General features: G+C 71.7%; 113 protein-coding genes and 2 pseudogenes (2 of these 115 only partly in view). 76 read left to right on the plus strand and 39 right to left on the minus strand.

The window, feature by feature from the left end; genetic code table 11:
* Positions 1-58: the beginning of an extracellular catalytic domain type 1 short-chain-length polyhydroxyalkanoate depolymerase gene (locus tag C7M71_RS32665; RefSeq protein ID WP_111492182.1), read on the minus strand. It extends 1,586 nt beyond the left edge of the window; 58 of the gene's 1,644 nt are visible here — the first part of the coding sequence; its start codon is at positions 56-58; its stop codon lies beyond the left edge, outside the window.
* Positions 59-294: 236 nt separating this feature from the next.
* Between C7M71_RS32665 and proC the strand changes: the two genes are divergently transcribed.
* Together proC and C7M71_RS17455 are read left to right on the plus strand one after the other, a co-directional pair.
* Positions 295-1,101, plus strand: a complete 807-nt coding sequence (proC, locus tag C7M71_RS17450; RefSeq protein ID WP_111492181.1) for a pyrroline-5-carboxylate reductase — start codon at positions 295-297, stop codon at positions 1,099-1,101.
* A 20-nt stretch (positions 1,102-1,121) separates the two neighbouring features.
* Positions 1,122-1,781 carry an HAD family hydrolase gene (locus tag C7M71_RS17455; protein WP_111492180.1) on the plus strand — a complete coding sequence of 220 codons (660 nt, stop codon included), beginning with the start codon at positions 1,122-1,124 and terminating at the stop codon, positions 1,779-1,781.
* Here the strand turns inward: C7M71_RS17455 and C7M71_RS17460 are convergent.
* Together C7M71_RS17460 and C7M71_RS17465 are read right to left on the minus strand one after the other, a co-directional pair.
* Complete coding sequence (locus C7M71_RS17460) at positions 1,771-2,604, minus strand: M23 family metallopeptidase (RefSeq protein ID WP_114914411.1); 834 nt, start codon at positions 2,602-2,604, stop codon at positions 1,771-1,773. The two genes, C7M71_RS17455 and C7M71_RS17460, sit on opposite strands and share 11 nt — an antisense overlap.
* 32 nt (positions 2,605-2,636) lie before the next feature.
* Positions 2,637-3,152, minus strand: coding sequence for a hypothetical protein (locus C7M71_RS17465; RefSeq protein ID WP_114914412.1), 516 nt, complete (start codon positions 3,150-3,152; stop codon positions 2,637-2,639).
* A 246-nt stretch (positions 3,153-3,398) separates the two neighbouring features.
* On the opposite strand from C7M71_RS17465, the gene C7M71_RS17470 reads away from it, so the two are divergent.
* The 6 genes from C7M71_RS17470 (at position 3,399) to C7M71_RS17495 (ending at position 9,398) form a co-directional block, all read left to right on the plus strand.
* Positions 3,399-4,628, plus strand: a complete 1,230-nt coding sequence (locus tag C7M71_RS17470) for an MFS transporter (RefSeq protein WP_114914413.1) — start codon at positions 3,399-3,401, stop codon at positions 4,626-4,628.
* 23 nt (positions 4,629-4,651) lie between these two features.
* Positions 4,652-5,902 carry an acetoin utilization protein AcuC gene (locus C7M71_RS17475; RefSeq protein ID WP_111494914.1) on the plus strand — a complete coding sequence of 417 codons (1,251 nt, stop codon included), beginning with the start codon at positions 4,652-4,654 and terminating at the stop codon, positions 5,900-5,902.
* Between the two features lie 360 nt (positions 5,903-6,262).
* Entirely contained in the window at positions 6,263-6,472 is a 210-nt protein-coding gene (locus tag C7M71_RS17480) for a helix-turn-helix domain-containing protein (RefSeq protein WP_055590626.1), read from the plus strand.
* A gap of 175 nt (positions 6,473-6,647) precedes the next feature.
* A complete protein-coding gene (locus C7M71_RS17485) occupies positions 6,648-6,746 on the plus strand; it encodes a 30S ribosomal protein bS22 (protein WP_003948845.1) in 99 nt (32 codons plus the stop codon).
* Positions 6,747-6,972: 226 nt separating this feature from the next.
* On the plus strand, positions 6,973-8,091 hold the full coding sequence (locus C7M71_RS17490; RefSeq protein WP_111494912.1) for an NAD-dependent epimerase/dehydratase family protein: 1,119 nt from the start codon (positions 6,973-6,975) through the stop codon (positions 8,089-8,091).
* Between the two features lie 20 nt (positions 8,092-8,111).
* Entirely contained in the window at positions 8,112-9,398 is a 1,287-nt protein-coding gene (locus C7M71_RS17495; RefSeq protein WP_114914704.1) for a lysophospholipid acyltransferase family protein, read from the plus strand.
* Positions 9,399-9,510: 112 nt separating this feature from the next.
* Here C7M71_RS17495 and C7M71_RS17500 read toward each other — a convergent pair whose 3' ends face one another.
* From C7M71_RS17500 to C7M71_RS17510, 3 genes are all read right to left on the minus strand, one after another.
* Positions 9,511-10,791, minus strand: a complete 1,281-nt coding sequence (locus C7M71_RS17500) for a DUF5667 domain-containing protein (protein ID WP_114914414.1) — start codon at positions 10,789-10,791, stop codon at positions 9,511-9,513.
* 230 nt (positions 10,792-11,021) lie between these two features.
* Positions 11,022-11,801, minus strand: a complete 780-nt coding sequence (locus tag C7M71_RS17505; RefSeq protein WP_111489434.1) for an ECF subfamily RNA polymerase sigma factor, BldN family — start codon at positions 11,799-11,801, stop codon at positions 11,022-11,024.
* 384 nt (positions 11,802-12,185) lie between these two features.
* Positions 12,186-13,238: an HAD family hydrolase gene (locus tag C7M71_RS17510; protein WP_111489435.1), complete on the minus strand. Its 1,053-nt coding sequence runs from the start codon at positions 13,236-13,238 to the stop codon at positions 12,186-12,188.
* Positions 13,239-13,427: 189 nt separating this feature from the next.
* Here C7M71_RS17510 and C7M71_RS17515 point away from each other — a divergent pair, with 189 nt between their 5' ends.
* From C7M71_RS17515 to hemB, 7 genes are all read left to right on the plus strand, one after another.
* Positions 13,428-13,706 carry a glutaredoxin family protein gene (locus C7M71_RS17515; RefSeq protein ID WP_111489436.1) on the plus strand — a complete coding sequence of 93 codons (279 nt, stop codon included), beginning with the start codon at positions 13,428-13,430 and terminating at the stop codon, positions 13,704-13,706.
* Positions 13,707-13,809: 103 nt separating this feature from the next.
* Complete coding sequence (locus tag C7M71_RS17520) at positions 13,810-14,559, plus strand: 3'-5' exonuclease (RefSeq protein ID WP_229758778.1); 750 nt, start codon at positions 13,810-13,812, stop codon at positions 14,557-14,559.
* A 101-nt stretch (positions 14,560-14,660) separates the two neighbouring features.
* Positions 14,661-15,488: a redox-sensing transcriptional repressor Rex gene (locus tag C7M71_RS17525; RefSeq protein ID WP_111489437.1), complete on the plus strand. Its 828-nt coding sequence runs from the start codon at positions 14,661-14,663 to the stop codon at positions 15,486-15,488.
* Positions 15,485-16,843 carry a glutamyl-tRNA reductase gene (locus C7M71_RS17530; protein WP_111489438.1) on the plus strand — a complete coding sequence of 453 codons (1,359 nt, stop codon included), beginning with the start codon at positions 15,485-15,487 and terminating at the stop codon, positions 16,841-16,843. Before C7M71_RS17525 ends, C7M71_RS17530 begins: the two co-directional genes overlap by 4 nt.
* Before the next feature lie 41 nt (positions 16,844-16,884).
* Entirely contained in the window at positions 16,885-17,913 is a 1,029-nt protein-coding gene (gene hemC / locus C7M71_RS17535) for a hydroxymethylbilane synthase (protein WP_111489482.1), read from the plus strand.
* The gene (locus tag C7M71_RS17540; protein WP_111489439.1) at positions 17,910-19,598 is read left to right on the plus strand and encodes a bifunctional uroporphyrinogen-III C-methyltransferase/uroporphyrinogen-III synthase; all 1,689 of its coding nucleotides are present in this window, start codon (positions 17,910-17,912) and stop codon (positions 19,596-19,598) included. Before hemC ends, C7M71_RS17540 begins: the two co-directional genes overlap by 4 nt.
* 17 nt (positions 19,599-19,615) lie before the next feature.
* Positions 19,616-20,599, plus strand: coding sequence for a porphobilinogen synthase (gene hemB, locus C7M71_RS17545; RefSeq protein ID WP_111489440.1), 984 nt, complete (start codon positions 19,616-19,618; stop codon positions 20,597-20,599).
* Between the two features lie 84 nt (positions 20,600-20,683).
* Here the strand turns inward: hemB and C7M71_RS17550 are convergent, their stop codons facing one another.
* The 3 genes from C7M71_RS17550 to C7M71_RS17560 all read right to left on the minus strand — a co-directional run bounded on the left by C7M71_RS17550 (position 20,684) and on the right by C7M71_RS17560 (position 21,917).
* Positions 20,684-21,088 carry a hypothetical protein gene (locus C7M71_RS17550; protein ID WP_111489441.1) on the minus strand — a complete coding sequence of 135 codons (405 nt, stop codon included), beginning with the start codon at positions 21,086-21,088 and terminating at the stop codon, positions 20,684-20,686.
* 95 nt (positions 21,089-21,183) lie between these two features.
* Complete coding sequence (locus C7M71_RS32925) at positions 21,184-21,603, minus strand: chaplin (RefSeq protein ID WP_111489442.1); 420 nt, start codon at positions 21,601-21,603, stop codon at positions 21,184-21,186.
* 71 nt (positions 21,604-21,674) lie between these two features.
* On the minus strand, positions 21,675-21,917 hold the full coding sequence (locus C7M71_RS17560) for a chaplin (protein ID WP_111489443.1): 243 nt from the start codon (positions 21,915-21,917) through the stop codon (positions 21,675-21,677).
* Positions 21,918-22,521: 604 nt separating this feature from the next.
* Here C7M71_RS17560 and C7M71_RS17565 point away from each other — a divergent pair.
* Entirely contained in the window at positions 22,522-22,767 is a 246-nt protein-coding gene (locus C7M71_RS17565) for a chaplin (protein WP_111489444.1), read from the plus strand.
* Between the two features lie 159 nt (positions 22,768-22,926).
* On the opposite strand, the gene C7M71_RS17570 is transcribed toward C7M71_RS17565, so the two are convergent.
* The gene (locus C7M71_RS17570; RefSeq protein WP_111489445.1) at positions 22,927-23,262 is read right to left on the minus strand and encodes a YnfA family protein; all 336 of its coding nucleotides are present in this window, start codon (positions 23,260-23,262) and stop codon (positions 22,927-22,929) included.
* Between the two features lie 45 nt (positions 23,263-23,307).
* Positions 23,308-23,439: a hypothetical protein gene (locus C7M71_RS32675; RefSeq protein WP_265737664.1), complete on the minus strand. Its 132-nt coding sequence runs from the start codon at positions 23,437-23,439 to the stop codon at positions 23,308-23,310.
* Positions 23,440-23,832: 393 nt separating this feature from the next.
* Here C7M71_RS32675 and C7M71_RS17580 point away from each other — a divergent pair, with 393 nt between their 5' ends.
* Positions 23,833-25,518, plus strand: a complete 1,686-nt coding sequence (locus C7M71_RS17580; RefSeq protein WP_114914415.1) for a cellulose binding domain-containing protein — start codon at positions 23,833-23,835, stop codon at positions 25,516-25,518.
* Between the two features lie 28 nt (positions 25,519-25,546).
* A complete protein-coding gene (locus tag C7M71_RS31880; protein WP_229758779.1) occupies positions 25,547-26,314 on the plus strand; it encodes a carbohydrate-binding domain-containing protein in 768 nt (255 codons plus the stop codon).
* Between the two features lie 94 nt (positions 26,315-26,408).
* Here C7M71_RS31880 and C7M71_RS17590 read toward each other — a convergent pair whose 3' ends face one another.
* Positions 26,409-26,921 (minus strand): MarR family winged helix-turn-helix transcriptional regulator, encoded by a 513-nt coding sequence (locus tag C7M71_RS17590; protein ID WP_162824289.1) that lies wholly within the window; start codon positions 26,919-26,921, stop codon positions 26,409-26,411.
* A 126-nt stretch (positions 26,922-27,047) separates the two neighbouring features.
* Here C7M71_RS17590 and C7M71_RS17595 point away from each other — a divergent pair, with 126 nt between their 5' ends.
* The gene (locus C7M71_RS17595; RefSeq protein ID WP_229758780.1) at positions 27,048-27,542 is read left to right on the plus strand and encodes a YceI family protein; all 495 of its coding nucleotides are present in this window, start codon (positions 27,048-27,050) and stop codon (positions 27,540-27,542) included.
* A 172-nt stretch (positions 27,543-27,714) separates the two neighbouring features.
* Here the strand turns inward: C7M71_RS17595 and C7M71_RS17600 are convergent, their stop codons facing one another.
* The 6 genes from C7M71_RS17600 to C7M71_RS17625 all read right to left on the minus strand — a co-directional run bounded on the left by C7M71_RS17600 (position 27,715) and on the right by C7M71_RS17625 (position 32,302).
* Positions 27,715-28,449 carry a class I SAM-dependent methyltransferase gene (locus C7M71_RS17600; RefSeq protein WP_111489450.1) on the minus strand — a complete coding sequence of 245 codons (735 nt, stop codon included), beginning with the start codon at positions 28,447-28,449 and terminating at the stop codon, positions 27,715-27,717.
* Between the two features lie 44 nt (positions 28,450-28,493).
* Positions 28,494-29,864, minus strand: coding sequence for a hypothetical protein (locus tag C7M71_RS17605; protein WP_111489451.1), 1,371 nt, complete (start codon positions 29,862-29,864; stop codon positions 28,494-28,496).
* 2 nt (positions 29,865-29,866) lie between these two features.
* Complete coding sequence (locus C7M71_RS17610; RefSeq protein WP_111489452.1) at positions 29,867-30,631, minus strand: hypothetical protein; 765 nt, start codon at positions 30,629-30,631, stop codon at positions 29,867-29,869.
* 42 nt (positions 30,632-30,673) lie between these two features.
* The gene (locus C7M71_RS17615) at positions 30,674-31,258 is read right to left on the minus strand and encodes a CYTH domain-containing protein (RefSeq protein WP_111489483.1); all 585 of its coding nucleotides are present in this window, start codon (positions 31,256-31,258) and stop codon (positions 30,674-30,676) included.
* A gap of 152 nt (positions 31,259-31,410) precedes the next feature.
* A complete protein-coding gene (locus C7M71_RS17620) occupies positions 31,411-31,710 on the minus strand; it encodes a hypothetical protein (protein WP_111489453.1) in 300 nt (99 codons plus the stop codon).
* 82 nt (positions 31,711-31,792) lie between these two features.
* On the minus strand, positions 31,793-32,302 hold the full coding sequence (locus tag C7M71_RS17625; protein WP_111489454.1) for a nucleoside-diphosphate kinase: 510 nt from the start codon (positions 32,300-32,302) through the stop codon (positions 31,793-31,795).
* A 398-nt stretch (positions 32,303-32,700) separates the two neighbouring features.
* Here C7M71_RS17625 and C7M71_RS17630 point away from each other — a divergent pair, with 398 nt between their 5' ends.
* From C7M71_RS17630 to C7M71_RS31885, 3 genes are all read left to right on the plus strand, one after another.
* On the plus strand, positions 32,701-33,366 hold the full coding sequence (locus C7M71_RS17630; RefSeq protein ID WP_111489455.1) for an NUDIX hydrolase: 666 nt from the start codon (positions 32,701-32,703) through the stop codon (positions 33,364-33,366).
* The gene (locus tag C7M71_RS17635; protein WP_111489456.1) at positions 33,363-33,776 is read left to right on the plus strand and encodes an NUDIX hydrolase; all 414 of its coding nucleotides are present in this window, start codon (positions 33,363-33,365) and stop codon (positions 33,774-33,776) included. Before C7M71_RS17630 ends, C7M71_RS17635 begins: the two co-directional genes overlap by 4 nt.
* Positions 33,777-34,731: 955 nt before the next feature.
* Positions 34,732-34,893, plus strand: coding sequence for a hypothetical protein (locus tag C7M71_RS31885; protein ID WP_229758781.1), 162 nt, complete (start codon positions 34,732-34,734; stop codon positions 34,891-34,893).
* A 71-nt stretch (positions 34,894-34,964) separates the two neighbouring features.
* On the opposite strand, the gene C7M71_RS17645 is transcribed toward C7M71_RS31885, so the two are convergent.
* Complete coding sequence (locus C7M71_RS17645) at positions 34,965-35,591, minus strand: hypothetical protein (protein WP_407675913.1); 627 nt, start codon at positions 35,589-35,591, stop codon at positions 34,965-34,967.
* A 135-nt stretch (positions 35,592-35,726) separates the two neighbouring features.
* Here C7M71_RS17645 and hemL point away from each other — a divergent pair, with 135 nt between their 5' ends.
* The 7 genes from hemL to ccsB all read left to right on the plus strand — a co-directional run bounded on the left by hemL (position 35,727) and on the right by ccsB (position 43,118).
* A complete protein-coding gene (gene hemL, locus C7M71_RS17650; protein WP_111489458.1) occupies positions 35,727-37,058 on the plus strand; it encodes a glutamate-1-semialdehyde 2,1-aminomutase in 1,332 nt (443 codons plus the stop codon).
* Between the two features lie 140 nt (positions 37,059-37,198).
* Positions 37,199-37,846, plus strand: coding sequence for a histidine phosphatase family protein (locus C7M71_RS17655; RefSeq protein ID WP_111489484.1), 648 nt, complete (start codon positions 37,199-37,201; stop codon positions 37,844-37,846).
* 149 nt (positions 37,847-37,995) lie between these two features.
* Entirely contained in the window at positions 37,996-38,574 is a 579-nt protein-coding gene (locus C7M71_RS17660) for a type 1 glutamine amidotransferase domain-containing protein (protein ID WP_111489459.1), read from the plus strand.
* Positions 38,575-38,735: 161 nt separating this feature from the next.
* Positions 38,736-39,350, plus strand: coding sequence for a TlpA family protein disulfide reductase (locus C7M71_RS17665; protein ID WP_111489460.1), 615 nt, complete (start codon positions 38,736-38,738; stop codon positions 39,348-39,350).
* Positions 39,347-40,126 (plus strand): cytochrome c biogenesis CcdA family protein, encoded by a 780-nt coding sequence (locus tag C7M71_RS17670; RefSeq protein WP_111489461.1) that lies wholly within the window; start codon positions 39,347-39,349, stop codon positions 40,124-40,126. The genes C7M71_RS17665 and C7M71_RS17670 overlap by 4 nt, the downstream gene beginning before the upstream one ends.
* Positions 40,127-40,128: 2 nt before the next feature.
* Complete coding sequence (locus tag C7M71_RS17675; RefSeq protein WP_111489462.1) at positions 40,129-41,985, plus strand: cytochrome c biogenesis protein ResB; 1,857 nt, start codon at positions 40,129-40,131, stop codon at positions 41,983-41,985.
* Positions 41,986-41,987: 2 nt separating this feature from the next.
* Positions 41,988-43,118 (plus strand): c-type cytochrome biogenesis protein CcsB, encoded by a 1,131-nt coding sequence (gene ccsB / locus C7M71_RS17680; protein WP_111489463.1) that lies wholly within the window; start codon positions 41,988-41,990, stop codon positions 43,116-43,118.
* Positions 43,119-43,204: 86 nt separating this feature from the next.
* On the opposite strand, the gene C7M71_RS17685 is transcribed toward ccsB, so the two are convergent.
* The 6 genes from C7M71_RS17685 to C7M71_RS17710 all read right to left on the minus strand — a co-directional run bounded on the left by C7M71_RS17685 (position 43,205) and on the right by C7M71_RS17710 (position 48,976).
* On the minus strand, positions 43,205-43,399 hold the full coding sequence (locus C7M71_RS17685) for an acyl-CoA carboxylase subunit epsilon (RefSeq protein WP_111489464.1): 195 nt from the start codon (positions 43,397-43,399) through the stop codon (positions 43,205-43,207).
* Between the two features lie 16 nt (positions 43,400-43,415).
* Positions 43,416-45,023 carry an acyl-CoA carboxylase subunit beta gene (locus tag C7M71_RS17690; RefSeq protein WP_111489465.1) on the minus strand — a complete coding sequence of 536 codons (1,608 nt, stop codon included), beginning with the start codon at positions 45,021-45,023 and terminating at the stop codon, positions 43,416-43,418.
* Positions 45,024-45,470: 447 nt separating this feature from the next.
* Entirely contained in the window at positions 45,471-46,421 is a 951-nt protein-coding gene (locus C7M71_RS17695) for a phosphotransferase family protein (protein WP_162824290.1), read from the minus strand.
* A gap of 157 nt (positions 46,422-46,578) precedes the next feature.
* A complete protein-coding gene (locus C7M71_RS17700; RefSeq protein WP_111489467.1) occupies positions 46,579-47,073 on the minus strand; it encodes a gamma-glutamylcyclotransferase family protein in 495 nt (164 codons plus the stop codon).
* A 14-nt stretch (positions 47,074-47,087) separates the two neighbouring features.
* Positions 47,088-47,636, minus strand: a complete 549-nt coding sequence (locus C7M71_RS17705; protein ID WP_162824291.1) for a GNAT family N-acetyltransferase — start codon at positions 47,634-47,636, stop codon at positions 47,088-47,090.
* Positions 47,637-47,662: 26 nt separating this feature from the next.
* On the minus strand, positions 47,663-48,976 hold the full coding sequence (locus C7M71_RS17710) for a hypothetical protein (protein WP_111489469.1): 1,314 nt from the start codon (positions 48,974-48,976) through the stop codon (positions 47,663-47,665).
* Between the two features lie 440 nt (positions 48,977-49,416).
* Between C7M71_RS17710 and fxlM the strand changes: the two genes are divergently transcribed.
* The 5 genes from fxlM to C7M71_RS17735 all read left to right on the plus strand — a co-directional run bounded on the left by fxlM (position 49,417) and on the right by C7M71_RS17735 (position 56,179).
* The gene (gene fxlM, locus C7M71_RS17715; protein ID WP_111489470.1) at positions 49,417-50,658 is read left to right on the plus strand and encodes a methyltransferase, FxLD system; all 1,242 of its coding nucleotides are present in this window, start codon (positions 49,417-49,419) and stop codon (positions 50,656-50,658) included.
* A 56-nt stretch (positions 50,659-50,714) separates the two neighbouring features.
* The gene (locus C7M71_RS17720) at positions 50,715-50,903 is read left to right on the plus strand and encodes an FxLD family lanthipeptide (protein WP_111489471.1); all 189 of its coding nucleotides are present in this window, start codon (positions 50,715-50,717) and stop codon (positions 50,901-50,903) included.
* A 77-nt stretch (positions 50,904-50,980) separates the two neighbouring features.
* Entirely contained in the window at positions 50,981-54,025 is a 3,045-nt protein-coding gene (locus tag C7M71_RS17725) for a lantibiotic dehydratase (RefSeq protein ID WP_111489472.1), read from the plus strand.
* Positions 54,025-55,170 carry a lanthionine synthetase C family protein gene (locus C7M71_RS17730; RefSeq protein WP_111489473.1) on the plus strand — a complete coding sequence of 382 codons (1,146 nt, stop codon included), beginning with the start codon at positions 54,025-54,027 and terminating at the stop codon, positions 55,168-55,170. Before C7M71_RS17725 ends, C7M71_RS17730 begins: the two co-directional genes overlap by 1 nt.
* Before the next feature lie 28 nt (positions 55,171-55,198).
* On the plus strand, positions 55,199-56,179 hold the full coding sequence (locus C7M71_RS17735; protein ID WP_111489474.1) for a thiopeptide-type bacteriocin biosynthesis protein: 981 nt from the start codon (positions 55,199-55,201) through the stop codon (positions 56,177-56,179).
* Between the two features lie 184 nt (positions 56,180-56,363).
* Here C7M71_RS17735 and C7M71_RS17740 read toward each other — a convergent pair whose 3' ends face one another.
* The gene (locus C7M71_RS17740) at positions 56,364-56,816 is read right to left on the minus strand and encodes a nucleoside deaminase (RefSeq protein WP_175607702.1); all 453 of its coding nucleotides are present in this window, start codon (positions 56,814-56,816) and stop codon (positions 56,364-56,366) included.
* 86 nt (positions 56,817-56,902) lie between these two features.
* Positions 56,903-57,124 carry a hypothetical protein gene (locus tag C7M71_RS30730; RefSeq protein ID WP_162824292.1) on the minus strand — a complete coding sequence of 74 codons (222 nt, stop codon included), beginning with the start codon at positions 57,122-57,124 and terminating at the stop codon, positions 56,903-56,905.
* Between C7M71_RS30730 and C7M71_RS33240 the strand changes: the two are divergent.
* Both C7M71_RS33240 and C7M71_RS17750 read left to right on the plus strand, forming a co-directional pair.
* Positions 57,123-57,314: pseudogene (locus C7M71_RS33240) on the plus strand (hypothetical protein). The gene C7M71_RS30730 and the pseudogene C7M71_RS33240 overlap by 2 nt on opposite strands.
* A 4-nt stretch (positions 57,315-57,318) precedes the next feature.
* Positions 57,319-57,852 carry a DUF6879 family protein gene (locus tag C7M71_RS17750; protein ID WP_111489476.1) on the plus strand — a complete coding sequence of 178 codons (534 nt, stop codon included), beginning with the start codon at positions 57,319-57,321 and terminating at the stop codon, positions 57,850-57,852.
* Here the strand turns inward: C7M71_RS17750 and C7M71_RS32930 are convergent.
* From C7M71_RS32930 to C7M71_RS17770, 4 genes are all read right to left on the minus strand, one after another.
* Positions 57,813-57,962, minus strand: a complete 150-nt coding sequence (locus C7M71_RS32930; RefSeq protein ID WP_111489477.1) for a DUF397 domain-containing protein — start codon at positions 57,960-57,962, stop codon at positions 57,813-57,815. The two genes, C7M71_RS17750 and C7M71_RS32930, sit on opposite strands and share 40 nt — an antisense overlap.
* Before the next feature lie 61 nt (positions 57,963-58,023).
* Positions 58,024-58,224, minus strand: a complete 201-nt coding sequence (locus C7M71_RS17760; protein ID WP_111489478.1) for a DUF397 domain-containing protein — start codon at positions 58,222-58,224, stop codon at positions 58,024-58,026.
* Between the two features lie 89 nt (positions 58,225-58,313).
* Positions 58,314-58,526, minus strand: coding sequence for a DUF397 domain-containing protein (locus C7M71_RS17765; RefSeq protein ID WP_111489479.1), 213 nt, complete (start codon positions 58,524-58,526; stop codon positions 58,314-58,316).
* On the minus strand, positions 58,523-59,356 hold the full coding sequence (locus C7M71_RS17770; protein WP_111489480.1) for a helix-turn-helix domain-containing protein: 834 nt from the start codon (positions 59,354-59,356) through the stop codon (positions 58,523-58,525). The genes C7M71_RS17765 and C7M71_RS17770 overlap by 4 nt, the downstream gene beginning before the upstream one ends.
* Before the next feature lie 507 nt (positions 59,357-59,863).
* Between C7M71_RS17770 and C7M71_RS17780 the strand changes: the two genes are divergently transcribed.
* From C7M71_RS17780 to C7M71_RS30735, 7 genes are all read left to right on the plus strand, one after another.
* Positions 59,864-60,484, plus strand: a complete 621-nt coding sequence (locus C7M71_RS17780) for a hypothetical protein (RefSeq protein WP_114914416.1) — start codon at positions 59,864-59,866, stop codon at positions 60,482-60,484.
* Between the two features lie 214 nt (positions 60,485-60,698).
* A complete protein-coding gene (locus tag C7M71_RS17785) occupies positions 60,699-61,400 on the plus strand; it encodes a response regulator (RefSeq protein ID WP_162824293.1) in 702 nt (233 codons plus the stop codon).
* 68 nt (positions 61,401-61,468) lie between these two features.
* On the plus strand, positions 61,469-61,930 hold the full coding sequence (locus C7M71_RS17790; protein ID WP_162824294.1) for a hypothetical protein: 462 nt from the start codon (positions 61,469-61,471) through the stop codon (positions 61,928-61,930).
* The gene (locus C7M71_RS17795) at positions 61,930-63,771 is read left to right on the plus strand and encodes an ATP-binding protein (RefSeq protein ID WP_114914418.1); all 1,842 of its coding nucleotides are present in this window, start codon (positions 61,930-61,932) and stop codon (positions 63,769-63,771) included. Before C7M71_RS17790 ends, C7M71_RS17795 begins: the two co-directional genes overlap by 1 nt.
* Positions 63,772-63,928: 157 nt before the next feature.
* Entirely contained in the window at positions 63,929-64,942 is a 1,014-nt protein-coding gene (locus tag C7M71_RS17800) for a GTPase family protein (protein WP_162824295.1), read from the plus strand.
* A complete protein-coding gene (locus tag C7M71_RS17805; RefSeq protein ID WP_111492328.1) occupies positions 64,939-65,247 on the plus strand; it encodes a hypothetical protein in 309 nt (102 codons plus the stop codon). Before C7M71_RS17800 ends, C7M71_RS17805 begins: the two co-directional genes overlap by 4 nt.
* A gap of 203 nt (positions 65,248-65,450) precedes the next feature.
* Positions 65,451-65,711, plus strand: a complete 261-nt coding sequence (locus tag C7M71_RS30735) for a hypothetical protein (protein WP_162824296.1) — start codon at positions 65,451-65,453, stop codon at positions 65,709-65,711.
* 51 nt (positions 65,712-65,762) lie between these two features.
* On the opposite strand, the gene C7M71_RS17815 is transcribed toward C7M71_RS30735, so the two are convergent.
* Positions 65,763-66,188: a PLD nuclease N-terminal domain-containing protein gene (locus tag C7M71_RS17815; RefSeq protein WP_111492330.1), complete on the minus strand. Its 426-nt coding sequence runs from the start codon at positions 66,186-66,188 to the stop codon at positions 65,763-65,765.
* A 91-nt stretch (positions 66,189-66,279) separates the two neighbouring features.
* Between C7M71_RS17815 and C7M71_RS17820 the strand changes: the two genes are divergently transcribed.
* Both C7M71_RS17820 and mqnP read left to right on the plus strand, forming a co-directional pair.
* Positions 66,280-67,737 carry a menaquinone biosynthesis decarboxylase gene (locus C7M71_RS17820; protein ID WP_111492331.1) on the plus strand — a complete coding sequence of 486 codons (1,458 nt, stop codon included), beginning with the start codon at positions 66,280-66,282 and terminating at the stop codon, positions 67,735-67,737.
* On the plus strand, positions 67,734-68,666 hold the full coding sequence (gene mqnP, locus C7M71_RS17825) for a menaquinone biosynthesis prenyltransferase MqnP (RefSeq protein WP_111492332.1): 933 nt from the start codon (positions 67,734-67,736) through the stop codon (positions 68,664-68,666). The genes C7M71_RS17820 and mqnP overlap by 4 nt, the downstream gene beginning before the upstream one ends.
* A 149-nt stretch (positions 68,667-68,815) precedes the next feature.
* Here the strand turns inward: mqnP and C7M71_RS31900 are convergent, their stop codons facing one another.
* Both C7M71_RS31900 and C7M71_RS17835 read right to left on the minus strand, forming a co-directional pair.
* On the minus strand, positions 68,816-68,962 hold the full coding sequence (locus tag C7M71_RS31900; RefSeq protein ID WP_229758783.1) for a hypothetical protein: 147 nt from the start codon (positions 68,960-68,962) through the stop codon (positions 68,816-68,818).
* 332 nt (positions 68,963-69,294) lie between these two features.
* Complete coding sequence (locus C7M71_RS17835) at positions 69,295-69,993, minus strand: cyclase family protein (RefSeq protein ID WP_111492333.1); 699 nt, start codon at positions 69,991-69,993, stop codon at positions 69,295-69,297.
* A 55-nt stretch (positions 69,994-70,048) separates the two neighbouring features.
* On the opposite strand from C7M71_RS17835, the gene C7M71_RS17840 reads away from it, so the two are divergent.
* The 7 genes from C7M71_RS17840 to C7M71_RS17870 all read left to right on the plus strand — a co-directional run bounded on the left by C7M71_RS17840 (position 70,049) and on the right by C7M71_RS17870 (position 75,739).
* Positions 70,049-70,774, plus strand: coding sequence for a UbiX family flavin prenyltransferase (locus C7M71_RS17840; protein WP_111492340.1), 726 nt, complete (start codon positions 70,049-70,051; stop codon positions 70,772-70,774).
* Between the two features lie 130 nt (positions 70,775-70,904).
* The gene (locus C7M71_RS17845; RefSeq protein ID WP_111492334.1) at positions 70,905-71,372 is read left to right on the plus strand and encodes an Lrp/AsnC family transcriptional regulator; all 468 of its coding nucleotides are present in this window, start codon (positions 70,905-70,907) and stop codon (positions 71,370-71,372) included.
* Between the two features lie 28 nt (positions 71,373-71,400).
* Positions 71,401-72,378 (plus strand): threonine ammonia-lyase, encoded by a 978-nt coding sequence (locus C7M71_RS17850; protein ID WP_111492335.1) that lies wholly within the window; start codon positions 71,401-71,403, stop codon positions 72,376-72,378.
* A 62-nt stretch (positions 72,379-72,440) separates the two neighbouring features.
* Complete coding sequence (gene mqnE / locus C7M71_RS17855; RefSeq protein WP_111492336.1) at positions 72,441-73,604, plus strand: aminofutalosine synthase MqnE; 1,164 nt, start codon at positions 72,441-72,443, stop codon at positions 73,602-73,604.
* An 83-nt stretch (positions 73,605-73,687) separates the two neighbouring features.
* The gene (locus tag C7M71_RS17860) at positions 73,688-74,272 is read left to right on the plus strand and encodes a GNAT family N-acetyltransferase (RefSeq protein WP_111492337.1); all 585 of its coding nucleotides are present in this window, start codon (positions 73,688-73,690) and stop codon (positions 74,270-74,272) included.
* A 65-nt stretch (positions 74,273-74,337) separates the two neighbouring features.
* Complete coding sequence (locus C7M71_RS17865; protein ID WP_111492338.1) at positions 74,338-74,697, plus strand: DUF4229 domain-containing protein; 360 nt, start codon at positions 74,338-74,340, stop codon at positions 74,695-74,697.
* Between the two features lie 61 nt (positions 74,698-74,758).
* A complete protein-coding gene (locus C7M71_RS17870; RefSeq protein WP_229758784.1) occupies positions 74,759-75,739 on the plus strand; it encodes a LacI family DNA-binding transcriptional regulator in 981 nt (326 codons plus the stop codon).
* A gap of 369 nt (positions 75,740-76,108) precedes the next feature.
* Here C7M71_RS17870 and C7M71_RS17875 read toward each other — a convergent pair whose 3' ends face one another.
* Both C7M71_RS17875 and C7M71_RS17880 read right to left on the minus strand, forming a co-directional pair.
* Positions 76,109-77,347 carry an MFS transporter gene (locus C7M71_RS17875; protein ID WP_111495024.1) on the minus strand — a complete coding sequence of 413 codons (1,239 nt, stop codon included), beginning with the start codon at positions 77,345-77,347 and terminating at the stop codon, positions 76,109-76,111.
* Between the two features lie 207 nt (positions 77,348-77,554).
* Positions 77,555-77,758 carry a cold-shock protein gene (locus C7M71_RS17880; protein WP_111495026.1) on the minus strand — a complete coding sequence of 68 codons (204 nt, stop codon included), beginning with the start codon at positions 77,756-77,758 and terminating at the stop codon, positions 77,555-77,557.
* Between the two features lie 316 nt (positions 77,759-78,074).
* On the opposite strand from C7M71_RS17880, the gene C7M71_RS17885 reads away from it, so the two are divergent.
* From C7M71_RS17885 to C7M71_RS17910, 6 genes are all read left to right on the plus strand, one after another.
* Positions 78,075-78,950, plus strand: a complete 876-nt coding sequence (locus C7M71_RS17885) for a menaquinone biosynthetic enzyme MqnA/MqnD family protein (RefSeq protein ID WP_111495028.1) — start codon at positions 78,075-78,077, stop codon at positions 78,948-78,950.
* A gap of 214 nt (positions 78,951-79,164) precedes the next feature.
* The gene (locus tag C7M71_RS32680; protein WP_114914419.1) at positions 79,165-80,919 is read left to right on the plus strand and encodes a serine/threonine-protein kinase; all 1,755 of its coding nucleotides are present in this window, start codon (positions 79,165-79,167) and stop codon (positions 80,917-80,919) included.
* Positions 80,920-81,044: 125 nt separating this feature from the next.
* Positions 81,045-82,268 carry a cyclic dehypoxanthinyl futalosine synthase gene (gene mqnC / locus C7M71_RS17895; protein WP_229758785.1) on the plus strand — a complete coding sequence of 408 codons (1,224 nt, stop codon included), beginning with the start codon at positions 81,045-81,047 and terminating at the stop codon, positions 82,266-82,268.
* A gap of 14 nt (positions 82,269-82,282) precedes the next feature.
* Entirely contained in the window at positions 82,283-82,939 is a 657-nt protein-coding gene (locus C7M71_RS17900; protein ID WP_114914420.1) for an amidohydrolase family protein, read from the plus strand.
* Positions 82,940-83,105: 166 nt separating this feature from the next.
* Positions 83,106-83,651: a DUF3592 domain-containing protein gene (locus C7M71_RS17905; protein WP_114914421.1), complete on the plus strand. Its 546-nt coding sequence runs from the start codon at positions 83,106-83,108 to the stop codon at positions 83,649-83,651.
* A gap of 46 nt (positions 83,652-83,697) precedes the next feature.
* Entirely contained in the window at positions 83,698-84,390 is a 693-nt protein-coding gene (locus C7M71_RS17910; protein WP_111492401.1) for a demethylmenaquinone methyltransferase, read from the plus strand.
* A gap of 66 nt (positions 84,391-84,456) precedes the next feature.
* Here C7M71_RS17910 and C7M71_RS17915 read toward each other — a convergent pair whose 3' ends face one another.
* On the minus strand, positions 84,457-85,599 hold the full coding sequence (locus C7M71_RS17915) for a cellulose binding domain-containing protein (protein ID WP_111492397.1): 1,143 nt from the start codon (positions 85,597-85,599) through the stop codon (positions 84,457-84,459).
* Positions 85,600-85,824: 225 nt separating this feature from the next.
* Complete coding sequence (locus C7M71_RS17920; RefSeq protein WP_111492400.1) at positions 85,825-88,278, minus strand: lamin tail domain-containing protein; 2,454 nt, start codon at positions 88,276-88,278, stop codon at positions 85,825-85,827.
* A 375-nt stretch (positions 88,279-88,653) separates the two neighbouring features.
* Between C7M71_RS17920 and C7M71_RS17925 the strand changes: the two genes are divergently transcribed.
* The 15 genes from C7M71_RS17925 to nuoN all read left to right on the plus strand — a co-directional run bounded on the left by C7M71_RS17925 (position 88,654) and on the right by nuoN (position 106,695).
* Positions 88,654-89,973, plus strand: coding sequence for a geranylgeranyl reductase family protein (locus C7M71_RS17925; RefSeq protein WP_111492396.1), 1,320 nt, complete (start codon positions 88,654-88,656; stop codon positions 89,971-89,973).
* Between the two features lie 491 nt (positions 89,974-90,464).
* A complete protein-coding gene (locus tag C7M71_RS17930; protein WP_055588767.1) occupies positions 90,465-90,824 on the plus strand; it encodes an NADH-quinone oxidoreductase subunit A in 360 nt (119 codons plus the stop codon).
* 15 nt (positions 90,825-90,839) lie between these two features.
* The gene (locus C7M71_RS17935; RefSeq protein ID WP_111492395.1) at positions 90,840-91,394 is read left to right on the plus strand and encodes a NuoB/complex I 20 kDa subunit family protein; all 555 of its coding nucleotides are present in this window, start codon (positions 90,840-90,842) and stop codon (positions 91,392-91,394) included.
* Positions 91,391-92,134 (plus strand): NADH-quinone oxidoreductase subunit C, encoded by a 744-nt coding sequence (locus C7M71_RS17940; RefSeq protein WP_111492394.1) that lies wholly within the window; start codon positions 91,391-91,393, stop codon positions 92,132-92,134. The genes C7M71_RS17935 and C7M71_RS17940 overlap by 4 nt, the downstream gene beginning before the upstream one ends.
* Positions 92,135-92,142: 8 nt before the next feature.
* On the plus strand, positions 92,143-93,462 hold the full coding sequence (locus C7M71_RS17945) for an NADH-quinone oxidoreductase subunit D (protein ID WP_111492398.1): 1,320 nt from the start codon (positions 92,143-92,145) through the stop codon (positions 93,460-93,462).
* Between the two features lie 59 nt (positions 93,463-93,521).
* Positions 93,522-94,346: an NADH-quinone oxidoreductase subunit NuoE gene (gene nuoE / locus C7M71_RS17950; protein ID WP_111492399.1), complete on the plus strand. Its 825-nt coding sequence runs from the start codon at positions 93,522-93,524 to the stop codon at positions 94,344-94,346.
* On the plus strand, positions 94,343-95,734 hold the full coding sequence (gene nuoF / locus C7M71_RS17955; protein WP_111492393.1) for an NADH-quinone oxidoreductase subunit NuoF: 1,392 nt from the start codon (positions 94,343-94,345) through the stop codon (positions 95,732-95,734). The genes nuoE and nuoF overlap by 4 nt, the downstream gene beginning before the upstream one ends.
* Positions 95,735-98,248, plus strand: a complete 2,514-nt coding sequence (locus C7M71_RS17960; RefSeq protein WP_114914422.1) for an NADH-quinone oxidoreductase subunit G — start codon at positions 95,735-95,737, stop codon at positions 98,246-98,248.
* The gene (gene nuoH / locus C7M71_RS17965) at positions 98,245-99,642 is read left to right on the plus strand and encodes an NADH-quinone oxidoreductase subunit NuoH (protein ID WP_111492444.1); all 1,398 of its coding nucleotides are present in this window, start codon (positions 98,245-98,247) and stop codon (positions 99,640-99,642) included. The genes C7M71_RS17960 and nuoH overlap by 4 nt, the downstream gene beginning before the upstream one ends.
* Positions 99,635-100,210, plus strand: coding sequence for an NADH-quinone oxidoreductase subunit NuoI (gene nuoI / locus C7M71_RS17970; protein ID WP_111492445.1), 576 nt, complete (start codon positions 99,635-99,637; stop codon positions 100,208-100,210). Before nuoH ends, nuoI begins: the two co-directional genes overlap by 8 nt.
* Positions 100,207-101,166: an NADH-quinone oxidoreductase subunit J gene (locus C7M71_RS17975; protein WP_111492446.1), complete on the plus strand. Its 960-nt coding sequence runs from the start codon at positions 100,207-100,209 to the stop codon at positions 101,164-101,166. Before nuoI ends, C7M71_RS17975 begins: the two co-directional genes overlap by 4 nt.
* Positions 101,163-101,462, plus strand: coding sequence for an NADH-quinone oxidoreductase subunit NuoK (gene nuoK, locus C7M71_RS17980; protein WP_111492447.1), 300 nt, complete (start codon positions 101,163-101,165; stop codon positions 101,460-101,462). Before C7M71_RS17975 ends, nuoK begins: the two co-directional genes overlap by 4 nt.
* An 18-nt stretch (positions 101,463-101,480) precedes the next feature.
* On the plus strand, positions 101,481-103,376 hold the full coding sequence (nuoL, locus tag C7M71_RS17985) for an NADH-quinone oxidoreductase subunit L (protein WP_111492448.1): 1,896 nt from the start codon (positions 101,481-101,483) through the stop codon (positions 103,374-103,376).
* Positions 103,376-105,040, plus strand: a complete 1,665-nt coding sequence (locus C7M71_RS17990; protein WP_111492449.1) for an NADH-quinone oxidoreductase subunit M — start codon at positions 103,376-103,378, stop codon at positions 105,038-105,040. The genes nuoL and C7M71_RS17990 overlap by 1 nt, the downstream gene beginning before the upstream one ends.
* Positions 105,037-106,695: an NADH-quinone oxidoreductase subunit NuoN gene (nuoN, locus tag C7M71_RS17995; RefSeq protein WP_111492450.1), complete on the plus strand. Its 1,659-nt coding sequence runs from the start codon at positions 105,037-105,039 to the stop codon at positions 106,693-106,695. The genes C7M71_RS17990 and nuoN overlap by 4 nt, the downstream gene beginning before the upstream one ends.
* On the opposite strand, the gene C7M71_RS18000 is transcribed toward nuoN, so the two are convergent.
* On the minus strand, positions 106,685-107,914 hold the full coding sequence (locus tag C7M71_RS18000) for a phosphotransferase enzyme family protein (protein ID WP_229758786.1): 1,230 nt from the start codon (positions 107,912-107,914) through the stop codon (positions 106,685-106,687). The two genes, nuoN and C7M71_RS18000, sit on opposite strands and share 11 nt — an antisense overlap.
* Before the next feature lie 333 nt (positions 107,915-108,247).
* Between C7M71_RS18000 and C7M71_RS18005 the strand changes: the two genes are divergently transcribed.
* From C7M71_RS18005 to C7M71_RS18015, 3 genes and pseudogenes are all read left to right on the plus strand, one after another.
* Positions 108,248-109,258, plus strand: coding sequence for a polyprenyl synthetase family protein (locus C7M71_RS18005; protein ID WP_111492451.1), 1,011 nt, complete (start codon positions 108,248-108,250; stop codon positions 109,256-109,258).
* A gap of 179 nt (positions 109,259-109,437) precedes the next feature.
* A complete protein-coding gene (locus C7M71_RS18010) occupies positions 109,438-110,097 on the plus strand; it encodes a response regulator transcription factor (protein ID WP_322975223.1) in 660 nt (219 codons plus the stop codon).
* A 213-nt stretch (positions 110,098-110,310) separates the two neighbouring features.
* Positions 110,311-111,574 (plus strand): annotated as a pseudogene (locus tag C7M71_RS18015) (2-oxoacid:acceptor oxidoreductase subunit alpha) (it continues 703 nt past the right edge of the window).

A 111,574-nucleotide genomic window follows, 5' to 3' on the forward strand; every position in this document is an offset into this window, starting at 1 on the left:
CCACGCCCAGTACGGCCACTGCGGCGGAACGGATGGATCTGCGGTGCGCTGTCCTCATGGCGGCTCCTCGCTCGTCTTCCGGCCGACGCCACTGCGCCCCGCCCCTGGCGTCCCCGAGACGGTAGGGGCCGCCGGGGCGGCCGGGGCACGGTACGGAGGGCCACCGCCGGGCCCACCCGGTGTGGCTCCGACACATTGCCGACCGGTCCGCCACGTGGACGTGGCCGACCGGCGGCCCGGCCCGGTGCGAGGATGGGCCCGCAACCGCCCGTAAGACGACGAGGTGAGCCGCCCATGACCCAGACAGTCGCCGTCCTCGGTGCCGGCAAGATCGGCGAGGCGCTGGTCTCCGGCCTGCTGCGGGCCGGTCAGGCACCGGCCGATGTCCTGGTCACCGCCCGCCGCCCGGAGCGGGCGGCGGAACTGCACCGGCGGTACGGCGTGGAGGCGGTCTCCAACGAGCAGGCCGCCAAGGCCGCCGACACCCTCATCCTCACCGTCAAGCCGCAGGACATGGGCGCCCTGCTGGACGAGCTGGCCCCGCATGTGCCCGCCGACCGGCTGGTGGTCTCGGGTGCGGCCGGCGTCCCCACCGGCTGGTTCGAGCAGCGGCTGGCGCCGGGCACCCCGGTGGTCCGGGTGATGACCAACACCCCGGTGCTGGTGGACGAGGCGATGAGCGTCATCTCGGCCGGCGCGCACGCCACCGAGGAGCATCTGCGGCGCACCGAGGAGATCTTCCGGCACGTCGGCCGGACGGTACGGGTGCCCGAGTCCCAGCAGGACGCCGCCACCGCGCTCTCCGGCTCCGGCCCGGCCTACTTCTACCTGCTGGTGGAGGCGATGACCGACGCGGGCATCCTGCTGGGCCTGCCCCGCACCGTCGCCCACGACCTGATCGTGCAGTCCGCGATCGGCGCCTCCGTGATGCTGCGCGACTCCGGTGAGCACCCGGTCAAGCTGCGCGAGGCCGTCACCTCACCGGCCGGCACCACCATCGCCGCCATCCGCGAGCTGGAGAACCACGGCGTACGCGCCGCCTTCCTGGCCGCCCTGGAGGCCGCCCGCGACCGCTCCCGGGAGCTGGCCGGCGGCAGGTAGCCGCCGCCTAGAGTGGCCGGGTGCGCTACGACCTGGTGATCCTGGACAACGACGGGGTGCTCTGCGACAGCGAGCCCATCTCCAACCGGGTGCTGGCCGAGTACCTGACCGAACTCGGCCACCCCACCACCTTCGACGACTCGGTGCGGGACTTCCTGGGCACGGCGTCGCACCACATCCACGACGTGGTGCGGGAGCGGTCCGGGCGGGCCCTGCCGGACGGCTTCGACGACCTGTACCACGCCCGGGTCTTCGCCGCCTTCGAGGCCGAGCTGGCCGCCGTGGCCGGAGCCGAGGGCCTGCTGAAGGCGCTGGCCGCGTACGAGGTCCCGTACTGCCTGGCCTCCTCCGCCCCGCACGCCTGGATCCGCACCGCCCTGGACCGGGTGGGCCTGCGCGGCCACCTCCCGGAGGACCGGATCTTCAGCGCCGAGGACGTCGGCCGGGGCAAGCCCGCCCCCGACCTCTTTCTGCACGCCGCCCGGGTGATGGGGGCGGACCCGGCGGGCTGCGCGGTGGTGGAGGACAGCCCCAACGGCGTCCTCGCGGCCCGCGCCGCCGGCATGGACGTGTACGGCTACGCGGCCCTGACGCCCGCCGCCCGGCTCGGCGCGGCCGGTGCGACCGCGCTCTTCACGGAGATGGCGGAGCTGCCGGGGCTGCTGGGGATCAGCCGCTGACGGTGAAGCGGCGCCCGCGCAGCGGCACACCCGAAAGCTCGGCGAGGCGGAGCGGGAGGGCGGTGCCGGACCCCGGTGAGCAGCTGGAGGTGCGGGTCTCCACGCGGAGGTGGAGCAGCGGTTCGCCGCCGGTGTCCCCGGAGTTGCCCACGGCGGCCAGCATGGTCCCGGCCGTGACCCGGGCGCCGACCGGCACCCGCAGGGAGCCCGGCCGCAGATGCGCCAGCACCACCAGGGCCCGGCCGGTGTCCACGGCGATGTGGTTGCCCAGCGGATGCGCCGGGTCGACGCTGCCGGGCTCGTTGTCGGGGAGGCCGTCCACGGCCACCGCCACAATGCCGTCGCAGGGGCTGCGCACCGGGTGGCCGTAGGCCGCATAGCTCTCGTTGGCGGCGGGCATCAGGCCGAGCGCGCGGCGGCGGCGCCACCGCAGGCCGCTGCCGAGCACCGTCAGGTCGCAGCCGTGGTGGGCAGCGCGCCCGCAGGGGTCGGCGGCATGCCGGTTGACGGTGGGCCCGCCGGCCTGGAGCAGGCAGACGGTGCCGCCGCGCAGCGGTGACTCCAGCACCAGCGGCGGGTCGCCGGGGCCGCTGCGGGGGCGGCAGCGGAGGGCGGTCCAGGCGGCGGCGGCCAGTACGGCGAGCGGCGGCAGCAGCGCCAGCGGCGCGCGCAGGTCCCACGGCAGCCCGGCGGCGGGCACCCGCAGTCCGGCGGCCAGCGGACCGGCCACGGCGGCGGCGGGCAGCAGCCGCCCGTACGGGGGCAGGGCGTGCCAGGGGCCGAGGCGCAGCAGGCACCAGGTGGCGGCGAGCCCGGCGAGCACCAGCAGCAGCCAGTCGGTCGCCGATCCGGCGGTCAGCGCCAGGGCCAGTTGCAGCGCCGCCCAGCCGACGGTGGCCGCAGTGGCCTGGGTGTACCGCTGGGCGGTGGCCCGCCGGGTCCGGGCTGCGGTGGAGACCGGGACCGGCGGGCGCGGCGGCGGCGCCGCCGGGGCGGACTCGGGCGCCCGGCGGGGCGCGGCGGCTCGGGGGCCGTCTGGTGGCGGGCGGTCAGCGCGGCCGGGCCGAGGACCAGGGAGGTGAGCAGCCCGGTGCCGTCCAGCCGGGCCCAGAGCAGCTCGCTGCCGTCCGCGCACTGCACCCGCCACAGCCCCCGGTACGGCTGCACCGACCGGACGGCGCCATGACGCTCCCGCAGCTGGTCGGCCATCAGCTGGAGCCGGTCCACGGGGACCCTGGCGAGCAGCGCCGGGGCAAAGGCGTCGGGAGGCAGCTGCGGGGCCGTCAGGACGGCCGTGAGCACGTCCTGGAGGGTCCTGTCGACCGGCCGGCGGCGGCCGTGCAGGAGCTGGGGACCGAGAGTGCGCACCATCCCCACGATGTGTCCTCATCTCTGCCGAAGGGCCTCTGTCTACGGCACTCACTCTCACCGTAAGCAGCCGGGGGCGCAAAACATGGCAACTCACCCCAATGGCGCCAGAACGGATGGCGCTCCGCCCGCGCTCGAAAACCGTTGCGATCGGCGGGGCGGCACCCCTCCCGGAGCCGGGCCGCAGGCCCTACGCTCGCGCCAGCGTTTCCAGAGGCCGGTGATCCGGCCGACGACGGGGGTGGGGCCATGGAGGTCACCGGACGGCTGCGGCAGGCCCGCGCGGCCCTGCTGGTCAGCTTCCTCTGCCAGGGCGTCGCCTTCGCCCTGCTGGTCACCCGCATCCCCGCCGTACAGAGCCGGTACGGCGTCAGCGACGCGCTGCTCCCGGTCTTCCTGGCCGCCGTACCGGTGCTCGCCGGGGTCGGCTCCATCGCCTCCGAGCACGTGGTCCGGCGCACCTCGGCCCGGGCGGTGCTGCGCGCGGTGCAGCCGCTGGTCTGCCTCTCCCTGGTCGGAGTCGGCGCGGGTGACACGGTGTGGCAGCTGGCCCTGTCGCTGGCCGCCTTCGGACTGATGGTCGGCGCCCTCGACGCCTCCATGAACATGCTGGGCGTGGGCCTCCAGAACCGCTATGGACGCTCCATCATGCTGGGCTTCCACGCCGCCTTCAGCCTCGGCGGGATCGTCGGCGCCTCGCTGGCCTGGGCCGGGGCGCACTGGCACCTCTCGCTGTACACCCTCTTCGGCGGGTCGGCGGCGGTGCTGGTCCCGGTGGTGCTCGCCGCGTCCACCCGGTACGCGGGCCCGGCGGAGCTGGCCGGCGCCGAGCCGGAGGCCGCCGCGCGGGAGGCCGCCGCGCGGGAGGCCGCCGAGGCGGCGGGCCGCACCCTCCCCTGGCGGCCGCTGCTGCCGCTCTGCTTCGCCATGGCCGCCGCGTACATCGCCGACGCCACCGTCTCCAACTGGAGCGCCAAGTACCTCCAGGACACCCTGCACAGCTCCGAGGAACTGGCCACCGTCCCGTACAACGCCTACATGGTGACCATGCTGCTCGGCCGGGCCCTCGGCGACGCCGGGGTGCAGCGCTGGGGCGCCGTGGCCGTGGTGCGCGCCGGGGCGGTGCTCTCCGCGCTCGGCTTCGCGGTCGCCGCGGCAGCGCCCGGGCCATGGACCGGAATCCTTGGATTCACCCTGCTGGGGGTGGGCCTGTGCGCCATTGTGCCGCAGGTCTTCGCGGCCGGCGGGCGGCGCTTCCCCGACGCCTCGGACGCCGCCGTGGCCCGCCTCAACCTCTTCAACTACGTCGGTTTCCTGATCGGCTCGCCGCTGGTCGGCGCGGTCGGCGACGCCGGCTCCTACCGGGCCGCGCTGGCCGTCCCGCTGGTCCTGGTCCTCACCGTGCTGCTGGTCTCCCGGGCCTTCGCCCCGCAGACGCGGCCGGAGGCCGCCGCCGTCGTGCCCACGGAGACCCGCTGACCGGCTCCGCTACCGTGGCGGCCATGCCCGACGCCGTCCCCGCCGCCCAGCCCCGCCGCGCCGTCTGCGGCCTCCGCCTCCAGTGGGACGAGGGGGTCACCGCCTACGACTTCGGCCGGGGCCACCCCATGGACCCGGTGCGGCTCGCCCTCACCATGCGGCTGGTGGAGGCGTTCGGGCTCACCACGGCGCCCGGCGTCACCGTGTCGGCCGCCGCCCCGGCGGGCGACTCCACCCTGCGGCTGGTCCACGACCAGGCGTACATCGACGCCGTCCGCCGCACCGCCGAGCACTGGCAGGACCCGGCCCGGTACGAGCCGCGGTACGGCCTGGGCACCGAGGACAACCCGGCCTTCCCCGGCATGCACACCGCCTCCGCGCTGATCGCCGGTCAGTCGGTCGCCGCCGCCGAGGCGGTCTGGCCCGCCCCCGGCACGCCCGGCGACCGCCCCCGCCCACTGCATGCCGTCAACTTCGCCGGCGGGCTGCACCATGCCATGCCCGACCGGGCCTCCGGGTTCTGCGTCTACAACGACGCCTCGCTGGCCATCGCCCGGCTGCTGGAACTGGGCGCGGAACGGGTGGCCTATGTGGACATCGACGTCCACCACGGCGACGGGGTGCAGGCGGCGTTCTGGAACGACCCCCGGGTGCTCACCGTCTCGCTGCACGAGCACCCCGCCACCCTCTTTCCGCAGACCGGCTGGGTCGGCGAGACCGGCGGCCCGGACGCCCCCGGCAGCGCGGTCAACGTCCCGCTGCCGCCCGGCACCGGCGACTCCGGCTGGCTGCGCGCCTTCCATGCCACCGTCCCCGAACTGCTCGCCGCCTTCCGGCCGCAGGTCCTGGTCAGCCAGCACGGCGCCGACACCCATGCCGAGGACCCGCTGGCCCACCTCGCCGTCTCGCTGGACGCCCAGCGCGCCCTGGCCGTCTCCCTCCACGACCTGGCCCACCGCCATGCCGACGGCCGCTGGATCGCCCTCGGCGGCGGCGGGTACGCGGTGGTCGAGGTGGTGCCCCGGATCTGGACCCACCTCACCGCCATCGCCGCCGGCCGCCCCATCGACCCCGCCGCCGACACCCCGGCCGAGTGGCGCGCGGAGGTCTACCGGCGCACCCGGCAGCAGGCGCCGTACCGGATGACCGACGGCCGCCACCCGGTCCGCTGGCCGGACTTCGGCGAGACCGGCTACGACCCCGCCGACCGGCTGGACCAGGCGATCCTGGCCGCCCGCCGTGAAGCCTTTCCGTACCACGGCCTGATGCCCTGACCGCCTGATGCCCTGACCGCCTGATGTCCTGAGCACCTGACGTCCTGACCGCCTCGCGCACCCCCGGCGCATGCGCCGCCGCCGGATGCGCCCCTCGCACTCCCGCGCCTGCCCTGTGCTTCCGCGAGCGGTTCCCCGGGGTCGCGGCCACCGGAGGCGTCGACAGCGGTGCGCGACCGGCGTACTACGAGGTGCCGAGCGCTCACCAGGGGCAACCGGCGGTGCCGTCACGGTGACGCGGGCCGCCTTACCCCTCTTCCCACCCGTACCACCCGCAACTACTCTGGGGATACGCGTGTGCTGGCTTCAGTCACCGGAGGGGAAGCCGGTGCTCAGCGCATGCGAAAGGTCGGTGTTGACATGGCTTCTGGTGAGAGGCCTCTCAATGAGGTCAACTTCCTGACCGTGGCTGAGGTCGCCGCGGTGATGCGAGTGTCGAAGATGACCGTGTACCGGTTGGTGCACAGCGGGGAGCTGCCCGCCATCAGGGTGGGCCGCTCCTTCAGGGTCCCCGAGCAGGCGGTACACGACTATCTCCGAGAGTCCTACGTCGGGCGGGAGACCGCGTAGGGAAGCTGAGGCGCAGCGCAATCGGCCTGGTGGAAGCCCTGCCGCACCGCGTGTGTGCGACTCGATTACGGCACGCGCGGCGTGGCAGGTACGCTAGGGCTTCCGTCAGTCGTATCCGGACTCCAGAGCACCGCGCCGCGGTCGCGAGAGAGTCCCAGTGAGCGAGGGTTGTTCCGTGGGCTCTGTCATCAAGAAGCGCCGCAAGCGTATGGCCAAGAAGAAGCACCGCAAGCTGCTCAAGCGCACGCGTGTGCAGCGGCGCAACAAGAAGTAGCAGCGCCCCGATCGCCCGACGCCCGCCCCGACCGCAAAGGCCGGGGCGGGCGTCGGCGTCTCTCCGTTCCCGTACGGACACGCTCCGCTGTCGTAGGATCACCGAGGCGTCATACCGCCGGGTGGGGTGATCGGCGCCACACCGGTCATGCCGGGACATTCCCCGGCAATGACATAGCGATACCGTGCCTTGCGGGCAGGGGATTTCGAACGGGAGGACTGGCGCCGTGGGTAAGGTCGTGCTCGTCACCGGAGTGGCCCGGCACCTCGGCGCCCGGTTCGTCAGGGTGATCCGGGCAGAGCCCGACGTCGACCTGGTCGTCGGCGTCGACATCCAACCGCCCCCCTACGACCTGGAGCAGTCACCCTCCGAGGGGCCCGACGGCCACCTGGCCGACTATGTCTTCGCCCGCGCCGACATCCGGCGTCCGGCCATCGCCCGGGTGATCGCCGAACACTCCGTCGACACCGTGGTGCACATGAACGTCAGCGCCACCCCGCTGGGCTCCGGCGGCCGCGGCGCGGTCAAGGAGACCAATGTCATCGGCACCATGCAGCTGCTCGGCGCCTGCCAGAAGGCGCCCACCGTGCAGCGGCTGGTGGTGAAGTCCAGCACCAGCGTCTACGGCTCCGCCTCCCGCGACCCGGCGGTCTTCTCCGAGCGCATGCAGCCCCGGGCGCTGCCCTCCGGCGGCTTCGCCAAGGACGCGGTGGAGGTCGAGGGCTATGTACGCGGCTTCGGCCGCCGCCGCCCCGATGTCGCGGTCTGCGTCCTGCGGTTCGCCAACATCATCGGCCCGGGTGCGGACACCCCGCTCACCGAGTACTTCTCGCTGCCGCTGCTGCCGACCGTGCTCGGCTACGACCCCCGGCTCCAGTTTGTGCACGAGGACGACGCCGTCGAGGTGCTGCGGCTGGCCTCCCTTGCGGCCCGCCGGGGCACCACCAACAGCGGCACCTTCAATGTCGCCGGCGAGGGGGTGCTGCTGCTCTCCCAGTGCGCCCGCCGACTGGGCCGCCCCACCGTCCCGGTGCTGCTGCCGGCCATCAGCTGGGTCGCCGGACTGGTGCGGCAGACCCGGATAGCGGACTTCTCGCCGGAGCAGATCCGGCTGCTCACCCACGGCCGGGTGGTCGATGTGACCCAGCTTCACGAGACCTTCGGCTATCGGCCCCGCCGCACCACGCCCGAGGCGTTCGCCGCCTTCGCGGAGGCCTGCGCGGCCGGGCTGCTCCCGCCGGAGCGGCTCACCGCCGTCACCGACCGGCTGGCCGGGCTGCTGCCGCCCGCCGGCGGCCGTTCCCGCACACTGGAACAGGGCACGTTGGAGCTGGACCTGCGATGAGCACCGCGAGGGAGTACGCCATGGGCGATGCCAAGGTCATCCCGATCGACTCCGCCCGGGGCGGCGGCCCGGTGCAGCCCCCGCACTCCTCCGAGCACGACCCGGGTGGCCGTACGGCGCCGGCGGCGGGCGCCGCCGCCGCCAAGCCGCAGGCACCCGCCCGGGAGGCGCCCGCCCGGGAGGCGGCCGACCGCCCCCGGCCCGGGGCCAAGCCCTCGGCGCAGGGCCGCGACCCCCGCCGGGCCCCGGGAGCGGCCCGCCCGGCCGTCGCCCGACCGGAGGACGGCCCCCGCACCGGACGGCACCGGCTGCCGCCGCCGCTCTCCGCACTGCCGTCGCCGCCGCTGCCCGGGGCCGTGGTGGAGGGCGCCTCGGACCGCGCGGGCGCGGTCGCCGAGAAGGTCGCGGACGCGGTGGGGCACGCCCTCGCCGGGCCGCTGGGCGACGCCGCGGAGCGGCTGCTGGGGCACGGCTGGGAGAGCCGCGCCGCCAATGGGCTGGCCTTTCTGCGCCGCCGGATCACCGGTGACTACGAGGTGGACGAGTTCGGCTTCGACCGGGAGCTCACCGAGGAGGTCTTCCTCTCGCTGCTGCGGCCGCTCGCCGAGAAGTACTTCCGGGTCGAGGTCCGGGGGATCGAGCACATCCCGGCCGAGGGCGGGGTGCTGATCGTCGCCAACCACTCCGGGGTGGTGCCGCTGGACGCCCTGATGACCCATGTGGCCATCCACGACCACCACCCCAACCACCGGCACCTGCGGATGCTCGCCGCCGACCTGGTCTTCGTCCTCCCCGGCGTCAATGAGCTGGCCCGCAAGGCCGGCCACACCCTGGCCTGCAACGAGGACGCCCAGCGGCTGCTGGAGCACGGCGAGGTGGTGGGCGTCTGGCCGGAGGGCTTCAAGGGCATCGGCAAGCCCTTCTCCGAGCGGTACAAGCTCCAGCGGTTCGGCCGGGGCGGCTTTGTCGCCTCCGCGCTGCGCGCCCAGGTGCCGATCGTGCCCTGCTCCATCGTGGGCGCCGAGGAGACCTATCCGATGATCGGCAACGCCAAGACGCTGGCCCGGCTGCTCGGCCTGCCGTATGTGCCGATCACGCCCACCTTCCCCTGGCTGGGGCCGCTCGGCGCGATCCCGCTGCCCACCAAGTGGACCATCCAGTTCGGCGAGCCCATCCCCACCGACAACCAGCCGCCGGAGGCAGCGGACGACCCGATGCTGGTCTTCAACCTCACCGACGAGGTGCGGGAGACCATCCAGCACACCCTGTACCGGCTGCTGGTGCAGCGCCGCTCGGTCTTCTTCTGACCCTTCTTCCGACGCGACCCCGGCACCCGTGATCGCAGCACTCCCGACCAGCACGGCTGAGGGCCGCCACCCGCAGCGGGTGGCGGCCCTCAGCCGTGCCAGGGTCGTACGGTCAGCTCAGGTCGAGGCCGAGACCCGGCAGCAGACCGGGGATCAGCGGGGGAACCGTGAGGCCCGGCTTGCCGCCGGTGGGCGAGGAGGAGGGGTCGCCCGTGGCGGTGGAACCGGCGGTGCCTGTGCTGCTGCCGGTCGCCCTGTTGCCGCTGCCGGTGAGCCCGCCGGTGAGGCCGTCCACCAGCCCGCCCACGCCCGCCGGGGTGCTGCCCGGCGTCGGGGAGGAGCCGGCCGTACCCGTCGGGGCCGCCCCGTCGCGCTCGGCGGGCACCATGGAGGAACCGCCGCCGGGGGTGCGGGTGCCGACGGCCGAGCGGCCGGGGCCGCCCGTGGCGCCGGGGCCGCCGGAGCGGTTCTCGCCGCCCGCCGTGCCGACCTCGCCGCCGTCCTGCTGGGACGGCTGGAGGATGTGCAGCGGCGCGACGTCCGCCGTTATGTCGTCCAGCAGCCGGGTCACCTGGGAGGCGACCGGGGCGAGCTGCTCCGGCAGCTGCCGCCGCAGTGAGGACCACCGGTCGTCCTGGGAGCGGGCGAAGACCGCCAGCCTGCGCATCGGGTCCAGCGAGCCGTTGCTGCGGTAGACGGACCAGAGCAGCCTGCGGCCGCTGGCCCCCTCCGCATGCATATCGGCCAGCGCCTTGCGGAGCTGCTCCACCGTGGCGGGGCTGAGGTCGGCGGCGGACCCGTCGTCGCCACCGGAGCGGCCCAGCAGCTGCTGGGCCTCGTGCATCCGGGTGGAGGCATGGTCCAGCAGCAGCGCGCCGCGCTCGTTGTCGGAGCCGGCCCAGTCCAGCTGCCACCCCTCCAGGCTGCGCTTCATGCTGTACAGCGTGTCGCCCGGCAGGGCCCCGGTGCTGGCCATCGCGACCCCGGCGAAGCCGCCGACGACCACCCCGGCGGCGAGCCCGCCGGCCGCCAGACGGCGGCCCCAGCGGCTGCGCGGCCGAAGCCGGGAGGCGGCGCCGGTGACGGCTGCGGTGGCCCGGTGGGCGCCGCGCCGGCGCTGCTCCGGGACGCCCGGTCCGGTGCCCTCGGCGAATGCCTGCTCGAAGGCGGCCATCAGCTGGGCCCGCTGCACCGTGCGCACCTCGGGGTCGAGGGTCGGTGGGGGTAGGGCGGCCAGCGCGTCGGTGGTGGCCAGCAGGGCCGCCATGGCGGTGGAGTGGCCGCGGTCGGGGCCGTCGTCGACGCCCTCGTTCCGCCGGTCGGCGCTCTGGTGCGCCGCCAACGCCTCGGCGAAGGACTTCGCCCGCCGGTGCTCAAGCACATTCGCTGTCACGGGTCGCACCTCCTCTCGTCGTTGTCGACACCCCGGCCGGCCGGACGGTTGCCCCGTCGAGCCGTGAACCACCCCGTGGAGTGAGGCGCCACCGGGCCGCCGAGCGCGTCCGGCAGGAGGCCGGATCGCCGGGTACCGCCCCGGAGGGGGATTGCACGCTGGGCAACGAGCAGCGGCGGGCGTCGGTTACGCGCGCCTGATCATGTGATCGCTGATTCATCCTCGGGTGGTCACCGGGCGTCGCTGGGCAGCAGCCGGGCGAGGGTGCGCACCGCCCGGTACTGGAGGGTCTTGATGGCGCCCTCGTTCTTGCCCATCATCCGGGCGGTCTCGGCGACCGACATCCCCTGGAGGAAGCGCAGCGTCACGCACTCCCGCTGCTGCGGGTTGAGCTTGCGGACCGCCTCCAGCAGTGCCGCGTTGGAGAGCGACTCCAGCACCGACTCCTCGGGGCTGCGCTCCACCTCGTTGGCGTCGAGCATCTCGCCGGTGGTCACCTCCAGCCGGAAGCGGCTCGACTTGAAGTGGTCCGCCACCAGGTTGCGGGCGATGGTGACCAGCCAGGCGCCGAAGTCGCGGCCCTGCCAGGTGAAGGTGGAGATCCGCCGCAGTGCCCGCAGAAAGGTCTCGCTGGTGAGGTCCTCGGCGGTGGCCCGGCCGCCGACCCGGTAGTAGATGTAGCGGTAGACCGTGTCGGCGTAGTGGTCGTAGAGCTTGCCGAATGCCTCGCTCTCGCCGGCCTGGGCCCGCTCGACCAGTTCCATCACCGGGTTGTGCTCGGTCTCGACCGCGCCGTGGCGGGCGCGCTGGCCGGCGGTGGAGCGGGGTCCGGGCGCGGTGCGGGCGCGGGCGCCGGAGGCGGTGCCGCTGCGGAGGGCGGTGCCGACCGGGAGCGGCATCGGGGTGGCGGGGAGCAGCTGATCGCGGATCAGGGTGCGCAGCAGGTCCAGCCCGGTGGCCCCGCAGGCGTTGTAGGGAGCAGGCGCGTCGTTCCGGACGTGTGGGTACACGGGACTCCCAGAGGCAGAGCTGTATACGTGCAGTGCGGGACCGCTCACCCACCGTGGGGACGCATGGGTTCCGGCGTGCGTCTGACGAGGATAACGCTTTGTGCAAGCACCGCTACGCGGTGTCGCCAAAGTGGTCGCTTGAGTCTCTTCCGTTGCGAGCAGGCAGCTGAAAGTGACCGGAGCGCCCGATCGACCCCTGCCGTTGGGTGATGGGAGTCATGCATTCCGTGACCGAATTTGTCTGCGGCGGCGCGGTGTTCCCTGCTTCCAGGCCGCGCAACCCCCCATTTCCCGGCCCTCTGGAGCGATCGGATCCGGTCGGCACGCATTCGGCCCCGCCCAAGGCTGGGCGGGGCCGTACGGTCCGGGGTGCCGGCGGGCGTGTCAGCGCCGCTTGCGGTACAGCGCAAGGGCTGCGGCGGTACCGCCCGCCGCAGCGCCCAGTCCGGCCGCAGCCGGGATGCCGACCCTGGCCGCCTTGCGGCCGGTACGGAAGTCGCGCACCCGCCACCCCTCGGCGCGGGCGTGTCGGCGCAGCGCGTTGTCCGGGTTGATCACATAGGGGTAGCCGACCAGCGACAGCATCGGGATGTCATTGGAGGAGTCGCTGTACGCGGCGCAGCGCTCCAGCTCCAGCCCCTCCCGCCGGGCCAGCGCCCGTACCGCCGCCGCCTTGGCGGGGCCGTGCAGCGGCTCGCCCACCAGGCGGCCGGTGTAGACGCCGTCCACGGTCTCGGCGACGGTGCCCAGCGCACCGGTCATCCCGAGCCGGCGGGCGATGATCCGGGCCGCCTCCACCGGGGCGGCGGTCACCAGCCAGGTGCGCTGCCCGGCGTCCAGGTGCATCTGCACCAGGGCGCGGGTGCCGGGCCAGACCTTGCCGGCCATGACCTCCTCGAAGACCTCCTCGCAGATCACCTCAAGGTCCTCGACCCGCTTGCCCTCCACGATCCCCAGCGCGGTGTCCTGCGCCTCGGCCATGTGCCCGGCGTCCTCGGCGCCGTGCAGCCGGAACCACGCCTGCTGCCAGACGAACCGGGCGACGTCCCGGTGGGTGAAGAACTGCCGCTTGTAGAGGCCGAGGCCCAGATAGAAGATGGCCGCGCCCTGGAGCAGGGTGTTGTCGCAGTCGAAGAAGGCGGCGGCGCGGGGGTCTCCGGCCGTCGGCGGCCGCTCGTCCGAGTGCCCCTTCTCCCGGTCCCGGAAGGGCAGGCCCCGGCGCCTGGCGGGGGCGGCCTCCGGCTGCGCCTCCCGCACGGGGGCGGCACCGGGGGACTGGGTGGCATTGGGGGACTGGGCGGCATTGGAGGGCTGGGCGAGATCGGGGGACTGGGCGGCAGTGGCGGGCACGGCGGCGTCGGCAGCGGCCTCGCCCGCCAGCACGGTCCGCTCGGTGACGGATCGCTTCCTTTGCGTAAGCCTTCGCAGCGGAGCCATAGGGCGAGCATAGCCAGACGGGCCGGACACACCGCGACGCCGAGGTGGCGTCCGCGTCAACGGCGTGTGTCGGTGTGTGTCGACCCGTGTCGCCGTGTGTCGCCGTGTGCCGCCCTGTGCCGCCGGGTGTCGGGCCGGGCGCTGTCCGACGGCTGTCCTTCCGGTGCGGTGCGGGAGCAGAATGGCCGGATGAGTCCACTGCTCCGCCGCAATGACCGGCCCGCCCCCGCCGACCGCACCGTGACGCTGGTCGGCAAGCCCGGATGCCATCTCTGCGACGAGGCACGGGAGGTGATCCGCCGGGTGACCGGGGAGCTCGGCGCAGCCTTCGAGGAGAAGGACATCACCCAGGACACGGAGCTGCACCGCCTCTACTGGGAGCAGATCCCGGTGACCCTGATCGACGGCCGTCAGCATGACTTCTGGCGGGTCGACGAGCAGCGGCTGCGCAGCGCACTGGTGCGCTGACGGCCTGTGCAGGCCGCTTCGTCGGCTTGTGGAACGGCTGGTTCGTCGGCTTACCATCGAGTGGTTTTGAGCCATCCCGGGGGTGAACAAGAGGAGAACATCCGTGCTTCTCGGTCGACTCCAGGGAGCGTCCGCCGCACCACGCCGGGAGGCGGCCCACGGCGCCGTGCGGGTCCCCGATGCCGCCGTGGTGCCGGGCTATGCGGTGGTGGACGTCGAGGCCACCGGCCGGAGCCCGTGGCGGCACCGGGTGGTGGAGGTCGCGGTCGTCATGCTGGACCGCTTTCTGCGTGCCGAGGCCGAATTCACCACCCTGCTGGACCCCGAGGGGCCGGTGGGCCCCACCCATGTCCACCGGATCACCCAGTCCGAGGTGGCCGGTGCCCCGCGCTTCCGCGACATCGCCCCGCACCTGCTGGAACTGCTCACCGGCCGGCTGCTGGTCGGCCACCATGTGAGCTGCGACCACGCCTTCCTTGAGCGCGAGTTCGACCGGCTCGGCGTGGCGCTGCCGCCGGTCCCCACGCTCTGCACCATGCGGCTGGCCCGCGACCTGCTGCCCACCGCGACCGGCTTCGGCCTGCGGGCCTGCGCCGAGGCGGCCGGGCTGCCGCCGTACGCCGAGCACACCGCGCTGGGCGACGCCCGCACCACCGCCGCGCTGCTCCGGCACTGCGCCGCGCCGCACCCCGCCCACCCGGCCCGCTCCCAGGAGTGGACCCGGGTGCTGGGCGAGGCCGCGGGCCTGGCGTGGCCCCGGCTGGCGCCGGTCCGGGTGCCCCCGGCCAGGCGGGCGCGGGTGAACGCGCCGGTGGCGCTTCCGGTTCCGGGGCCCTCGGGAGGGGTGGCGTGATGCGCGTCACTGTTAGGGGACAAATCGGACACCATCTTTGTGCACACGTTCACAAACGCATAGCCTGGCAGCCAAAGCCCAGCTTCACCCTCAGGAGCATCGTGGCAACTGGCCGACCCACCCACCCTGCCGACCGGGGCCGCCCGGCCAACCGTGGCCGAGGCATTCCGGAGGCCACGGTTGCGCGGTTGCCGCTCTACCTGCGCGCGCTGACCGCCCTCTCCGAGCGCTCCGTCCCCACCGTCTCCTCCGAGGAGCTCGCCTCCGCCGCCGGCGTCAACTCCGCCAAGCTGCGGAAGGACTTCTCCTACCTCGGCTCCTACGGGACCCGGGGCGTCGGCTACGACGTCGAGTACCTCGTGTACCAGATCTCCCGCGAGCTGGGCCTCACCCAGGACTGGCCCGTGGTGATCGTCGGCATCGGAAACCTGGGCCACGCCCTGGCCAACTACGGCGGCTTCGCCTCCCGGGGGTTCCGGGTCGCGGCGCTGCTGGACGCCGATCACGCCGTGGTGGGCACCACAGCGGCCGGGCTGCCCGTCCGCCACATGGACGAGCTTGAGGACATCGTCGAGGAGGAGCAGGTGTCGATCGGCGTCATCACCACGCCGCCCGGTGCGGCCCAGCAGGTCTGCGACCGGCTGGTGGCGGCCGGGGTCACCTCCATCCTGAACTTCGCCCCCACCGTGCTCTCCGTGCCCGACGGCGTGGATGTGCGCAAGGTCGACCTCTCCATAGAGCTCCAGATCCTGGCCTTCCACGAGCAGCGCAAGTCGGGTGAGGAGGGCGCCGAGCAGGCCGCCGCCCCGGCTCCGGCCAAAGCCTCGGCACCCGCCAGGGCCGCCGCCAAGCTGCGCCGCACCGCCGCCACCGCGACCACTGCCGCCGCCGGGACAGACGGGGACCTCCCCGCCGTGATGCCGGCATGAGCCTCCTCGTCGTCGGCCTCAGCCACCGCACCACCCCTGTCGGAGTCCTGGAGCGCGCCTCGCTCACCGGGGACTCCCGGCAGCTGCTGCTGCACGCCTCCGCCGCCTCCGCCACCGTCGCCGAGGCCGCGCTGTTGGCCACCTGCAACCGGATCGAGCTCTACGCCGACGTGGACAAGTTCCACGCCGGGGTCGCCGAGCTCTCCACGCTGCTCTCCCGGCACAGCGGCGTCGACCTGGACGAGCTGACCGCGCACCTCTACGTCCACTACGAGGACCGCGCCGTGCACCACCTCTTCTCGGTGGCGTGCGGGCTGGACTCGATGGTGGTCGGCGAGGGCCAGATCCTCGGCCAGATCCGCGACGCGCTCTCCCTCGCGCAGGAGGAGCACACGGCGGCCCGTGGCCTCAATGAGCTCTTCCAGCAGGCCCTGCGGGTCGGCAAGCGCGCCCACAGCGAGACCGGCATCGACCGGGCCGGGCAGTCGCTGGTCACCTTCGGCCTGGAGCAGGTCGCCGCCGCGACCGGCCCGGTCGACGGCAAGCGCGCCCTGGTGGTCGGCGCGGGCTCGATGAGCTCGCTGGCCGCCGCCACCCTGGGCCGGGCCGGAGTCGCCGACCTGGTGATCGCCAACCGCACCCCCGAGCGCGCCGAGCGGCTCGCGGCCGGTCTGGGCGCCCGCACGGTCGCCTTCGACAAGGTCCCCGAGGCGATGGCCGACGCCGACCTGGTGATCTCCTGTACGGGGGCGGCCGGCCTGGTCATCGACGCCGGGCAGGTCCGGGACGCCGTACGGCACCGCGACCCCGCCACCGGCCCGCTGGCCCTGCTCGACCTCGCCATGCCGCGCGACATCGACGCCGAGGCGCACCGCGTGGACGGCGCCCACCTGGTGGACATCGAGTCGCTGGCCGACGCCGCAGCCGACCGGCCGGGCGCGGTCGACGTCGACGCGGTCCGCACCATCGTGGCGCAGGAGGTCGACGCCTTCGGCGCCGCCCAGCGGGCCGCCCGGATCACCCCGACCGTGGTCGCCCTGCGCACCATGGCCTCGGACGTGGTGCTCAGCGAGCTGGACCGGCTCGACGGCCGGCTGCCCGACCTCGACCCCCGGTCCCGCGCCGAGATCGCGCAGACCGTACGCAGGGTCGTGGACAAGCTGCTGCATGCGCCGACCGTGCGGGTGAAGCAGCTGGCCGGCGAACCGGGCGGAGCCTCCTACGCGGAGGCACTGCGGGAACTCTTCGATCTCGACCCCTCGGCCGTCGAGGCCGTCTCGGGCGCCCCCGCCCGGACAGCAGGGACAGAGGGCGCAGGCACACAGGTCGCGGCCGCGAAGGGCGGCGCCCGATGAACCACCACCCAGGCAACCAGCACGACCGGGACGATCATGTCATGAATGGTCAACTCAGCACTACCCCAGGCGAGTTGAAGCAGCAGCCGCTCAAGCTCGGCACCCGCCGCAGCGCACTGGCGATGGCCCAGTCGGGCATGGTCGCGGAGCAGGTCTCCAAGGTCACCGGGCGCCCCGTCGAGCTGGTGGAGATCACCACCTACGGCGACACCTCCCGCGAGCACCTGTCGCAGATAGGCGGCACCGGCGTCTTCGTCTCGGCCCTCCGCGACGCCCTGCTGGACGGCCGGATCGACCTCGCGGTGCACTCCCTCAAGGACCTGCCCACCGCAGCGCCGGAGAACCTGCTGCTCGCCGCCGTGCCCGAGCGCGAGGACGTCCGCGACGCGCTGGTCGCCCGCGACGGCCTCACCCTCGACGAGCTCGCCGAGAAGTGCAGCGCCCACGGGGAGGACCGCCCGGCCCGCATCGGCACCGGCTCCTCCCGCCGGATGGCCCAGCTCAACGCGTACGCCGCCGCCCGTGGCCTGGCGATCGAGACGGTGCCCATCCGCGGCAATGTCGACACCCGCATCGGCTACGTCCGCAGCGGCGAACTCGACGCCGTGGTGCTGGCCGCCGCCGGCCTCAGCCGACTGGGCCGCCTCGGCGAGGCCACCCAGCTGCTCGGGTTCGACCTGATGCTGCCCGCCCCCGGCCAGGGGGCACTGGCGGTCGAGTGTGCCGCGCACGACACGCGCCTCGCCGCCGCCCTCGCCGCGCTCGACCACGCCCCCACCCGGGCCGCGGTCGTCGCGGAGCGAGCCCTGCTCGCCGCCCTGGAAGTCGGCTGCTCCGCCCCCGTGGGCGCGCTGGCCACCAGGGTCGGCGTGCAGGGTCCTGCCACCGAACTGCGGCTGGAGGGCGTGGTCGGCACCCCCGACGGCACCACCCTGCTTCAGATGTCCGCCACCGGTCCGCTCTCTCTGGACGGGTCCTTCGAGCAGCAGGCGTCGGCCCTCGGCCGCACCCTCGCCGCCCGGATGCTCGCCGAGGGCGCGGCCGGTCTGATGGGGGAGCGAGTCCTGTGAGCCCCACCGCCAACACCGACGCAACCGGCCTCCGCAAGGGCGGGCAGGTGACATTCCTGGGCGCCGGCCCCGGCGACCCCGGACTGCTGACGCTCCGTGCGGTCGAGGTGCTGGCGTCGGCCGACGTCCTCGTCGCCGACCCGCTCACCGCCGTCGCGGTACGCACCCACTGCCCCGAGGGCGTCGAGGTGCACACCTCCGGCGAGACATCGGCCGACGGCGCCGACCCGGGCGACTCCACGCCGGAGACCGCCGACTGGGGCGCCGCCGCCCTGGCCAAGCTGGTCTCCACCGCCGTCAAGGCGGGCAAGCACGTGGTGCGCACCGTGGACGGCGACCCCGGTCTGGACGGCCGGGCCGCCGAGGAGATGCTGGCCTGCGCCAAGGACCGCATCCCCTTCGAGGTCGTCCCCGGCGTCGCCCAGTCCGTGGGCGTCCCCGCCTACGCCGGCGTACCGCTGCGCGGCCGCCACGGCGCCGACGTCCGCTTTGTGGACGCCGCCTCCCTGGAGCCGCAGGGCTGGACCGACCTGGGCGGCTGCGACGCCACCCTGGTGGTCCGCACCACCCTGGGCCAGCTGCCCGCCACCGCCACCGCCCTGGTGGCCCACGGCCGCAAGCCCGACTTCGCCCTCTCCGCCACCCTCGGCGGCACCACCACCCGGCAGCGCACCTTCACCGCCACGCTGGGCACCATCGCCGCCGAGCTGAAGAGCGCCAAGGTGCTGCCCTCCCCGGTCTCCGCACCGGTCGACCCGCAGACCCCGGTCATAGCCGTGGTCGGCGAGCAGGTCTCGCTGCGCGGCGCGCTCTCCTGGTTCGAGACCAAGCCGCTCTTCGGCTGGAACGTCCTGGTGCCCCGCACCAAGGAGCAGGCCGCTTCGCTCTCCGACCAGCTGCGCTCCTATGGCGCGGTGCCGCACGAGGTCCCCACCATCGCGGTGGAGCCGCCGCGCACCCCGCAGCAGATGGAGCGGGCGATCAAGGGCCTGGTCACCGGCCGCTACGAGTGGATCGCCTTCACCTCGGTCAACGCGGTGCGCGCGGTCCGCGAGAAGTTCGAGGAGTACGGGCTGGACGCCCGCGCCTTCGCCGGTATCAAGGTCGCCGCCGTGGGCGAGACCACCGCCCAGTCCCTGATCGACTTCGGCGTCAAGCCCGACCTGATGCCGTCCGGCGAGCAGTCCGCCGCCGGGCTGCTGGAGGACTGGCCGCCGTACGACCCGGTCTTCGACCCGATCGACCGGGTGCTGCTGCCCCGCGCCGACATCGCCACCGAGACCCTGGTGGCCGGCCTGATCGACCTCGGCTGGGAGGTGGACGACGTCACGGCGTACCGCACCGTGCGCGCCTCGCCGCCGCCGGCCGAGACCCGGGAGGCGATCAAGGGAGGCGGCTTCGACGCCGTGCTCTTCACCTCCTCCTCCACCGTGCGGAACCTGGTCGGCATCGCCGGCAAGCCGCACAACGTCACCGTCATCGCCTGCATCGGCCCCGCCACCGCCAAGACCGCCGAGGAGCACGGCCTCCGGGTCGACGTGCTCTCCCCGGCGCCCTCGGCCGCGGCGCTCGCCGAGGCCCTGGCCGACTTCGGCGCGGCCCGCCGCGACGCCGCCCTGGAGGCCGGCGAGCAGGTGTACCGGCCGAGTGAGCGCCGCCCGGGGTCCCGCAGGAAGGCTCGCTGAAAGGCATCCATACCGTCATGACCGGCTTCCCCCTCCACCGCCCCCGTCGGCTGCGCACCTCCCCGGCGGTCCGCCGACTGGTCGCCGAGACCCGGCTGCACCCCGCCCAGCTGATCCTGCCCGCCTTCGTCCGGGAGGGGATCAGCGAGCCGGTGCCGATCGGCTCCATGCCCGGCGTGGTCCAGCACACCCGTGACACGCTGCGGAAGGCGGCGGTGGAGGCGGCCGAGGCCGGCCTCGGCGGCCTGATGCTCTACGGCGTGCCCGCCGTGCAGGACGCCGTCGGCTCCGAGGGCACCAACCCGGACGGCATCCTCCAGCAGGCGATCCGCGATGTGGTCGCCGAGGTCGGCGACCGGCTGGTCGTCATGTCCGACCTCTGCCTGGACGAGTACACCGACCACGGCCACTGCGGGGTGCTGGCGGCGGACGGCAGTGTGGACAACGACGCCACCCTGGAGCGCTACGCCGAGATGGCGGTGGTCCAGGCCGACGCCGGGGTCCATATGGTCGGCCCCTCCGGGATGATGGACGGCCAGATCGGCGTCGTCCGGCGGGCGCTGGACGAGGCGGGCCACCAGGACGTCGCCGTGCTCGCCTACACCGCCAAGTACGCCTCCGGCTTCTACGGGCCGTTCCGGGAGGCCGTGGGCTCCTCGCTCCGGGGCGACCGCAAGACCTACCAGCAGGACCCGGCCAACGCCCGCGAGGCGCTGCGCGAGCTGGAGTTGGACGTCGCGGAGGGCGCCGACCTGGTGATGGTCAAGCCCGCCATGGCGTACCTGGACATCCTGCGCCAGGTCGCGGACGTCTCCCCGGTGCCGGTCGCCGCGTACCAGGTCTCCGGCGAGTACGCGATGGTGGAGGCCGCCGCCGCCAACGGCTGGATCGACCGCGACCGCCTGATGATGGAGACGCTGACCTCGATCCACCGGGCCGGCGCCGAGCAGATCCTCACCTACTGGGCCGTGGAGGCCGCCCGCGCCCTGCGGCAGGGGTGACCCGGCAGGGGTGACCGATGACGCGCCGAGGCCGGCTCCCCCTCGGGGGGAGCCGGCCTCCGGCATGGTGTGGGCCTCGGCGGGTCAGTGCCGCAGCAGACCGACCACCTGTCCGACCACGGGCACGTCCTTCAGCCCGCCGCCGCCGCTCAGCGGCGCGGTCAGCGGGAGGGTGCTCAGCTGGCCGGTGTGCCCGTTCGGCGTCTTGGGCTGAACCGCGACACCGTTGGTGAGCGGGTCGGCCGACGAGTTGGCCCAGGGGTCCAGCCGCAGGTCCGTCACCGGGCGCAGGGCGGTGCCTGCCGTGGACCCCAGCGTGCCGAACGCGGCGGCGGTGTCCACCGGCCGCAGCGCGGCCTCGGGTGCCTGGGCGGGCTTCGCCGGCCGGGCTTCGGCTGCCGAGGCGGGTGCCTGCGCGCCCAGCGCCCCGATCACGGCCGCTCCTGCGGCGGCCAGTGCGCGGCCTCCCGCGCGGGACAGGATCTTCATGGCTGTCGTCCTCTTCCTGAGACTGGTCTGCGGTACGGCGCTGCCCCTCGGGCTCTCGGGCTCCGAGGGGCAGCGCCGTACCGGGGGTGACTGGATCAGCAGTCGTCGCCGCCGTTGCGCTTGCCGTGCTCGCCGCCACGGCCGTGGTCGCGGCCGCCACGCTCGTAGCCGCGCTCGTGACCGCGCTCGTGACCGCGCTCACGGCCGAACTGGCCGCGCTCCTCGGTGCGCTCGCGCTCGATGTGCTCGAAGCCGCGGTTGCGCTCGTGGCCGGAGGCGTTGATGCAGGTGTTGCCGAACGCCGGGTTGAGGATGCCGACCACGTTGATCGAGTTGCCGCACAGGTTGATCGGGATGTCGATCGGGACCTGGACCGCGTTGCCGGAGATGACGCCGGGGGAGCCGATGGCGGCGGCCTTGGCGTCGGCGCCCTGGGCGGCAGCGGCGGTGGCACCGGCCACGATCACGCCGACCGAGGCGGCGGAGACGAGGACGGCCTTCTTGATGTTGCGCATGGAGAATCTCCTGGATTCAGGTGGGGGGACCGCCCGCAGTGGAAAGCGGACGGGGGGTGTGGTGGCTGGGGTCAGCCGACGTTGGCGCAGACGTTGCCGAACGTCGGGTTGAGCAGCGCGATGACATTGACGGTGTTGCCGCAGAGGTTGATCGGGATGTGGATCGGAACCTGGACGATGTTGCCCGAGAGCACACCCGGGGAACCGACTGCGGCCCCCTTGGCCTCGCCGCTGGCCGATGCGGAAGCGGTGCCGGCCAGGATCATGCCGGAAGCAGCGACCGTGAGGACGGCAGCCTTCTGGAAAGAGCGCATGGTGGGAATTCCTCCGTCTTTCTGCCCGACCGGTTCCACGGCGGGCAACGTGCGAACGAGAATGCTGACCCCTGGGATGCGCGCAATTCGCAACGATCACTCGGGCGGCCTATACCGTGGTGTTCCGCCACGGTGCAAGCCGGAGTGATCCGACGATTACACACCGTCCCCAGAGAAGTTTTGGCACACGCCGTGTTGCCCCGCATGTCGAGGCGGTCCACTGGGGTGGAGATTCACCCCGCGAGACCGACCCAAGGGCGCGTCAACTACTGGAGCAGGCACGCCTGAAGGCCGGGATCAGCGCTGCATTCAGCAGATTGACGGTGTTTCCGGATGCCGTCCTGATGATGTGGCGCATGACTTCTCTTCTCCCGAGGTGGTGAATCGAGGACCTCGGGCTGGAGAACGACCGACCGGGCCGCCGGGAACGGCTCCCGGGGTCGCGATCACCCGGATGGGCGCTCCATGGGCGCCGATTACTGCCTGCGGGTGAATCCGCGACCCCGGGCATGCCCTGCGGGACCGGTCCTCGTTAGCTCAGAAGGCACGATCAGTGCCTCTGGTTGGACATATCGAGAACACCCGAAGACCCAAGGAGATACCAATGAACGCGCCCAAGAAGGTGGCCGCCGTTTCCCTTGCCGCCGCCGGCCTGATCGCCGCGGGTGCGGGTTCCGCCATGGCGAGCGCGGGGGCCGAGGGGGCCGCAGTCGGCTCGCCGGGTGTCATCTCCGGCAACGCCGTCCAGGTGCCGGTGCACGTCCCGGTCAACCTCTGCGGCAACACCGTCAACATCCTGATCGCGGCCGTCAACCCGGCCTTCGGCAACACCTGCATCAACGCCGGCTGACCCCAGCCGCACTCTCCGAGCCGCCGTCATCCGTCTCCCTCCTAGGGCGGCTGACGGCGGCTCAGTGCTGTGCGGGGCTCTTTGCCGGTCCGGTCCAGCGGCTGCCGTATGCGCCAACTCGGCCCGGCCGCACGCTTGATGCCTCCGGGTCGATCCGGGTCAGTGGCCGCGCGGGGCGTACATGATCACGGCAACCCCGACCAGGCAGATCAGCGCCCCGGCGATGTCCGCCCGGTCCGGCCGATAGCCGTCCGCCACCACGCCCCAGGCCAGCGACCCGGCGACGAAGACCCCGCCGTACGCGGCGAGGATGCGCCCGAAGTTGGCGTCCGGTTGCAGCGTGGCGACGAACCCGTACACCCCCAGCGCCACCACCCCGGCCCCGACCCAGGCCCACCCGCGATGCTCCCGGACCCCCTGCCAGACCATCCACGCCCCGCCGATCTCCAGCAGGGCGGCCACCAGGAAGAGGACGACGGAGCGCAGAACGGTCATGGACCGGAGGGTAACCGGCGCCGCCGGGCTCAGCCGCCGCCGGGCTCAGCCGCCGCCGGGGAGTGCCCGGTCGTGGAGCACGGTCCACCCCTGCCGCTCCGAGGGCAGCCGCACGCCGCTCCGCCCGCCGGGGGAGCCCGCTCCCCTCCCCGGCCGCATCCATCCGGCCATGGCCATGGCCCCCTTCTCCTCCGACGCCTCGCCTTGCCTACCCCGCCTTGCCATGCCTTGCCTCCAGGGCAGCACGGCGGGCCGGGGCAGCGGAAGACCGCCGACCGTACCCGGGTCCGGGGCGGTGCCACGGCAGGGTTTTCTGTCGTGTCCATTGACGCCGGATCGGGCCGGTGCTTCCATCGTCACCGCCCTGGAGCAACAGGCCGGTGACGGCCGCTCCGGCATCTCGCGGGTCGCGTGAGCCGGTTTCACCGCTCTGACAACGTTGTCATACCCTCTGTGGGGTTCCATCGCCCCCATGACCGCAGGCGCCCCCGGTCGTCCGCACCGGACACCGCCACGCCCTGCCCGGCCGCCAGGGGTTCCCCCAGCTGTCCCACGAAGAAGGACAAGCGAGTGACACATCACGCTCTCACGCCCACCAGACGGTGGTCCCGACCCGCGGCGATCCTGCTCGCCGTCCTGCTCGCGGTGGCAGGACTGGCCGCCACCCGGTCCACCTCCGCCTCCGCCGCCGTGCCCAGCGGCTTCGCCTACCGCTGCGGCATCCACTTCTGCCTGGACGGCAAGGCGTACTACTTCGCCGGAGCCAACACCTACGACGTCTTCACCTACGGCAGCGGCTCGGGCGACACCGAGACCCAGTACATGGACAAGACCAGGATCGACGCGCAGTTCGCCAACCTCCAGGCCGACAAGGTCAGTGTGCTGCGGCTCTGGATGTTCAGCCACGAGGACTGGCACGGCTTCGAGAAGTCCAAGGGGGTCTACAACGAGCAGGAGTGGTCCGAGTTCGACTACATCATCCAGTCGGCCAAGGCCCACAACATCAAGCTCATCCCGGTCTTCGAGAACTACTGGGAGGCGTACGGCGGCATCGACACCCGCCTGAAGTGGGAGGGCCTCAACGGCGGCCAGCCCGGTCGGGCGGCCTTCTTCGACAAGAGCCGCTGCCCCGGCTGCTTCACCTCGTACAAGAACTACGTGAACTACGCGCTCAACCGCACCAACCACTACAGCGGCATCAAGTACAAGGACGACCCGGCCATCTTCGCCTGGGAGCTGATGAACGAGCCGCGCTACCAGGACCAGAGCACCGCCGAGAACGTCAACGGCACCACGCTGCGCGCCTGGGTCGACGAGATGGGCGCCTACATCAAGGGCATCGACCCCAACCACCTGCTCGGCGCGGGTCTGGAGGGGCATGGCTCCAAGTACGGCTTCGGTGGTGACGAGGGCAACCCCTTCGTCTATGTCCAGCAGTCGCCGTACATCGACTTCACCTCCGCCCACCCGTACCCGACCGAGTCCTGGGCCAACCTGACCCTGGACCAGACCAAGAAGCTCATCCGGGCCTGGATCAGCGACTCCCACGACGTGGTCGGCAAGCCGTTCTTCATGGGCGAGTTCAACGTCCAGAACGTCGACCGGTCGACCTGGTGGAACGGGCTCTACACCGACTTCGAGGCGGCGGGCGGCGACGGCAGCGCCTTCTGGTGGTACATGGACCGCCAGGTGGATCCCAACTACGGGGTGCTGGCCGGGGCGCCCGAGCTGTCGGTCTTCCGCGCCCACTCGGGCCGGATGGCCGCCAAGAGCGGCACCACCCCGCCCACCGACGGCCCGACCACGCCCCCGACCAACCCGCCCACCACGCCTCCGACCAAGCCTCCGACGACTCCCCCACGACCCCGCCGACCACTCCCCCACCACTCCCCCACCACGCCGCCCACGACCCCGCCCACCACGCCCCCGGCCGGGTCCGGCTGCGCGGTGTCGTACCAGCTCTCGGACTGGGGCACCAGCTTCAACGCCGACATCACCGTCAAGAACCGGGGGACCAGCGCGATCAACGGCTGGAAGCTGGTCTTCTCCTTCCCCGGCGGCCAGACCATCAACTCGATCTGGAACGCCAAGGCCACCCAGAGCGGCAAGCAGGTGACCGTCACCAACGAAGCCTGGACCGGCACCATCCCGGCCGCCGGCTCGGTGAACTTCGGCCTCAACGGCGCCTCCTCGCCGGGCACCAACGGCGTACCCACCGCCTTCACCCTCAACGGGCAGAACTGCTCCATCGGCTGACCGCATCCGTGCGGAAGGGAGACACCTCATGATCAAACGCCTCGCAGCACTGGCCGGCGCCGCCGCGCTGGCCCTGGTCGGCACGGTCACCGTGACCGCGCCCGCCGCCCACGCGGCCAACGCCCCCAACGGCTACCCGTACTGCGCCAACGGCAGCGCCAGTGACCCCGACGGAGACGGCTGGGGCTGGGAGAACAACCAGTCCTGCGTGGTCCGGGGCGGCAAGGCCGACACCGGTGGCTCGGGCGGGTCCGGCGGCTCCAGCAGCGGCGGGTCCGGCGGCTCCACCCTGACCTGCCCCTCCGGGATGAGCTGCGGCTCGTACACGGTCAGCGGCCTCGGCAGCCGCAAGCAGCAGGTCCGCAACGCCGGCGGCAATGTGCTGGACCTGGCCGTGGCCATGCTGGAGACCGACACCATGACCAGCAACTACGCGTACGGCGACAACAAGTCCGGGGACGCCGCCAACTTCGGCATCTTCAAGCAGAACTGGATGATGCTGCGCGCCGCGTGCAGCCGCTTCCAGGGGCAGAGCGCCTCCCAGTGGAACAACGGCGCCGCGCTCAACAGCGACCTCAGCTCGGATGTGTCCTGCCTGCACCAGAGCCAGAACCACTACGGCACCAACACCTGGTTCGCCGGCCACCGCAACGGCTCCTCCGGCCTGAACAACCCCAACACCACCGACATCAACAACTACCGCAACGCCGTCTACTGGATCCGCGACCAGCTCAACAGCAACTCCGCCAACCTCAGCAATGACACCCGCTACTGGGTCAACGTCCCGGCGATCTGACACCGCCGACCGACCGACCGACTGACCGACCGTCCAGCCGGCCGGGCCGCCGCCTCCTCGGGCAGCGGCCCGGCCGTACGCATCCTCACCAGCGCTACCGGAGAGGGTCCTTGGTGCCGTTGAGCTCGGCCTCCAGATAGCCCATCGCCTTGATGAAGACGGTGCGCTCCTCGGGGCTCAACTGCTGGAGCGCCCGCACGATGGGGGCCGTCGCACCCTCCAGCCAGGCATCGGCGAGGCCCTCGCTGCCGGGGGTGATCCGGACGATGGTGCGGCGGCGGTCCGCAGGGTCGGTCGACCGCTCGGCGAAGCCGACCCGCTCCAGGTCGGCCACCAGGCCGCTCACGGTGGCCAGGCTGAGGTCGAGAGCCGAGGCCAGCGCCCCCACGGTGGCCTCCTGCTCGCGCAGCAGGGACAGGGCCGAGCTGTGGCGCGGGCCGAGCGACACCCCGTCGAGCACGACCGGTTCGGCCGGACGCCGACGCATCCCCCGCATGACCCGGGGTAGCAGCTGCACCAGCTTGCCAAGGCCGTCGTGCACCGTGCACCCCGCAGCGGCGCCGTGGTCCTCGGCGGCTGACGGGTTCTGCCGGTGTCGTGCCTTCACGTCGGCATTGTACCGGTACATAGTCGAACCAAATAATTTGGTGTACCAAACTGTTAGGCTGACCAAAGCAAATCGGACGCCCTGCGGAGGCCAGTTATGACATCGCTCGACCCGACGGTTACCGATGTGTCCACTTACGCCGGTTCGTGGACCCTCGATCCCGACCGCACCTCGATCACCTTCCACACCAAGGCCATGTGGGTGCTCCCGGTGAAGGGCACGTTCCGGGCGCTGGAGGGGGCCGGCGAGGTCGGGGCCGACGGCAGCCTCAGCGGGACGCTGGTGATCGACGCGGCCTCGATCGACACCGGGAACAAGAAGCGTGACGATCATCTGCGCAACGCCGACTTCCTGGAGGTCACGGCACACCCGGCGATCACCTTCACGGCCACGGGCGCCGTTGCCACCCCCGCCGGCAAGGTCGAGGTGACCGGAGAGCTCACCGTCCACGGCCGGACCAAGCCGCTCACCCTGCTTGCCGAGGTCAGCGCCACCGGCGACTCGGCCACCGTCTCCACCGAGGTCGAGATCGACCGCAGCCTCTGGGGCCTGACCTGGGCCCAGATGGGCGCCGGCCTCAAGAACCGCGCCGTCGTCACCGCCCACTTCCACCGCCCCTGACCCACCCTTCCCCCGCGCCCCCCGACGCCCAGCCGGGGGGCGCGGGGGCCACGGCACCAGACGAGGCAGAAGAACCGGTGGCCGCGCGGCTTGCTCCGGGGTCCCCGCGACGCGGAACGGAAGGGCGGGGCTACCCCCTGGCGGCCATGCCTCCGGGAGGCGTCATCGCGCGCTACTTCGTTGCGATCACGTAGACGCTGGCCCACCGCCGCTTCGGGTTGGCCATGGTCGGGTCGAAGGTCCACGGCTCGACTGTCTTGAAGCCCGCCTCGCAGAAGAGCTGGACCAACTTCCCGTGGTCGTACGCCCAGTAGTGGGGGTTGTAGGTGGGGTCGTCGTCCTGGTCGCGGAAGACGTAGTTGATGAGGTCGAGGTAGGTGTTGATGTCGCTGCGGCACTCCCGCTTGGCGTACCACCGTTCGATCATCTCGGTGGCCTGTTCCGGCGGCGCCGGGTACTGGCTCAGGACGTAGGCGGCGTCGGGGACGCCGGTGATGAGCTGCCCGCCGGGTGCGAGCACGCGGTGGGCCTCGTGTGCATAGTGCTTGGCGGAGCGCGGGTAGTCGATGTGCTCCAGGAAGTGCTCCGAGAAGACTTCTTGGGTGCTGTCGTCGGCGAGCGGGATGCCTTCACGTACGTCCCACAGGAGGTCGGCGGGCGGGACGATGTCGATGTTGAGGAAGCCCTCGATACGGTGGCCGCCGCCACCGATCTGGATCTTGGTGGGGCTGGGCTTCAGGACCCCGTCGGACAGGTCGGCGACGCTGGCCCGGTGGTGGCGGTGCAGCTCGACTTCCTTGACGGCCGCCCTGAGCGTGCGGGCGAGGCCGTGAGTGGTCGCCGGAGATCCGAGAGCCTGGTCGAGCTGGGTGAGGAGGGCGGTTATCTGCTCATCGTGCGGAGTCATCGGGTCTCGCTTCCGGGTTGCCCGGGGTCGGTGGTTGGCAGCGGTCAGCTGCTGCTGTTGCGCATCAGCGTGTGCTTGATGTCAACCAGGCGTGGGGCGATGCTCAGTGTCAGCTGCTCGATCGGGTGGAGGTGCCCGAAGTCGTCGGGCTCGGCACGCCAGACGCGGTAGTCCAGGTTGGGATACGCCGGGTTGATGCCGATCTCGCCCTTGGGCATCGTGCCGTTGAACGGGACGACGATGTCCATGTGGTTCCAGTAGTTCCAGGCTTGCAGGGCCTTGTGCTGGTCGAAGTAGAAGTAGAAGTCGGGGTACCGGCCGAAGCTGCGGAGTTCCCGGTGGATGAGGTGTCCCAGCAGTGGGCCGAGCTGGGTGGCGAGGCTGTCGAACTCCCAGCGCGTGCGGTGCCAGGCTTCCGGCACCTGCCTCGGGGTGAAGAGCCGGGCGGCGACGAGGTAGCTGATCCGCTCGACCAGGTAGGTGCGGGCGTGGTCGGCGTCGATGGTCGGGTCGATTCTCCGGAGGAGTGTTGCCAGCTGCTCTGGGTGTGGGCGGAAGTTCGCCAGGTTGAACTTGCCGGCCATGTCCGGGAAGGAGGCGAACAGCATCTCCTTGTACAGCCAGTTGTTGAACTCCCCGAGGTCGGCAAGCTGCTGGGTGTGTGGGGAGGTCGAGTGGAGCATCAGGTACTCGGAGAGGGCCTCGAAGTAGAGGTAGCCAAGGATCGGCAGTCGGGGGATGGCCTCGTCGAGCAGCCGCAGGAATGTGTCGTCGGCCACGACGGCGCCCTGGCGGACGATGGCAGCTGCCAGGGCCAAGAACGCTGCCGAGTTCTTCGCCCGGCCGACGACCGTCTCGCGGAGGTGGTGTCGCTCGGTCTTGCTCAGGAGGTATTCGAGGTCGCTGTAGATCCGCAGGTGGATCGAGCCCAGGCGTAGGTAGTCCACGCCTGCCAGCCCGCGGTACGCCTGGGGTGGGGTGGTGATCTCGAAGATCAGGGGCGTGGGGATGCGGCCCGGCACACCGACCTTGGCGAGGACCGCAGGGGCTTCCTTGGTGAGAACGTAGGAGGCCAGATTGTGCATACGGAAGCCCCTGACAGCCGGTATGAGCGGCGCGCAGTAGATGCTGCCGACCAGGCAGCCACCCGAGGGGTAGAGCACGCCCTGTCGGCTGATCTCCTCCAGTGCGTGGGTGACATGGAGAAGATGCAGCTTTCCGTCGCTGCTCAGGGCATCGAAGAGCGCGTTCTTCCGCAGCAGACTGCCGTTCGGTGTCTCGTCGGCCAGGCGCTTCTGCCACACGGCGGTCTTGGCAGCCAGCGGGTCGTTGTGCCCGCCGGACTCCGGCGGCACGGCGGAGTCGAAGAAGGCGTGCGCGTCGGCCCACAAGTCGTAGGCATCGCAGAGTCGCACGGCTACACCAGTCCCTTCTCGGCGAGGGCGTACAGGACGGCTTCGGCACTGTCGGCTCCGGCGAGATGGGCGGTCTCGGAGATGACCACGAGGTCGAAGGCGACGGCTCGTAGCTGGTCGAAGGCATGTTCTCGGACATGTCGTGCGTCGGGCCACCACCGGAGCGTCGGCAGACGGTAGCGGTCGAGCGCATCGGCGGCCTTGACCAGGTCACAGATGAGTTCGGCGCGGCCGTGGTCGGCGCGGTCGTCCGCGTTGAAGGCGTCGTACGGCAGATCGTGCAGCCGGATGGCGGTGGCCGCTTGCACGATCCGGCGGGGCGTGATGACGAGGCCGAAGTGGTCCCAGACGGTATCGGCGTTGGCGGAGAGCCAGACGGCCGCGCGCGCACCGTGGCCCTGGTCGTCCTTGTCGTGCAGGCGCCGGCAGTCATGGAGGGCGGCAGCCAGGATGACCGTGGCGGTCTCCACCTCGTCCAGGTCGTGTGTCTCCGCGAGCAGGGCAGCCAGGGCAGCTGTCCGCATGCTGTGCCGGATGCCGTGAAGGGAAGTGCGGAGTCGTGGCTCCGCCAGCCAGGCGGCCGGAAGAGCAGACCGGCCCAGGAGGTGCTTGGAGGCCGGCCGGAGTGGTGGCGGCCAAGCATGCCCGAGGTCCGGCCTGTTGTCCCTGATCCACTGGACGGTGGCCGGGTCCATGTACTGGTGGTGCGGAAGCTGCCTCCGGGCAGCCAGCTCGACCAGACTCGCGGTCGTCGGAGTCGTGCTCATCTGTGCCCACCCCCTCTGGTGGTCTCCCGCGAGAGCGGTCCCCTACCGGATCGGCGCTGCCCGCCCCTGACGGGCCTTGCGCTTCTGCTCGGCGGCCTCGAAGGCCGCTCCGAAGTCGGCCAGCTCCTGCTCACTCATCAGCGTCACGCCCAGTTCGGCGGCGACGTCGACAATCCGAGCCGATGCCTCGTCCCGGGTGGCGTCCGAGGCGCCGTCGTCCAGCAGCACCTCGAACTCGGCGTGGTAGCCCCACGCCGCACTCCACTTGACCGCGATCTCCACGTCCTGGAAGCGGAAGTTGTGCCGCAAGTTGAACGCCTCGTGCATCACGGACCCGAAGCCCAGGGCCTTGAACACCTTCACGGCTGCCGGCACGTCCTCGCGGGCGATGGCGAACTCGGTCTCCGGGAAGGCCGAACCCTGGCCGATCCTGCTCCCCTTGAGGGTGATCTTGGCGGTGCCGACTGCCATGTTGTCCGTGACCTTGAGCAGCTGGTCGGGCAGTACATAGAAGTAGATGTGCTTGGCGTCGTCCCCCAGGTCCTCGCCGTCCTTCCTCAGTCGAGCGATGAGCTGGTCATGGACATCCTTGTCGAACCGGGCGCGCATCTCGATCTCGACGGCCACGGTCATGTCTCCTCGTTTCAGGCACGGCGAATCCAGCCGAACCAGGTCAGGGCGGTCGTCGGCTGGTCCGGTACGGAGTTGATGGTCGGTGCTGGGCGGTGTGGCTGCCGTAGCTCGATCAGCCACACCGCCCGAGGTGAATCAGGCTGGTGTCAGCCCAGATCGCCGAAGCGTTCCCGGATCACACCGGCATGCAGGTAGTTCGGCAGAGGGACGCCGCCGACCGCGACGCGGGTGGTCGCCACCTGGTCCTCGGTCTCGTCGGGGAAACCCTCCAGGAGCTGGAGGCACTGCTGCACCCACTCGCGGGACTTGGGCCAGTCGCCCCCGTCCCGGTGCCGGAGAGCCAGGGCGTAGGCGGTCTCGGCAGCCGCCCACCGGTCGGTCACCAGTTCGCGCTGGAAGACGGACTCCAGCTCCCCGGCGGAGGCCAGGCGGGTCTGGTCGGTCATAGTGCCCCTCTCAGATCTGACGGGTGGTACCCCAGAGGTGATCAACGCAGCGGCGCCTCCGCGGTGACGCTGCGATCCGCCGTCAGTAGGTGTAGATCTCCGCCAACGTGCGGTAGTCGCTCAGCTCGTCCTTGGCGAACCAAAGCTCGATCTCCTGGGCGGCTTCCTCTTTGTTGCCGGAGGCGTGCACGAGGTTGGCCACCGCCTTTCCGGACGCCACGCTGGCCGCCGCGCTGTAGTGCGAGAAGTCGCCGCGCACCGTGCCCGCCGGAGCCTGGTTCGGGTAGGTGCTGCCGACGAGCTTTCGGACGGTGGCGATGGCGTCGTATCCCTCCAGCACCAGGGCGACGACTGGCCCCTGCTGCATGAAGGTGGCCGTGAAGTTGTAGACCTCCGAGCCCAGGCGCTCTTCGAGGTCGAAGTAGTGCTTACGGGTGAACTCCTCGTCCATCCACTTCATTTTGACGCCAACGATCTTCAGCGCCGCATCCTCGAAGCGCGAGATGACCTTCCCCGCGAGGCCGCGTACCAGCGCGTCGGGCTTGAGCAGGACGAGCGTGCGCTCGACCGTGTGTACCTGGTCCTCGGCCATCAGTTCCCTTTCAGCGTTCCGGTATGACGATCATGACGAACAGTCAGTCCGTCATGGACTGAGATTACCGACGCTGGCGAGGCGATTCCGCCGCTCCGGCACGTCACCCGTACGGGTGGATATGGGAATGGCTCAGCTGACGCTCACGTCACTGCTGCACCGGCCCGTCACCCTCGCGGGCGTAATCGTCCAACTCCTGATCTGGTTTGCGTACTCACCTGGAATCCTGAGGCGGGGCCCCCAAGGTGCAAGTGGCCTCGTTGGCAAGTGCTTTGGGCCCCGTGCCGTGAGTCTTCCGTTCTTCCGGCCGCGCGGCCATGAAGCACCAGTGCAGTCGATGCGCACTTTCGACGCACACGCTCTGCATCTGAGCGGTCACGACGGAGGGGGGAACGGCGTTGGACGTGATCGAGGTCTGGAACGGCCGATACGCCTGCCTGCTCCAGTCCGCTCTCCGCCTCACCAACGAGGCGTTCGCCAACCAACTCGGCATCGCTGTGCGCACGGTGGCGACGTGGCACTCCGAGCCATCTGTCGTACCGAGGGCAGAGATGCAGCAGCTCCTGGATGCCGTGTACGAGAAGGCGTCGAGCACAGCCCGACAGCGCTTCGCGCTCCTGGCTGCGAGAGAGAACGTGGACCGCGCATCCGACCCCAGCGCGCCCGCTGCCCAAGCCCTCCGAGTCGCAATCGCAGTCGTCATTCGCCGGGGCGATGTCCTGTTGGTCTGTCGCCGCGACGATGACGCATCAGGGATCACCTGGCAGTTTCCGGCCGGGGTGATCAAGCCTGGTATGAGGCCGGAGACGGCAACTGTCCGGGAGACACTGGACGAGACCGGCGTGCACTGTGCGGTCCGGCAGAGCCTGGGACACCGTCTCCATCCCGTGACAGGCGTGCTGTGCGAGTACTTCCTCTGTGAGTACTTGGCCGGCGAGGCAACCAACGGCGACGCTGTCGAGAACGTCGACGTGATGTGGGTTCCGCGAAATTCGGTGACCCGTTTCATCTCCGTCGATACGATCTTCCCACCCATCCTGGCAGTCCTGGAGGAGCAGACGTGACACAGCAGACGTCCGAGGACCGGCCTGGTATCGCCGCCGCGATCGTGGTGAGCGAGGGCCGCGTGCTGATGGTGCGGCGCCGGGTCAGCGAGGGCCAGCTTTCCTGGCAGTTCCCGGCCGGCGAGATCGAACTCGGCGAGTCGCCGGAGGAGGCGGCCGTCCGCGAGACCGCAGAGGAGACCGGACTCGGCGTGGAAGCCCTCAAGCTCCTGGGCGAGCGCGTCCACCCGAAGACGGGCCGACTGATGTCGTACACGGCCTGCCGGGTTGTGAGCGGGACCGCCGAGGTGGTGGACACCGAGGAATTGGACGAGCTGGCGTGGGTCGCCCTCGCCGAGATCCCGCAGTACGTGCCCTACGGGCTCTTCGAGCCGGTCCAGGCGTACCTGGACGCCTCACTCGCCGCCTGACCGGGCTCTCCGAGGTCAGCCCGGAATCCGGAAGAGAGCTACGGCAGGGGCCTTGTTCGGTCGGACCCGGGTGTGGAGAGCTGATGTGGACCGTCGGAAGTTCATGGCCGCCTCGGCGTACTCCGTCGCCGCGATGCACCTGCCGCTGGAGTATGTCCGCGAGAGTGCGGAGCGCACAGCGGCCGTCCGAAGCGGCGCCGTCGCCGGGGCCGCCGAGGTGGCCGCAGTTCGCGACGTGATCAGCATGTTCACCGAGATCGACGAGCGCCACGGCGGCCAGCATGGCCGCTCGGCTCTGATCCAGTACCTGCGATCCGACGTGGTCGCCCCTGTGCCGGGGAGCCTTCCGCACTCACCAGGATCGCCGGCAGATGCTGTCCGCCGCAGCCGTCGGCGTCCACCTGGCGGGTTGGAAGGCATACGACGCCGGGGAGCAGGGCCTCGCCCAGCGCTACTACCACCAGTCGTACGCCCTCGCGGTCGAGTCCGGGATCGTCGGCCACGACGCCTTCGTCCTGCGGACCCTGGCGCAGCAGGGCATGAAGCTCCGCCATCCGTCCAAGACGTTCGCTCTGTCCGACACCGCGCTGTCCCGGGTCGTCGGCCGGGTGGACGCCGCGACCGAGGCGCTGTTCACCATCACCCACGCCCACGGCCTGGCCGCCACCAACCAGCGTCGCCAGGCCGTCCAGGCCGTGCAGCGTGCCCGCGACCTGTTGGAGACCGCCGACGGCGACGACATGCCGTACTGGGCCCGCTCCTGGGGGCTGGCCCGCGCCACGGTCAACTCCCGTAGCGCCAAGGTCTTCGCGCGCCTCGGCGACCGCAAGGGCGCTGCGGAGAACTATGCGGCGGCAGCTGCCACCCGGCCGCCTACGACCTATGCGCGCATCCTTGCGCTCGACCTGGTCGCCCAGGCCAGGATGGAACTCGCCGACGGCGGCATCGAGCAGGCATGCGGTACCTGGAACCGGGCACCGACGCCATGGCCGGGGTGCAGTCCGTTCGCACCCGCCGCGCGGTCGGTGAGATGCGCAAGAGCCTCGCCCAGTTCAAGAGCCGGGGCGTCTCAGCGGCCCAGGAGCTGGACGAGAGGGCAGCTCTCTTCCTCACCTGACCGAGGGCAGCTGGCGGTGCTTGCCACGGGCACGGTCGGGGCGCACCGCTGCGGGCGGGTGAATGCCCCGGTCAGGGCCAGACGAGGCAGAAGAGTTGGTGGCCGGCGTCGTGGAGGCGGGTGGCGAAGTTCTGCCATTCGTGGAGCATCTGGTAGATCACGAAGGCGTCGCGCGGTCCGCGTCGGTCGGGGACGGTGGACCAGATGAAGGCGGCGGCGCCGAGTTCGGTCTCGTCGGCCTTGCGGAGGGGCTCGACCACGCTGGGGGGGAGCTGGACCACGGCGTAGTCGGGGTGGAGGACGACCAGCTCCAGCGGCGGGACCTGGTGGAGGGGGACGCCCTTGATGCCGGTGAGCACCATGGCGCTCATGGTCTCCGGCTTGATCTTGGTGGAGAGGTGGCGGCCCACCGCTTCCTCGCGGTCGTAGGCGCGCTCCTCGGCCTCGATGCGCTCCTCGGCGCTGATCAGGTCGCCGAGGCGGCCCAGGGTGCCCAGCTCTCCGGCGTCGAGCCCGAGTCCGTCGCGACCGAGTGCGGTGGGTACCCGGGCGGCCGTGGCGCGGTCCGGCGCACCGAAGTACTTGTAGGTCACCCCCACCCGGCCTCCACCTCCCCTTCCTCGCCCCGCTGAATCCGCGGCCCTCCGCGAGGGCCGCGCTGTCCCCTCGGAGTCGTCACGTTCGGACACTCGGACCATCCTCACCGGAATACGCCGAAACCGACAGACCTGGCGCAGCTGCCCGCCCGCCGGGCGGGGCCGCATGATGCGCCACGATCATCGTTCCAGATGAACGGGCGGGACATGCCGGTGGGAAGGACACGATTTGAGACCATGTCCTGTGTGAGCTATCCGTACGAAGCCCCAGTGTCCCAGAAGCTGTTCGAGCGCGCCTCGATCGTCACCCCCGGCGGGGTCAACTCGCCGGTGCGCGCCTTCAAGGCCGTGGGCGGTACGCCCCGGTTCATGGTATCCGGTACCGGTCCCTACCTGACCGACGCCGACGGCCGCGAGTATGTCGACCTCGTCTGCTCCTGGGGACCGATGATTCTCGGCCATTCTCATCCGGCTGTCCTGAAGGCGGTGCATGAGGCGGTGGCGCGCGGCACCTCCTTCGGTACGCCGGGGGAGGGCGAGGTCGAACTGGCCGAGGAGATCGTCCGGCGGATCGCGCCGGTCGAGCAGGTGCGCCTGGTGTCGTCCGGCACCGAGGCGACCATGTCGGCGATCCGGTTGGCACGCGGCTTCACCGGGCGGGCCAAGGTCGTCAAGTTCGCGGGCTGCTACCACGGTCATGTGGACGCGCTGCTGGCCGCTGCCGGTTCAGGTGTGGCGACTTTTGGACTTCCGGACACCCCGGGCGTGACCGGCGCGCAGGCCGGCGACACCATCGTGCTGCCCTACAACGACCTGGACGCGGTGCGCGCCGCGTTCGCCGCCAACCCGGGCGCCATCGCCTGCGTGATCACCGAGGCGTCGCCCGGCAACATGGGCGTGGTGCCGCCGCTGCCCGGCTTCAACCACGGCCTCGCCCAGCTCTGCCGGGAGAACGGCGCGCTGTTCATCTCCGACGAGGTGATGACCGGCTTCCGCGTCTCCAAGGCCGGCTGGTACGGCCTGGAGGCGGCCCGTGAGGGGTGGGCCCCGGACCTGCTCACCTTCGGCAAGGTGATGGGCGGCGGCTTCCCGGCGGCGGCCTTCGGCGGTCGCGCCGAGGTGATGGCGTACCTCGCCCCGGCCGGCCCGGTCTACCAGGCGGGCACGCTCTCCGGTAACCCGGTGGCCACCGCCGCCGGCCTGGCCCAGCTGCGGCACTGCACCGACGAGGTCTATGCGACCGTGGACCGGGTGTCGGCCGAGGTCTCCGGGCTGGTGTCGGAGGCGCTGGCCAAGGAGGGCGTGGCGCACCGGGTGCAGCGGGCGGGCAATATGTTCTCGGTCTTCTTCACCGAGCGGCCGGTGATCGACTATGACCGGGCCAAGGCCCAGGAGGCGTTCCGCTTCACCGCCTTCTTCCACTCCATGCTGGCGCAGGGCGTCTATCTGCCGCCGTCCGCCTTCGAGTCCTGGTTCGTCTCCTCCGCGCATGACGCGCAGGCCGTCGAGCGGATCGCGGCGGCGCTGCCGGCGGCGGCCCGTGCCGCTGCCGAGGCGCGGCCCGCGTAGGCTCGCCGCAGTCCCGGACCCGCAGTCCCGGACCCGCAGTCCCGGACCCGCCGACCCCCGTACTCGCCGACCACCCCGTACCCCTAAGGCCCCAAGGAGCAGCTCAGGTGAGCAGCAAAGACGTCACAGTCGTCCACCTCATGCGCCACGGCGAGGTGCACAACCCGGAGGGCGTGCTGTACGGCAGGCTGCCCGACTACCACCTCTCGGAGCTCGGCAAGGAGATGGCCGAGCGGGTCGCCGACCACCTGGCGGGCCGGGACATCACCCATGTGGTCGCCTCCCCGCTGGACCGGGCCCAGGAGACCGCCGCGCCGATCGCGGCGGCGCACGGCCTGAAGACGGCGGTGGACGAGCGGCTGATCGAGGCGGAGAACGTCTTCCAGGGCAAGACCTTCGGGGTGGGCGACGGGTCGCTGCGGAACCCGTCGCACTGGAAGTACCTCACCAACCCCTTCCGCCCGTCGTGGGGCGAGCCGTACATCGAGCAGGTCGTGCGGATGATGGGCGCGCTGGGCGCGGCCCGCGACGCCGCCCGGGGGCACGAGGCGGTCTGCGTCAGCCACCAGCTGCCGATCTGGGTGACACGCTGCTTCGCCGAGCACCGGCGGCTCTGGCACGACCCGCGCAAGCGGCAGTGCTCGCTGGCGTCGCTCACCAGCTTCACGTACGAGGGCGACCGGATCGTCTCGGTCGGCTACAGCGAGCCGGCCCGCGACCTGCTGCCGGCCCACCTCACGGGCAAGGGCGGGAAGAACCAGCCGGTCGGCAAGAGCTTCGGCGCCTGACCGGGCCCGACCCGACCCGGCCCGACCCAGCCTGGCCCGACCCAGCCTGGCCCGGGACCCCCGAGGTTTCCGCCCGGGGGCCTCGGGCAGGGGCGCGAAAGAGGACAGATCCACTCATTCGCGTCTGCACGGAAGGAGGGTGGTTCGCCGTGGCCGCCACCCTGCAAGGCAAGACCGTGGCATTTCTGGTCGCCCCGGAAGGGGTCGAGCAGATCGAGCTCACCAGCCCCTGGAAGGCGGTGCAGGAGGCGGGCGGCACGCCCCGGCTGGTCTCCACCAGGCCCGGCCGCGTCCAGGCGTACCACCACCTCGACAAGGCCGACACCTTCGAGGTGCACGATGTGGCCGGTGAGGTCCCCGCGGGCCACTACGACGCGCTGGTGCTGCCCGGCGGCGTCGCCAACCCGGACATCCTGCGGACCGACCGGGACGCGGTGGCCTTCGCCAAGGCGTTCTTCGACGCGGGCAAGCCGGTCGCGGCCATCTGCCACGGCCCGTGGACCCTGGTCGAGGCCGGGGTGGTGCGCAACCGCACGCTGACCTCCTGGCCCAGCCTGCGGACCGACATCGTCAACGCGGGCGGCAACTGGGTCGACGAGGAGGTCAGGATCTGCACCGCAGGGCGCAACGTCCTGATCACCAGCCGCCGGCCGGACGACCTCAGGGCCTTCGAGGGGGCACTGACCACCGAGTTCGCCAAGGGGCCCCGGGCCACGGCCCCCGCGTGACCGCCGCCACCCGCTCGCCAACCGGTCCTGAGCCGGTCCCGAGCCGGTCCCGAGCCGGTCCCGAGCCGGTCCCCGGCTGATCCGCCGCAGGTCGGCGGGGGTGTGAGACGCGACACCCGACCCCGATGAGGGCCGTCGCGAAGCCATGCGAAACTTTTCACATGAGTCTTGGCCGCTCCGCCTCCCGCCGTGCCCGTGTGCGCCTGGCCGCCGTCGCCGGTGCCGTCCTGGCTGCCGTCGCCGCCGCCGGATGCTCCTCGTCGGGGTCCGGCGGAGGCGACGCCGGTTCCGGCTTTGTCGCCGGCAAGGGCGGCATCGACACTGCGGCGGCCGGCCACCGGCCGACCGCGCCGGACATCTCCGGCGAGACCGTGGACGGCAGGAAGGCCGCCCTGTCCGACTTCAAGGGCAAGGTCGTCGTCGTCAACGTCTGGGGCTCCTGGTGCCCGCCCTGCCGTCTGGAGGCCAAGGGGTTCCAGCGGACCTGGACCGCCTACCAGGGCAAGGACGTGCAGTTCCTCGGGATCAACACCCGCGACACCAGCGTGCAGAACGCCAAGGTCTTCGAGAAGAACTTCGGCATCACCTACCCCAGCCTCTACGACCCCTCCGGCGCCCAGATCCTGCGCTTCCCCAAGGGCGCGCTCAACCCCCAGTTCATCCCCTCCACGCTGGTGATCGACCGGGACGGGAAGATCGCCGCCCGCGCCATCAAGCCGCTGGCGGAGGAGGACCTGGAGTCCATGATCAAGCCGGTGCTCGCGGAGACGTCGTGACCGGCACCCTCCTCGCCACCGTCGGCGACACCAACGCGACCGTGCTGCAAGGCGCCCTGCTGCTGGCGGTCCCGGTCGCGCTGCTGGCCGGCCTGGTGTCGTTCTTCTCCCCGTGCGTGCTGCCCCTGGTCCCCGGCTACCTCTCGTATGTCACCGGCTTCTCCGCCGCCGACCTGGCCGACGCCGGCGGCCGGCGCCGGGGCCGGATGCTGCTGGGCTCGCTGCTCTTCGTACTCGGCTTCACCGCGGTCTTCGTCTCCGGCGGCGCGCTCTTCGGCTTCTTCGGCCGGACCCTGCTGGAGTACCGGCACACCATCTCCGTGGTGATGGGCCTGGTCACCATCCTGATGGGCCTGGCCTTCATGGGCCTGCTGCCGGGCTTTGCGATGCGCGAGGTCCGCTCGCACCGCCGCCCGGCCGTCGGGCTGGTCGGCGCCCCGCTGCTGGGCCTGGTCTTCGGCGTCGGCTGGACGCCGTGCCTCGGCCCCACCCTCGCCTCGCTCCAGGTGCTCTCCTTCAATGAGGCGAGCGCCGGGCGCGGGGCCTTCCTGATGGCGGTGTACTGCCTCGGGCTGGGCGTACCGTTCGTGGTGGCGGCGCTCGCCTTCCGCCGCGCGCTCGGCGCGTTCGGCTGGGTCAAGCGCCACTATCAGTGGGTGCTGCGCATCGGCGGCGGCATGCTCGTCGCCGTCGGCCTGCTGCTCGTCACCGGCGCCTGGGATTCGCTGATCAGCCAACTCCAGTCCGCCACCCAGGACTTCTCGATCGGAATCTGACTGTGAGCAACACGGACACCGACACCGGCCCCGGCTCCGACACCGGTACCGGCACCGGCGGCACCGCACAGCAGCAGCCGCTCGACGAGGCAGCCGCCGAGCGCCTCACCTCCGCCCCCGTGGAGCACCGCGCCGAGGACTCCGCCCCCGCCCTCGGCGTCATCGGCTGGCTGCGCTGGACCTGGCGGCAGCTCACCTCCATGCGGGTGGCGCTGATCCTGCTCTTCCTGCTCTCGCTGGCCGCCGTACCGGGCTCGCTGATCCCGCAGAACGGTCCCGACTCCATGCGGGTCGAGCGGTGGAAGGCCGCCCACACCACGGTCAGCCCGATCTACGAGAAGCTCCAACTCTTCGACGTCTACAGCTCGGTGTGGTTCTCGGCGATCTACATCCTGCTCTTCATCTCGCTGGCCGGCTGCATCGTGCCGCGCACCTGGCAGTTCGCCGGGGTGCTGCGCAGCCGGCCGCCGGCGGCCCCGCGCAACCTCACCCGGATGCCGGTCCATGCGACCTGGCGCACCGACGCCCGGCCGGAGGCGGTCACCGCTGCGGCGGAGCGGCTGCTGCGCGGGCGCCGCTTCCGGGCGCACACGGTCGGTGACGCGGTCGCCTCGGAGAAGGGCTACCTGCGCGAGGTCGGCAATCTGCTCTTCCACATCTCGCTCTTCGGGCTGCTGATCGCCATGGCCTGGGGCAGCCTCAGCGGCGGGCAGGGCAGCAAGCTGGTGCTGGAGGGGCAGGGCTTCTCCAACACCATGACCCAGTACGACGACTTCCAGCGGGCGCCCTTCTACGGCCCCGACGACCTGGACGCGTTCCGCTTCACGCTGGACGGCTTCACCGCGACGTACCAGACCAAGGGCGACCAGCTGGGCACCCCACGGGACTTCGCCGCCCATGTCCGGTACTGGACCGGCGCCGACGGCGGCAGCTCGCACCGGGCCGCCATCAAGGTGAACCAGCCGCTGGAGATCGCCGACAGCAAGGTCTACCTGGTCAGCCATGGCTACTCACCGGTCGTCACGGTGAAGAACGCCAAGGGCGAGGTGGTCTTCCACGGCCCCACCCCGTTCCTGCCGCAGGACAACAACCTCACCTCCATCGGCGCCATCAAGGTCGGCGACTACGGCCAGAAGGACGGCAAGCCGGTGCAGCTGGGCTTCGCCGGCATCTTCTCGCCCACCGCCCCGGTCACCGCGGACAAGGTGACGGGCTGGAACTCGCTCTTCCCCGCCGCCGCCGACCCCAAGCTGATCCTCAATGTGTGGGCCGGTGACCTGGGTGTGGACTCGGGCATCCCGCAGAGCGTGTACCAGCTCGACGAGACCCATATGAAGCAGCTCAAGCAGGACGGCGACATCGCCAGGGCGGCGCTCAAGCCGGGCCAGGGGTGGACCCTGCCGAACGGCTACGGGACCCTCACCTTCGACGGCGTCGAGCAGTGGGCCGGCTTCACCATCGCCCACCGCCCCGGCAACGGCGTGGCGCTCGGCAGCTCGGTGCTCTGCGTACTGGGCCTGATCGGCTCGCTGCTGATCCAGCGCCGCCGGGTGTGGGTGCGGGCCACCACCGCGACCGACGGCACCACCGTGGTGGAGATGGCCGGGCTGGCCCGCAGCGAGTCCGCCAAGATCGCCGAGGAGCTGGCCGACCTCGCCGTCGCCCTCCAGGACGACGCCCCGGCCCGGCCCGACGAGCCGGATGAGGCCGACAAGCCGGACGAGGCTGAGAAGCCGGACGAGGCCGACAAGCCGGACCAGGCCGAGGACCAGGCCGAGCGGCCGGACCAGGCCGAGGAGCCGCCCTCCGGCGGCGCCGACCGTACCGAGGAGCCCGAGATGATCGAGAAGAGGGGTTGACGGTGGTCCTTGCCACGGCGGTCAACGAGAACCTGGCCAACATCTCCAACTACCTGATCTACTCGGCGATGGCCGTGTACCTGCTGGCGATGCTCGCCCACTGCTTCGAGTGGACCTTCGGCAGCCGAGGCGCGGTCGCCCGGCGCTCCGCCGAGCAGGGCGGCTCCCTCGCCGAGGCGGCAGCCGCCGCCCGGCCCGGCGCCCGGAAGGTCACCGTCACCATGGCCTCCGCCGACGGCGGCACCGCCACCCTCACCCGCACCGCCCTGGCCGACGCCGGCGATGTGGTGGTCACCAGCGGCCGGGGCGACGACGAGACCGACGGCCCCGGCGCGGCCGGCACCGACCAGCAGGCCGACCTGCTCGGCCGGATGGCGGTCTCGCTCACCGTGCTCGGCGGACTGCTGCACGCCGCCGGGGTGCTCACCCGGGGCCTCTCGGTGATGCGCTGGCCGTGGGGGAACATGTACGAGTTCTCCTGCGCCTTCGCGCTGGCCGCAGTGGCCGCCTACCTGGTGCTGCTGGCACTCGGCAAGAAGGTCCGCTGGCTGGGCCTGCCGGTGGTGCTCGCCGCCCTGCTGACGCTCGGCCTGGCCGTGACGGTCCTCTACACCGACTCCGAGCAGCTCGTCCCGGCGCTGCACTCCTACTGGCTGGCCATCCATGTCTCCGGGGCGATCATCTGTAGCGGCGCCATGTACGCCGCCTTTGTCGCCACCGCGCTCTACCTGCTCAAGGACGCCTACGACAAGCGCGTCGCAGCCGGCCGCACCACCGGCCCGCTCGGTACGCCGGCCTCCGTCTGGCAGCGGCTGCCCGCCGCCAGCACCCTCGACAAGCTGGCCTACCGGATCAACGCGGTGGTCTTCCCGTTCTGGACCTTCACCATCATCGCGGGCGCGATCTGGGCCGAGGACGCCTGGGGCAAGTACTGGGAGTGGGACCCCAAGGAGACCTGGGCGTTCATCACCTGGGTCGCCTACGCCGCCTATCTGCACGCCCGCGCCACCGCCGGGTGGAAGGGCCGCAAGGCCGCCTATCTGGCGCTGCTCGCCTTCGCCTGCTTCCTCTTCAACTACTACGGGGTCAATATCTTCGTCACCGGCAAGCACTCCTACGCCGGCGTCGGCTGACCGGCCGCCCGCCCCTTTGCACGCCGACGGCCCGGCCCCCCTCTTGCCGAGGGGGCCGGGCCGTTCCGGTTCCTGCTGTCCGCGCGTCAGGCGGCGGTCTGCCAGCTGAGCGGCGAGTAGTACGACGGGCGGCGCTCCAGCCGCTGCCAGCGGGCGACCGGCTCGGGCTGGGCGGCCGACGACTGCCGGGCGGCAGCGGTGGCGGCGGCGCGGGCGAGGAGGACCGCGGTAACGGCGGCCAGCTCCTCGTCGGTGAGGCTGCCCTTGACGACCTGGATCATCTCTGGACTCCTTGGGTCACATGGGCGGGTTGCCGTGCTTGCGCGACGGCAGATCCGCGTGCTTGGTACGGAGCATGGCAAGCGAGCGGATGAGCACCGCTCGGGTTTCGGCCGGGTCGATGACGTCGTCCACCAGGCCGCGTTCGGCGGCGTAGTAGGGGTGCATCAGCTCGGACTTGTACTCCTTGACCATGCGGACCCGCATGGCCTCGGGGTCGTCGGCGGCGGCGATCTGCCGGCGGAAGATGACGTTGGCGGCGCCCTCGGCGCCCATCACGGCGATCTCATTGGTGGGCCAGGCGTAGGAGAGGTCGGCGCCCACCGAGCGGGAGTCCATCACGATGTAGGCGCCGCCATAGGCCTTGCGCAGGATCAGCTGGATGCGCGGCACGGTGGCGTTGCAGTACGCGTAGAGCAGCTTGGCGCCGTGCCGGATGATGCCGCCGTGCTCCTGGTCGACGCCGGGCAGGAAGCCGGGCACGTCCAGCAGGGTGAGCAGCGGGATGTTGAAGGCATCGCACATCTGGACGAAGCGGGCCGACTTCTCGGACGCCTCAATGTCCAGGACCCCGGCGAGGGACTGCGGCTGGTTGGCGATCAGGCCGACCACCTGGCCGTCCATCCGGGCCAGGGCGCAGATGACGTTGGTGGCCCAGCGCTCGTGGACCTCCATGAACTGGCCGTCGTCGACCAGTTCCTCGATCACCTTGCGCATGTCGTACGGCCGGTTGCCGTCGGCCGGGACCAGGTCCAGCAGGGCCTCGCAGCGGCGGTCCACCGGGTCGTCGGTGGGCACCGCCGGGGGAGTCTCGCGGTTGTTCTGCGGGAGGAGCGAGAGGAGGTAGCGGACCTCCTCCAGGCAGGTCTGCTCGTCGTCGTAGGCGAAGTGCGCCACGCCGGAGACCTCGGCGTGCACATCCGCGCCGCCCAGCCCGTTCTGCGAGATCTGCTCACCGGTGACGGCCTTGACCACGTCCGGGCCGGTGATGAACATCTGCGAGGTCTCGCGGACCATGAAGACGAAGTCGGTCAGCGCCGGCGAGTACGCCGCGCCGCCCGCGCACGGGCCGAGCATCACCGAGATCTGCGGGATCACCCCGGAGGCGCGGGTGTTGCGCTGGAAGATGCCGCCGTAACCGGCGAGGGCGGTGACGCCCTCCTGAATCCGGGCCCCCGCGCCGTCGTTCAGCGAGACCAGCGGCGCCCCGGCCGCGATGGCCATGTCCATGATCTTGTGGATCTTCTGTGCATGGGCCTCGCCCAGCGCACCACCGAAGATCCGGAAGTCATGGGCGTACACAAAGACGGTCCGCCCATGCACCGTCCCCCAGCCGGTCACCACACCATCGGTGTGCGGCTTCTTGGCCTCCAGGCCGAAGCCCGTCGCCCGGTGCCGCCGCAGCGGCTCCACCTCGCTGAACGAATCCTCGTCCAGCAGCAGCGCGATCCGCTCCCGAGCCGTCAGCTTGCCCTTGGCGTGCTGCGCCTCGGTCGCCCGCTCACTCGGGCCACTGCGGGCCCGGTCCTTGAGGTCGCGCAGTTCAGCGACCCGCCCCCGGGTGTCGACCGGGGCGGGCGGGGCCTGGTCGGCCTCCTCGGTGCTCGCCTCTTGCAGAACCGTCATCTCCAACCACTCCCAGTCTGTCCGGAATCGCTCGGCGGCCGGATCGACGGCTCCACCACTGCGTCGTGGGGGGCGGCGCACAACGGCAGGGTCGGCTGCGGCGGCTGCGAACACTTCCCTTACGACCTTACGAGCGGAGGGCTCATCGCACGGGCGTCGGGTCCGTACAAGGTCCAGCCGGATTCCATGTCCGAGCCGAACAGGAGCCGACGGCGCAGCAGCGGCGCGCAGGTGTCCGCAGGCGGCCGACGGACCGCCGGGCGGCATCCGGCGTCCGGGCCGAAACCACAGGTCAGCGGAGTCCGGCGGGGTCCATGCCGGGAGGCGCGAGCCGATCCGGACCGTGCGGCGCCGGATCATCCGGTACCGGCCCACGCGGGCGGCAGGTCGTCGGGAGTACATAAATTCGAACGGGTGCGCCGAACGGGTGGCACCGGGGCCGGCACATCAGCGCCACCCCGTCCGGTGAGCGATCCAGGTTCGCCCGATTGCCGCCATCTCGGCCTGGTAGCCGCGCAGGTGCGGCACGCCGGGCGGAGCCGGAAGACGGGAACTGCGTTCCCAGTAGCCGGCCTGCGCCGCGGCGAACGAGGTGACCGCCTCGGGCGGGGCGCCGTTCCAGGACGCCACGTCGGCCATCAGCTCCTCGGCCCGGGCCGGACTGTGGCCGGCGCGGATGAGCTGCGGCACCAGAAACGCGGGGTCGATCCAGGGCGCTCCCTGGTGGAGGTAGGCCCAGTCGATGGCGAGGGCGTTCCCGTCCCGCATCAGCATGTTGTCGGCGCGCAGGTCCACATGGAGCAGGCAGTCGCCGGTGGAGTCGGCGCGCCAGTCCCGCTCGATGGCGGCCAGCTTCCCCAGGTGCCGCGCGGACCACGTATCGAGGGCGGCGTGCTGGTCGGCGAGGGTGCGCCAGCCGTGGAAGCCGCCCTGGAGGACATCGGCCACGGCCGGCGCGTCGGGGATCGGGGACGGGCTGACGGTCTGCGGAAGCCGGTCGAGCAGGTGGAGCACCGCACCGAGGTCCGGCGAGCCCGGGGCGAGGTCGGGATGGCCGCCGCCGACGTCCTCGAAAGCCATCAGCAGCCATCCGCCGGCCTCCCAGGCGTCGAGCAGCCGAGGCACGGGCACCTGGGCGGGCAGTGCGCGGTTGACCGCCGCCTCGGTGGCGTACATCGAGTAGGCGGCGTGGTCGGTGGCGATGCCCTTGAGAAAGACCGGGCGGCCGTCGGCAAGGGTCGCGCGGACCGCGAGACCCGGGCTGAACCCGCCTGCCTGCGGCAGGCTCCGGGCGACGGACGAGCCGAGCACCGCAGTCACGGACTCCCGTGCCTCGGGCGCGAGTTGGGCCCAGCGCGGCCTCACGGAGGTGCGTACGGCAGGGTCGGAGGGTGGCACGGCAGCTCCTGGGGGCGGGCCCGGTACGCCGGGCCTCAGACGGTTGTCGAGCCGATTACGCCGGGTGACACCCAATGATGCGGTTGTCCAAGAGGTCCGTCAGGTACGCGATGACATCGGCACCGACGGGAAGCACGGGGATCGCCGCTCGTGCCCGCTACTTGATGGCGTCGATCGCTCCCTTGGCCAGTTCTGCGGAGATGCGCGCGCACCGGGCTGCGTACTGCTGGAGGTGTCGGGCCGCGAAGTCGTCGGCGTTCCAATCCTCGGCCCGGATGTCGCCGTCCGCCCAGATGTAAGCCCATCCGGAGTCGCCGGAGGTGAGGGGCACCTTCCGCAGGTCGTACCGGTCGTCCTCGAAGGCGTCGAGGATCGCCCACTCCTCAGTGCTGAGGTCGGTGAGCAGCAGCCCGAGCGTCGTGGCGTTGGGTGCGGCGACGAGCCCGGGGTAGACCCGTTCTTCGAGCGCTGCGGCACGCCATCCCTGCGCGGAGGCCGGCGTGCGTGGCGGTACCCGCCCCAGCAGCGCTTCGAGCACGGCATCGAACTGCAGCGTGCCGTAGACGAAGAGGGCTTCCGGGCCGTCAGCGAGTCGGTTCCGGCGAGCGGGGGTCACCGGGCCCCGGGCCTCCTGGTTGATCGGCTCAGTCATGTGCGGTCCGGTTGTCAGCGGGTCGAGGGCAGGAACATGGCGTCGTAGACGGGCGACTCGGGAGCGTGCTTGATCCGCCCCACGACCGTGTACCCCCAGCGTAGGTAGGCATCGTGGGCTGGCTGATTACCAACGATGCAGGTCAGAGCCGTGACACCCTCCGCTCGCCCGGTGATGACCGTATCGTGAATCCGACGCCCCAGCCCGTGGTTCGTGCACTCGGGCAGCACCATCAGCTCACGCAGCCAGAAGACCTGGCCGGCCTCGGCCATCTCCCGCAGCGTTTCCGGCCTCCGGTCGCCGAGGGAGATCCACCACGGTTTGTCCGCAGGCAGGGTTGCACCGTGCACATAGCCGACGATCCGGCCGTTCAGGCGAGCGGTGAGCGTCTCGAACCCCTCGGAGTCGAAGGCGGCCTCCAGGCGGTCACGGAACGCCTGGTCGGAGAAGAAGGGGTCGCCGATGTAAGGGGGCACGTCATACACCTTGGAGTACACCTCGACCAGCTCGTCCGCGATGCCCTTTGCCGATGGCCCGTCATACCGTTGGTATTCCACATCCATGGGTTGCATCTCTCCTCCGGCGGTGTTCAGGCGCCATATGCGCGTATCTGTTCGAGCAGGTCCGCCACTCCGCTGCTGCGGTGGTGGGGAGCCAGTCCATCGCGGACGATCTTCAACTGTTCGACCGCCCGGTTGGAGGACATGCCGCCCTCGATAAGGCGCAGAGCCTTGGTGGTGGCGGCGATGCTGTGGTCGATGTCTCCGTTGTGCAAGGCCGCGACGGACAGTCGGCCCAGGCACATTCCGCGATTGCGAGAGTGGGCCACATCCTGAAGGGCTTCGGACTTCGAGAGGAGCTTCTGTGCACGGGCGGTCTGCCCGAGGTCGAGCCGACACATTCCTTCGAGGCACGTCAGCTCTGCCATGTTCAAGAAGGTGGTCCAGTCCGGGTCCCTGACGTCGTCACCGCGTTCCCATTCCGCCCAGGCTTGCCGGATCGCGGCCTCGGAGCTGAAGCGGTCGCCGATCCGGGCGTACCCCTGAGCCTCACGGATTGCCAACAACGCGATGACTCGGTTCGGGGCCTGCCACTCGCCGGCGTGTGCGTGGGCCAGGCGGGCGAAGCGCACGGCCTCCCGGCCCTTGTTCAAGTCCACGGCCTGCCGTGCCAGGTTGCTCAGGGTCCGGCACGCGAGCATGTCGTCCCCGGTGAGCATGGCTGCGTTGAGCGCTTCGGAGAAGTACTGGTGGGCCTTTGCTTGCAAGCCCGCGTCGTAGCAGAACCACCCAAGCGAGGTGGTGAACTTCCCGGCCACGGCGTGGAGCTGGCGCCCCAGCGTGTCGTCGTAGATGCCCCGGTCGATCATGTGGTGCACCCAGTGCAGGTGTGCCCGAGTCGGCCTCCACAGTCGATTCCCGCCGAACTGCTGGTCGATGGCGTCCATGTCGTCCGCTGCCTCGCGCAGCAGCTCGACCTCCGACGCCCCGATGCGCCAGTCTGCGGAGCTGGTGGCCCCCGTCGTGGTCTCCGCCAGCCAAGGCGGCGGCTGATCGCTCATCGGGGCGGTGCTGCGGGCGCCGAAGAAGGGAACCACGGCGGCGGCGCTCCGGGTGATCGGGGGCATCGGCATAACGGCAGGCAGGCTCGATCCGCCGCCGCGAGGGCGAAAGCCCAGTTCCTCGATGGGCCGTTGCCAGTAGACGGAGAGCACCTGCCGGGTGTCGGGGTGCGGGGACGGGGGATTCTCCGCCTCCCACTTCGAGTACTGCCGGACACTGAAGGTCGGCGCCTTGCCGATTCGGCCTTCTGCGGAGAGGCGCGCAGCGAGCGCCGAGAGTTCCCGGACAACCTGCTCCTGCGTGCGGTTGAGGCTCTCGCGTAACCGCTTCATCTCGGACATGGGTACCCCTCGCCATCCCGTTTCGTGGCCACCGTAACGGCTCCGGACAGCGTGGTACGAGGCGTCGTCAACGCAGCGCCCAGGTGGGAGAGAAAGGGCGGGCGAAGGGCAGGTAGAGGGCTACTGGAGTACCGGTGAAAGGGCCTGGTCTTCGGCGTCCCACTTCGCTGCACTAAGTGACACGGCATGCACTGTGTGTGTTGATGGCGCCTGGAGGGCTCATGGAGACCCGCACCGAGATCGGTGTGCCGCCCACTGCGTCCGATCCGCAGGTCGCGGAGGGGCCGCGCCCGCCCCGCCACCTGGGAACCTGCATGGCTGTACCACGGTTGCTCCGGAAGACCTCGCGGCTCCGCAAGCTGCGGCTCAGACAACCGTTCCGGCGGCGTACGAATAGGCACCCAGTTCCTCGGCGCGCGGCGTCGAGAAGGAGAACTTCCGTGGACAACGGCCCCGACATGATGACTGAAGCGAACTCCTCGGCCAACGAAGACCAGTTGCGTGATCAGATGATCAGGCGGCTCATCGAGCTGGGGGCCCTCCGAAGCAGGCAGGTCGTGGCCGCGTTCCGGAAAGTCCCGCGCCACCTCGCAACCCCTGACGAGGACATGGCCACCGTCTACAGCGTGGAACGAGCTGTGATCACGAAGACGGATGCCGACGGCGTTCAGCTCAGCTCCGTGTCGGCCCCGCGCATCCAGGCCATGCAGATCGAACAGGCCGACATCCACCCGGGGATGCAGGTTCTGGAGATCGGCTCCGGGGGCGTCAACGCCGCATACCTCGCCGAGATCGTCGGCAAGGACGGCCTGGTCGTCACCGCCGACATCGATTCGGAGGTCACTGAACGCGCTTCGGTGTTCCTCTCCCAGGCTGGCTACGACCAGGTCCACATCGTCACCGTGGATGGAGAGAACGGGGTACCCGAGCACGCCCCCTACGACCGCATTCTCGTGACGGTCCAGGCCGCCGACATCCCCCCTGCCTGGCTCGACCAGCTCAAGGACGGCGGACGGCTCGTCGTGCCGCTACGGGTGCGCGGTATGACCCGGACCGTGGCGTTCGTCCGCCACGGCGACCGCCTGCTCAGCGACGGGTTCGAGCTTTGCGGCTTCGTGCCGATGCAGGGCATCGGAGAGAACCGCGTGCGCTTGGTCCTGCTGCACGAGGTGAGTGGGGAAGAGGTCGGGCTCCGGCTGGACGGCCACCCCGAACCCGATGTCGAAGCACTGAGTGCGGCCCTGCACACGCCGCCCGTCAAGTCGTGGTCCGGGGTGGCTCTGGCAGGCGACGAGTCGAACGAGCACCTTGACCTGTGGTTGACGACCGCACTGGACAACCTTCCGCTGTTGGCCGGACAACAGGCCGCCCGTGCCCGGGGCATCGTTGCCTCGATCTCCCCACACGGCATCCCGACCCTGGTCGAGGCCGACAGCTTCGCCTACCGGACGGTGCGCCCTACCGATGACCCCGACCGCTTCGAGCTGGGCGCCATCGGTCACGGTCCCCATGCCCAAGAGGTCGCCGACCGTCTGGTCGAGCAGATCCGGGTGTGGGACCGAGTGCACCGTAGCCACCGTGCACATATCGAGGTCTATCCGGCCGGCACGCCGGACGACGTCCTTCCCGCAGGCCGCGTCATCGACCGGCCGCACACGCGGATCACGATCACCTGGCCGTAGCAAGCCCGGGGCCAGGCTGTAAGGGCACGTCCAACCACTTGTTCAGGAGGAACGAGATGGCACCACAGAGCAGCACCCTGAAGGCCGCCACGGACTTCTCGGGGGAGGGCATGTCGGACTTCGACCTCAGCATCGAGACCGTTGCGTCCGCCCCGATCGTCCCCGGCCTGCTGAACGACACCGGGGACGGCTGCGGTTCCACCTGCCAGTCCGCCTGCTCGAACAGCACCTGCATCAGCGGCTGACCCGGTGGTGGGGGGCCGGGGCCGGATTCTCAGGCCCTGGCCCCGCGCCAATCCGACCAGAGAACGGGGGCACAACGATGTACCACGCCGTTGACGCGGCCTTGATCAGGGCCTCGGCGCGTCCGCTGGCGGCGGAGCTGCCTCCTTGGCCGAACCTGGACGGCAGTAGCCCTGACGATGTGGAGGGGTGGCGCGAGTGGATAGGACAGGTCTGGGCGACCGACGCCACGGCCGAGGCCATCACGTTCGCCAGCCCCGTCTTGGCCGAGGCTGTACGCGGTGTCCTCACCGGCCGTCTTCGGCAGCCCCGCGCAACGCTGCGAGCCACGCTGTCTCTGATGCGGTACCTCCTGCGGATGCAGTACCGGCCGACTCCATTCGGTCTGTTCGCCGGCACCGCCCCCGTACGTCTGGGTCGGACGGCAAAGGTCCATCGGGGCACGGACCATCGCGGATCCGCCCGACCTGATGCCGAGTGGTTGGCCGAGGTCGCCTCCGACCTGGAGACCCGCTCCGCCCTGCTCCGGCGCCTTCCGGTGATGGCGGATCCCACCCGGATCGTCCGAGGCGCCAAGGTGGTCGTCCCCCACCAGCCGGGCGCTGACGGGCCGGTGGAGATGAGCATGCGGCACACACCTGCCGTCGAGGTGGTGCTCAGCCTCGCTCATTCCCCCATCACCGCCGGGGAGATCGTGGCCGAACTCCAGGCCGACTATCCGGACATGCCCGTCGCCGCCATCGAGGACATGGTGCGCCGCTTGGTCAAGCACGGGCTGCTCCTCACCAGCCTGCGGGCCCCCATGACCACCGACGACGCCCTCGGACACCTCATATCCCAGCTCGACATCCTCGGGGCGGGCACTGTCTCCGAGACCGGCGGGATTCCCGGACAACTTCGCCGGATTCACCAGCTCCTGACCCGGCATGACGCCGCTCCCGCCGACGAGCAGCGCACCATCCGCGCCGAGGCCGCCCACCGGATGACGGCTGTGACCGAGGTGACGGAACGAACGCTCATAGTCAACCTGCGCCCGGACTGCGACACCGTCCTGCCCCTGGTGGTGGCCGAGGAAGCACAGCGCGTCTTGGCGGTCATGGCCCGCATCTCGCCGTACCCTGCCGGACCCCCGGCCTGGCAGGACTACCGCGCACGCTTCCTGGAGCGCTACAGCATGGGCGCTCTGGTGCCGGTACGTGATCTCACCGACCCGGACATCGGACTCGGCGTCCCGGCCGGCTACCGGGGTTCGGTTCTCAAGCGCCCGGTGCTCGCGACAAGTCGCCGCGATGAATACCTCCTTGCGCTCGCCCAGGACGCCGCAGCGAACCGGACCCGCGAGGTCGTCCTGGCGGAAGAGGACGTCGCATCCCTCTCCGTCGGGGACTTCGTCCAGGTGCCCGCCCACGTCGAACTGTGCTTCACCGTTCTCGCGAGGTCCCTGGGTGACCTGCGGCAGGGGCGGTTCGCATTGGACCTCGTGGGCCTGTCGTCGGCCGCTGGTACCACCACGGGCCGGTTCCTGGCCATGTTGGAGCAGCCCGACCGCGATCGGATGAGCGCTGTGTACGCCGGCCTGCCCACCTTGGAAGACGGAGCGGTCCGTGCCCAGATCTCCAGCCCACCGCTGCGCCTGCGCACTCAGAACGTCAGCCGGTCTCCTGCGGTCGTGCCGCACGTGCTCTCCCTCGGTGAGTACAACCCGACCGCCAATCTCGACCTGGATGACCTCGCCGTCGGGGCGGACGCCCGGCGCCTGTTCCTCGCCTCGCTCACCACCGGACAGCGCATCGAACCGTCGGTGATGAACGCCGTGGAACTCACCAACGCCACCCACCCACTTGTGCGCTTTCTGAGCGAAGTACACCGCTCGCACGTCGCCGTCATGGCCCCGTTCTCGTGGGGGGCTGCTGCTCGGTTGCCATTCCTGCCTCAGGTCCGCGTAGGCCGCACGATCCTGTCCCGGGCCTGCTGGCGGCTTACACGCAGGCACGTCGGCACCGCAGCCGGGGCCGACTGGATGCGGCGCTTCACCGACTGGCGCTGCCGGTACGGCGTCACCCGAACCGTGTTCGTCGGGTCCGACGACCAGCGTCTCCGCCTCGACCTCGACCATCCCGCTCATCTGCGGATTCTCCGCTCCGAGCTGGAGCACGCCAGCGTGCTCACCCTCCATGAGGCCCCTGAGGAAGACGCCTTCGGCTGGCTCGGGCACGCGCATGAGATCACCATGCCGTTTGCCTCGGACCTGCCCCCCGCCCGCCGCATCGACGCCACAGCGGTTGTCCGCCGCGAGGTCGGGAGGCTGCCCGGGACCACGCCCTGGGCCTATCTCAAGGTCTACAGTCACCCAGACCGTGCTTCAGAGATCCTGGCCACCTGTCTGCCCGCTCTTCTCGACCAGTGGGGAGACGAGACGCCTCAGTGGTGGTTCACTCGCTACGGCGACCCGGGCACTCACCTGCGCGTGCGGATCCGGCTGGCCCGACCGGATGCCTTCGGAGAGGTCGCACAACGAGTGGGCGCATGGGCGGCAGCCCTCCGGAACGACGGACTGGCCAGTCGGATCCAGTGGGACACCGATGAACCCGAGATCGGCCGCTACGGCACCGGCCATGCCTTGGACGCGGCAGAGCGCTACTTCACTGCGGACTCCGCCGCAGCCATCGCGCAGATGGCCCTCCAGATCCCCTCCGGCTTGCGCCAGGCCGTCACCGCCGCCGGCTTCGTGGACATCGCTGACGCTTTCACCGGCGGACCGGCGGCCGGACGGCGCTGGCTGGTCGAGAACCTGCTGAAGTCCCAAGGCGTCGCGCCCCCACGAGACGTTCAGGCACATGCCCTCCGCCTCGCTGCCCCCGACACAGGCTTGGCCGCTCTGCGCTCCCTTCCCGGCGGTGAGGGCGTCATCGCCGCCTGGACTCATCGGCGTCAGGCCCTTGGGCAGTACCGGGCCTCCCTCGAAGACGCCGGCGCTGCACCCGCTGCCGTCCTGCCCTCCCTGCTGCACATGCACCACAACCGGGCCGCCGGCGTCGACACCGACGACGAGGTCACCTGCTGTCGACTGGCACGTACCGCCGCGCTGTCCTGGACCGTTCGGCAGAAAGGAGCCTTGCGGTGATGACCGTCCCGTCGGCCCTCGACCCGGCCACCGCCACTCGGCAGTCCCTCGCGCACGGTCCCCTCGGGATGGCCCTGCTCCATGTCGAGCGGGCCCGCTGCGGGAATGGTCCGTGGGAGGCCGTCCACCGCCGACTCGCCGTCATCGGGCCGCTGATCGAGGGACCCGAGGCAAGTCTGTTCCTCGGTGCCCCCGCGATGGCATACGTCCTGCACCTGGCCGCCGCCGACAGCAACCGTTACGCAGGAGCCCTCCACGCCCTTGACGGCATCGTGGCCGCACACACCCGCCGCCGCCTGGATACCGCTCACGACCGGATCGACAAGAGCAGGCAGGCCGCTTTCGCCGAGTACGACCTCCTGCGTGGCCTGACCGGACTCGGCGTTCTCCTGTTGCGCCGTCAGCCGGACAGCGTCGAGACGAAGAGGGTCCTGGAGTACCTGGTGCGGCTCACGGAACCGATCAAGGGGCCGAAGGGGATCCGGATCCCGGGCTGGTGGGTGTGGCACGCTCCCACGAATCTCGGTGCCCCCACCCCAGGTGGCCACGCCAACGTCGGCCTCGCCCACGGCATCGCCGGACCGCTGGCCCTCCTCGCACTTGCCAAGCGCAAGGGGGTCGTCGTGGACGGCCAAGATGACGCCATGATGCGGATCTGCCGCTGGCTCGACCGGATACGCCAGAGCGACCACCGCGGAACCCGCTGGCCTCGATGGGTCACCGAGGCGGCCGTCGTACCCGTCCGTCCGGCCGCGCCGTCCTGGTGCTACGGCACACCCGGCTTGGCTCGCGCCCAGCAACTCGCCGGCATCGCCATGGAGGATGACCACCGCAAGAGGATGGCCGAGCGTGCACTCCTGGACTGCCTTGCCGACCCGCTCCAGCTCAACCGACTCACCGATCGTGGCCTGTGCCACGGTGTCGGCGGACTTCTGCGCACCGTCGAGCGCGTCGCGGAGGACGCGGAGACCCCGAGCGTGTTCACCGACCGGCTCCACCAGCTCAGACAGCACTCCCTCACGATGGGCCCCCCGGAGGAAACCGGCTTCCTCGAAGGCGCAGCCGGGGCGGCCCTGGCCTTCCAGTGCGCGGAACCGGACGCCGGAGGTGTCGGCGACTGGGATGCCTGCCTGCTCCTGGTCTGACCGCAGGCATGAAGAAGGAGACCCCGGGATGGACCTACACGACAGCTGCGCGGCCGAACAAGCCGTGCTCTCCGTCCTCGCCGGGACGTCGATCGAGGACACCGCCGCGCGGCTACGGACATCACCCACCCGGCTGGCCGAAGCCGTCGAACTGTACCGCGCCGCCGGCCGTGCCGCTCTCGACGCTCAGCCGCTGCCCTCCGGCTGGCATCAGACGTACATCGAGTACACCGACTACCTGGCCGCAGACCGTGCCTTCCGAGCCCACCTTCTGCCGTGCCTCCGCGACGGAGTCGGCACAGGACTCGTCGGTGGGTGGTGGTTCCTGCGCAAGCGCCCCTGTTGGCGCCTGCGGGTGCAGCCGGGCCCCGGCGTCATCGTCGAGGACGTGATCGAGCACATCACGGATGCCCTCGACAGCACGGTGTCGTCGGGCCTGGCCAAGCGCTGGTGGCCTTCCCTGTACGAGCCGGAGACCGTCGCGTTCGGCGGCCCGGATGGCATGGAGATCGGCCACACGCTGTTCCACGACGACAGTGTCGGTGTCCTCGACTACCTACAGCGTATGAACACCGACCCCGCCGGGCTGCTCGACGCCAAGGCAACCTCCTTCCTCGTCATCACCTTGTTCCTTCGCGCGGCCGGACAGGAGTGGGCCGAACAAGGCGACGTGTGGGCACGTATCGAAACCACGCGGCCCCTGCCCGCCGAGGAGGCGCCCGCCGAGAAGATCGTCGTCATGGCTGACACACTGCGGCGACTCCTGATGCTCGATGCCGGCGCTGCACTCGCGGTCGAAGGCCCTCTCGCGTCCCTCAGCGCTTGGACAGCCGGTATGGAGCGGGGCGGCCGGGCCCTCGCAGACGCAGGACGGGAAGGGCGCCTTTCGCTCGGGCTGCGCAGCATCCTGGCCCGGCACGTCCTCTTCCACTGGAACCGGATGGGCTTCACGAGCCGTCAGCAAGCCATCTGGGCCAGGGTCGCGAGGCAGGCGATCCTCGGCTGCTGACCCTGCATCCCTGCTGACCCTGCTGGCCTGGCGATATCGGCCCCGGTGCTGGTGCGCTCGCGAAATCAATACAGCTTCCCCGAGCCTGGCTTGCGGACTCGCCTACCTCGACGGGGAGTTGGTCCCAGCGCGGCCTCACGGAGGTGTGTACGGGAGGGTCGGAGGGTGGCACGGCAGCTCCTGGTTACTCGCCGATGTCCTCGGCCCAGAGATCCGGACGGGCCGCGATGAAGTCCCGCATCAGGGCGACACACTCCGGGTCGTCCAGCACGGTCACCGACACGCCGTGCTCCGCGAGCCGCCCATGGCCGCCCGAGAAGGTCACCGCCTCGCCGACCACCACCCGGCCGATGCCGAACTGGCGCACCAGCCCGCTGCAATACCAGCACGGAGAGAGCGTCGTCACCATGGTGGTCCGCCCATACCCGCGCAGCCGCCCCGCCGCCCGGAACGCCGCCGTCTCGGCGTGCATCGACGGATCACCGTCCTGCACCCGCCGATTGCGCCCCCGCCCCAGCAGCTCCCCGTCCGGCCCGAACAGCGCCGCCCCGATCGGGATGCCGCCCTCCGCCAACCCGGCCCGGGCCTCCTCCATCGCCACCGCGAGCATCGCCCGCGCGGCCGTCCCGTCGTCCATGCTCCCCAACCGTCGTCGCATCCGCTGCTCCACCGCTTCAGCATGCCCGCAACCAGCCCGTCGCACTTCGGCGCGGTCACGGCGATTCAGTTTCTCCCCTGCGCGCTCACGGTGCGCAGGTGGGCATACCAGGTGCCGATCGAGTCCTTGTAGCCCTGCGGCATGACGAGCCCGGGGGCCTCCTCCTCACGGAAGAGGCCGATCCCCGTGGTCTTCGCCGAAGTCGCCCCCCCGCTGCCCCCGCGCGCAGCATGCTGGAAGCCGATCCAGCACCCGAGGATGGGGACGACTGTGAGAAACCTGCGCATGCTCGGCACCACGTCCGACAAGAACGAGTACCCCACCCTGTAGGAGGACCTGGACACCGGCGAGATCCTGGTTCAGGGGGACGCCATCACCGGTCCGGAGGACATGGCCCAGCTCAGCAATGTCCGCCCAGGTGAGGCGTTCGTCGTCATCCCCCGTGAGCTGCTGCTGCGCTTCGCCCCGAAGGAGTGACCGGGTGACAGAACTGGCCTCGACGGCCGTCCTGAACGATCTGTTCGACACGTTCCAGCACACCGCCTGGCGGCTGGAGGTGCGACGGGCCTACGACGCCGACCAGCGGACCGACCTCTACAAGCGGTTCCTGCGGGGCGAAGGGGTGGAGGAGGACACCAGCGGCCCCTGGTACACCTCCCGGCGGCAGATGGCGGCTGAGGGCAAGCGGGTGGAGCGCGTACGGCTGGTGGACGCCCCGCTCACCGAGAACCAGCGGTTCCTGCTGGCGCGGGCTCCGCACATCATCGGGGTGGGCGAGGACGTGCGGTATCTGTGGCGGACCGATGCCGAGAAGCTGGGCCTGCCCATGGAGGACGTCTGGCTCTTCGACTCCCGCCTCGCCGCCAGGCTGCACTTCGACGGCGACCGCACCGCCGGAGTGGAGCTGATCGAGGAACCGGCCGAGGTCCTGGCGTACTGCCAGGCGCGAGACGCCGCCTGGCACTTCGCGGTCCCCTACGCCGGCTTCAGGGCGCGGGTACCTTCCCCGGAGTGAGTACCGACTACCAGAGGGCCCGGGGCGACCTCGATGCACTCGCCTTCGTTCCCGTTGCTGTAGCTGGACTTGACCCACGTGGTGGTGGACAGGTCGGGGAAGGTGCTCATGGGGCTTACTCCTGTGGCTCGGTGGATCAGGAGTGGCGGGGCCTCGGTGGGGAGCGCAGGGTCAGGCGGTGTCGAACTCGCCCGTTGTGGCGGCGGTGATGAAGGCGGTGAAGGCGGCAGGGGTGAAGGTGAGGGTGGGGCCGTTGGGGTCCTTGCTGTCGCGGACGGGGACGGTGTCGGGGAGGTTGAGGGCCACTTCGATGCACTGGCCTTCGTTGCCGCCGCTGTGGCTGGACTTGGTCCAGAGGGGGGTGGTGCTCATGGCGTGTACTCCTCGGGGGATGAGTGAGGCATGAGCGGTGAGACCCCGCTTTCCTTGGGGTGGGTGGCGGGGTCTCCGGGGTGGCTGAGTCAGACGGTGCCGAACTCGCCCGCTGCGGTGGCGGTGACGAAGGCGGCGAAGGCGTCGGCGGTGAAGATCAGGGCCGGGCCGTGGGGGTCCTTGCTGTCGCGGACGGGGACGATGCCGGGGAGGCCCGGGGCGACCTCGATGCACTCGCCTTCGTTCCCACCGCTGTAACTGGACTTGACCCACCTGGTAAGGGTCAGGTCGGGAACGTTCATGGGGTGTATTCCTCCATCACCTTGCGCATCAGGACCAGCGACGCTTCTGGAGACAGTGCGTCAGCCCTCAACCGATCGTAGGTCACGGCGGCGTCAGCGACCACAGCCGGTGAGTCGATGACCTGGCCCGAGAGCGGGTTCTCGACATAGAGAAGGTCTGGGTCCTCGGCGAATTTCAGCAAGGTGAACCCAAGATGTGTGGAGGGCGCCCCGGACGACCAAGGGAGCACCTGGAGGGTGATGTGCGGAGACTGAGCGTCCTTGACGAGCCGGGACAACTGGTCGTGCATGACGTGCCGACCGCCGACCTCGCGCCGCAGGCATGACTCATCAAGGACGCACCAGAGGAGCGGCGGGGCGCTTCGCTCCATGATCACGCGGCGCTTGAGTCGGCGGGCGACTCTCGCTTTGATCTCGTCCACCCCGTCCCGTGGGTGTGATGCGCGGAAGACGGCCGTCGCGTAGTCCTCGGTCTGCAACATGCCCATGACGAGAGCCACTGAGTAGTTGAGGATGCTGGTCGCCTGCCGCTCCAGCTGGAGATACGGGATGAACCAGTCGGGATATCCGCTCTGGGTCGCCCGCTCCCGCAACCGGGCGAAGGATTCAGGGGAGCCGAAAATCTGATCGCACGCTCGGCAGAACTCCGGGCTGGCCAGCCGTTCACCCGATTCCACCTTGGCCACGTACTGCTGCCCGTACTGCGCCTTCTCGCCCAGCTCACGTTGGCTCAACCCCGCGTGCAGCCGCCATGCCCGCACCTCGGCGCCCAGGATCTCCGCCCCGCTGGCGCGGCCTCGTCCGGCGCGGCCGGTCGTTGATTCGCTCATGGCCCAAGCCCCCTTCACCCCAAGTGACATGGCGTGGTGTCACGCCTACCCGGCGTAGTCGCCTTGGGGTCAGTCTTGCACTTGTGCGAAGTGCACGTGAGGGAAGTGCAGAGAGAGGTGGACCGGCATGGAGAGGGCAACCGCAAGCCCTTCCGGGGCATATGCCAATGACGTGGCTTCGGATTCAGGGAAGGGCTTTCGCGGCCAGGAGCCGCCCGAAGTCGGCACCGTCATGGTGGACACCCGGACGGGTCGGGTCGGGGAGTACCGGGGGTCGGTCGGCGGGCGGTGGATGCTCAGGCCGCAGGGCGGCGGGTGCGAGTGGCCGGTCAAGCCCGAGCTGGTGCGGACCGCGTTGCTGAGTGACCGGCTCGCCCCCGAAGTGGCACGGCTGAACGCGTTGAGCCGGGGTGCGGCCGTATGAGCCGAAACGGCACCGGCGCACTGCCCGCAGAACCCCCGTCCTGGCTGTCCGTGCCCTGACGTGAAGAAGAGGAAGCGCAGCTGATGACCGCGTCGAAGCGGCCGGGCACCGTCCCGTACATCGCCTCCTGGAGCGGCGAGAAGCGGTGCACCGGCGCCGTGGTGGAGGACCGGCGCAGCCCCGGCCGGATCGCGTACCGGGACGAGCGGCCCGATGACCGTGACGAGTACGGCGTGCTGTGGGCCCGGGCGGATTCCCGGCCCACTCGGGGGCGGCCCCAGTATGGGCTGGTCCACCCCCGCCGCCAGCGGCACGCCATGCGGAACCTGCGCTGCCAGGTCTGCGACGGCCCGGCCGACACCGATGAGCGGGGCACGCTCTGGCTGCTGGGCGACGACCGGGGCGACTGGCCCGGCTGGCCCGAGGAGATGGCCGCCACCACGCCGCCGCTCTGCCTACCCTGCGCCAGGCTCTCCGTCCGGCTCTGCCCGCACCTGCGCGGCCGGCACATCGCCGTCCGGGTCAGGAACCCCGAGATCGCCGGGGTGTACGGCGCCCTCTACCTGCCCCGCCCCGACCGGGCCCGCCCCACGGCCGCCACCGACACGACCATCGCCTACACCGACCCCGCCGTGTGCCGCGTCCTGGCCGCCCAGCAGGTCATGCGCCTACGCGGCTGCACCCTGGTGGACCTCCCCGGGTGAGCTGATGGGTGATCACAAGCGTGCTCGCCCGTGCCGGGGATCAACCTGCCGAAGAAGCAACAGACAGCGCACCGAGGGGATATCGGACCAATACTCCGGGAACGCCCGGCGGCGGCGCCGCGCGGCGCCTACGATGCACGCACGGGTCGGGGGCACGGGGCGGAGCACGGGGCGCGCGGTCCAGGGGTACGGCACGGGGCGGGGGAGCTGCGGCATGGGACCGGACGGGAACGACGAGGCCATCCCGGTGATCAGGGTGGCCGCAGTGGACGACCACCCCATCCTCCTCGACGGCATCGGCGCCCACTTCGCCCGCCACGCGCCCGACATCCGGCTGGTGGCGACGGCCGAGGACGTCGGCGCCCTGCTCGCCGAAGACACCGGCGACGGCGCGGCGCTTGTCGTCCTGCTCGACCTGCGGCTGCGCGACGGCAGCGACATCGGGTCGAACGTCCGCCGGCTGCGGGCCACCGGGGCGCGGGTGCTGGTCTTCACCGGCGAGCAGCGCCCCGCGCTGGTGCGCCGGGCCCTCGATGCGGGGGCCCTGGGCCTGGTGCTGAAGGAGGACCCGCAGGACCGGCTGGTGGAGGCGATCCGTACGGCGGACACGGGCGAGATGTACGTCTCCAGCCGCCTCGCCCACTCCATCGTGACCGATCCGCGCGGCAGCGTCCGGCTCTCAGCCCAGCAGTCGCGGGTGCTGGAACTGATCGCCCGGGGCCTGCCGCACGCGGACATCGCGCGCATGCTGCACATCACCGAGGACACTCTGCACACCCACCGCAAACGGGCGATCTCCGCCTATGCGAAGGCGGGCGACGAACTGGTGGGAGGCACCGGCGAACTCGTCTACCGGGCCGTGGCCGACGGCCACATCGACATCGGCCCGGACCTGCCGGAACGGGCCGGGCCCTGACCAGGGGGTCCGCCACTCCGGGGTCCGCCACCCCGAGGCCCTCCACCCCGGGGTCCTACCGGCACGGGGTGGAGACGGGGCTGTCCTACGCGGTGGCCGCCCTGTCGGGACTGTTCGCGCTGAGCTGGTCGATGTTCCTGGTCTCCGGGGGCCCGGAGCGTGCGCCGGACGTCCGCGCCGTGGCGGCGGTGTTCTTGGTGCAGGCAGTGGTGACGGCCGTGCGCGGGGTGCGCGTACGGCTCTCCCGGGCGGACAGCGGGGTGGCCCTCGCCCTGGCCGTCCTCGGACACGCGGTGCTCGCCGTGGGCGGCGCTTCCCGCGTCGTGATCGGGCAGCGCTGCCTGCTGGCGTCCCCGGCGGTGCTGCTCGCCGTCGGGTTCCTGCCGCGCCGCGCCGGCCGGTGGGCCTGCCTCGCGGCGATCGGGGCGCAGGTGGCCACGGGCTGGCCCGCGGACGGTCCGGCGGGGGCGGTGGAGGGGGTCTGGCCGGTGGTGGCAACGGCCGTGGCCGGCGATGTGCTCGTCCCCTGATGCGCGCGGCGGGCGCCCGGGCCGACCTGGCGCAGCGGCGGGTACGGGCCGCGCGGGCGGCGGCAGGCCGGGCGGAGGGCCGACGCGAGGCCCACCGGCGCTTCCAGGGCATGCTGCACGACGAGGTCAGCACGGCCCTACAGGCCATCAGCCTGCCCGGCGTCCCGGTGGCCCGGCTGAGGGAGGCGGCCTCCGGCGCCGTGGCCGCGCTCGCCGCCGCCCCGGCAGGGCCGGGCCGCAAGGCCCGGACCGACCTGGCGGCCGTGGTCCGCGCGCTCCGGCCGCCGCCGGGGACCGTGCTGGCGATCGAGGCCACCGGACCGGCCCTGGTCCCCCCGGAGGTCGCCGACGCGGCGGCGGGCGCAGCCCGCGAGGCGCTGCGCAATGTCGAGGAGCATGCCGGGGCCCGGAGCGTCCGCCTACGCCTGCGGGGCGGCCCGCCGGACCGTCCCGGGGCGGCAGCGGACGGGGAGTTCACGCTGAGCATCACGGACGACGGCGTGGGCTTCGCCGCCGGGGAGCTCGCCGCGTCCTCGGTGGGGCTACGGCGGTCGGTGATCCGGCGGATGGCCGCCGTCGGGGGGCACGCCGAGGTCCGCAGCGCCCCCGGGCACGGTACGACCGTACGACTGGAGTGGCGTCCCCCGGCCGCCGGACCGGCGGCGGATGAAGCGGATGAAGCGGAGACCGGGGCCGGGACGGTGGGCGGGCCCGCAGGAGGGCCCACCGGAGTGCCCGCTGACACGCTCGGGCGGATGCGGGCCGCCGTGGGCGACGTGCGGCGCCCGCTGGCCGCCGTCTGCCTGCCGTTCCTCACGGCCATGGGCGTCATCGCGGCGATCCACACGGCCCGCACTCCGGGCACCGGCCCCCTGCTGGTCTGGTACGCGCTCCTCACGGCGCTCACCGTGGCGCTCCTGCTGCGGGCCGCCTCGGGCATCCCGGCCCTGGTGGCCGGAGCGGCCTGCGCGTTCGCCGTTGCCGGGGCGCTCGGCAGCTTTCTCGTCCTGCCCCTGGCCAGCCTCGCGGACTACACCTCGTGGCCGGTCGGCGCGGTGACACCGCTCCTGACGCTGCTGGTGATCGTCCGCCCGGCGTGGGAGGCACTGACGGCGCTGGCCCTGGAGCAGGTCGGCATCGCCGTCCTCGTCGCCACCGGCCCGCCGATCGCGCCCTCGGTCGGTGCGACCATGGCGCTCCTGCTGCCCGCCCTCCTCTCGCCCGCGCTCGGCGTGATCACGGGCCTCGCCCTCGGCCGTACCGTGGCCCGCCTGGGCGGGGTGACAGCGCGCGCCGAGGCCGACCGGTCGGCCTCGCTCGCCACCGAGGCGGCCCGGCGGGCGCGTGAGGAACTGCACCAGGGACGGCTGGCCGACCTCGGCCAGGAGATCCTGCCGTTCCTCGCCGCCACCGGGTCCGGGCGGTGCGCGCCCGACGACCCCGGGGTGCGGGACCGCGCCCGGCTGCTCGCCGGTGCGGTCCGGGACGAGATCCACCTCCCCGGTGTGCTCGACCGCACCGTACGCGAGCTGCTGAGCGCGGCCCGCCGGGCGGGCTGTGTCGTCACCATCCAGTCGGACTCCGACGACCCGCACCCCCCGGCCTTTCTGCGCCTGCTGCTGACCACTGCGCTGACCTGCGCCCCCACCCCGCGCGAGCTCGTCCTCACCGTGAACGCGGCGGCGGGCGTCGCACGCGCCTCCCTGGTCGTCCTCCCGGGAGACGAGTGGCGAGCCCGGGCGCTGCGCGAGGCCGTCGCCGGGGCCGGTGCCGGAACGGGCGTCGTGGTGGCGGACTCCGCCACCTCCACCTGGGTCGAAGCGGACGTCCGCGCGTCCTGATCACGCAAACCGCCCACCTCGCCTTGCACGCCCTGCCTGCCGGGATGTCACCACTGGCGGGATGTCACCACTGGCGGGGACAGCCAGAATGCGCCGTGGCCGGAACCATCGAAGGACGCCGGGGCACTCGGCCCCGACGGTGATGAAGGGGACGGCCATGTCCGAATCCATCCGCGACCGCCTGCGGCGGTTCACCACGTCGGTCGAGCGGTCCGACGACCTCTCCCCCGCCCAGCGAGCGGGGATCCTCCAGGGGTACGAGGAAGCGCTCGGCAATGAGGGGCCGCCCCGGCTGGTCCTCATCGGCGAATCCGGGGTCGGCAAGTCCACGACCGTCAACGCGCTGTTCAACGCGGGTCAGGCGGTCGGCCACAGCAGGGCGACCACCGACCGGGCCTGGTCCATCCCCGTGCAGCAGGTCAGCGGGAGCAACGGCACGCTGGAGGTCGTCGACATGCCGGGCCTCGGTGACGACATCGCCAACTACCCCCGCTACATGGGCCTCTACCGCGAGGTCCTGCCGACGGCGGACGCCATCGTGTGGATCCACCCGGCCAAGGACCGCATGGTCCAGCTCGTCCAGCAGGCGCTGGCGGACCTCTTCGGGCCCAGCCCGGAGCTGGTCGGCCGACTGGTCTTCGGCCTCAACAAGGCCGACGAGATCGGCCCGCACGACTGGAACGCGCCCGCGAACCTGCCCTCGGAGCTCCAGTGGGCCGCGCTGCGGGAGCGGGAGGAGGACTTCACCCGCAGTATCAGCCGGGTACTGCCCACCTGGCGGGGCCGGGCGGTGTCGTACGCGGCGCTCCGGTTCTACAACCTGACGGCGCTGTTCAAGGAGATGATGTACGCGGTGCCCGAGCAGCGCCGGTGGGTCCTGGAACAGCGGATGGACCTCGCGGACTTCACGGCCCTGGTGGACCGCAAGCTGCTGCGGGCCGCCACGGCGAGGACGCTGGTCGAGGTCCCGGCGGGCGAGCCGGAGCCGGAGCCGGCGCCCGCCCCGCCGCAGCCGGTACGGCAGCGCCGGGAGCAGCCGACGACCCACCCACCCCGGTCCGTCGCCGATGCGCTGGCGGCGCTGTCGGACGCCCAGTGGCGGGACCTGCACGCCGACCGGGCCCGGTTCGAGGAGTTCGTCCGGCGCCTGGAGCAGGGGAGCGCGCGATGAACGCCGAGCCCGGGCCCGACCCGGGGGCGGACCTCGACTCGCTCGTGGACGCCCTGCGCATGGTCATGCGGGAGCAGGAGGAGAACCTGCGGGAGATCGGCCGGATGTCGGAGGTCTCCTTCCGGCTGTGGCTCGGCAGCGTGGCCAACCGGCTCGCGGCGGCTGTCGGGATTCCCCTGGCGCGCGTGCACGCCTTCCTCGGCGACCTCGCGTCGATCGTGGTCGACGCGGGCGCGACGCTGAAGCGTTCGTACCGGGACGAGTACCGCAGGGCACGCCGTTACCCGCGTGCCCCGGCCAACTGACGGAGAGGGAGGAGGACGCCATGGCGTGGGTCGAGTTCGCGTTCCCGGAATGCCCGGTCTGCTCCCGCTCGTGGGCCGTCAGCCGCCACCGGGACTGCCCGGCGGACGGGGGCCGGAGCGCAGGCGGCGGTGGCGAGGGCGGTCTGGACGTGGATCCGGACCGGTCGCAGGTGCGGTGCACAGGCTGCCGACGGACCTGGGCAGTGTGGGAGACGCGCTTCCACTGCGCCTGCGGGCACCGGTTCGAGGCGCAGGAGGTGGAGGAGGCGGTACGGGAGATCATCCGGGTCGCCTCGCTGCTGGCGCAGGTGCTGGCCCAGCAGGCCAAGGACCTGGCCGAGATCCGCCGCGCGGGCGAGGTGTCGTTCCGTGCATGGGTGAGCCGCTTCGCCGACGCGGTGGCAAGCTCGCTCGGGGCGCTGGCGGGCCGCCTCGTGGGCCGCCTGCTGCGGGCCCTGGACTGAACGAGCGGGCGGGACCGGCCCTGAGCCGGTCCCGCCCGCTCGTCGTCGCTCTCAGCTGCCGTTCTCCGGGCCGGTCTCGTCGGACTTGCGGCGCAGCTCCTCCTCGCGGCGGCGCAGGTCCGACTCCCACTGCTTGAGCATGTCCTCGTGCTGGGCGTTGCCCTTCTTCAGCGAGGCCAGGAACTCCGGGTCGTCGTCCGGCGCCAGGGTGCGGCGCTGCGGCTGCTCGGCCTCCGGGAACCCCTCGGCCGCGCCGGACGGCCAGGGCCCCTGGCGGCGGGCCGCCGCCGGGCCACGGGACCGGCCGGCGATCATCCAGACGATGGGCCCGACCAGTACCTCGCCGAAGAGCAGGATGATGATGATCCAGGCCACCTTGGGCAGGTGCCGGACCTCCTCTTCGGGCGTGAGCAGGCAGTCGATGAAGGCCCAGATCATCAGCGCGATGATGATCAGGAAGGGCAGGAACCTCAGCACGGCGGCGCAACTCCCCGGGTACGGGCGGGCCCCTCACCCAGGAGGGACCTCATGACGGGTCCAGAGTAGTGCGTGGCGGATACTGGCTGGCATGGCATACGACGACCTTCGGTCCTTCCTGCGGGCGCTGGAGCGCGACGGCGATCTGAAACGCGTCAAGGTGCAGGTCGACCCCTACCTGGAGGTCGGCGAAATCGTCGACCGGGTGCAGAAGGCCAAGGGCCCGGCGCTGCTCTTCGAGGACGTCAAGGGTTCGTCGATGCCGCTGGCGATGAATGTCTTCGGCACCGAGCGGCGGCTCGCCAAGGCGCTGGGCCTGAAGTCGCCGGACGACATCTCGCAGAAGATCGCCGGGCTGCTCAAGCCCGAGCTGCCGCAGGGCTTCACCGGATTCCGCGACGCCTTCGGCAAGTTGGCGTCGATGGCGCATGTACCGCCGAAGAAGGTCAAGCCGGGGGAGGCCCCGGTGCAGGAGGTCGTGCTGACCGGCGACGAGGTGGACCTGGACGAGCTGCCCGCGCTCTTCACCTGGCCGCTGGACGGCGGGTCCTTCTTCAACCTGGGGCTCACCCACACCAAGGACCCCGACAGCGGGGTGCGCAACCTGGGCCTGTACCGGCTCCAGCGGCACGACAAGCGCACCATCGGCATGCACTGGCAGATCCACAAGGACAGCCGCAACCACTACCAGGTGGCCGCCCGGCGCGGTGAGCGGCTGCCGGTGGCCATCGCCTTCGGCTGCCCCCCGGCCGTGACGTACGCGGCCACCGCGCCGCTGCCCGGGGACATCGACGAGTACCTCTTCGCCGGGTTCGTCCAGGGCGAGCGGGTGCGGATGGTGGACTGCAGGACGGTGCCGCTCCAGGTGCCCGCCGACGCCGAGGTGGTGCTGGAGGGGTGGCTGGAGCCCGGGGAGATGCTGCCGGAGGGCCCGTTCGGCGACCACACCGGCTTCTACACCCCGCAGGAGCCCTTCCCGGCGCTCACCATCGACTGCGTGACCATGCGCCGCCGTCCGATCCTCCAGTCCATCGTGGTCGGCCGGCCGCCGACCGAGGATGGGCCGCTGGGGAAGTTCACCGAGCGGTTCTTCCTGCCGCTGCTGAAGATCATCATCCCGGACATCGTGGACTACGACCTGCCCGAGGCGGGCGGCTTCCACAACTGCGTGATCGTCTCGATCGACAAGAAGTACCCCAAGCACGCCCAGAAGGTGATGCACGCCATCTGGGGCGCCCACATGATGTCGCTGACCAAGCTGATCATCGTGGTGGACGCCGACTGCGATGTGCACGACTACCACGAGGTCGCCTGGCGGGCCCTGGGCAACACCGACTACAGCCGCGACCTGGTGGTGGTGGAAGGCCCGGTCGACCACCTGGACCACGCCTCGTACCAGCAGTTCTGGGGCGGCAAGGCCGGGATCGACGCCACCCGCAAGCTGCCCGAGGAGGGCTACACCCGGGACGGCGGCTGGCCCGAGATGGTCACCTCCGACCCGGAGACCTCCGAACGGGTGACGCGACGTTGGAAGGAGTACGGGCTGTGAGCAGTGCTGCGGACGCCCTCGGCCGCCAGACCCCGCCGCCTGCGCCGACCGTGACCGCGGGCCGTACCAAGGCGTTCCTGCGGCTGGTGATGATCGAGCACTCGGTCTTCGCCCTGCCCTTCGCGTACATCGCCGCCCTCACCGCCATGTATCTGAACGGCGGCACGGTGCGGTGGCTCGACCTGCTGCTGGTGACCGTCGCCATGGTCGGTCTGCGTACCTTCGCCATGGCCGCCAACCGGATCATCGACCGCGAGATCGACGCCCGGAACCCGCGCACCGCCGGCCGCGAACTGGTCACCGGCGCCGTCTCCGTGCGCTCCGCCTGGACCGGCGCCCTGGTCGCCCTGGCCTTCTTCCTCGGCGCCGCCGCCCTGCTCAACCCGCTCTGCCTGGCGCTGGCCCCGATCGCTGTGGTGCCGATGGTGGTCTACCCGTACGGCAAGCGGTTCACCGACGTCCCGCACGCCATCCTCGGCCTCGCCCAGGCGATGGGGCCGATCGGCGCCTGGCTGGCCGTCACCGGCAGCTGGTCCTGGGACGCCGTGGTGCTCGGCCTGGCCGTCGGCGTCTGGATCGGCGGCTTCGACCTGATCTTCGCCTGCCAGGACGTCGCCGCCGACCGCGCCCACGGGGTCAAGTCCGTGCCCGCCCGGTTCGGCATCGCCGCCGCCCTGCACGGCGCCCGCGCCTCACACGCCGTCACCACCGGCCTGCTGGTCTGGTACGCCCTGCTCACCCACGCCGGGCCCGCCTTCTGGCTGGGCCTCGCCGTGGTGGTCGGCGCCTTCCTCTACGAGCACGCCATCGTCAAGCCCGGCGACCTCTCCCGCCTCAACCGCGCCTTCTTCACCGTCAACGGCTTCGTCGGCATCGCCCTCTTCTGCTTCGCCCTGCTGGACCTGATCCTGCGCGGCCTGGGGGTGTAGCGGGCGGGCGGGACTACCCGGGCCCTGGTACGGGCGTTTGGTCCGGTCCGCTTCGGCGTCTTCGCGCGCGTCTTCGTCTTGCTCAGGTCGGTGGGGAGGACGATGCGGCGGCCCGGCGCGGCTGCCGTGCCCTGGGGGTTGGCGTGCTGTCACAGGCGCAGTGCGGCTGGGTCTATGTGGAGTGGGAAGGGGTCGCTGATCGCGGTGGTGGTTCCGGCAAGGGCAGTGGTGGTCTCGGAGTAGCCGGTGCCGGTGCGTTCGGCGAGGTACAGGGCGGGTGCCGGCGCCGGCGGCATGGGCGGCGCTTTCGAGGAGGGCGGCCAGTCGGCGGGAGGCCCGCTGCTGCGGGACGGACGGGGCCGGGGACATCAGCAGGGCACCCCCGAGCAGTTCCACGCGCTGCTGGGTGTCCTGGCCGAGCGCGAGGACGTCACCGACAGTCCAGAGGCCGATGTGCTCGTAGGCGGCACTCACCTCTCCACCTTCTCCGGTACCGCCAGTCTGCCCTCCTGGCGGAGTCGGCGGTACAGCCTGCGGTGTGACCCGTCCATCGTGTCGGGTCGGGGCCGCGTGCTCGCCGTTCATCGGGCATTTCACCCATCCGGGTGCAGGCCCGTGCGGGGGGTGTTCAGGAGATGCGGGCCACGGCGCGGGTGGGGGCGCCGTCGGCGGCGGTGAGGCGGAGGGGGAAGAGGGAGACCTCGATGGGGCGGCCGGCGGACTGGGCGGTGAGGAGTGGGGGGAGGTTGGTGAGGTTCTCGGCGATGACCGCGCCGGCGCCGCAGAGGATGCGGTGGGCGGCGAGGGAGAAGTCGGCCGGGGGGTCGGCCGGGTCGGGGGTGCGGTCGACGCTGAGGGCGTCCACGGCGACGGTGCGGACCCCCGTGTCCACGACCGCCTGCGCTGCCTGCGGGGTGAGCCAGGGGTGGGCCAGGTAGTGGTCGGTCTCCCAGTGGGCCGACCAGCCGGTGCAGAGCAGCAGGACCACGCCGGGGCCGAGCCGGGGCAGCGCGGCGGCGAGGTGGTCGGGGGTGACGGCGGTACGGGGTGCCAGACCGCGCAGGTCGGCGACGACGGCGGGGCCGGTGAAGCGGTCCAGCGGCAGGCCCTCCAGGGTGGGCCAGGTGTCGTCCACGTGGTACGGCGCGTCGATGTGGGTACCGGTCTGCGAGCCGAGGTGCAGCCGCAGCACATTGACGCCGTCCTCGGCGGTCCGCAGCGCGCCGGTGATGGAGACCTCCGGGTCGCCGGGGTAGACGGGCATGCCGGTGAAGACGGGGACGGAGAGGTCCACCAGAGTGGTCGGAGCGTCGGCAGTCTCGGACATGGGTGGAGCCTAATCGCCGGGTTTCCGCCTTCGGATCGAAGGTAAAGTGCAGATGATGGCTGAGTCAGCGGCAGTGGAGCGGCGGGAGCAGCCGCAGGGGCACCTGCGGCGGCCCTGGGTGGTCGGCGTGTCGGGTGCCTCGGGCACGCCGTACGCGGCGTCGGTGGTGCGGGCGCTGCTGGCGGCGGGGGAGGACGTCGACCTGGTGGTGAGCCGGGCGGCGCGGCTGACGGTGCTGGACGAGACCGGCATCTCCTTCCGTGACGCGCACTGGCGGGACGACCTGCGCGCCTGGCTGGCGCAGGGGCTGGGCGACTCGCCGCCGCCGCCGGAGACCCAGGATCGGGACCTGGACCGGGTGCGGTACTGGGCGGCGGGCGACCTGGCGGCCGGGCCGTCCAGCGGCTCGTACCCGGTGAAGGGGATGCTGGTGGTGCCCGCCAGCACCGCAGCGGTGGCCGGGATCGCGCTGGGCCTCTCCAAGGACCTGTTGCAGCGGGCGGCGAGCGTGACGCTGAAGGAGCGGCGGCCCCTGGTGGTGGCGGTGCGCGAGACGCCGCTGAACGGGCAGACGCTGCGCCACCTGGTGGCCCTGGACGACGCCGGAGCGGTGGTGCTGCCGGCCTCGCCGGCGTTCTATGCGGGCGGTTCCACCGCGCAGCAGCTGGTGGACTTCGTGGCGGGCCGGGTGCTGGACGCGGCGGGGGTCCAGCACACCCTCTACCGCCGCTGGCGGGGCTCGCTGGGGGAGGCCCGGTCCACGGGCGTCAAGGGGGAGTGAGCGGTGGGGGAGCGGCAGAGTATGTTCTTTGGAACTTCCGGGACGGATGCGGCCCGGAGCCTTTGATTCCGCATGCCGAAGCCCGGGTTCGGCAACGATGGGAAGGTCCGCGCTGGTGAAAGAGCACAACATGGACGCGGTGGACAGACAGCTCATCCAGGCCCTGCGGGAGAACGGCCGCGCCTCGTACGCGGAACTGGGGCGGCTGGTCGGGCTCTCCGGTCCCAGCGTCACCGACCGCATCAACCGGCTGGAGCAGGCCGGGGTGATCACCGGCTACCGCGCCACCGTCAACCCGGCGTCGCTGGGGTTCGGGGTCACGGCGCTGGTCGGCCTCCAGCTCAGCGACGCCGCCGACCACGAGGACGTGGCGCGGCGGCTGAAGGACCTCGGCGAGGTCGAGGACTGCTGGTTCATCGCCGGTGACGACTCCTACATGCTCAAGATCCGGGTCTCCGACGTGGACGGCCTGGAGTCGATCGTCAAGCGGCTGTCGGGCACCCGGGGCGTTGCCCGCACCCGGACCACCGTGGTCCTCTCGACCAAGTGGGAGAACCGGGTCTCCACGCCGTCGGAGGACTTCTCCGAGCGGCGGTAGCGCACGACCGGGAAGGGAGTGGGACCGCATGGCACTGGTGGGGCGGGCCGAGCTGGAGGCGGCGCGGGAGCGGATCGCGGGGGTCGCGGTGCGCACCCCGCTGATGCCGTGCCCTTGGGCGGACGACGGCGAGGGGCGCTCGCTGCTGCTCAAGCCGGAGAACCTGCAACCCACCGGCGCCTTCAAGCTGCGCGGCGCCTACAACCGGCTGGCCGCCCTCACCCCCGAGCAGGCCGCCCGGGGCGTGGTCGCCCAGTCCAGCGGCAACCACGCCCAGGCGGTGGCGTACGCGGCGCAGCTGCTCGGCATCAAGGCCGTGATCGTGATGCCGGACACCTCCCCGGTGGTCAAGGTGGCGGCGACCCGCTCCTATGGCGCCGACGTACGGCTGGTGACACCGGCGGAGCGCGACACCGTGCCGGTGCGGCTGGCCGAGGAGTACGGCTACGTCCATGTGCCGCCGTACGACGACCCGTACATCATCGCTGGGCAGGGCACCGCCGGGCTGGAGATCGCCGAGGACGCCGCCGCGCTGGGCCTGGCGGTGGACACCGTGCTGGTCCCGGTCAGCGGCGGCGGACTGATCTCCGGCATCGCCGCGGCACTGCGGCTCACCCTGCCCGGGGTGAAGGTGATCGGGGTGGAACCGGAGCTGGCCGCCGACGCGCGGCAGAGCCTCCGCTCGGGGCGGCTCACCAGCTGGCCGGCGGCCGACACCTACCGCACCCTCGCCGACGGACTGCGCACCACCTCGCTCGGACTGCTGCCGTTCGAGCACATCCGGACCCATGTCGACGACATCGTGACGGTCGGCGAGGACGACATCCGGGCGGCGGTGGCGGTACTGGCCCGGCGCGGCCGGATCGTCGCCGAGCCGTCCGGCGCGGTGGCCACGGCGGCGTACCTGTTCCACCGGGACGCGCTGCCGCCCGGCCGCACCCATGTCGCGGTGGTCAGCGGCGGCAACATCGACCCCGGCCTGCTGGCGGAGCTGCTGGCGGTGTGACGGCCGCCGGGGCGTAGGCTCTGGTGGTTGCACCGGGCACGGAAGAGGAGGCGGAGACGCGCATGGACGCAGGGCTCAAGCGTGAGCTGGAGGCGAAGGTCTTCGCGGGCGAGCGGCTGACCCGCGAGGACGGCATCGCCCTGTACGAGAGCGACGACCTGGCCTGGCTGGGCGGGCTGGCGCACCATGTGCGGACGCAGAAGAACGGCGACGTCGTCCACTTCAACGTCAACCGCCACCTCAATATGACCAATGTCTGCAACGCCTCCTGCGCCTACTGCTCCTTCCAGCGCAAGCCGGGCGAGAAGGACGCGTACACGATGCGCATCGAGGAGGCCGTCCGCCTGGCCAAGGCCATGGAGAACGACCAGCTCACCGAGTTGCACATCGTCAACGGCCTGCACCCCACCCTGCCGTGGCGCTACTACCCGCGCTCGCTGCGGGAGTTGAAGAAGGCGCTGCCGGAGGTGGCGCTGAAGGCGTTCACCGCCACCGAGATCCACTGGTTCGAGCGGATCAGCGGCATGCCCGCCGACGAGATCCTGGACGAGCTGATCGACGCCGGTCTGGAGTCGCTGACCGGCGGCGGCGCGGAGATCTTCGACTGGGAGGTGCGGCAGCACATCGTCGACCACGACACCCACTGGGAGGACTGGTCGCGGATCCACCGGCTGGCGCACGGCAAGGGCCTCAAGACGCCCTGCACCATGCTCTACGGGCACATCGAGGAGCCCCGGCACCGGGTCGACCATGTGCTGCGGCTGCGCGAACTCCAGGACGAGACCGGCGGCTTCCAGGTCTTCATCCCGCTGCGCTACCAGCACGACTTCCACGACTCCCAGGACGGGAAGATCCGCAACCGGCTCCAGGCCCGCACCGAGATGGCGACCGGCGCCGAGGCGCTGAAGACCTTCGCGGTCTCCCGGCTGCTCTTCGACAACGTCCCGCACGTCAAGGTCTTCTGGGTGATGCACGGTGTCACCACCGCCCAGCTGGCGCTCAGCCACGGCGCGGACGACATGGACGGCTCGGTCGTGGAGTACAAGATCACCCATGACGCCGACAACTTCGGCACCCCCAACAAGCTGAGCCGCGACGACCTGCTGGAGCTGATCCGGGACGCGGGCTTCCGCCCGATGGAGCGCAACACCCGGTACGAGATCATCCGCGAGTACCCGGGCCCGGACCCGGACCGCCGCGAGCAGCCGCAGGCCATGCGCCTCTGACGAACCGTCGGGCAGGCCCCCGAGCCCTCCGCGAGGAGAGCCGGGGGCCTGCCCATGCCGGGGAACGCTCTAGGCTCGGGGGAATGGACCTCACCTTCGTCCTCGACCCCGACGTGACCCCCGAGCTGCGCGCCGCCATCACCACCCTGTGGACGGACGTCTCCAACGCCGGCGGCGCCGTCGGCTTCGTCCCGCCCGTCACCGCCGAACGGGTGCGGCCCGTGGCGGACCAGCAGATCGACGGCGTGGTGGACGGCCCCGACCGGCTGCTGCTCGCCCTGGACGACGCCTCCGGGCGGCTCGCCGGAGTGCTCTTCTTCGAGTCCCAGCGGTTCGACCTCATGGAGCACTGGCGGCTGCTGAAGCGCGTCATGGTGCACCCCGACTTCCAGGGCCGGGGCTACGGCGCGGCGCTGCTCGCCGAGGCCGAGCGGGTGGCCCGGGAGTGGGGGCTGGCCGGGCTGAAGCTCACCCTGCGCGGCGGCCTCGGCCTGGAGTCCTTCTACGGCCGCAGCGGATATGTGGAGGCCGGCCGGGTGCCCGGTGCGATCCGGGTCGCCGACGGGGACGACCGCGACGACGTCACCATGTGGCTCGACCTGCGCCGACCGGCGCCGGACGGCACGGCGACCGGCCCTGCCCAGGGGCGCCACGCGGAGCATGCTTGACTTGAGCAGGGGTCGGCCGCCCGGCCGCGCCGCGCGGTATCAGGTACACGAGAGGAAGGCCACCGGTGAGCAAGTCGCACGCCACGCTCCGCTACACATCCCTGAGGGCCGGCATCTTCGCCCTCTGCTTCCTGGTCTGCGTGCTGCTGGCACACTTCGGGATCATCCCCGTGGCCGGGCAGACCGGCTACTTCTTCCTGGTGCTGCTCGCCGCGCTGATCTCGGCGCCGCTCAGCTATGTGCTGCTGAACCGCCAGCGCGACGAGATGTCCGAGCAGATCGTGGGCAAGGTCTCCGGCATGCGTACGCGCACCGCCGAGCGGATCGCCTCGCAGAACGCCGAGGAGGACGCGGTGGACGACGCCAACCGCGCCGGTGCCGCCGCCGCGAACGTGGTCTCCGGCGACCGCCCCGCCTCCGCCTGACCCGCGACCCCTCCCCCCGGTGCAGTCGGCAGCCCAGGACCGCCGCCCCACGGGGCGCGACGTGGCACGCCTGGCGGGCGTGTCGCAGGCCACCGTCTCGCTGGTCTTCTCCGACAGCGGCGGCGCCCACCGCGTCTCCGAGGCCACCCGCGAGCGGGTACGGGACGCCGCCCGCACCCTCGGCTACCGCCCGCACGCGGCCGGCCGCCAACTGCGGCTGGGCCGCACCGGGCTGATCCTGCTGGCCGTACCCAATATCCTCGGCCCGTTCTTCGCCCGGGTGCTGGAGGGCGCCCACGAGGAGGCGGGCGAGCACGGGCTGGCGGTGGTCGTCAGCTCCGGCTGGAGCAGCGCCACCCTCGCCCGCGCCTCCACCACCAGCCAGTTCGACGGCCTGGTGGTCTGCTCGCCCGACGACAGCCAGCTCGGCGAACTGCCCGAGTCCACCCCCGTGGTCTTCCTGGACTCCGACCCCGCCCACGCCCGGGGCGCCGCCCGCCGGCTCACCGTCGAACTGGACGTCGCCGACGGCATGCGCGCCGCCGTGGAACACCTGGCCGCCCTCGGCCACCGCCGCATCGGACATCTGCGCTCCACCCTCTCGGCACACACCTTCCGCTCCCGGCAGGCCGCCTTCGAGGAGGCCGCACACGGCCTGGAGGTGGTCGAGGTGGGGGTCAGCCTCAACGAGGGCCTGGCCGCCGCCCGGGCCGCCGCCCGCACCCTGCTCACCGGCCCGCGCCGCCCGCACGCCGTGATGTGCGACGACGACGTGGTCGCCTCCGGGGTCTACCAGGCGGCGGCCGAGCTGGGGCTGCGCATCCCGGCCGATGTGTCCGTGGTCGGCATGGACAACATCACCGCCGCCGAACTGCTCACCCCGCCCCTCACCACCGTCGACCTCCCCGGCGAACAGCTCGGCCGCCACGGCGTCGCGGCCCTCGCCGCCCTGCTGCGCGGCGAACCCGCCCACGCCCCGGACCCGCTGCCGACGTCCCTGGTGGTGCGCGCCTCCACGGCCGCTGCGGCACCGCTGCGCTGAGGCGTCTGGCCTGGGGGCGGCCGGTCCGGCTTGTTGGTGAGCGCGGTGGCGGCGCGGGGGTGCGGTCGATCAGCTCGTGTGGTGCGGTGCGGGCGGACCTGGGCCCGGAGCAGTCGGCCGAGCGGCGCTGTGCGGGTGTCCTCGGGGGCGTGGTGGTGAGGGGCGGGGTGCGGGCGGTGAGCGGGTCTGCGGGGTGGCTGTGTGCGCGACCAGGGCGTTGGTGAGCGCGGGGGTGCGGTCGATCAGCTCGGGTGGCGCGGGGCGGGCGGACCTGGGCCCGGAGCAGTCGGCCGAGCGGCGCTGTGCGGGTGTCCTCGGGGGCGCGGGGGTGAGCCTGCGGGGTGGCTGGGCTGGGAGCCCTGCGGGTGGCTAGCCCAGGGCCGGGGTGGGGGTGTCCTCGGGGGCTGGGCGGGGGGTGGGGAGGTGTACCGAGGGGGTGCTCGGGGTGAGGCGGCGGCGGGTGGTGAGGAGCAGCAGGGCGCCCGCACAGATGCCGGCCGCGCCGCAGACCGCCGCGGCCCGGAGCGAGCCGTCCACCAGCACGCCGGAGACGGCGGCGCCCGCCGCGTTGCCGGTGGAGATCACGGTGACCAGCCAGGCGAATGCCTCGGTCGTGGTGCCGGGCGGGGCCAGTTCGCCGATCAGGACGAAGGCGGCGGCCAGCAGCGGGGCCAGCCCCAGCCCGGTGAAGAAGGAGAGCACGGTCATCACACCGGGGGCGGGCAGCAGCACGAGCGAGAGGAAGCCCGCCGCCATCACCGAGGCCAGTACCCAGGTACGGGTGGCGACGGCGGCCCGCCAGGGCACCGCGCCGTAGATCAGGGCGCCGACCAGTCCGCCGGAGGCGGCGACCGCCAGCAGGGTCCCGGCGCCGCCCGGCAGCCCGCCGGAGTGGGCCTCGGCGTAGGCGACGTAGAGCACCGCCTGGGAGCCGAGCGCCCAGCCGGCCCCGGCCAGGCCGATCAGCAGCAGGACCAGTCCGGTGGAGCGGAGCGGGCCGAGCAGTCCGGAGCCGGCCTCGCGGGGCGGGGCGGTCCAGCTGCGGGCGGGGGCGGCGGTGGCGACGACCAGCGCCCCGGCCAGGCCCAGCCCGGCGGCGATCCACAGGGCGGCGGTGGGGGAGGCGGCGGCGGCGATCACGGCCACCGCGAGCGGGCCGACGACATAGAGCAGCTGCTGGGCGGCGGAGTCGAAGGCGTAGGCGGTGTCGAGCTGCTTCTCCTCGACGATGTGCGGCCAGAGGGCGCGCAGGCACGGCTCCAGCGGGGGCATCGCCAGCCCGGCGAGCACCGCGCCGCCGAAGGCGGCTGCCGCCTCGCCGGGGGCGACCGCGAGCAGCGCATAGCCGAGGCCCGCGAGGGCGGCGGAGACCAGCAGCACCCGGGGCTGCCCCGCCCGGTCGACCAGCCGGCCGAGCACCGGGCCGCCGATCGCGGCGGCGACCGCATAGGCGGCGGTGACCGCGCCGATCCGGCTGTAGGGGGCGTGGGCCTCGCGCAGGGCCAGCGCGATGACCAGGGCGGTCATCCCGGAGGGGAGGCGGCCGACGAGGGTGCCGACCAGCAGCCGCGCGACATGCGGGCCGCGCAGCAGGGTGAGGTAGCCCACGGCGGGTGCTCTCCTGGGGGCAGAGGGGTGCAAACCCTAGGAAGTTATACGTATAACCTCCAGTCGGTCAAGCCGTCCGGACACAAGGCAGGGGGCCCGTCGCGTACGGATACGCGCGGGCCCCCTTGGGTGGTGCTCGTCGTGGCCACCGAGTGGAGTTCCGGCATGCGCGGGGCGTACCGGGAACTCCGGGCGATCAGAGGATGGTCAGATGACGCTGACGTTCTCGGCCTGCGGGCCCTTCGGGCCCTGGGTCACGTCGAACGACACAGCCTGGTTCTCCTCCAGCGAGCGGAAACCGTTCGCGTTGATGGCGGAGTAGTGGACGAAGACGTCGGGGCCGCCGCCCTCCTGGGCGATGAAGCCGAAGCCCTTCTCGGCGTTGAACCACTTGACGGTTCCGGTCGCCATACCGTTCTCCTTGCGAGGGACGTGAAGGGAACCACACCTCGTGGTCCCCGGTCCGCTGCGCTGATCGCCCTGCCCCCGGAAGTTCATCCGAAGTTTCTGCATAGTGCTGAAAAACTACGAAAAGCCCGCGGTCACATGCTCCGCAGGCTTCAAGTACTGCAAGGGAAATCAAACTGCAACTGCGAGAACCGTAGCACGCACCTTGCGCCCCTGCCAGGGATGACTTACGCGCACGCGGGTGTGTCGCGCCGCTCCGGGAGTCGTCCGCCGGGCCCCCGCGCCGGACGGTTCCAGGGGCCGGGCATAACCTCCGAGAGTGGAAACGACAACTGCCGACGGGGGCCGCCCCGTACCCACGCGGCCCCGGGTGGGCCACATCCAGTTCCTGAACTGCCTTCCCATCTACTGGGGGCTCGCCAGGACCGGAAGCCTGCTCGATCTGGACCTCACCAAGGACACTCCCGAGAAGCTCAGCGACAGACTGGTGACCGGTGAACTCGACATCGGCCCGATCACCTGTGTGGAGTACCTTCGCCACGCCGACGAACTGCTGGTGCTGCCCGATATCGCGGTCGGCAGCGACGGGCCCGTGATGTCGTGCGTGATCGTCAGCCAGGTGCCGCTGGCCGAGCTGGACGGGCGCCGGGTCGCCCTCGGTTCCACCAGCCGCACCTCGGTACGGCTGGCGCAACTGCTGCTGGAGGAGCGCGAGGGGGTGCGCCCCGAGTACTTCAGCTGCCCGCCCGACCTGGCCGAGATGATGCGCGAGGCCGACGCCGCCGTGCTGATCGGCGATGCGGCGCTGCGGGCCAACCTCTATGAGGCGCCCCGGCTGGGCCTGGAGGTGCACGACCTGGGCGCCATGTGGAAGGAGTGGACCGGCCTGCCCTTCGTCTTCGCGCTCTGGGCGGTGCGGCGCGACTTCGCCGAGCGGGAGCCGGAGGCGGTGCGCGAGGTGCACCGGGCGTTTCTGGACTCCCGTGACCTGTCGATGGAGGAGGCGCCCAAGGTGGCCGAGCAGGCTGCCCGCTGGGAGGCTTTCGACGCCGAGGTGCTGGAGCGGTACTTCACCGGCGCGCTGGACTTCTCCCTCGGCGGCGGGCAGTTGGCCGGGATCGCCGAGTTCGCCCGCCGGGTCGGCCGGGACAGCGGCTTCCCGCCGGATGTGCGGGTACGGCTGCTGGACGGCTGACGGCTGACGGCGGCCGGTATCACCGTTCCGCAGCAGCCGGGCCACAGCCGGGGAACCGGCGCTTGGCCGATGGCGGGCCCGGGTACCGTGGCGGGGAGCCCCCGGGGCCCTGGCAGGCAGCGCCGCCGGGGTCCCGCCGGCGGCAGGGGCGGCAGGGCCGCAGGGGCGGCAAGGCCGGCAGGGGCTTGCAGGGCGGCAGGGAAGGGGACGGGCCATGGAACCGCTGGGGGCGGACGACCCGCGGCAGGTCGGCGGCTACCGGCTGCTGCGGCGGCTGGGTGCGGGCGGGATGGGCCGGGTCTACCTGGGCCGTACCGGGGGCGGCCGGACCGTCGCGGTGAAGGTGGTGCGCTCCGACCTGGCCGACGACGGCGAGTTCCGGGCCCGCTTCCGGCAGGAGGTGGCGGCGGCCCGCCGGGTCGGCGGGGCGTGGACGGCGCCGGTCCTGGACGCCGACACCGAGGGCCCCCGGCCCTGGGTGGCCACCGGCTATGTCGCCGGACCGGCCCTGGACGCGGCCGTCAGGGAGACCGGGCCGCTGCCCGAGCAGACGGTGCGGGCGCTGGGCGCCGGGCTCGCCGAGGCGCTGGGCGCGGTGCACGCCACCGGGCTGGTGCACCGCGACGTCAAGCCCTCCAATGTGCTGCTGGCGCTGGACGGTCCGCGCCTGATCGACTTCGGCATCGCCCGCGCGCTGGACGCGGCCACCGCGCTCACCCGGTCCGGCTATGTGGTCGGCTCGCCCGGCTATATGTCCCCCGAGCAGGCGGGCGGCCATGAGGCGGGCCCGGCGAGCGACGTCTTCTCGCTGGGCGCCGTGCTGGCGTACGCGGCCACCGGGGTCCCGCCGTTCGGCGAGGGCGTGAGCGCGGCGGTGCTGCTCTACCGGGTGGTACACGAGCGGCCGGGCCTGGGCGCCCTGGACGGCCCGCTGCGGCAGGTCGTGGAGGCGTGCCTGGCCAAGGAGGCGGCGGCGCGGCCGACCCCCGACGCACTGCGGGAGGCGCTGGCCGCCGGCGGGGAGACGGTACGGCTGCTGCGCGACGGCTGGCTGCCGGCGGCCCTTTCGGCGGCGGTGGGGCGGCGCGCGGTGGAGCTGCTGGACCTGGAGGGCGAGGCGGCCGAGCAGGCCCCCGCGCCCTGGGACGCACCGGGCACCGGGACGGACGGCTCCGGGGTCTCGGCGGCCTCCGGGTCGTTCGGGCCGCCGCCCGAGGGATGGGTGCCCACCCGGCCGCTGGGCGGCGGCGCCCCGCCCGCCGAGGCCACCGGCGTGCCCACCGCCGTGTCGGACGCCGTACCGGACGCCGTACCCGGGCAGAGACCCCGGGCCGGGCGCTGGGGGCCGGGCGCCAGGACGGCCGCCGCCGTCGGGGCGCTGCTGCTCATCGGCGGCGCCACCGCACTGGTCCTGCGGCTGGCGGACGGCGGGAAGGAGACCCCGTCCGGCGGCTCCGGCGCCGCCGCCACCGGGCAGGTCACCCCGGCCGGGGGGTCGGACACCGCCACCACCACCGGGCAGACGACGCCGTCCGGGGAGCCCTCCACCACCGAGACCGGGGAGGAGACCCCGTCCGGGGAGCCCTCCACCACCGCCACCGGGAAGCAGGACGGGCAGGTGCCCGCCGCCCTGCTCGGCAGGTGGAGCGGCGACATCACCACCAAGCTGGTGCCGCTCTCCAGCACCTTCGAGGTGACGGTACGGCAGGGAGCCAAGGGCGCCGTGGTCACCGAATCCCGCAACAACTCCCAGCTGACCAAGGGAAGTTACTGCCTCGGCCAGGGAACGCTGCTCTCCGTGGGGCCCCGCCGGATCGTGGTTCGGGAGGAGCCCTCCGGCGGCAACACCAGCTGCACCACCACCCCCGAGACGCAGACCTACACCCTCAACGACGACGGCACCCTGCACCTGGAGGTCGCCGACGCATCGGGGACCGACCCCTCCGGAGACCTGGCCCGGCAGGGCTGACCGGCGCCCCGGGCGGGCGTGATCGGGGGCGGGCGTGATCGGGGGCGCGGAAGACGCTGGCGTAGGCTGGTCCGGCGGTCTGCCGGCCGTACCAACCACGACCCGTTTGTAGGAAAGGACGCCAGGTGTCCGAGCCCGCAGTGCCCCTCGCCGCACCCTCCGGGAACGACCTCCAGTCCGTCCTCGACCGCGCGGCGGCCGGCGGCCGGATCACCCCCGAAGAGGCGCTCGACCTCTACCGGCACGCCCCCCTGCACGCCCTGGGCTCGGCCGCCGACGCCGCGCGGCGGCGGCGCTATGCGGGCACGGAGCACATCGCGACGTACATCATCGAGCGGAACATCAACTACACCAACGTCTGTGTGACGGCGTGCAAGTTCTGCGCGTTCTATGCGCCGCCGAAGAGCGACAAGGGGTGGTCGCGGGATCTGGAGGAGATCCTGCGGCGGTGTGCGGAGACCGTGGAGCTGGGCGGCACCCAGATCATGTTCCAGGGCGGCCACCACCCGGACTACGGGGTGGAGTACTACGAGGAGCACTTCTCCGCGATCAAGGCCGCGTACCCGCAGCTGGTGATCCACTCGCTGGGCGCCTCCGAGGTGGAGCACATGGCGCGGATCTCCAAGGTGAGCGTGGAGGAGGCGATCTCCCGCATCCACGCCGCCGGGCTGGACTCCTTCGCCGGAGCCGGGGCCGAGCTGCTGCCGGAGCGCCCCCGCAAGGCCATCGCGCCGCTGAAGGAGTCCGGGGAGCGCTGGCTGGAGATCATGGAGACCGCCCACAACCTGGGCGTGGAGTCCACCACCACCATGCTGATGGGCACCGGCGAGACCAACGCCGAGCGGATCGAGCACCTGCGGATGATCCGCGACGTGCAGGACCGCACCGGCGGGTTCCGCGCCTTCATCCCGTACACCTACCAGCCGCAGAACAACCACCTCAAGGGCCGCACCCAGGCCACGGTCTTCGAGTACCTGCGGATCATCGCGGTGGCGCGGCTCTTCCTGGACAACGTCGCCCACATCCAGGGCTCCTGGCTGACCACCGGCAAGGAGGCCGGCCAGCTCACCCTGCACTACGGCGCCGACGACCTCGGCTCGGTGATGCTGGAGGAGAACGTCGTCTCCTCGGCCGGCGCCAAGCACCGCTCCAACCTGCTGGAGCTCATCCACCTGATCCGCGCCGCCGGCCGCACCCCCGCCCAGCGCGCCACCACCTACGAGCACCTCGCCGTCCACGACGACCCCGCCAACGACCCCGTCGACGCCCGGGTCGCCTCCCACATCGCCTCCACCGCCATCGAAGGCGGCACCGCCCACCCCGAGTTGACGATCCTCGCGGCCAACTGACCGGCGAGCGAACCGTGATCGTCCTGCACCGCGCCGACCTGGTGCTGCCCGTCGCCGCCCCGCCGCTCGCCGACGGGGCGGTGGCGGTGCGGGACGGCCGGATCGCCGCCGTCGGCCCGTACCGGGAGCTGGCCGCCGCCCACCCCGCCGCCCGGGTCCGCGCCTGGGGCGGGGTGCTGACCCCCGGCCTGCGCACCCCGTACGGCCGCCCGCTGCTGGAGCACGCGTACCACCCCGACCCCCGCGAGGCCGAAGAGCTCGGCACCGAACCGCTCACCGGCCCGGCCCTGGCGGCGCTCGCCATGGACGACACCCGCTGGGGCGCCTCCGCCCGCCGGGGGCTCCAGCGGATGCTGGCGCACGGCACCACGGCGCTCAGCGGCCCATTCGAACGGGCCCCCGTACGGACCGCCGTCGCCCGCTCCGGCCTGGCCGTGGTCCCGCCGCCCGCCACCGACCCTGGGGAGCCCGGCTTCGACCTGCTGCGGGCGGGCCTTGGGACGGGGCTGGAGGCGGCCGTGCACGGCCCGCTGGCCCCCGGCGCCCGCGCCGACCTGGCGGTCTTCGCGGTGGACCCGGACGGCGACCCCGAGGCCGCCCTGCGCCGCCGAGGGGCGGGCGGCTGCATCGCCACCGTACTGGCCGGACGGCTGGTCCACCGGCGCCGCTGAACACCCCCGCCCGGGGTCGAACTCACGCGCCGTCGGCCGGGGTTGTGCCCGACCGGCCGTGACCTGGAGGGCCCCGGGCCGCTACGATCCCGCTCAACCGCCGTTCCCACGGCGGGCAGTCCTCCGAGTCCGTCCCCCATGCCCCTCGGGGCAGCAAGCAGGAACGATGCGATCCGAGTCCGTCCCCCGGATCGGCCGCGGCTGGTACGTGGTCGCCGTGCTCAGCGCCGTCCTGGCGCTCGGCATGGGCGTGCTCGGCTGGCGCCAGCTGAACCAGGCCGACCGCATCGCCGCGGACCCCGTGAAGGCGCAGGGCACCGTCACCCGGCTCGCGGCCGGTACCGCCACCTACAGCCAGGTCGACTACACCGCCGACGGCCGCACCCTGCACGCCGCCGACCTCCGGCTGCCCGAGGACGCCGCCGTGGGCGACCCGATCTGCCTGGAGTACGCCAAGGCCGACCCCGGCGCGGTACGGGTCTGCGGCCAGCGCTACCCGCAGCCGGCCGGCGTGGGCCTGGCCCAGACCAGCGTGCCGGTGGGGCTCGGCCTCCTGGTGGTCTGCCTGCTGCGCATCCGCCGCCACCGCCGCGCCCTGGCGGTGCGGGGCGGAGCCGTCCGCACCACCGCCGTCTTCGCCTCCGAGGGCGTGGCCGCCGCCGCGCCGAGGACCCGGCGGCGGCGTCGCGGCGGGCGCCGCGCGCGCCGCTGAGACCCGCCTGCCGCACGGCCCGGCCGCGCGGTGAAGAATGGGTCCCGTGACCCGAGCTTCCCTGGACAAGCAGCCGCATGAAGTCGCCGCGATGTTCGACGGCGTGGCGGCCAACTACGACCTGACCAACGATGTGCTCTCGCTGGGCCAGGCCCGGGCGTGGCGGCGGGCCGTGGCCCGGGCGGTGGACGTCCGCCCCGGCGACCGGGTGCTGGACCTGGGCGCCGGCACCGGCACCTCCTCGCTGCCGTTCGCGGCGGCGGGTGCCCGGGTGGTGCCCTGCGACTTCTCGCTGGGAATGCTCACCGAGGGCAAGCGCCGCCACCCGCGACTGCCGCTGACGGCGGGCGACGCGACCCGGCTGCCCTTCGCCAACGACTCCTTCGACGTGGTCACCATCTCCTTCGCGCTGCGCAACGTCCAGGACACCGACGCCGCGCTGCGCGAGATGCTGCGGGTGACCCGGCCCGGCGGCCGGGTGGTGATCTGCGAGTTCTCCAGCCCGACCTGGGCGCCCTTCCGCACCGTGTACACCGAGTACCTGATGCGGGCGCTGCCGCAGGTGGCCACCGCCGTCAGCAGCAACCCGGACGCCTATGTCTACCTCGCCGAGTCCATCCGGGCCTGGCCCGACCAGCCGGCGCTGGCCGCCAGGCTCCAGCAGGCCGGTTGGGGCGAGGTCGCCTGGCGCAATCTGACCGGTGGCATCGTCGCCCTGCACCGGGGCACCAAGATCTGAACACCCGTGGCCGGGCCGCCTCATGAGCAGGCGGTCCGGCCACGGGGTGGCTCTGCCGGGGTCGGTTCAGGACGCGGTGCAGCTGAGCGTCGGGGTGCCCGGGGTGCCGCCGGTGGACCCGAGGAAGCCGAACGACGTGGAGGTGCCCGCCGCCAGCGCGCCGTTCCAGCCCACATCGGTGACGGTGTTGGTGGAGCCGCTGGTGGTCAGCGTGCCGTTCCAGATCTGGGTGATCTTCTCTCCGCCGGAGAAGGACATGGTCACCTTCCAGTGGGAGATCGACGCGGTGCCGCTGTTGCGCACCGCCACCTCGCCCTGGAAGCCGCCCTGCCAGCTCCCCACCGTCGTGTACGACGCCGCGCAGCCGGACCCGGCCGGCGGCGGGCTGGTGGGCGGCTGGGTGGTCGGAGGCTTGCTGGTGGGCGGCTGGCTGGTCGGGGGCTGGCTGGTGGGCGGCTGGCTGGTCGGAGGCTGGCTGGTGGGCGGCTGGGTGGGCGTGGTCCCGCTCAGGGCGGCGGCCAGCGCCGGGTACCAGCGGTCGGAGATCTTGACGATGCCGGTGTCATTGGGGTGCACCCCGTCACCGGTGTCGGTGGCGGTGTTGAAGCCCGTCCACTGGTCCACCACCGTGATCGGCGACTTGGCGGTGGTCTTGCCCGCCGCCCAGGCGGGGATGCGGGCGTTGAGGTCCTTCACCCGCTGCGCGCACTCCGGGCAGGTGCTGGGGTTCATTGGGATGATCTGGGCGACCAGCACCTTCATGTTGGGGTTGGACGCCCGCATCTGGTCGACCAGGGTGCTGTAGGCGGCCAGGATCTGGTCCGGGGAGCGGTTGCTCCAGACGTCATTGGTGCCGAAGTGCATGACAACGATGTCGGGATGCGTGGCCGAGAGCCACCCCGGGAGCTGGTTCTGGTCGGCGACCGTGGTCACCAGGGCGCCGCCGTGCCCCTCGTTGTCGCCGTCGTACGGCACCGAGCAGCCCTGCGGGCCCAGGGTGCCGACAAAGTCGATGTTGGTGTAGCCGTTCTGCTGGAGCTTGTTCCAGAGCAGCGCCCGCCAGCAGCCCGGTGAACCCGTGATGGAGTCGCCCAGCGGCATGATCCGGATCGGGGTGGCGGCTGCGGCCGGCCGTACCACCACCAGGGCGAGCACGACGGCCAGTACGGCCAGCAGTGTGCCCAGGATGTTCTTTCTCGTGAGGCTCATGGTGCCCTTTCGCCTGTGTCTGTCGCCGGGCCCGCCGGGGGCGGCCCGGGCAGCCGCGGCACAGGAACGGGAGCGCTCCCACGACGGCCCGGATCGCCCAGCAGCGACCCGCAGCCGGTACCGCCCTCATGAACCCATCACGGGTACTCGCGCGTCAAGAGATATGCAGAGAGCCCGCCCGTCCCCGCTGTACTCGGCGCGGGGACGGGCGGGCCTGCACCAGCGTTACGGCTTCAGCCGCAGCACCTGCGGGTCGTGGTCGCTGGTCTGGTCGGCGAACTCCGAGTTGATGTGCACGACCTCGTACTTCACGTGGTCGAGCATGCTCGGGTTGACCAGGATGTGGTCCAGCACCTGCGAGTTGCCCTGGAAGACGTAGGAGTAGCGCTCCTCCTTGGGCAGCGTGTTGATCATGTCGGTGAGCACCGTGCCGTTACCGGTCAGGGTGGTCAGCGCGGGGGAGAACTGGTAGTCGTTGAAGTCGCCCAGGGAGACGATGAGGGCCTTGGAGTCGGCGGCCTCCAGCTTCTTGACGAAGGCGTTCTCCAGCGCAGCCTGCTTCATGCGCTGCACCTCGGAGCTGCGCTGGGCCGGCTGGACGCGGCCGGCGATGTTCTGGTCGCCGCCCTTGCTGTTGAAGTGGTTGGCGATCACGAAGATCGTCTTGTTGTCCCTGGTGAGGAACTGGCCCACCAGCGGCTTGCGGCTGCTGTTCCATGCCTCGTCGGTCGGGGAGATCCGTCCGGGCGAGATGGTCAGCGCGGTCTTGTTGTTCTTGCCGGTGACGTCCACGGCGGTGGTGGCGCTGCCGCCCGGCCAGTCGACAAAGCTGACCTGCGTCGGGTCGAACAGGAAGACGGTGCGGATGTTGCCACCCGGCTGGCCGCCGTCCTTGTCGTTCACCGGGCTGATCTGGCGCCAGGAGTACTGCGGGCCGCCGGCCGCGGCGATTGCGGCGGTGAGCTTGGTCAGCGTCTTGTCGGCGTCCACGGTGCCGTCGTCGACCGCGCCGCTGTTGTCCTGGATCTCCTCCACGCCGACGATGGCGGGCGAGCGCAGATTGCTGACCAGGCCCGTGGCGAGCCGGTCGAACTTGGACTGCGCGTCGCTCGGGGCGAGGTTCTCCACGTTGTACGTGGCGATGGCGATCTCGTTGGACTTCGGCGCGGTGGCGACCTGCGGCTTGAGGCCGTTGTCCACGTGGGTGCCGAGGGTGCGGGCCTCCACGATGTAGGTGCCGGCGAACTGGCTGTAGTCCAGCGGACCCTCGGTGACGCCCTTGAGGGTGTCGCCCACGTTCGCCATCGGGAAGGCGTCCGTGGTGTTCATCGCCTGCACCTGGAGGCGGGTGGAGTTGGGGTCGTCGTACGACGGGTAGTAGGTGCCGCCGCGCTTGGTCTTGTTGTGGCCGGGGTCGACGGTGACCCACAGCTCCTTGTAACCGTCCGTGGCGCCGACCACGCGGGTGTCGGAGATCTGGACGTTCATGCCCTCAAGCGACTCGTACAGGTCCAGGGCGTAGGCGGTCGGCTGGAGGTCGGAGTACTCGATGCTGCCGTTGCCGTCCGCCGGGGGCGACCAGTCGGCGGGGATGTTCTTCTTGGTGAGGACGACCGGGGCGGGCAGCGCGTTGCCGCTGGAGATCACGGTGACGATCGGCTTGATGATCTCGGTGATCGACTGGATGCCGGTGTCGTAGCCGCCCGGGTAGTACTCGGAGACCACACCGGACACGGTGACGCTGTCGCCGACCTTCACCGTGGGGGTGGAGCTGGTGTAGACGAAGATGCCCTCGCTGGTGCGGGGGTCCTTGTCCGGGTGCGGGTCCTGCATCCAGAAGCCCTTGGACGTGGACGAGGTGCTGGTGGTGCGGACACCGGTGACGATGCCGGTCACCCCGGTGACGTCCTTGGTGGCGAGCGGCGACCGCCGGGTGGTGCCCTGGATGTCGTGGATCTTCGCCTGGACCGCATCGGCGGGGGGCGTGGGCGTCGCGGTCGGGGTCGGCGTCGCGGTCGGCGTCGGGGTCGGCGTCGGGGTGGAGTCGCCGCCGCCGGTGCTGCCGGAGTTCTCCGGGGTGGGCGTGCCTGCGGCGAAGTCGGCCGCGTTGTCGTCGGTGTCCACCAGGGTCCTGCGGGCGACCGAGTCGGTGTTGCTCGCCCCGGCGGCCGGGCCGGAGCCCTCGCGGACCACCGCGGTGCCGTAGCCGACCAGGTCCTTGATGCGGCCGTCGGCGGCGCAGTCGGCGGCGGTGAGGCAGGTCAGCGGGTCGCTGCCGCTGACCAGCGCGACGGTGCCGGTGGTGCCCGACATGTTGATGGTGCCGGTGACGTCCGGGGTGGGCAGCGCGGTGCTGCCGCCGGTGCCGGCGGCCTCGGCGACCAGGTAGCGGCCGTTCCCGGCGAGCGCGCCGGTGAGTCTGGTGACCTGCCACTTGGTGGTCGGGCCGGGGCTGCCGGAGAGGTACTGCACGCTGTAGCCGGAGAGGTCCAGCGCGGCGGAGCCGGCGTTGGCCAGCTCGATGAAGTCGTTGGTGTACGTGGCGCCGGAGTTGCCGCCGCCCCCGTACACCTCGGCTATCACGGCATCGGCGGACGGCGCGGCGAACGCGGTGTGCACGCCCACCCCCGCCAGCACGATCGAGCCGGTGATCGCGATCGGGACCAGCCGCCTGCGCAGCCGGGCGGGGCGGGGCGCTGCGGGACGGGAGTGCGTGTCTGCGTCGGGGGTCTGCGACACCGGAGGGGTCTCCTTCTGGGACGGGCGATGCGTCAGAACGGGCACACGGATGCGCGCCAGACCCCACCGCTGTCCTCGGTGGGGACTGGCGTGCCCGGCTCAAGATACGCGCGTAGAACGCCGCCGCAGAAGGGTCGTCGAGGTTAAATCTCGGTGACCACCCGAGGCCCCTTCACCGATGGCGCAGCGCATCGCGTGCGCCGCCCCACCGGCTCTGCTGCCCGGCCGGGTATTCGGGGGACCGGGCCCATAGACTGCTCAGGTCCGGTCCCGGACCGGGCCCGCATCAGCCGAGAGCAGCCAGGAGTGCCGACCGTGACCGAGACCGCAGCTGCCGACGCCGCCGCCGCGAAGCCGAGCGAGCCCGTCGAGGGCAGCGCCGACGTGATCGTGGTGGGCGCCGGACCCGCCGGGGCGACGACCGCGTACCACCTGGCCAGGGCCGGCCTGGATGTGCTGCTGCTGGAGAAGTCGTCCTTCCCCCGGGAGAAGGTCTGCGGCGACGGCCTCACCCCGCGCGCGGTCAAGCAGCTGGTGGAGATGGGCATCGACGTCTCCGAGGGCGCCGGCTGGCTGCACAACAAGGGGCTGCGGATCATCGGCGGCGGGGTGCGCCTGGAGCTGGACTGGCCGGATCTGGCGTCCTTCCCCGACTACGGCCTGGTCCGCAAGCGCGCCGACTTCGACGAACTGCTGGCCCGTCAGGCCGAGAAGGCCGGGGCGCGGCTGTATGAGCGGGCCAATGTCAGCGGCCCGCTGCTGGACGACCGTACGGGCCGGATCACCGGTGTGACCGCCAAGTTGGGCGAGGAGAAGCGGCCGGTGGTCTTCACCGCCCCGCTGGTGATCGCGGCGGACGGCAACTCCACCCGGCTGTCGCTGGCCATGGGCCTGCACCGGCGCGAGGACCGGCCGATGGGCGTCGCCTACCGGACGTACTTCACCAGCCCCCGCCACGACGACGACTACCTGGAGTCCTGGCTGGAGCTGTGGGACCGCCGCCACGGCCAGGCGACCCTGATGCCCGGCTACGGCTGGATCTTCGGCATGGGCGACGGCACCAGCAATGTCGGCCTGGGCCTGCTGAACACCACCTCGTCCTTCGGCGAGATCGACTACCGCGAGCTGCTGAAGTCCTGGTGCGCCAATATGCCGGCGGAGTGGGGCTACACCCCGGAGAACATGACCGAGCCGATCCGGGGCGCGGCGCTGCCGATGGCCTTCAACCGGCAGCCCCACTACACCCGGGGCATGCTGCTGGTCGGCGACGCGGGCGGCATGGTCAACCCCTTCAACGGGGAGGGCATCGCCTACGCCATGGAGTCCGGGAAGATCGCCGCCGAGGTGGTCGTGCAGGCGCACGCCCGGGTCACCGAGGCGGGCCGGGAGCGCGCCCTCCAGGCGTATCCGCGGGTCCTCAAGGACGTCTACGGCGGCTACTACACGCTCGGTCGTGCGTTTGTGAAACTGATCGGCAACCCCAAGGTGATGCGGCTGGCCACCGAGCGCGGCCTGACCCACCCGATGCTGATGAGGTTCGTCCTCAAGCTGCTGGCCAACCTCACCGACCCGCAGGGCGGCGACGCCATGGACCGCATCATCAACGGCCTCGCCAAGGTGGCGCCCAACGCCTGACCCCCCTGCCGCACCCCCTGCCCGACGCTGCCGCGCCTCCCCCGGAGGTGCGGCAGTCGTCGTATGCGCGCGGATTCACAAGGGCCGGCGGGCGGCCGGTCCGAGGGGGGTCAAGCACGGTCCGCTCCGCCCACCCCGGGAGGGTGAGGCCGGCTAGCACGCACCCCACCGGGCCTCAAATTTGCTCTGGGATGGAATCGCCTGATAACGCCACAAGCCCTGGAGCAGGGCTTTCATCCGGGCCCGTGACCGTAAGGGATCGATCGAACGCGCACTGTGTCCACTCCCTGACCGGTGTTACTTCATGATCATTCATCAGGTGGCGTAGATCACAAAGAGTGTGAGTGACCCCGTGTCGCAGATCACATGCGTACGGGCATAGGATGCAGCCGAATCGGGGTTTGTGAACTGCCTCACATGAGGTGATCACCGACCCGGAACCGAACGGTCCGTATGCAGTCAGGGACGACTTGCGGAGGGAGCGGGAGCGTATGAACGCTTACGCGCCGATCCTCGTACTCGGTGCCATCGCGGCGGCATTCGCGGTGGGATCCATCGTGATGGCCTCACTCACCGGCCCCAAGCGCTACAACAGGGCCAAGCTTGAGGCCTACGAATGCGGGATCGAGCCCACCCCGCAACCGGCCGGCGGCGGTCGGTTCCCGATCAAGTACTACCTCACGGCGATGCTCTTCATCGTCTTCGACATCGAGATCGTCTTCCTCTACCCGTGGGCGGTCAGCTTCGACGCCCTGGGGATCTTCGGGCTGGTCGAGATGCTGCTCTTCATCGCCACCGTCTTCGTCGCCTACGCCTATGTGTGGCGGCGCGGCGGTCTTGAGTGGGACTAGCTGAGAGGCATTCAGATGGGTATCGAGGAGAAACTGCCGAGCGGCTTCCTGCTCACCACCGTGGAGACCGCCGCCGGGTGGGTGCGCAAGTCGTCACTCTTCCCCGCCACCTTCGGTCTGGCCTGCTGCGCCATCGAGATGATGACCACGGGCGCGGGCCGGTACGACCTGGCGAGGTTCGGCATGGAGGTCTTCCGGGGCTCGCCCCGGCAGGCCGACCTGATGATCGTCGCCGGGCGGGTCAGCCAGAAGATGGCCCCGGTGCTGCGCCAGGTCTATGACCAGATGGCCAACCCCAAGTGGGTCATCTCGATGGGCGTCTGCGCCTCGTCGGGCGGCATGTTCAACAACTACGCGATCGTCCAGGGCGTCGACCACATCGTGCCCGTCGACATCTACCTGCCGGGCTGCCCGCCGCGGCCGGAGATGCTGATGGACGCGATCCTCAAGCTCCACGACAAGATCCAGCACGAGAAGCTGGGTGTGAACCGCCTCCGGGCGGAGGAGCAGGCGGAGCAGGCGGCGCTCCAGGCGGTCCCGACGATCGAGATGAAGGGGCTGCTGCGGTGAGCGGCATCAACGGAGACCACGGCACAAACGGTTCTCTTCCCGCCCCCCGTGGTGAGAACGGCAAGGACGAGGCCATCGGCGTCCGCCGGGGCATGTTCGGCACCAAGGGCACCGGCGACACCTCCGGCTTCGGGCGGCTGATCGCGCCGATCACGCTGCCGGGCGGCAGTACGCGCCCGTACGGCGGCTGGTTCGACGAGGTCGCCGACGAGCTCGAAGGCGCGCTGGAGGAGCAGGCCGAGGCCGGTCGCGGCGTCGGCCCCGCCGAGGCGGTCGAGAAGACCGTCGTCGACCGTGGCGAGCTGACCTTCCACATCCGCCGCGAGCACCTGCTCCAGGTGGCCAGGACGCTCCGGGACGACCCGGCGCTCCGCTTCGAGCTCTGCCTCGGCGTGAGCGGCGTCCACTACCCCGGCGACCAGGGCCGCGAGCTGCACGCGGTCTACCCGCTGCGGTCGATCACCCACGGCCGGCTGATCCGGCTGGAGGTCTCGGCGCCCGACGCGGACCCGCACATCCCGTCCACGGTCGCGATCTACCCGACCAACGACTGGCACGAGCGGGAGGCGTACGACTTCTTCGGCATCGTCTTCGACGGCCACCCGGCGCTCACCCGGATCATGATGCCGGACGACTGGCTGGGCCACCCGCAGCGCAAGGACTACCCGCTCGGCGGCATTCCCGTCGAGTACAAGGGCGCCCAGATCCCGGCTCCCGACCAGCGGAGGTCGTACTCCTGATGACCGACATGTACGCAGAGGCAGGGGCCCGGGAGACCACCGAGGGGCGGGTCTTCACGGTCACCGGCGGCGACTGGGACGAGATCGTGGCGGCCGCCGGCAAGGCGGACGACGAGCGGATCATCGTCAACATGGGCCCCCAGCACCCGTCCACCCACGGTGTGCTCCGCCTCATCCTGGAGATCGACGGCGAGACGGTGACCGAGGCCCGCTGCGGCATCGGCTACCTGCACACCGGCATCGAGAAGAACCTCGAATTCCGCAACTGGACGCAGGGCACCACCTTCGTCACGCGCATGGACTACCTCACGCCGCTCTTCAATGAGACGGCGTACTGCCTCGCCGTGGAGAAGCTGCTCGGCATCACCGACCAGATCCCGGACCGCGCCACCGTCATCCGGGTGCTGATGATGGAGCTCAACCGGATCGCCTCGCACCTGGTCTGCCTGGCCACCGGCGGCATGGAGATCGGCTCCACCACGCTGATGATCTACGGCTTCCGGGACCGCGAGATCATCCTGGACATCTTCGAGCTGGTCACCGGCCTGCGGATGAACCACGCCTACGTCCGCCCCGGCGGCCTCGCCCAGGACCTGCCGTCCGGCGCGATCGACCAGGTCCGCGAGGGCATCAAGCTGCTGCGGTCCCGGATGCCCGAGTACGACAAGCTCGCCACCGACAACCCGGTCTTCAAGGCCCGCCTGGTCGACGTCGGCCACCTGGACCTGGCCGGCTGCATGGCGCTGGGCGTCACCGGGCCGATCCTGCGCTCCACCGGCCTGCCGCACGACCTGCGCAAGTCCGACCCCTACTGCGGCTACGAGACCTACGACTTCGAGGTCGCCACCGCCGACAGCTGCGACTCCTACGGCCGGTTCCTGATCCGGCTGGAGGAGATGCGGCAGTCGCTGCGGATCGTCGAGCAGTGCCTGGAGCGGCTGGAGCCCGGCCCGGTGATGGTCGCCGACAAGAAGATCGCCTGGCCCGCGCAGCTCGCCATCGGGCCCGACGGCATGGGCAACTCGCTGGACCACATCCGGAACATCATGGGCACCTCCATGGAGGCCCTGATCCACCACTTCAAGCTCGTGACCGAGGGCTTCCGGGTCCCGGCCGGGCAGGCGTACGCCGCCGTCGAGTCGCCCAAGGGCGAACTCGGCGTGCACGCGGTGAGCGACGGCGGTACGCGGCCGTTCCGGGTCCACTTCCGGGACCCGTCGTTCACCAACCTGCAATCCATGGCAGCGATGTGCGAAGGCGGCCAGGTCGCCGATGTGATCGTCGCCGTGGCCGGTATCGACCCGGTGATGGGAGGCGTGGACCGGTGACGGCACACGAGACTCAGCCAGTATCACAGTCCGTGGGGCCCCAGCCCGTGGGGCTGGGCATGCCGGCGCTGCCGGCGCCCGACTTCCCGGCGGAGGTGAGGGCCCGGCTGGAGGCCGACGCCAAGGAGCTGATCGGCCGCTACCCGGTGGCACGCTCGGCGCTGCTGCCGCTGCTCCACCTGGTTCAGGCCGAGGAGGGGTACGTCAGCGCCAGCGGCATCCGGTTCTGCGCCGAGCAGTTGGAGCTGACCACGGCCGAGGTGACCGCGGTCGCCACCTTCTACACCATGTACCGGCGCAAGCCCGCCGGTCGCTACCACGTCGGGGTCTGCACCAACACCCTCTGCGCGGTGCTCGGCGGCGACCAGATCTTCGCCGAGCTCAAGGAGCACCTCGGGGTCGAGAACAACGAGACCACCGAGGACGGCGCGATCTCCATCGAGCACATCGAGTGCAACGCGGCCTGCGACTACGCGCCGGTGATGATGGTCAACTGGGAGTTCTTCGACAACCAGACGCCGGAGACCGCCAAGCGGCTGGTGGACGACCTGCGGGCCGGTCACACGGTCCTCCCCAGCCGGGGTGCGGCGCTCTGCACATTCAAGGAAACGGCCCGCATCCTCGCCGGGTTCCCGGACGAGCGGGCCGGTGCCCTGGACGCCTCCGGCGCCGGCGGTGCGCCCTCGCTCGCCGGGCTGCGGCTGGCCCGTGGCGAGACCCTGCCGGGCTGCGGCACCGCCAAGGTCGTCTCCCCCCGGCACGGCACCGGGGCAGCCTCGGAGGACTCGTCCGCCGGCGCCCCGTCCTCCCACGACGCCCCGCAGGACACCTCGGTGTCCGACCCCGCGCACCCCGCCGATCCGGAAGGGAGTGAGGGCCGATGACCACCGACAGCCTGGTCGGAGGGGTGGGTCCGGAGAAGCTGCTCACCCCGGTCCTCTCCGACACCTGGGACGCGCAGCGCCCCTGGTCCCTGGAGACCTACCGCAGCCACGACGGCTACCAGGGCCTGGCCGCCGCGCTGCGGATGCCCCCGGACGACGTCATCGCGCTGGTCAAGGAGGCCGGGCTGCGCGGTCGCGGCGGCGCCGGCTTCCCCACCGGGATGAAGTGGCAGTTCATCCCGCAGGGCGACGGCAAGCCGCACTACCTGGTGGTCAACGCCGACGAGTCCGAGCCGGGCACCTGCAAGGACATCCCGCTGCTCTTCGCCAACCCGCACGCGCTGATCGAGGGCATGGTGATCGCCTCCTACGCGATCCGCTGCAACCACGCTTTCATCTACCTGCGCGGCGAGGTCGTCCCGGTGCTGCGGCGGCTGCACGCCGCCGTCGCCGACGCCTATGCGGCGGGCCTGCTCGGCAAGGACATCCAGGGCTCCGGCTTCGACCTGGACATCACCGTGCACGCCGGCGCCGGAGCGTACATCTGCGGCGAGGAGACCGCGCTGCTGGACTCCCTGGAGGGCCGCCGAGGCCAGCCCAGGCTCCGGCCGCCGTTCCCCGCCATCGCCGGTCTCTACGCCTGCCCCACCGTGGTCAACAACGTGGAGTCCATCGCCTCGGTGCCAGCCATCCTGCACCGCGGCAAGGAGTGGTTCCGCTCGATGGGCAGCGAGAAGTCCCCGGGCTTCACGCTGTACTCGCTCTCCGGCCATGTCACCAACCCCGGCCAGTACGAGGCCCCGCTGGGCATCACGCTGCGCCAGCTGCTGGAGATGAGCGGCGGCGTACGGGAGGGCCACCGGCTGAAGTTCTGGACCCCGGGCGGCTCCTCCACCCCGATGTTCACCGACGAGCACCTGGACGTCCCGCTGGACTACGAGGGCGTCGGCGCCGCCGGGTCGATGCTCGGCACCAAGGCGCTCCAGGTCTTCGACGAGACCACCTGCGTGGTCCGCGCCGTCACCCGGTGGACCGAGTTCTACGCCCATGAGTCCTGCGGCAAGTGCACCCCCTGCCGCGAGGGCACCTACTGGCTGGTGCAGCTGATGCGCCGGATCGAAGCCGGCGAGGGCACCCAGAGCGACCTCGACAAGCTGCTGGACATCGCCGACAACATCTTCGGCAAGTCCTTCTGCGCCCTCGGCGACGGCGCGGCCAGCCCCATCACCTCCTCGTTGCAGTACTTCCGCGACGAGTACGAGCAGCACATCGCCCAGCGCGGCTGCCCCTTCGACCCGGCGGCGTCCACCGTCTGGGCCGGCCGGCAGCCGGGCATCAACGGAACCGCCGCCCACCAGCCCGCCCAGGAGAAGGGGGTGCTCGCCTAAATGACCGTCACCACCGGCACACCCCAGGGGACGGCTGCGGCCCCGCCACCGGAAGACCTTGTGACCGTGACCATCGACGGTGTCGAACTCCAGGTGCCCAAGGGCACCCTGGTGATCCGCGCCGCCGAGCTGATCGGCGTCCAGATCCCCCGGTTCTGCGACCACCCGCTGCTGGACCCGGCGGGCGCCTGCCGCCAGTGCATCGTCGAGGTCGAGGGGCAGCGCAAGCCGCTGGCCTCCTGCACCACCACCTGTACCGACGGAATGGTCGTGAAGACCCAGTCCACCTCCCCGGTCGCCGAGAAGGCGCAGCGCGGGGTGATGGAGCTGCTGCTGATCAACCACCCGCTGGACTGCCCGGTCTGCGACAAGGGCGGCGAGTGCCCGTTGCAGAACCAGGCGATGTCCACCGGGCAGGCCGACAGCCGCTTCGAGGGCGCCAAGCGGACCTTCCCCAAGCCCGTCAACATCTCCACCCAGGTGCTGCTGGACCGGGAGCGGTGCGTGCTCTGCGCCCGCTGCACCCGCTTCTCGCAGCAGGTCGCCGGAGACCCCTTCATCGAGCTGCTGGAGCGCGGTGCCCTCCAGCAGGTGGGCACCGGCGAGGGCGACGACTTCCGGTCGTACTTCTCCGGCAACACCATCCAGATCTGCCCGGTGGGCGCGCTCACCTCCGCCGCCTACCGGTTCCGGTCGCGGCCGTTCGACCTCACCTCCTCGCCCGGGACCTGCGAGCACTGCTCCTCGGGCTGCGCCATCCGCACCGACCACCGGCGCGGCAAGGTGCTGCGGCGGCTCGCCGGGGACGACCCGGAGGTCAACGAGGAGTGGAACTGCGACAAGGGCCGGTTCGCCTTCCGCTACGCGCAGCTGCGCGACCGGCTGGCCACCCCGCTGGTCCGCGACGCGGAGAGCGGTGAACTGGTCCCGGCCTCCTGGCCGGAGGCGCTGGAGCGGGCCGCCGAGGGTCTGGCCGCCGCGCGCGGCCGGGCCGCCGTGCTTGTCGGCGGCCGGTCCACGGTCGAGGACGCCTACGCCTACGCCAAGTTCGCCCGGGTCGCACTGGCCACCAACGACGTGGACTTCCGGGCCCGCCCGCACAGCGCGGAGGAGGCCGACTTCCTGGCCGCCGCCGTCGCCGGACGCGGTGTGGACCTGGACGGCACCGGGGTCTCGTACCGGACGCTGGAGGCCGCCCCGGCGGTGCTGCTCGCGGGCTTCGAGCCCGAGGAGGAGTCGCCGAACGTCTTCCTGCGGCTGCGCAAGGCCACCCGCAAGGGCTCCCTGAAGGTCTTCTCGATCGCCACCCACGCCTCCCGGGGCCTGACCAAGCTCAGCGGCGCCCTGCTGCCCGCCGCGCCCGGCACCGAGGGCGAGTGGCTGGCGGCGCTCGGCGGCGACGAGCCGCTGGCGGAGGACGGCGGCCGGGCCGCCGAGCTGCTGCGCCGCGACGGTGCCGTGATCATGGTTGGCGAGCGGCTGGCCACCGTACCCGGCGCACTCACCGCCGCCGTACGGCTGGCCGCGACCACCGGCGCCCGGCTGGCCTGGGTGCCGCGCCGGGCCGGGGAGCGGGGCGCGGTCGAGGTCGGCGCGCTGCCGGGCCTGCTGCCCGGCGGACGTCCGATCACCGACCCGGAGGCCCGCGCCCAGACCGCCGCCGCCTGGGGCATCGCCGAGATCCCGGGCGGCTTCGGCCGGGACACCGGCCGGATCCTGGAGGCCGCCGCCGCCGGAGAGCTGGGAGCGCTGCTGGTCGGCGGGGTGGAGACGGCGGACCTGCCGGACCCGGCCGCCGCCGAGGCCGCGCTGGACCGGGTGCCCTTCCTGGTCAGCCTGGAGCTGCGGCCGTCCGCCGTCACCGCCCGCGCCGATGTGGTGCTGCCGGTGGCCGCGGTCGCGGAGAAGGCCGGTACCTTCCTCACCTGGGAGGGCCGGGTGCGGCTCTTCGAGGCGGCGCTCAAGCCCGACCAGCAGACCCAGCGGCACCTCCAGTCCGACCTGCGGGTGCTCACCATGCTGGCCGACGCCATGGATGTGCACCTGGGCCTGCCCGACCTCACGGCCGCCCGCCGCGAGCTGGACGCCCTGGGCCCCTGGGCCGGCGAGCGCAGCAGCGCCCCCGCCGGGCACCCGGGTCAGACGCCCCGGCCCGGCGCCGGCGAGGCGGTCCTGGCCGGCTGGCGGCAGCTGCTGGACAACGGCGTGCTCCAGGAGGGCGACGTCCACCTGGCCGGTACCCGGCACCCCGCCGTCGCCCGGCTCTCGCCGGCCACCGCCGCCGAGATCGGCGCGGCCGACGGGGTCCCGCTCACCGTCACCGGCCCGGCCGGGTCGCTGACCCTGCCGCTGGCCGTCACCGGGGAGATGCCGGACCGCACCGTGTGGATCCCGCTGAACTCCACCGACGGCGGCGCCTTCCGGGCGCTGGGCACCGGCACCGGCCGGGTGGTCTCCATCGCCCCGGCAGGTCCGGCCGCCCCGGTCCCGACCAGCGGGGAGGAGAACCGATGACCCCCACCATCCTGGCGGCGGCAGTCGCCCCCGCCACCGAGTCGCTCGGCCTCTTCGGCCGCGACCCCTGGTGGCTGGTGCTGATCAAGGCGGTCTTCACCTTCGCCTTCCTCGTGGTCACCGTGCTGATCGCGATCGTCTGGGAGCGCAAGGTCGTCGCCTGGATGCAGCTGCGGATCGGCCCCAACCGGCACGGCCCCTGGGGCATGCTCCAGTCGCTCGCCGACGGCGTGAAGCTGGCCCTCAAGGAGGACCTGGTCGTCAGCGGCGCGGACAAGGTCGTCTACATCCTGGCCCCGCTGGTCTGCGTCATCCCGGCCTTCATGGCCTTCGCGGTGATCCCCTTCGGCCCGGCCGGCCATGAGGTGTCGATCTTCGGCACCCGGACCACCATGCAGCTCACCGACCTGCCGATCGGCATGCTGTACATCCTGGCCACCGCCTCGGTCGGGATCTACGGCATCGTGCTGGCCGGCTGGTCCTCCGGCTCCACCTATCCGCTGCTCGGCGGTCTGCGCTCGGCCGCGCAGATGATCTCCTACGAGATCGCGATGGGCCTCTCCTTCGCCGCCGTCTTCATCTACTCCAAGTCGATGTCCACCTCGGAGATCGTGGGAGCGCAGCAGGACAAGTGGTTCGTGGTGCTGCTGCCGGTCTCCTTCCTGGTCTACATCGTGGCCATGGTCGGCGAGACCAACCGCGCGCCCTTCGACCTCCCCGAGGCCGAGGGCGAGCTGGTCGGCGGCTTCAACACCGAGTACTCCTCGCTGAAGTTCGCGATGTTCATGCTGGCCGAGTACGTCAACATGGTCACCGTCTCCGCCGTGGCCTCCACCCTCTTCCTGGGCGGCTGGCGGGCACCCTGGCCGATCAGCACCTTCTGGGAGGGCGCCAACCACGGCTGGTGGCCGATCCTCTGGTTCACCATCAAGATCCAGCTGCTGCTGTTCTTCTTCATCTGGCTGCGCGGCACCCTCCCCCGGCTCCGCTACGACCAGTTCATGAAGCTGGGCTGGAAGGTGCTGATCCCGGTCTCGCTGGTCTGGCTGGTGCTGGTCGCCACCGTCCGGGCGCTGCGCAACGAGGGGTACGACTTCAGTCGGATCATCCTCTACGCGCTGGCGCCGGTCGTCGCGATCCTGCTGCTCTCCCTGGTCTGGGACGTCTTCCGGCGCAGGGAGAAGCCGATGCCGCACCAGCCGCAGGAGGTCTTCGACCCGATGGCCGGTGGCTTCCCGGTGCCCCCCATGCCCGGCCAGCAACTGCCGCCCGTACCGCGCCGCCGCAGCCGCATCCCCCAGGAGCCGCCGCCCGCCCCCCCGGTCGAGGAGTCCGGCGAACCCGCCGCCGTCGGCGGCGGCACCTCCAACCCGAAGGGAGCCGACGGTGCCTGACATCCTCGGCCCGGCCGCCGGATTCGGCGTGACCTTCAAGGCCATGTTCAAGAAGCGCCTGACCGAGCAGTACCCCGAGCAGAAGAAGGAGACCGCACCCCGCTTCCACGGCCGCCACCAGCTCAACCGGCACCCCGACGGCCTGGAGAAGTGCATCGGCTGCGAGCTCTGCGCCTGGGCCTGCCCCGCCGACGCCATCTATGTGGAGGGCGCCGACAACTCCGACGAGGAGCGCTACTCGCCGGGCGAGCGGTACGGGCGCGTCTACCAGATCAACTACGCCCGCTGCATCCTCTGCGGGCTCTGCATCGAGGCATGCCCGACCAGGGCGCTCACCATGACCAATGAGTACGAGCTGGCGGACAGCAGCCGCGCCGACCTGATCTTCACCAAGGAGCAGCTGCTGGCCGGGCTCACCGAGGACATGGTCGCTCCGCCGCACGCCATGTACCCGGGCACCGACGAGGGCGACTACTACCGGGGCCAGGTCACCGGCGCCGCCCCCGGCACCGAGACCCAGCCGGCCCGCAGCAAGGGCGAGCAGCCGGAGGAGGCGAGCCAGGCATGACCTCCGCCGTCCCCCTCGCAGCCGCCGTCACCGGCGCCACCTCCACCGGCGAGGCCGTGCAGTTCTGGGTGCTGGCCGTGATCGCGGTCGGTGGTGCCATCGGCATGGTGACCATGCGCAAGGCCGTGCACAGCGCGCTCTGCCTGGCCGCCACCATGCTCGCCCTGGCCGTCTGCTACATGGCGCAGGGCGCGGTCTTCCTGGGCGTGGTCCAGATCGTCGTCTACACCGGCGCGATCATGATGCTCTTCCTCTTCGTGGTGATGCTGGTCGGCGTCACCTCAGCGGACTCCCTCAAGGAGACCCTCAAGGGCCAGCGGTGGGCGGCCGTCCTCTGCGGCCTCGGCTTCGGGGTGCTGCTGATCGCCGGCATCGCCAACGCCAAGCTCACCACCTTCACCGGCCTGGCCGGGGCCAATGCGGGCGGCAACGTCCAGGGCCTGGCCAAGCTGATCTTCACCCGGTACGTCTGGGCCTTCGAGGTCACCGGCGCGCTGCTGATCACCGCCGCCATCGGCGCCATGGTGCTCACCCACCGGGAGCGCACCGAGGAGCGGTCCACCCAGCGGGAGCTGGCCCAGCAGCGGGTCCGCGACGGCGTGCAGGTCCCCCCGCTGCCGGCGCCCGGCGTCTACGCCCGGCACAACGCGGTGGACATCCCCGGCCTGCTGCCCGACGGCACCACCGCCGAGATCTCGGTCAACCCGACGCTGCGCGCCCGTGGCCAGATCCGCGACGTCAGCGGGGACATGCTGCGCCGCATGGAGCAGCTGGAGACCGCCACCGCCGACTACCTGGGCCGTACGCCCCCGCCGCGCCGGATCGCGGTGACCCCCAGGGCCCCGCTCACGTCCGGCGCTGCGGACGAGGCCGCCGAGGCCACCCGTACCGAGACCGGGAAGACGACACCGTCGTCTGCGGAGCCCACGTCCGAGAGGGAGGCCGAGCAGCAGTGAACCCCGTCAACTACCTGTATCTCTCCGCGCTGCTCTTCACCATCGGCGCCTCCGGGGTGCTGATCCGGCGGAATGCCATCGTGCTCTTCATGTGCGTCGAGCTGATGCTGAACGCCGCCAACCTGGCGCTGGTCACCTTCTCCCGGCTGCACGGCAACCTGGACGGCCAGATCCTGGCGTTCTTCACCATGGTGGTCGCCGCCGCCGAGGTCGTGGTGGGCCTGGCGATCATCGTCAGCATCTTCCGCACCCGGCACTCGGCGTCGGTCGACGACACCAATCTGATGAAGCTGTAGGCGGAGGCAGACGAACCCGTGAACGCACTCATCCCCGTGCTCGTCGCGGCCCCGCTCGCGGGGGCAGCACTGCTGCTCCTCGGCGGCCGCCGCCTGGACGCCTTCGGCCACTGGCTGGGCGTCCTCGCCTCCACCGCGTCCTTTGTGGTGGGGGTGGTCCTCTTCGCCGACATGCTGGGCCGCGACGCCGCCGCCCGGCCGATCCACCAGCACCTCTTCTCCTGGATCCCGGTGGGCGGCTTCCAGGCCGACGTCGGCTTCCAGCTCGACCAGCTCTCCATCACCTTCGTCCTGCTGATCACCGGCGTCGGCTCGCTGATCCACCTCTACTCGGTGGGCTACATGGCCCACGACGAGCGCCGCCGCCGCTTCTTCGGCTACCTCAACCTCTTCCTGGCGGCGATGCTGCTGCTGGTGCTGGCCGACAACTACCTGCTGCTGTACGTCGGCTGGGAGGGCGTGGGCCTCGCCTCGTACCTGCTGATCGGCTTCTGGCAGCACAAGCCCAGCGCGGCGACGGCGGCCAAGAAGGCGTTCATCGTCAACCGGGTCGGCGACATGGGCCTGTCGATCGCGATCATGCTGATGTTCGCGCAGTTCGGCTCCTTCGCCTTCGGTCCGGTCTTCGCCACGGCGCATGACGCCGGCGAGGGCCGGCTGACCGCGATCGGGCTGATGCTGCTGCTGGCCGCCTGCGGCAAGTCGGCGCAGGTGCCGCTGCAGTCCTGGCTGGGCGACGCGATGGAGGGCCCGACCCCGGTCTCGGCCCTGATCCACGCCGCCACCATGGTCACCGCCGGCGTCTATCTGATCACCCGCTCCGCAGTCATCTTCAACCTGGCGCCCAACGCCCAGCTGGTGGTGGTCTGCGTGGGCGCGGTGACACTGCTCTTCGGTGCCATCGTCGGTTGCGCCAAGGACGACATCAAGAAGGCCCTCGCCGGTTCCACCATGTCGCAGATCGGCTACATGGTGCTGGCGGCGGGCCTGGGCCCGGTGGGCTACGCCTTCGCGATCATGCACCTAGTGACCCACGGCTTCTTCAAGGCCGGGCTCTTCCTCGGCGCCGGGTCGGTCATGCACGGCATGAACGACGAGGTGAACATGCGCCACTACGGCGGCCTGCGGAAGTACATGCCGGTCACCTTTGTCACCTTCGGGCTGGGCTATCTGGCGATCATCGGCTTCCCGGGCCTGTCGGGCTTCTGGTCCAAGGACCGGATCATCGAGGCCGCCTTCGCCAAGGGCGGCACCGAGGGCTGGATCCTGGGCACGGTCGCGCTGCTGGGCGCGGCGATCACCGCGTTCTATATGACCCGCGTGATGATCATGACCTTCTTCGGCAAGAAGCGCTGGCAGCCCGATGCGGAGGGCCATGAGCCGCACCCGCACGAGTCGCCGTCGGTGATGACCATCCCGATGATCGTGCTCGCGGTGGGCTCGGTCTTCGCGGGCGGGCTCTTCGCCCTCAACAACGCCTTTGTGCACTGGCTGGAGCCCATCACCGGCCACTCCGAGGGCAACTCCCCGCTGAACGCGATCACGGTCACCGTGCTCACCTTCGTCTGCGTCGCCGCCGGCGTACTGGTCTCCTGGGCGGTGTACGGGCGGCAGCCCGTCCCGGTCACCCCGCCGGTGGGCTCCGCGCTCACCCGGGCCGCCCGCCGCGACCTGCTCCAGGACGACTTCAACCACGCGGTGCTGGTCCGCCCCGGCGAGTACCTGACCCGTGGGCTGGTCTACACGGACACCAAGGGCCTGGACGGCTTCGTCAACGGCCTGGCCGCCGCCATCGGCGGCATCTCCAGCCGGATGCGGCGGATGCAGAACGGCTTCGTCCGCTCCTACGCCCTCTCCATGTTCGGTGGCGCCGCGGTGCTGGTCGCCACCACTCTCCTGATGAGGTCGGTCTGATGCCCTTTCCGCTGCTGACCGTCACCGCCGCCGTGCCGGCGGTCGGTGCGGTCGTCACCGCGGCGCTGCCGGCCGCGACCACCGCGGCCAGGCGGCGCACCCCCAAGGCCGTCGCGCTGGCCTTCTCCGCCGTCGCCCTCGTCCTCACGGCGATTGCCGCCGTGCGGTTCGACCCGGGCGGCGACCGCTACCAGCTCACCGAGTCGTACACCTGGATCAAGAGCTTCGGCATCTCCTTCTCGCTCGGCGTGGACGGCATCGGCGTGGTGCTGGCGCTGCTCACCGCCGTCCTGGTGCCGCTGGTGATGCTCGCCTCCTGGCACGACGCCGACCCGGAGGACCCGCACAGCTTCGAGGGGCCCCGGCGCACCCAGGGCTTCTTCGCCCTGGTGCTGGCCGTCGAGGCGATGGTGCTGGTCTCCTTCCTCTCCACCGACGTCTTCCTCTTCTACGTCTTCTTCGAAGCCATGCTCATCCCGATGTACTTCCTCATCGGCGGCTTCGGGGACCGGGCGGGCGGCCCGGACGCGGCCCGGCAGCGCTCCTACGCGGCCGTCAAGTTCCTGCTGTACAACCTGGTCGGCGGCCTGGTGATGCTCGCCGCCGTGATCGGGCTGTACGTCCTCACCGCCCGCGCCGGGCTCGGCAGCGGCGGAGGCGGCACCTTCGACCTGGCCACCATCACCAACGCGGTCGCCGACGGGAAGCTCTCCATCGCCCCGGCAGCGGAGAAGGCGCTCTTCCTGGGCTTCTTCTTCGCCTTCGCGGTCAAGGCGCCGCTCTGGCCGCTGCACACCTGGCTGCCCAACGCCATGGGCGAGTCCACCGCCGGAACCGCCGTGCTGATCACCGCCGTGGTCGACAAGGTCGGCACCTTCGCGATGCTCCGCTTCTGCCTGGGCCTCTTCCCGGACGCCTCCCGGTACTTCGCCCCGGCCATCCTGGTGCTCTCGCTGGTCGGGATCATCTACGGGGCGCTGCTCGCGGTGGGCCAGAAGGACATCAAGCGGCTGATCGCCTATGCGTCGATCTCCCACTTCGGCTTCATCATCCTGGGCATCTTCGCGATGACCACCCAGGGGCAGAGCGGGGCCACCCTCTACATGGTCAACCACGGCATCTCCACCGCCGTGCTGATGCTGGTCGCCGGGTTCCTGATCTCGCGGCGCGGCAGCCGTCTGATCGCCGACTTCGGCGGGGTGCAGAAGGTCGCCCCGGTGCTGGCCGGCACCTTCCTGATCGGCGGCCTGGCGACGCTCTCGCTGCCCGGTCTGGCGCCGTTCGTCAGCGAGTTCCTGGTGCTGGTCGGCACCTTCACCCGCTACCCGGCGATGGGCATCGTCGCCACCTTCGGCATCGTGCTGGCCGCGCTCTACGTCCTGGTGCTCTACCAGCGCACCATGACCGGCCCGGTCAAGGAGGGCGTCCGCTCGATGGCCGACCTCAGGATCCGCGAGGTGGCCGTGGTCGCCCCGCTGGTCGTCCTGCTGATCGGGCTCGGCGTCTACCCCAAGCCGCTCGCCGACATCGTCAACCCGGCGGTGAAGGCCACCATGGCCGACGTCCACCGCACCGATCCCCCACCCGCCCATCCGGCGGCCGAGCAGTCCTGGTTCTCCTACATGACCGCCGGCGCGGACTCCCACGGAGGTGAGGCGAAGTGACCGCCCTCGCACCGGCCGCCGCTGTCCACACCCTGTGGACGGCCGCGGGCGACACCGCGACCATCCCGGCTCCGCACCTTGAGTACGGGCAGCTGGCGCCCATGCTGGTGGTCTTCGGCGCCGCCCTGGTCGGCATCCTCGCGGAGGCATTCCTGCCCCGCCGCACCCGGTACACCGCCCAGGTGGCCATCGCCCTGCTGGGCCTGGTCGCCTCCTTCGGCGTGGTGGTCTCGCTGGCCGCCCGCGGCTACGCCACCACCAAGGCCGACCTCACCGCCATGGGCGCCGTCGCCGTCGACGGTCCCGCGCTCTTCCTCCAGGGCGTGATCCTGCTGGTCGCCGTGGTCGCGGTGCTCTCCTTCGCCGAGCGGCGGCTGGAGCCGCGCGGCGCGGGCGGCGCCCCGGTGGACGCCTTCGCCCCGCAGGCGTCCGCCGTACCGGGCGGTGACCAGGAGAAGGCCGCCGCCAAGGCGGGCTTCGCCACCACCGAGATCTTCCCGCTCACCATGTTCGCGGTCGGCGGCATGCTGCTCTTCCCGGCGGCGGCCGATCTGCTGACCATGTTCGTGGCGCTGGAGGTGCTCTCCCTCCCGCTCTACCTGATGTGCGCGCTGGCCCGGCGCCGCCGCCTCCTCTCCCAGGAGGCCGCGGTCAAGTACTTCCTGCTGGGCGCCTTCGCCTCCGCCTTCTTCCTCTTCGGCGTGGCGCTGCTCTACGGCTACGCCGGGACCGTCTCGCTGGGCGGCATCGCCGATGTGGTCTCCGGCCAGGCTCCGGTCACCCCGGCGCTGGCCAACACCACCGGCAACGACGCCCTGCTGCTGATCGGGCTGGCGCTGCTGGGCGTGGGCCTGCTCTTCAAGGTCGGCGCCGTCCCCTTCCACGCCTGGACCCCCGACGTCTACCAGGGCGCCCCCACCCCGGTCACCGGCTTCATGGCCGCCGCCACCAAGGTCGCCGCCTTCGGCGCCCTGCTGCGGCTGCTCTATGTGGCGCTGCCGGGCATGCGGTGGGACTGGCGGCCGGTGATGTGGGGCGTCGCCATCCTCACCATGGTGGTCGGCGCGATCCTCGCGGTCACCCAGACCGATGTGAAGCGGCTGCTGGCCTACTCCTCCATCGCCCACGCCGGGTTCATCCTCACCGGCGTGATCGCCACCAACAAGGCGGGCGTCTCCTCGGTGCTCTTCTACCTGGCGGCGTACTCCTTTGTGACCCTCGGCGCCTTCGCGGTGGTCACCCTGGTCCGCGACGCGGGCGGCGAGGCCACCCACCTCTCCCGCTGGGCGGGCCTGGGCCGGCGGTCCCCGCTGGTGGCGGCGGTCTTCGCGCTCTTCCTGCTGGCCTTCGCCGGGATTCCGCTCACCTCCGGCTTCACCGGGAAGTTCGCCGTCTTCCAGGCGGCGGCGAGCGGGGGCGCGGTCCCGCTGGTGATCATCGGTGTGCTGTCGTCGGCGATTGCGGCGTTCTTCTACATCCGGGTCATCGTCCTGATGTTCTTCTCCGACCCCAAGCCGGACGGCCCCTCGGTCGCCGTCCCCAGCCCCCTCACCGCCACCGCCATCACCCTCGGCGTCCTGGTCACCCTGGTGCTCGGCCTGCTGCCGCAGTACTTCCTCGACCTGGCGGACAAGGCGTCGGTCTTCATCCGCTGACCCCGCTGACCCCGCTGACCCCGCCGCGCCCTGCGCCCCGGCCGCCCCACGGCGCCGGGGCGCAGCCGTCCGGCGTGGGGGACGGCGCGGTACGGACCCACTCGCGCAGCCGGGCGGTGAAGTCCCGGCCGGCGGGGGTGGTGAACCAGGCGGCGTGGCCGGTGAAGTAGTCGCGGTAGGTCTCCAGGGCCTGGTCGGGGCGGCCCAGCACGGTGTGGAAGTAGTACGCCTCGGAGAGCGCGTAGTCGGCGTGGACCAGCGGCAGCAGCTCGGGCAGGGCGGCGGCCTCGGCGGGGGAGAGCGGGCGGACCGAGCGGTAGCCGTCCAGCAGGGCGCGGGCCTGCCCTAGGTGGACGGCGGCCGGGCCCCGGTCGGCGAGGCGCAGCCACTCCACGGCCGAGCGTTCCAGGGCGGTGGCCAGGTCGTGCACGGCGGTGGTCCGGTTGGCCAGGCCGAAGTCCAGGACGGCGGTGACCCGGTCGCCGTCCCAGAGCAGATTGGTGCCATGCCAGTCGTTCTGCGTCCAGAGCGGCCGGAGGGGGCCGAGGCGCGGCCGCAGCGGCAGGTGGTACCGGGCCAGGTCCTCCCGCCAGGGCACCCGGGCGAGCAGCGCGGAGAGCCCCGGACGGGCGCGGGCGAAGTCCGCCATGGCCGCGACCGGGTCGGCGGCGGAGAAGACCCGGTGCGAGGCCAGCAGCGGCAGCGGGCCGCGCGGCGGCGCGTCCCAGCCCTCGGCGGCGAGATGCAGCCCGGCCAGCGCGGCACCGGAGGAGTACGCCTGGGCGAGGGTCAGATAGGGCGTCCAGGAGAAGGCGTCGCGGTACAGGTCGTCGCCCGGCAGGGCGGTGTGCACCTCGTAGGTCCACGCGCCCCGCACGGTGGCGGTGGCCCCGTCCCGGTCGCGCAGCACCCGGGCCACCGGGGCGCCCCGGGCGGCCAGCCGGGCCATGAAGCGATGCTCCTCCGCGAGCGCGGCGGCATCGCGGACGGTGCGGTGGTGCCGCTTGACGAAGAGGTGCCGCCCCGCGCGGGGACGGACCAGTGCGGCGGCGGAGAGCGGCCGGGGGCTGCGCCAGAGCACGGCGTCCAGGCCGCCGGTGCCGGGGTGGCGGCCCAGCAGCCAGCAGGTCTCCTCCTCGGTGAGCGGCGGCCAGTCGGGGGCGACCAGCTCGGCCCGGCCCATGCCCAGCACCCGTACCGTCCCGTCGTCCGCCGTCATCCGCATCGCCTCTCACCGCCTCTCCGGCGTCTCTCCCGGCCTCCCCGGGTCCCCTGTCGACCCGTGCCGGGACATCCTCTCCGATCCTCGCGGCAACCTTTCCGCCGCCGGCGGCCACGGAAGGGATGGAATGTCTTGCTGGTGCGCGGGAGGTCATGAACCGGGCACCGCGTTCCCTGCGGCCGCCCCACCCCCGGGCGGCCGCCGCCTCTCCTGCCTCCGGACCGAGCGGTGCCCACGCGGTGATCGAGTTGTGACCGGATACGCTGCCCTTGATGGCAGCAGCGGCATCTGGGACGACCGCATGACCGACCAGCGACAGGAGTGGTCTTCGTGACCGTCGTGGGGCCCTTCGGGCTGAACATGCAGGACGAGGCGCTCAACGCCGACGTCCGGGACGGCATGGCCGCTGTCGAGGAGGCGCTGCTGGACGCCACCAAGAGCGATGTGCCGTTCATCACGGTCACCGCCCAGCATCTGCTCGAAGCCGGCGGCAAGCGGTTCCGCCCGCTGCTGGTGCTGCTCGCCGCCCAGTTCGGCGACCCCAACGCCCCCGGAGTGGTCCCCGCCGCCGTGGTGGTGGAGCTGACCCACCTGGCCACCCTCTACCACGACGATGTGATGGACGAGGCGGGGGTGCGGCGCGGCGCCCCCAGCGCCAACGCCCGCTGGGACAACTCGGTCGCCATCCTCACCGGCGACTTCCTCTTCTCCCGCGCCTCCCAGGTGCTGGCCGACCTCGGCCCCGAGGCCGTCCGCGTCCAGGCCGAGGCGTTCGAGCGGCTGGTCACCGGCCAGATCCTGGAGACCGCAGGACCCCGGCAGGGCAGCGACCCGGTCCAGCACTACCTGGACGTCATCAGCGGCAAGACCGGCTCGCTGATCGCCGTCTCCGGCCGGATGGGCGCCATGCTGGCCGGTGCCGACGAGCGCACGGTGGAGATCCTCACCGAGTACGGCGAGCGGATCGGCACCGCCTTCCAACTGGCCGACGACGTCCTGGACATCGCCAGCGACGGCCATGAGTCCGGCAAGACCCCCGGCACCGACCTGCGCGAGGGCGTCCCCACGCTGCCCGTGCTGCTGCTGCGCGCCATGCCCGCCGACCCCGCCGACCCGGACGACGCCCGGCTGCGGGAGCTGCTCGACGGCGACCTCGGCGACGACACCCGGCATGCCGAGGCGCTGCGGCTGCTGCGCGGCCACCCGGCGCTGGAACGGGCCCGCCGGGAGACCCTGCGGTACGCCTACGAGGCGCGCGACCTGCTGGCCCAGCTTCCCCAGTGCCCGGCCCGCTCGGCGCTGGAGGGGCTCTGCGACGCGGTGGCCGTCCGCACCATGTGAGCCCGTACCAGGTGAGCCCGCGCCCCGGACCGGGCCCGGGCGGCCGCCGGGATGGGCCAGACTGGGCACGTCCCACGTCCCACGCCCCACGTCCCACGCCCCACGTCCCACGTCCCACGCCCTCACCGCCCCACGCCCTCACCGCCTCACCGCCCGCCGCCATCCGGAAGGCCATCATGCTGCGTGTCGTCATCGCCGAGGACTCGGTTCTGCTGCGGGAGGGCCTGACCCGGCTGCTCACCGACCGGGGACTGGAGGTGGTGGCCGGGGTCGGCGACGGGGAGGGCCTGCTGAAGGCGGTGAAGGAGCTGGCCGGCGCCGGGCAGCTGCCCGATGTGGTCGTCGCCGATGTGCGGATGCCGCCCACCCACACCGACGAGGGCGTACGGGCCTGTGTGGAGCTGCGCCGCCGCCACCCGCAGGTCGGCGTGCTGGTCCTCTCCCAGTACGTGGAGGAGCGCTACGCCTCCGAGCTGCTGGCCGGCTCCACCCGGGGCATCGGCTATCTGCTCAAGGACCGGGTCGCCGAGGTACGGGAGTTCTGCCAGGCCGTGGAGCGGGTGGCACGCGGTGGCACCGCGCTGGACCCGGAGGTGGTCGCCCAGCTGCTCAGCCGCAGCCGCCGGGCCGAGGTGCTGGGGCGGCTGACCCCGCGCGAGCGCGAGGTGCTGGGCCTGATGGCCGAGGGCCGTACCAACACCGCCATCGCCAAGCAGCTGGTGGTCTCGGACGGCGCGGTGGAGAAGCACGTCAGCAACATCTTCCTCAAGCTCGGTCTGGCGCAGAGCCCGGAGGACCACCGAAGGGTGCTGGCGGTGCTGACCTACCTGAATTCCTGAGAACCGCTGAAGAATGCCTGGCGTCAATCTCGACGGGGGATTGCACGGGGTACCCCGCATTGTTGGACGAAGCAGGTGAAAGCCGTGCAGGGAGCTTCGGGCATCCCTCACATAGGTGACCCTTACCAGCTTAGGATGAAGGTGGTGCACCACGCGGACGGGAGCACACGGCTCGCGCCCGTGCGTGGTGACTCCTGAGGGAGGTCCAAGCCAGTGACCAGCCAGGTCGAGCAGACGGAGGCGGCGGACGGCGCGGCGGCGCCCGCCGGCCCGCCCGGTGCGTCCGAGCGGCGGACGGGCGGGCCCGTGAAGCAGGTGAAACGGCTGGACCGGGTGGTGATCCGGTTTGCCGGGGATTCCGGTGATGGCATGCAGTTGACCGGGGATCGTTTCACTTCGGAGACGGCGTCCTTCGGTAACGACCTGTCGACTCTGCCGAACTTTCCGGCGGAGATCCGGGCGCCTGCCGGGACGCTGCCGGGTGTCTCCAGCTTCCAGTTGCACTTCGCGGACCATGACATCCTCACGCCGGGTGATGCTCCGCATGTGCTGGTGGCGATGAACCCGGCGGCGTTGAAGGCGAACCTGCCGGATGTGCCGCGTGGTGCGGAGATCATCGTGAACACCGATGAGTTCACCAAGCGGGCGCTGGCGAAGGTGGGGTATGCGGGTGATCCGCTGGCGGACGGGTCGCTGGAGGCGTGGAGTGTGCACCGGGTGCCGCTGACGACGCTGACGCTGGAGGCGCTGAAGGACTCCGGGCTGGCCCGCCGGGACGCCGAGCGGGCGAAGAACATGTTCGCGCTGGGCCTGCTGTCGTGGATGTACCACCGGCCCACCGAGGGCACCGAGCGGTTCCTGCGGGCCAAGTTCGCGGGGAGGCCGCAGATCGCCGAGGCCAATGTCGCGGCCTTCCGCGCGGGGTGGAACTTCGGGGAGACCACCGAGGACTTCGCGGTCTCCTACGAGGTCGCCCCCGCGCCGCTGCCGGCCGGCCGGTACCGCAACATCTCCGGCAACCTCGCCCTGTCCTACGGCCTGATCGCCGCCTCCCGCCGCTCCGGGCTGCCGCTCTACCTGGGCTCGTACCCGATCACCCCCGCCTCCGACATCCTGCACGAGCTGGCCAGGCACAAGAACTTCGGTGTGCGGACCTTCCAGGCCGAGGACGAGATCGCCGGCATCGGCGCCGCCCTGGGCGCGGCGTTCGGCGGGGCGCTGGCGGTGACCACCACCTCCGGACCCGGGGTCGCGCTGAAGAGCGAGACGATCGGGCTGGCGGTCTCCCTGGAGCTGCCGCTGCTGATCGTGGACATCCAGCGCGGCGGCCCCTCCACCGGACTGCCCACCAAGACCGAGCAGGCCGACCTGCTCCAGGCCATGTACGGGCGCAACGGCGAGGCCCCGGTGCCGATCGTGGCCCCGGCCACCCCGGCGGACTGCTTCGACGCCGCCGTGGAGGCCGCCCGCATCGCGC

The organism is Peterkaempfera bronchialis (assembly GCF_003258605.2).
Taxonomy (GTDB): Bacteria; Actinomycetota; Actinomycetes; order Streptomycetales; family Streptomycetaceae; genus Peterkaempfera; species Peterkaempfera bronchialis.

Bases quoted from the DNA above. Each gene is read 5' to 3' on its own strand.
- C7M71_RS17905 (WP_114914421.1), top strand. From the start codon at position 83,106: ATGCGATCCGAGTCCGTCCCCCGGATCGGCCGCGGCTGGTACGTGGTC.
- C7M71_RS17610 (WP_111489452.1), bottom strand. From the start codon at position 30,631: ATGAGCACGACTCCGACGACCGCGAGTCTGGTCGAGCTGGCTGCCCGG.
- C7M71_RS17690 (WP_111489465.1), bottom strand. From the start codon at position 45,023: ATGACGGTTCTGCAAGAGGCGAGCACCGAGGAGGCCGACCAGGCCCCG.
- C7M71_RS17795 (WP_114914418.1), top strand. From the start codon at position 61,930: ATGCGCGCGGCGGGCGCCCGGGCCGACCTGGCGCAGCGGCGGGTACGG.
- C7M71_RS17740 (WP_175607702.1), bottom strand. From the start codon at position 56,816: ATGGACGACGGGACGGCCGCGCGGGCGATGCTCGCGGTGGCGATGGAG.
- C7M71_RS17945 (WP_111492398.1), top strand. From the start codon at position 92,143: ATGTACGCAGAGGCAGGGGCCCGGGAGACCACCGAGGGGCGGGTCTTC.
- C7M71_RS17805 (WP_111492328.1), top strand. From the start codon at position 64,939: ATGAACGCCGAGCCCGGGCCCGACCCGGGGGCGGACCTCGACTCGCTC.
- nuoF (WP_111492393.1), top strand. From the start codon at position 94,343: ATGACCACCGACAGCCTGGTCGGAGGGGTGGGTCCGGAGAAGCTGCTC.
- C7M71_RS17975 (WP_111492446.1), top strand. From the start codon at position 100,207: ATGACCTCCGCCGTCCCCCTCGCAGCCGCCGTCACCGGCGCCACCTCC.
- C7M71_RS17475 (WP_111494914.1), top strand. From the start codon at position 4,652: ATGCCCGACGCCGTCCCCGCCGCCCAGCCCCGCCGCGCCGTCTGCGGC.
- C7M71_RS17550 (WP_111489441.1), bottom strand. From the start codon at position 21,088: ATGAAGATCCTGTCCCGCGCGGGAGGCCGCGCACTGGCCGCCGCAGGA.
- C7M71_RS17770 (WP_111489480.1), bottom strand. From the start codon at position 59,356: ATGAGCGAATCAACGACCGGCCGCGCCGGACGAGGCCGCGCCAGCGGG.
- C7M71_RS17780 (WP_114914416.1), top strand. From the start codon at position 59,864: ATGACCGCGTCGAAGCGGCCGGGCACCGTCCCGTACATCGCCTCCTGG.
- C7M71_RS17720 (WP_111489471.1), top strand. From the start codon at position 50,715: ATGGCACCACAGAGCAGCACCCTGAAGGCCGCCACGGACTTCTCGGGG.
- C7M71_RS17665 (WP_111489460.1), top strand. From the start codon at position 38,736: ATGAGTCTTGGCCGCTCCGCCTCCCGCCGTGCCCGTGTGCGCCTGGCC.
- C7M71_RS17725 (WP_111489472.1), top strand. From the start codon at position 50,981: ATGTACCACGCCGTTGACGCGGCCTTGATCAGGGCCTCGGCGCGTCCG.
- C7M71_RS17935 (WP_111492395.1), top strand. From the start codon at position 90,840: ATGGGTATCGAGGAGAAACTGCCGAGCGGCTTCCTGCTCACCACCGTG.
- C7M71_RS32675 (WP_265737664.1), bottom strand. From the start codon at position 23,439: ATGGCCATGGCCGGATGGATGCGGCCGGGGAGGGGAGCGGGCTCCCCC.
- C7M71_RS17510 (WP_111489435.1), bottom strand. From the start codon at position 13,238: ATGGCTCCGCTGCGAAGGCTTACGCAAAGGAAGCGATCCGTCACCGAG.
- C7M71_RS17835 (WP_111492333.1), bottom strand. From the start codon at position 69,993: ATGTCCGAGACTGCCGACGCTCCGACCACTCTGGTGGACCTCTCCGTC.
- C7M71_RS17570 (WP_111489445.1), bottom strand. From the start codon at position 23,262: ATGACCGTTCTGCGCTCCGTCGTCCTCTTCCTGGTGGCCGCCCTGCTG.
- C7M71_RS17495 (WP_114914704.1), top strand. From the start codon at position 8,112: ATGGGCGATGCCAAGGTCATCCCGATCGACTCCGCCCGGGGCGGCGGC.
- C7M71_RS31880 (WP_229758779.1), top strand. From the start codon at position 25,547: ATGATCAAACGCCTCGCAGCACTGGCCGGCGCCGCCGCGCTGGCCCTG.
- C7M71_RS17765 (WP_111489479.1), bottom strand. From the start codon at position 58,526: ATGAACGTTCCCGACCTGACCCTTACCAGGTGGGTCAAGTCCAGTTAC.
- C7M71_RS17700 (WP_111489467.1), bottom strand. From the start codon at position 47,073: ATGACTGAGCCGATCAACCAGGAGGCCCGGGGCCCGGTGACCCCCGCT.
- hemL (WP_111489458.1), top strand. From the start codon at position 35,727: ATGTCCTGTGTGAGCTATCCGTACGAAGCCCCAGTGTCCCAGAAGCTG.
- C7M71_RS18000 (WP_229758786.1), bottom strand. From the start codon at position 107,914: ATGACGGCGGACGACGGGACGGTACGGGTGCTGGGCATGGGCCGGGCC.
- C7M71_RS17705 (WP_162824291.1), bottom strand. From the start codon at position 47,636: ATGGATGTGGAATACCAACGGTATGACGGGCCATCGGCAAAGGGCATC.
- C7M71_RS17880 (WP_111495026.1), bottom strand. From the start codon at position 77,758: ATGGCGACCGGAACCGTCAAGTGGTTCAACGCCGAGAAGGGCTTCGGC.
- C7M71_RS17800 (WP_162824295.1), top strand. From the start codon at position 63,929: ATGTCCGAATCCATCCGCGACCGCCTGCGGCGGTTCACCACGTCGGTC.
- mqnE (WP_111492336.1), top strand. From the start codon at position 72,441: ATGGACGCAGGGCTCAAGCGTGAGCTGGAGGCGAAGGTCTTCGCGGGC.
- C7M71_RS17760 (WP_111489478.1), bottom strand. From the start codon at position 58,224: ATGAGCACCACCCCCCTCTGGACCAAGTCCAGCCACAGCGGCGGCAAC.
- C7M71_RS17625 (WP_111489454.1), bottom strand. From the start codon at position 32,302: ATGGCCGAGGACCAGGTACACACGGTCGAGCGCACGCTCGTCCTGCTC.
- C7M71_RS17565 (WP_111489444.1), top strand. From the start codon at position 22,522: ATGAACGCGCCCAAGAAGGTGGCCGCCGTTTCCCTTGCCGCCGCCGGC.
- C7M71_RS17960 (WP_114914422.1), top strand. From the start codon at position 95,735: ATGACCGTCACCACCGGCACACCCCAGGGGACGGCTGCGGCCCCGCCA.
- C7M71_RS17620 (WP_111489453.1), bottom strand. From the start codon at position 31,710: ATGACCGACCAGACCCGCCTGGCCTCCGCCGGGGAGCTGGAGTCCGTC.
- C7M71_RS31885 (WP_229758781.1), top strand. From the start codon at position 34,732: ATGCGGTACCTGGAACCGGGCACCGACGCCATGGCCGGGGTGCAGTCC.
- C7M71_RS17515 (WP_111489436.1), top strand. From the start codon at position 13,428: ATGAGTCCACTGCTCCGCCGCAATGACCGGCCCGCCCCCGCCGACCGC.
- hemC (WP_111489482.1), top strand. From the start codon at position 16,885: ATGAATGGTCAACTCAGCACTACCCCAGGCGAGTTGAAGCAGCAGCCG.
- hemB (WP_111489440.1), top strand. From the start codon at position 19,616: ATGACCGGCTTCCCCCTCCACCGCCCCCGTCGGCTGCGCACCTCCCCG.
- C7M71_RS17685 (WP_111489464.1), bottom strand. From the start codon at position 43,399: ATGATCCAGGTCGTCAAGGGCAGCCTCACCGACGAGGAGCTGGCCGCC.
- nuoE (WP_111492399.1), top strand. From the start codon at position 93,522: ATGCCGGCGCTGCCGGCGCCCGACTTCCCGGCGGAGGTGAGGGCCCGG.
- C7M71_RS17560 (WP_111489443.1), bottom strand. From the start codon at position 21,917: ATGCGCTCTTTCCAGAAGGCTGCCGTCCTCACGGTCGCTGCTTCCGGC.
- C7M71_RS32680 (WP_114914419.1), top strand. From the start codon at position 79,165: ATGGAACCGCTGGGGGCGGACGACCCGCGGCAGGTCGGCGGCTACCGG.
- C7M71_RS17600 (WP_111489450.1), bottom strand. From the start codon at position 28,449: ATGACTCCGCACGATGAGCAGATAACCGCCCTCCTCACCCAGCTCGAC.
- C7M71_RS17530 (WP_111489438.1), top strand. From the start codon at position 15,485: ATGAGCCTCCTCGTCGTCGGCCTCAGCCACCGCACCACCCCTGTCGGA.
- C7M71_RS32930 (WP_111489477.1), bottom strand. From the start codon at position 57,962: ATGAGCACCTTCCCCGACCTGTCCACCACCACGTGGGTCAAGTCCAGC.
- C7M71_RS17930 (WP_055588767.1), top strand. From the start codon at position 90,465: ATGAACGCTTACGCGCCGATCCTCGTACTCGGTGCCATCGCGGCGGCA.
- C7M71_RS17710 (WP_111489469.1), bottom strand. From the start codon at position 48,976: ATGTCCGAGATGAAGCGGTTACGCGAGAGCCTCAACCGCACGCAGGAG.
- nuoH (WP_111492444.1), top strand. From the start codon at position 98,245: ATGACCCCCACCATCCTGGCGGCGGCAGTCGCCCCCGCCACCGAGTCG.
- C7M71_RS17785 (WP_162824293.1), top strand. From the start codon at position 60,699: ATGGGACCGGACGGGAACGACGAGGCCATCCCGGTGATCAGGGTGGCC.
- C7M71_RS17845 (WP_111492334.1), top strand. From the start codon at position 70,905: ATGGACGCGGTGGACAGACAGCTCATCCAGGCCCTGCGGGAGAACGGC.
- C7M71_RS32925 (WP_111489442.1), bottom strand. From the start codon at position 21,603: ATGCGCAACATCAAGAAGGCCGTCCTCGTCTCCGCCGCCTCGGTCGGC.
- C7M71_RS17840 (WP_111492340.1), top strand. From the start codon at position 70,049: ATGGCTGAGTCAGCGGCAGTGGAGCGGCGGGAGCAGCCGCAGGGGCAC.
- proC (WP_111492181.1), top strand. From the start codon at position 295: ATGACCCAGACAGTCGCCGTCCTCGGTGCCGGCAAGATCGGCGAGGCG.
- C7M71_RS17735 (WP_111489474.1), top strand. From the start codon at position 55,199: ATGGACCTACACGACAGCTGCGCGGCCGAACAAGCCGTGCTCTCCGTC.
- C7M71_RS17860 (WP_111492337.1), top strand. From the start codon at position 73,688: ATGGACCTCACCTTCGTCCTCGACCCCGACGTGACCCCCGAGCTGCGC.
- C7M71_RS17730 (WP_111489473.1), top strand. From the start codon at position 54,025: ATGACCGTCCCGTCGGCCCTCGACCCGGCCACCGCCACTCGGCAGTCC.
- C7M71_RS17645 (WP_407675913.1), bottom strand. From the start codon at position 35,591: ATGGTCCGAGTGTCCGAACGTGACGACTCCGAGGGGACAGCGCGGCCC.
- C7M71_RS17655 (WP_111489484.1), top strand. From the start codon at position 37,199: ATGCGCCACGGCGAGGTGCACAACCCGGAGGGCGTGCTGTACGGCAGG.
- C7M71_RS30730 (WP_162824292.1), bottom strand. From the start codon at position 57,124: ATGCGCAGGTTTCTCACAGTCGTCCCCATCCTCGGGTGCTGGATCGGC.
- C7M71_RS17915 (WP_111492397.1), bottom strand. From the start codon at position 85,599: ATGAGCCTCACGAGAAAGAACATCCTGGGCACACTGCTGGCCGTACTG.
- C7M71_RS17990 (WP_111492449.1), top strand. From the start codon at position 103,376: ATGCCCTTTCCGCTGCTGACCGTCACCGCCGCCGTGCCGGCGGTCGGT.
- C7M71_RS31900 (WP_229758783.1), bottom strand. From the start codon at position 68,962: ATGCCGCCGGCGCCGGCACCCGCCCTGTACCTCGCCGAACGCACCGGC.
- C7M71_RS17820 (WP_111492331.1), top strand. From the start codon at position 66,280: ATGGCATACGACGACCTTCGGTCCTTCCTGCGGGCGCTGGAGCGCGAC.
- C7M71_RS17850 (WP_111492335.1), top strand. From the start codon at position 71,401: ATGGCACTGGTGGGGCGGGCCGAGCTGGAGGCGGCGCGGGAGCGGATC.
- C7M71_RS17480 (WP_055590626.1), top strand. From the start codon at position 6,263: ATGGCTTCTGGTGAGAGGCCTCTCAATGAGGTCAACTTCCTGACCGTG.
- C7M71_RS17465 (WP_114914412.1), bottom strand. From the start codon at position 3,152: ATGGTGCGCACTCTCGGTCCCCAGCTCCTGCACGGCCGCCGCCGGCCG.
- C7M71_RS17470 (WP_114914413.1), top strand. From the start codon at position 3,399: ATGGAGGTCACCGGACGGCTGCGGCAGGCCCGCGCGGCCCTGCTGGTC.